Origin of the sequence: Anoxybacteroides voinovskiense, assembly GCF_014196205.1 — a bacterium.
GTDB classification, from domain to species: domain Bacteria; phylum Bacillota; class Bacilli; order Bacillales; family Anoxybacillaceae; genus Anoxybacteroides; species Anoxybacteroides voinovskiense.
Genome location: NZ_JACIDE010000005.1, coordinates 1 through 115,343 on the forward strand (window position 1 = coordinate 1; position 115,343 = coordinate 115,343).

The window sequence follows — 115,343 nt, forward strand, 5'->3', positions numbered from 1 at the left end:
AGGCATCGACTCGATTCGTTGAATCAATCCCTCCAATTGCTTTTCTTTCTTCTCCTCTCCTAGGGTGCCTACCGCACTATGCAGTTCCGTTAATAACCCCTTTTCATCGAACAAGGCCAACTTTTTCTGAATCGTCCGGTACCGTGGGTGATCTTTTAAGCATTCACGAATCTCTCGCGCGACGTGGAACCGATCGAGCTGGAAAAATGCCCGTTCCCCAAAGTACTCTCGACAAGCCGTAATCCACGCCGCTCCATCCCCATTAATCACCACCCAATCCCTTGTTGGGTCATAGCCGTATTCCTCTATCAAAAACGTTTCTAATCCTTCCCACACCGGTTCGTTGGTGTCATGGACATAGTGCCGTTTCCCCACCAACGATACCCGTTTCCCATTGACCTTCCATCCTTGGTGTACCGCCAAAATCTTTTCTTCTTTCCCTTTTCGCCGGCTTCGCTGCCGTTTGACGTACAACCCGTCCGCCTCTACAAACAACACCTGCTGTGTCCTTTCCATCGGGCGATGCTTGTCTACCGTTGCTTGTAAGATCAGCTGGCGAATCGTTTCATGGCTCATCACCGCATAGCCTACCATCTTCTCTAGCGCCTCTGCGGCTTGGCGATACGAAGGACCCGTAACGGCTAATTCCATGGCCGTTTCCTCCAGTAATGGACTCACTCCCTTTGCCCCATCAAACCCGAGGAACGCATCTAATAAGCACGTATACACGCCTTTTTCTCGATCCAAGTAGTAATTGCGTCGAACCTCCACTTCCCCAAATAACGTCTGAATCTGTACCGTTCGTTTATCTTTTAGGTAATAACGCTTTTTATCTCGTTGCTTGGCTAGCTCTTCATCCAGCCATTCCAGTACCTGTTGAAGCATTTCTCCATAGGTTTTTTGTAACATCCAGAACAATTCTGCTTCTAACTCTTTTAATGTTTGTCCACCTGTGATAAACTGTTGCATAGGACTCTCTGACCTCCTTAGTGATTTGTGTGCACTTATCACAATACAGGAAGAGAGTCCTTTTTGCATCTTTTTTGCTCATCCCCCTTCTGTTCAAGGAATCCTCCCCTTGAAACATATGGAAGAGGATTTAGCTTCCTCCCACAAACATTTTACTCATACAAAAATCTTTCTAAACATACTATACGAGGAGGAATAAAATTGAAAAAAATAAAAACTTTGTTGTTGAGTTTGGTGTTCCTTTTCTCATTATTTTCTTTCAACGATTTTAGTTCTGCAAAACAAGTACATGATGGCTCAAAAACTGAAAAACTAACAAAGCTAGAAAAAAGTTTTTTAAAAGATGTAACAGGGCATACAGAAGAAGAAATAGATATGTTACCTTTAGAAATCGCAAAGCAACTAGTTGAAGATAAAGCTGTCATCCAAGATTCAAAAACTGAAACATTTTCTTTTGAAGAAAATGCAGGAGACGTAGAAAATGAGGAAAATACTTCTGGTACTCTTACAACGATGGGTACAATTTCATCCTCAACGATGACATTAGCGGGTACAGTTTATAAAGTGACTTCCGATCGATCAGGTTACGATAAATTTTATATTTACGGTAATTTTCGATGGCTAAAATCTCCCTTTTACGAACTTGTAGATAAAATGACTTTCGGTTTTCCTTCGAGTGCAGGATTTTTCCTCCCAACTAGTGATGGGGCAATAACACAACATCAACATAGATATAGTCAAGATCCACAAGGTAATGGAACATGGGTAGATTATGCAATTGATTACACACCTAATATGTCTATGTACCAACATCAAGAAATGGTACAATCAATATTAAAATTGAATACGGGCACGCAAAATATGTCGGTCAACCTAGTGTATCAGTATTTCCAGCAGGACTATCAATAACTCCATCATTTTCTGTAGATACTGCTTCCTACGCTCTAACATTAACTTATTAATAAATTTAAAAACTCTTACGTTTGTTACACTATTAAAGAAAAGAGTAAAAAATAGTATATTCATTAATGTTTTACATTAGTTTACAAATAAATAGTGAGGGGGATTAAATGGAGTTTCTATACCTAATTACCCTACCAATAATTGGTTCTCTATGGTTTTTAAATTTCACGATTTTTTTTAAAAGATTAAACAGTAATGGAAATACACGCAACCAAACAATATTAGGTGTTTTGCTAACCTTTATATTTATTTTTGTATTTGCGTATGGTTATTTGGCAACACATTAATAATTTACCTGAATCCGTGATAAAAATGCGTTCAAACTGCTGAGAAAACTTGATACATCAACAAATATTGTATTTGCTAATTGAATTTTGAGCCATTCTGATTACATCTTTGTGAGTCACTTAAAAATTGACAAATGGTAAATCTGGGGCGTCTTGACATGGAGCCTCTGCGGACATGTTTTCTAGCGAAAGGGGCGAGCAGGAGCCCTTGTTTCGCTAGGCAACTAGCCTAACATGTCCGCCACTCCATGTAAAGCCTGTGCTTCTGATTTTGTAAATATATTCCAATCTGAAATAATTAGCTAATGTGCAAAACAAATAATTTGCAAATTTACAGAAATGGCACGCGACCAGGTGGCAAGCGGCGATCGAGTAAACGATCGAGCCCCCCTTCGTTAAAGCGTGAGACATAGAGGGCAACCGATTGACGGCATAGGTTGACCATTTTCGCGACATCTTTGCCAAGATACCCTTCCATGACGAGGCAAACGGCAGTCACCCGAGCACGAAGCGAAGCATCTTTGATTTTCCGTTCTTGTTTCCGAAGGGTTCGAGGTGTCCATCCGTGATCATTCGTAATTTTAAGACGTTTCATGTCATTTCTGCTCCTTTTATACATGAGTATGTAGGAGCAGTATAGCCATGGAAAAAGGTGTTCATACAGAAGTCATTACTTTAAAGTGCATGTATATAGTAGGTCTAAGCCTTCTCATAGTATTTGAAATCGTTTTAATTAAACAGGCGCATATAAACGAAAGTGTTTTATTAAAGGGGTATATTGTAGGAGCTCTTATATTTATGAATGTATATATAACTCTTTTAGCTGTAAACACACAATGGAAAGAGAAATTTATGGATGTTATTTGTATCTTACCTGTGCGCGCACGTATCTTTTGGACGGTGCAAATACTATTTCTTTTTGTCGATATGTGCCTTAGAAGAACATTATTTTTCTTTATTCTCCCTATTGTTTTATTTGTTGGCAGCAATCTATCTATAAACGGTCTATTGTATTGGCTGGGTAAGTTTTTGTTTTTAACATTATATTCTATCGTGATTGGCATTGCCTTAGGAAATTTATTGAGCAGAAAAAGAACACTGCATATGTTTTTTCATATTGCAGCACTTTTGCTTATATTTTGCTCGATGTATAGCGTACCAGTATTGTATATATTACTATGCATCATTCATATGGGCTGGGTAACGACTTTCGATTTTCCAAAATTCTTGCAGGTTCCTCCCCGATCTGGAAAAAATTTAAAATCATCTACCGGATTTTCCTTTTACAAAAGGGAGTGGAACAGATTTCTTTCATCTAAAGCCATGATTTTAAACTATGTCGTAATGATTGTCTTCATTGCATTCTTCTGTTATAACTTAGCGAATTTAAATATGGTTGATTCAACAGTAGTTTTTTTGACTATTGTTGCATTATTGTTGATGTGTTCTCCAATTGCATTGCTTTATTCGATTGAAAAACATAATAGAAAATTGCTATTAACGTTGCCTATTAAAAAATGGTCGCTATTTTTGCAAAAATATGCTTTTTATCTTGGAGTACTGCTGATCGGGTTTGTTTCGATTATTTTAGTGCTTTCTTTAATATTTGACCAACCTATTTCATTTTGGAATATAACGCAATGTATGGAACTGCTTCTAGCTGGAGCATTCATCCGTTTAAAAGCAGACGAAAAGAAACCGAACTTTGATTGGGAGACTGAGCAAAAATTATGGAGTGATTTTAAGAAATACCGGTCGTATTTTTATTGTTTGCCTCTCTTTTTGTCGTCAATAGCTGGAGCTTTCGTTTCGATTTTATCAATTCCGATCATTGCGGTCATTATTTGGTATGTACTAAATAGGCAAGAAGGTGATTTTTTTGGATAAACTGCTATCAGATAACGAGTGGAAAATCAGTTTATTTCCGACTGAAAAATTTTCAACTGTGTCTATCGCAGTCTATTTCTATAATGAACTTCTGTGCTCAGAAAAGTTTGAAGAAAACACCTTATTTTTTTACTGGTTCGGTGCATTGAAAAAGAAAATACTGAAAGAAAGGAATGTGAAAAATAATTATGGATTCAAAAGATTTGATGAAGAAAGAAACAAACGCGCTCACCTCATACGTGCAAGCGTTGGGAAAAAGGGAGTCGATGTGGGAGGCCGCTAAAACGCTAATCAAACAGGGAGATGCATCAGTGCCTGCATTAGTCGAAGGGTTAAGGGATTCTGATCACAATGTACGGTCAATTTCTGCTGTTGTGCTCGGGGAGCTTGGACCTGTTGCGTCGCAAGCGGTTCCTGAACTTATTCAGCTCTTGAAAGATGGAAATCAGGAGGCACGCATGTCTGCTGCTTTGTCCCTGATGAGAATCGGTCCCGCTGCAGAGGAAGCGCTTGAACAGTGTCTAAAAAATGAGGATAAGGAGGTACAGTTTTGGGCAGCTTGGGCGTTAGTCATGAACAATCCGACCAAGCTACATGCTCTCCCGATCTTGCAAGAAGGATGGAACAACAGCAACGACAAATATAAACATCTGGCCGCGGCGGAAGGTTTGTTCAAAGCGATGAATCGCAAGATCGACGAACGGAAAGAATAGGTTTAGCCTGAATATGTGATAAATACGTGTTCAAAACTGCTAAGAAAACCTTGCTAAATCAACAAATATTCCCCTTGGGGTTCTTCACCTAATAGGTGAACATTGGAAATTGAGTTGGAACCTCGGCATGATTGGGGTTTCCAGCATTTTTGATACGCTTCTGTCACGGATTCAGGTTAAAAAACAAGGATATACTCAAAAGTTTATTAGTTTATCCTTGATAGTTATAAGTATATTTTGGGTGGCAACATTTCAACTGTGTGAAATGTTGTTCCTTTTCATCTTAGTACTCATTCAACTAATGGGGAGCGCTTTGCTAAAAAAATTGAGTTACAGCCGACAAAAATGAATCAAAAGGAAGGAAGAAGCCGAATGAATCGATATCAGAAAATTGCCATAGGAGTAATGTTGTTCGTGCCTTTGATTTTCTTTGTTGTTTCTTTATTGACAAACAGGTGGGGCTTTTTCCTTTGGAGTTTGGCACCAAGCTTTACTGTGGGGATGACAGGGTTTTTCATAGCAAAAGATAAATAACACGCATATGTTGTACACCTAGCTCTCTTGTTCATTTTCTTAATATTAAGATTTTTTAGCACTTTGAATCCATATAATGAATTTTTTGAAGGGAGAGGAACAATGCATAATATTCGTAGTGTTAGTTCTCAACTAGCACTACGAATTAATTTATCTATTATGTGAGGTGTTCTCCACATGCACCAGCATCTTCCTATGGAAGAAGAAGTGATGAACATGTTAATTGGTGGTTTTTCCACAATAATGCTCATTGCAATTATTACACTAATTTTTCTTTGGAGAAGGAATACCACACAAAGAGCAGCATTTTTCTGGATTTTCGTACATTTTGTATCGTTCTTTATTGCAGTATATTTGGCATTAAAAGCAATTTCTTTTGACATTAATCATCCGATGGCGTCAGAAGAAATTTCCCTTCTTTTAGGTGAATCAGGGGCATTATGGGGAGGGAGTATGATTTGTCTGTTAGTTGGTATTTTTAAACTTTCAAAAGTAACGAAGGACGATAAAAAATAAGGTTTTCATTACTTGGTAAATTAGCACACTATTTCAGAACTACTTTCTCAAAGTTGGGTATAAAGGAAAATAATATCATAAGAACGGTCATCGTCTTGTGGCATACGGAACATCGATAACGAGCAACGCAAATCGGATAAGCTTCTTGCCCCATTAACGAAAATGGAATAATTTTGAAACCTATAGGCATGCACATTCGTAATGATGAGTGGAACGAGAACAAAATGAGCCAAAAACGATAAGGGAGAGGAAAAAGGATGAAGCCGATTTTGCAGTTGAAGCATGTCAGGAAAGACATCGGCAAAAAGACAATCATTCATGATTTATCGCTCGATGTGTTTGCCGGGGAGGTGTTCGGGCTGCTTGGGCCGAACGGTGCAGGAAAAACGACAACGATTCGCATGATCGTCGGCTTGATGGGGATTACAAGCGGGGAAGTGCTCGTTAATGGCGTGAGCGTCACGCGCGATTTTGAAAAAGCGATTCAGCATGTCGGCGCGATCGTGGAAAACCCGGAAATGTACAAGTTTTTAACAGGCTACCAAAACTTAGTCCATTATGCCCGTATGACAAAAGGGGTGACGAAAGAACGAATAGAGGAAGTCGTTCGGCTCGTCGGATTAGAACACCGCATCCACGATAAAGTGAAGACGTATTCGCTTGGGATGCGGCAGCGGCTTGGGTTGGCGCAGGCGCTGCTTCACCGCCCGTCTGTTCTTATTTTAGATGAACCGACAAACGGACTGGACCCAGCGGGCATTCGCGAAATTCGCGACTATTTGCGCAAGCTAGCAAGGGAGGAAAGATTGGCAGTCGTCGTATCGAGCCATCTTCTAGCAGAAATGGAGATGATGTGCGACCGTTTTGCGATCATTCAGCATGGCAAGCTTGTGACGATCGAATCGGTACAAGAACTATCACAACAAACGGAGAAGGTGCTATTTATCGTCGAGCCGAAGGAGAAGGCGGCGCAAATGGTGAAAGCACACGATCCGCATCTCGATATTCGTCTTGTTGACCAAGGATTGGAAGTGACGATCGATTATAAAGATATTCCTCGACTAAATGCTATGCTTGTCGCAGAAGGAATCAACGTATACGGCATTCATGTGCTCGCGAAATCGTTGGAAGAAAGATTTCTAGAAATGACGGAGGGGAACGAAATTGTCTAATCTTTTTTCGCTCATTCAAAATGAAAATATGAAAATTTACCGCCGTTTTGGCACATGGGTGATGATCGGATTGTTAGTGCTTGCATCGGTAACAGGTGCGATTATAATAAAAGCGACGCATAAGGAAACGAATGACTGGAAGGCGGAGGTGGCAGCCGACAGCAACAACATAAGAAAAATATTAAAGGACAACAATATACCAAAAATACAAAAAGATCATCTTCAAAAGCAGTTAACCATTAACGAGTACCGGTTGAAGCATGATGTGAAGCCGATGGAGTCAAATACGTTTTGGGGATATTTGATTAATTCTGCTGACATCATTTCGCTTGTGACGTTGTTTACTATCATTGTCGCTGCCGGCAGCGTGGCGAGTGAGTTTTCGTGGGGAACGATTAAAATGTTGCTCATCCGGCCGGCGAGTCGAGCGAAAATTTTACTTTCTAAATACATTACTGTTTTAATGTTTGCTGTTTCTATGCTTGCTTTATTGCTTATGATTTCGGCGGCAAGCGGCGCCCTTCTTTTCGGCGTCGAGACGATTCGCGAACCGTACTTGGCGTATCAAAACGGAGCGGTCGTCGAGACAAGCATGCTGGCGCACGTGCTGCAAGTATACGCGCTCAACTGCGCTGACTTAGTGATGCTTGCGACGTTTGCGTTTATGATTTCCACCGTTTTCCGCAACCAGTCGCTCGCGATTGGCTTGGCGACGTTTTCGCTGTTCATCGGTCCGCAAATCACATATTTCTTGTCGCTGAAATTTGATTGGGCGAAATATATATTGTTTGCCAATACGGACTTAGCGCAATATATTGACGGCATGCCGCTAGTGAAAGGGATGACGATGCCGTTTTCGCTTGCGGTGCTGCTTGTGTATTTTGTCGCATTTAATGCGGTGACATGGTGGACGTTCCAAAAACGCGACGTCGCGGCTTAAACGATAAAAAGAAAAAGGCTGCCCAATTCGCTTGTTATGCGGTTATTGGCTGCCTTTTTTATTGAAAAAATAATCGCTTCGCCTCGAGAGAAAAATCCGTAAATAGGAAAGATGTAATTGTGTCATTTTCTCCAAACGCTTCTCTTTTTTTAAAAAATCCATCTTCCAATCCCAATATTTCTACTGTTTTATACACAGGATCAACAATCCAATACTCTTGTACGTCAAATAGTTCATATAGCTTAAATTTTTCGTTTCGATCTTTTAATGCTGTAGACGGAGAAAGAACCTCGACAATAAGTGTTGGTGCACCTAAACAGCCGGTTGCTGTTAAGTTATTTCGATTGCAAATGACGGAAATATCGGGTTGTACGACATGTTTTGCATACGTGTAGTCGTCGCTTTCGGAAAGTCGAACATCAAACGGAGCTATGGCAACGTAGCAATTTTTATTTTGAAAGTGCGAACGGAACGCAAACGATAGTTCCATGACAGTAAATTGATGCTCCCATGTTGGTGAAGGGCTCATGTTGTAAGCTTTCCCGTCAATGAGCTCCCAACGCCCGTCCCATTGAATATAATCGGCATACGTATACAGTTTGGATGATTCTGGCTTCATTGCACATCCCTCACTTTTTTCATTATTATACCATACTTCGTTTTATCTTTGACCATTGCATGTTTGCGATGCGCCATATAGGAACGGTCATCATTTCCACAGCGATCATTTTAGGAGGAACGTTTGCGGCAATGTATCCATCTGGTATATTATCGCTATCGTAAATTTCAACCATTGTTTTTATGTGCTCCCATCGTTTTCCGCTATTCATTCCGGTGATGGCAAAAACGTTTTGGCGAGCGAATGGATGGCTATTTACGAAGGAAGAGCGGGTATCGATGCCCGCTCTTTTGTGATATAATGTAAAAAAAATCGGTGCTGGAGTGAAATGAAGTGAGAAAAATGAGTATGTCTGAATTAAATGATTGGATTTTTTCACGCAAAGGAAGTGTAGAGCGGGATATATTAAAAGATGGAAGAGAACAACACGTGCGTTTGCGCCCACGTGACAAAGAGGAAATGCATATATTAGATGAATTATGCATGAAACGATGGAAAAAAGCTGAACAAGAAGGAAAAATTCAATATTTGAACGAACGAGTGTGGTATTATGAATTCGATTAAAGAGGCGAAAGAAAAACTTCAGTCGCTTCGAACGAAAACATCTTTTGAGAAAATGGTTCAAGTCACAGCCATTTTAACTAAGCTGTTAGAGCCGTATCGTATACGCCCAATTATTGTTGGCGGGCTTGCGGTTGAAATATATACGCGCGGTGATTATACGACCGTAGACATCGACTTAATTGTTAGTGATCGTGAAAAAGCAGGACAATTGCTCACTCAACTTGGTTTCACTCCATCAGGAAGACATTGGTATCACGATGAATTGTTTGTTAGTGTTGAAATTCCAAATGATATGTTAGAAGACGCTGATGATGATAAAGTGATTGAGTTAAGATTAGAGGATGGGTTTTGTGTATATGTCATCGGGATTGAAGACATTATATTAGATCGCCTGCGCGCATGTGTGCATTGGAAATCGAATTCTGATTGTGAATGGGCAAAAAGAATGTTTCTTCTTCACAAAGAGCGATTAGATTTCACATATATGAAACAACTGGCGAAAAAGGACGGAACAAGTAAACAACTAGAGCAATGGTTGTAAACGAGAGCGGGTATCGATACCCGCTTTTGTTGTTGGTAGGTCACCTGTCGAATGACCCGACACCTATGTTGTAAGCTTTTCCGTGAATGAGCTCCCACCGCCCGTCCGATTGAATACAATCTCTCATTGCCCTCCGTATTACCCCTAAACGTCATTTAATCGTTGACGATTTTCTTGATAATAGTTATATTATTTAATAGTTAAATAGTTGAACTATATCGAAAGAGGTGGTTGTTTGCATAGCAACGTGCATGAGTTAATTGAGCGGTATTTGTCTGTTTCGTTTCTTGTCAATAAAAAAGCAGCAGCGCTTGTAAAGTGTGAACTGGATGAGATGACGAACGACCAGTATTATTTGCTTCGCTATATGAGCAAACGAAACGTTTGTACATCGACCGAATTGGCGGCAGTGTTTGCCGTCAATAAAAGTGCGATTACGGCGATGACGAATCGGCTAGTGGAGAAAGAAATGATTCAGCGTCTTCGCGATGAAAACGACCGGCGCGTCATTTATTTATCGTTAACGGAAAAAGGAAAAAGGTGGCTAGCGGAAACAGAAACAAAAATTCATCACCTTGTTGAATCGCTGATTACGCAATTTTCCGAAGAAGAAATTGAATCGTTTATTCAAACGTACGAAAAGTTAGCGAATATTTTACAAAAGCTGGAGGAAACGAAATGAGAGCGATCGTGAAAGGAAAATGGTTCGTTTTGCTCGCGTGGATCGCAGCCGTCGTAGTGCTAGCGATGACGGCACCAAACATGGCCGACCTTGTGCGCAAAAAGGGGCAAATTACTGTTCCAAAAGGCTATTCTTCTTCTTTAGCCATTGACATTTTAAAAGAAGTACAGCAAAAAGAACAAAAAGGAAACGAAACGAGCGTTGCCCTTGTCTTTCACCGGAATGGAAAACTGACCGACAATGATTGGAAAGAAGCTGAAAAAGCGATTCAACAATTAGAAAACGAGAAAGAAACACTTGGAATCACGCAAATTATTTCTCCGTTTCATGAAAAAGAATTGAAAGACCAGCTCGTGTCCAAAGATAAAACGACCATTTTAACATCTATTAAATTAGACCGTCGCGACCGAAGCGCGAAAGAAATTAGCCGCGCGCTTTACAAAGCGATTGATAACATTTCTCTTCAACACTATTATACGAGCAGCTGGATGATTGACGAAGACGTCATCGCCAGCTCGCAAGCGGGGCTAAAGAAAACAGAAGGAATTACCGTCGTTTTTATTTTAGTCGTTCTGTTCGTCGTTTTTCGCTCGCTTGTTGCCCCGTTCGTTCCACTATTGACGGTCGGGATGACGTATATCGCTTCCCAGTCGATTGTCGCCTTTTTAGTCGATCGCGTCGATTTTCCGCTTTCGACGTTTACGCAAACGTTTTTAGTCGCCGTGCTATTTGGCATTGGGACGGACTATTGCATTTTGCTATTAAGCCGGTTTAAAGAAGAACTTCCACGGCATGAAAAAAGGGTGGAGGCGATTGCGGCGACATATCGTACGGCAGGAAAAACGGTCGTATTTAGCGGTCTTGCCGTCATGATCGGTTTTGCGGCGATTGGACTTTCGACGTTTAAACTATATCAATCTGCTTCGGCTGTTGCTGTTGGGGTTGCGGTGTTGCTTCTTGCGCTCATGACGCTCGTTCCGTTTTTTATGGCGACGCTCGGTCCAAAGCTATTTTGGCCAGCGAAAGGAGCATTGGAACATAAGCAAAGCAAACTATGGGAATGGGCAGGTCGCTTTTCATTTGCGAAGCCGCTTCTCTCACTAGCTGTTGTCGCTATTATTACGCTCCCAGTGCTATTTACTTACGATGGAAAGCTGTCGTTTAACTCGATGGAAGAAATCGGCGACCATTATCCATCGGTTAAAGCGTTTCATATTATTGCTGACAGCTTTGACCCAGGCGAAGCGATGCCGACACAAATTGTTATTCAAAATGATGAAAACATGAATGCGCTCGACTATTTTGCCTTAATCGAGAAAATTAGTCGGGAAGTCGAAAAAGTCGACGGAGTCGATCACGTTCGTTCCGTTACTCGTCCAACAGGAGAGCCGATTGAACAACTGTTTGTCACTAAACAAGCAAAACAGTTAAAAGAGGGGCTTGGAAAAGGAACGAACGGCATTGAGCAAATTCGTACAGGACTGAGCAAAGCAAGTACAGAGCTTTCTGCATCGGCGCCAAAATTAAAGAAAGCAACAAGCGGAATCGAAGGGCTTGTGTCAGGAACGAATCAATTGAAAGTAGGCGTCGGTGAACTGCAAAACGGCTTAGTGCAGCTAGAGCAAGGGGTACGAAGCGGAGCGGTTGGAGCGGGGGAATTAAAGCAAGGGCTTGCCACACTGCAAGACAATGCGAAAAAATTGCTTGCTGGTGCGGAACAGTTGCTACAAGGGTACGAAACAGCGAGCGGCGGGTTGCAGTCGCTTCTTGGGCAATATAACGAGATGCAGACAGGGATGAACGCGCTAGCACAACAGTTGTCTGCCGTTAATAGCTCCCTTCAGCATATCGAACAAACGCATCCAGAGCTGCAGGAAGATGCGGAATATCAGCAAACGAAACTAGCAATGACAGAGCTTGCCAACCAGTCACAGCAAATAGCTGGCGGGTTAGCAAAGTTAAATGGAGCATTGCAACAAACAAGCGCTGGCGTTCAACAAGCCAACCGTTCATTCCAAGAGCTAATCGCTGGACAAAAAGCGTTTATCGACGGAATGACGAAATTACTTGCTGGTTTGGAGCAGTTGCAGCAAGGACTCCATCAAGCAGCGGACGGCCAGCAACAAATTGTCGAACGTTTGCCGCAATTTGCAAACGGACTAGGGAAAGTGGCAAACGGACAACAACAGCTATTAACAGGTTTTTCCCAACTTGACGGGCAAATGAATCAACTGATTACCGGTTTGAACAAAAGCGCGAACGGCCTTCAACAAGTCACAACCGGTCTTGCTTCGGCACAAGACTACTTGTCTGAGTTATCCTCTTCTCCAGATGAAGAGCTAGCTGGGTGGTATATGCCGAAACAAGTGCTCGATAGCCAAGAGTTTGCGCGAGCGAAAGAAGCGTATTTATCCAAAGACGGCAAAGTTGTCACGTTGGATGTCGTGTTCCGCACGAACCCATACGCCACGAAAACGATGGAGAAAATCGACGATGTGAAGCAGGCAGTCGAGCGGGCAGTCAAAGGAACGAAATTAGAAAATGCGAAAGTAGCGGTCGGTGGGGTCACAAGCATTTATTCGGATCTTCACACTATTTCCGATCAAGACTACGCTCGCACGGTCATGTTTATGTTTGCCGGTATTGCGCTTATTTTAATCGCGCTCCTCCGTTCGTTCGTGATGCCGCTATATTTAATTTTATCGCTCGTGTTAACGTATTACACATCGATGGCCGTAACGGAGTTGATTTTCGTTCATATGCTTGGCTATGACGGCATTAACTGGGCGGTTCCGTTTTTCGCGTTTGTCATTTTAATGGCGCTCGGCATTGATTATAGCATTTTCCTGATGGATCGATTCAATGAATATAAAGACCTGTCGGTGCAAGAGGCAATGATTGCGGCGATGAAAAACATGGGAACCGTCATCATTTCGGCGGTAGTAATTTTAGGGGGGACGTTTGCGGCGATGTATCCGTCTGGCGTGCTTTCGTTACTACAAATTGCGACGATTATTTTAACAGGGCTTGCGTTATACGCTTTCGTCGTACTTCCGCTATTTGTTCCTGTCATGGTGAAAACGTTCGGAAAAGCGAACTGGTGGCCGTTTTTGCGCTCATAAACATCAAAAGGATGTCCTATAACGGGGCATCCTTTCGTATATACGCACAACAAGGAAATATATGCTGTGTTTCGTTTAAGAGTAGGTTGCCTTTTGAGCCAGCCTCTTCTTGTTAACGGTTAGCAATTCGCCGCGCTTTCTCCGTATTGGCAAAATGGAGTTTGGCGCATGAATGGAGAATCGCTTCGCCATGTGCTTGGATGAGGCGGGCAGCTGCTTTGTCGACTTGTTCTCCAGCCCCTTTTGGAAGCTCGATTCCGACCGTTTCGCTTAAATGGTCTAGCTCTTGCAAAAACAAATAACGGGCGATAATTGATGCGGCGGCAACCGCGATATGAACCGTTTCGGCTTTCGGAATACAATAGACGTGCTCACGAATGACGTCGCGCTCCCCTTCTAGATAGCGAAAATATAGGTTACGCTCGATAAACTGGTCAATAATAATAGCGTCTGGTAGTTGCGGGAGAGCGTTCATTAATTTTCCGATTGCTTTATTATGAAGCAGTGCCTTTATTTTTGTTTGCGGCATGCCGCGTTGCTGCCAACGGTTATACTCGGGATTTGAAAGGATAGCTGGCGCATAATGGAGATGGTCCATCAACGCTGGCGCAAGCCGAGTAATCATCTCATCTGTCAGCTGTTTCGAATCTTTTACCTCTAGTCGCTTCATTGTGTTGATTTGCTCTTTCGCGACATAAGCAGCGACGACGACGACCGGACCGAAATAATCTCCTGTTCCGACTTCATCCGAGCCGATGGCGGATACGGTCGTAAAATTCTCTTCTTTAGCTTGCCCTGAATCACGACCATCCCATCGCCCTACCTCTTTTTCTGCGTCTTTTCCTTGAAACAACACTTTGCCGGAGCGGTAAGCTGTAATCATACAACCGGAAAGTTTCGCGACAAATAAAGCGCCTGGTGGTAGTTTTTCGACGAGATTAGAAGCATAATAGCGCTTCATTTCCTGAATCATTTGTTCCTTTGCTTCGACGACATAATTTGCCAACACTCTCACCTCTATCGATATGCCATATCTTTTCATTATACCAGTGTTCATGGTATGATAAACAATAGGATTTTGCGGAATGGGGGAAAACATTTGGGCGATCAACAAAAAACGCGCATCACTGTCGACATTTATGGACAGCAATACGCCATTGTCGGTACAGAAAGTTCTAGCCATATTCGGCTTGTCGCATCCATTGTCGATGACAAAATGCGAGAAATTAGTGCGAAAAACCCAACGTTAGACGTAACGAAACTCGCTGTATTAACAGCGGTAAATTTTGTTCATGAATATATTAAGCTAAAAGAGGAGCATGACCGTCTCCTCCAGCAAATGAAAAAGGACGAGTGATGAAATGGTTGATGTCGCATTGCTTTTCATCCTTTTCACAGGATTTATGATCGGATTAAAACGGGGATTTATTTTGCAATTTATTCATATGACGGGGTTTATTATTGCTTTTATCGTCGCTTATATGAATTATGAAAAATTAGTTCCAACGCTAAAATTATGGATTCCGTATCCTACATTTGGCGACCCTGAGACGGTAAAAATGTTGTTTGAAAGCGCTCATTTAGATGAAGCATATTATCGGGCGATGGCGTTTGCGATTTTATTTTTCGCGACAAAAATCGTGATGCAAATTATCGGCTCGATGCTTGATTTCGTTGCGCAACTGCCGCTTTTGCGCAGCATGAACCGCTGGGCGGGCGGCGCGCTCGGCTTTGTCGAAGTGTATTTGCTTCTCTTTTTAGTTCTTTACGTCGGGGCGCTTATTCCGGTGGAAGCAGTACAGACGAAATTGCAGCACTCTTTCATGGCGAGTTTCATTGTGAAGCATACTCCGTTTTTCTCTGACATGCTCAAACAAATGTGGATTCGTTATATGGCATAGTCGCTTCTCTATGGATGTAGAGAAGTTTTTTGTCCTTTTGTCGAAAAACTTGTATCGTTTTCCGTAATGAATCGTATGAAAGAACAGAAGGAACTTGGAAACAAAAGAGGTGACACCATTGCATGCACGTGTGTTAAAAGTATTGGAATTTGATAAAGTGAAAGCACAGTTACTCGAACACGTTTCTTCCTCGTTAGGAAAAGAAAAAATTGAGCAGCTTCTGCCGTCAACCGATATTGCAGAAATTATCCGCGCGCTTGACGAAACAGATGAAGCAGCGACAGCGTTACGATTGCGCGGTCATGCCCCGCTCGGTGGAATGTTTGATATTCGCCCAAGCGTCAAGCGGGCAAAAATCGGCAGCGTCCTTAGCCCGCATGAACTGCTTGATATTGCAAGCACTATGTATGCGAGCCGACAAATGAAAACGTTTATCGAATCGCTGCAAGAAGAAAAAACCGAACTTCCGCATTTATTGCAATATGTCGAGCAAATAACAGCATTTTTGGAAGTAGAACAAGCGATTAAGCAATGCATTGACGAGTACGGGGAAGTGCTCGATCATGCGAGCGATCGTTTGCGCGCGATTCGCCAACAGTTGCGGAACACAGAAGCGCGTGTGCGGGAAAAGCTGGAAACGATCGTTCGTTCTTCTTCGGCGCAAAAAATGTTGTCCGATGCGATTGTGACGATTCGCAACGACCGCTACGTCATCCCAGTGAAACAAGAATATCGCCACGCCTACGGCGGAATCGTGCACGACCAATCGTCTTCCGGGGCAACGTTATTTATCGAGCCGCAAGTCGTCGTCGATTTAAATAACCAGCTTCAAGAAGCGCGCGTCAAAGAAAAACAAGAAATCGAGCGCATTTTAACGGAACTGACGAAAAAAGTAGCGGAACATGCGGATGCGATTCTGATGAATGTCGCCATTTTAGCTGACCTCGATTTCATTTTTACAAAAGCGAAATACGCGAAAAAACTAAAAGCGACAAAGCCGACGATGAATAACGACGGCTACATTCGCCTATTGAAAGCGCGCCATCCGCTCATCGACCAAAACGTCGTCGTGCCAAACGACATCGAACTCGGCAAAAATTATACGACGATCGTCATTACCGGTCCGAATACGGGCGGGAAAACGGTGACATTGAAAACGATTGGGTTATTGACGCTAATGGCACAGGCTGGCCTTTTCGTTCCAGCGCTCGACGGCTCGGAGCTTGCGGTTTTTCGGGCGGTATTTGCGGATATTGGCGATGAACAATCCATTGAGCAAAGTTTAAGTACGTTTTCTTCCCATATGGTCAACATCGTGGGAATTTTACGCCATGTCGACCATGAAAGCCTCGTGTTATTTGATGAATTAGGGGCAGGAACGGACCCACAAGAAGGAGCGGCGCTTGCCATCGCCATTTTGGATGAAGTGCGTGAGCGTGGGGCACGTGTCGTGGCGACGACGCACTATCCAGAATTAAAAGCGTACGGCTACAATCGCAAAGGGGTAATAAATGCGAGCGTCGAGTTTGACGTCGATACGCTTAGCCCGACGTATAAGCTACTTATCGGGGTGCCAGGGCGAAGCAATGCGTTTGACATCTCCAAGCGACTCGGGTTGAACGAGCGGGTGATTGAGCGGGCGAAAGCGCAAATGAGCAATGAAAGCAGCAAAGTAGAAAATATGATTGCTTCCCTCGAGCAAAGCAAACGGCAGGCAGAAGAGGAACAGAAAAAGGCGGAAGAAGCGCGGAAAGAAGCAGAGCGGATTCGAAATGAATGGGAGCAAAAATGGGAACAGCTTACCGCCAAAGAAACCGAGCTGCTTGATGACGCCAAACGAAAAGCGGCTGAGCTAGTGAGAGCGGCGCAACAAGAAGCAGAAGAAGTCGTTCGTGAATTGCGCCGTCTGCAAAAAGAAAAGCTCGCGGAAGTGAAAGAACATGAACTCATTGCCGCAAAAAAACGATTGGAAGACGCGGCACCAGCAATCGAGAAAAGAAGAAAGCAAAGAAAAGGGAACGCCCATGAATTTCGTGCTGGCGATGAAGTGCGCGTCGTTCATTTAAACCAAAAAGGCTTTTTGCTTGAAAAAGTGTCTGACGACGAATGGCAAGTGCAGCTCGGCATTTTAAAAATGAAAATAAACGAACGCGACTTAGAATACATCGGCAGCCCAAAGGTGGAAACGAAGCCGGTAGCGACAGTAAAAGGAAGAGACTATCATGTCGGATTGGAACTAGATTTGCGCGGCGAGCGGTATGAAGATGCGATCGCGCGGGTGGAAAAATACATTGACGACGCCTTACTCGCAGGTTATCCGCGCGTATCGATCATCCACGGGAAAGGAACGGGCGCGCTTCGCAAAGGGGTGCAAGAGTTTTTGAAAAAGCATCGTTCGGTGAAAAATATTCGTTTTGGTGAAGCAACAGAAGGCGGCATCGGTGTGACGATTGTCGAATTGAAATAATGGGGGAGAGGGCGATGAACTCCTTTTGGGAGAACGAACTAGTAAAGATTGCTGCCAATTTTAGCGTAGCGGTATTGTGCATCGTCGTTTTTTTAGCGGTGTTTGAATTAGTGACAAAATATCGGAATTGGGACGAAATTCAAAAAGGCAATGTGGCAGTGGCGATGGCGACCGGTGGGAAAATTTTTGGCATCGCCAACATTTTCCGATATGCCATCGGTCATCACGAATCGCTTCTTTCGATGATCGGGTGGGGAGTGTATGGATTTATTTTGCTACTGCTTGCCTATTTCATTTACGAATTTTTAACGCCGAAATTTAATATTGACGAAGAAATCGCCAACGATAACCGCGCTGTCGGATTTATCTCGATGGTCATTTCGGTTGGGTTATCGTTTGTAATCGGCGAAAGCATTCGATAGATGGGAGAACTTCCGATGGAAACGTTAGCGAAAGTACTGTTTGTGTTGTGTGGGGTATTTTTAGCGATCGGTATTGTGTATTGGCTATTTTTTGCGTAATAAGCGTCCTGCGTGAGCAGGCGCTTATTTTTTAGTGTAAATTTTCGAAAAATATAATAAAATAAAAATAAATCGTCCATTATTAAAACGGAGGGGATGCTATGGAAAAACGTTGGTTGGCTTATTATCCACCGCACATTCCGCACCACATTGATTATCCGCCGAAACGATTGCCTGATTATTTGCGTGAAACGGCCATGCAGTTCGGTTCAAAAGTGGCAATTGATTTTCTAGGAAAACGTGTAACGTTCCAACAGCTTTACGAGCAGTCGTTAAAATTCGCCAACTACCTCATCGCGCTTGGCCTACAAAAAGGGGATCGCGTTTCGATTATGTTGCCGAATTGTCCGCAAGCGGTGATTAGCTATTACGGGGTATTGATGGCTGGCGGCATCGTCGTGCAAACGAATCCGCTGTATACCGAACGAGAGCTAGAACATCAGCTAAACGATAGCGGCGCAACGGTGCTTGTTACGTTAGATATGCTTTATCCGAAAGCCGCGAAAGTAAAGGAGCGAACATCGCTTCAGCACGTAGTCATCACGAGCATCCAAGATTATTTGCCATTGATGAAAAAAATGCTTTATCCATTGATGCAAAAAAAGCAAAACCAGCCGCTTGTGTCAATCGAAGAAAAAAGCGACCAGCATTTATTGAAGCGCATCATGTCTATAGCGCCAGCAAAAGAAATTAATGTACAAATAGACCCGGTCGAAGACATTGCGCTGTTGCAATATACAGGCGGAACGACCGGATTTCCGAAAGCGGCGATGTTAACCCATCGCAACTTAATTGCGAATACACTCATGTGCGCCCATTGGATGTACCGTTGCCAAAAAGGGGAAGAAGTCATTTTAGGCGTACTCCCATTTTTCCACGTGTACGGCATGACAACGATTATGAATTTATCGATTATGCAAGCGTATAAAATGATTTTGCTGCCAAAATTTGATGTCGAAACCGTCTTAAAAACGATCGAAAAGAAAAAACCGACGCTTTTCCCTGGGGCACCAACGATGTATATTGCGCTTTTAAACCACCCGAATTTAGCAAACTATGACTTATCATCGATTAAAGTATGTATTAGCGGTTCCGCCCCACTTCCGGTCGAAGTGCAGCAGAAATTTGAACAAATTACAGGGGGCAAGCTAATTGAAGGGTATGGACTAACAGAGGCATCGCCAGTCACCCACTCTAATTTTCTATGGGATGGAGAACGAGTAAAGGGAAGCATCGGCGTGCCATGGCCGGATACGGAGGCGAAAATTGTGTCGCTCGAAACAGGGGAAGAAGCGAACGTCAATGAAATTGGCGAGTTAATCGTTCGCGGTCCGCAAGTGATGAAAGGCTATTGGAACCAGCCGTTTGAAACGGAAAGCGTGTTGCGTGATGGCTGGCTTTACACAGGCGATATGGGCTATATGGACGAACGAGGCTATTTCTTTATCGTCGACCGGAAAAAAGATATGATTATTGCGAGCGGCTACAATATTTATCCGCGCGAAGTAGAAGAAGTGTTGTACGAACATCCGAAAGTGCAAGAAGCGGTCGTGATTGGCGTTCCAGACGAATATCGCGGGGAAACAGTGAAAGCGTTTATCGTATTAAAAGAAGGGATGCAATGCACCGAAGAAGAGCTTGACCAATTTATGCGCAGCCGTCTTGCTGCTTACAAAGTGCCGCGCATTTATGAGTTTCGGAAAGAATTGCCGAAAACGGCGGTCGGAAAAATTTTGCGGCGTGCGCTAGCCGAAGAGCATAAAAATAAGTAATATCAACGCTTTCAGCCATTGGCTGATTTTTTATCTTGACAAATAGAAAGGGGAATTTTTAAAATTAAAATATGAATGATTATTCATTCATATTTGAAGAAGGGGAATGTGTGTTGAAACGGAATAAACCGAAGTATATGCAAATTATCGAAGCAGCGGTAGTCGTTATTGCTGAAAACGGCTACCACCAAGCACAAGTTTCGAAAATCGCCAAACAAGCAGGTGTAGCGGACGGGACGATTTATTTATATTTCAAAAATAAAGAAGATATTCTCGTATCGCTATTTCAAGAAAAAATGGGCGCATTTATCGAAAAAATTCAGCAAGAAATAGAAGGAATTTCGCGTCCTTCCGAGAAGTTATATTTGTTAGTGAAAAAACATTTTGAATTATTGTCGGCAGACCGTCATTTAGCGATCGTGACCCAATTGGAATTGCGGCAATCGAACAAAGAGTTGCGTTTGCGAATTAATGAAGTGTTAAAAGGATATTTGCGTGTTATGGAACAAATTGTAAAAGAAGGGATTGAGGTAGGCGAATTTCGCCGTGACCTTGACGTTCGCTTAGCAAGGCAAATGATTTTTGGTACGATTGATGAAACGGTCACGACGTGGGTGATGAACGAGCAGAAGTACGATTTAGCTGCTTTATCGAAGCCGGTGCATGAACTGCTGATAAGAGGCTGTTCGGCCTCTTGATTTTATAAAGGGGAGAGGAAAACATGGGGTTTTTTAGTGTGCATACGGAGGATTTTGTCGCGACCATCACTTTTTCGCGGCCTCCGGCAAATGCGTTGTCTTCCGCTGTTTTGAAAGAGCTTTCATCGTTGTTAGATGAATTAAAAGACGATGAACAAGTTCGCGTCCTTCTACTTCACGGAGAAGGAAGATTTTTCTCGGCAGGGGCAGACATTAAAGAATTTACGGCTGTTTCTTCTAGCGAAGAAGCTGCTTCGTTGGCACGTGCTGGCCAGCAAGTGATGGAGAAGTTGGAGCAATTTCCAAAGCCGGTCATTGCGGCGATTCACGGTGCTGCATTAGGTGGCGGATTAGAATTAGCGATGGGATGCCATATTCGGCTTGTTGCCGAAAACGCAAAACTTGGGTTGCCAGAGCTGCAGCTTGGACTTATTCCAGGATTTGCAGGAACGCAACGATTAATGCGCTATGTCGGCTTTAGCAAAGCGTTAGAAATGATGTGGACGAGCGAGCCGATTACTGGGGCAGAAGCGGTGCAATGGGGATTAGCGAATAAAGCAGTACCAGAGGAGAAACTGCTTGAAGAAGCGAAAACACTCGCGAAGAAAGTTGCGCAAAAGAGCCCGATTTCCGTGCAGGCGACGATTGAACTATTGCAAGCGGCAAAAGCGAGCGCATTTCATGAAGCTGTCGAAAAGGAAGCAATGTTGTTTGGCAGCGTGTTTATGTCCGAAGACGCGAAAGAAGGCGTGCAAGCGTTTATTGAAAAACGTCCAGCGCAATTCCGTGGCAAATAAAGCGATTATTTTTGTCTGAAATTTACAGAATGTTTGAAACTGAACAAATGTTCCACAAACATAAGGAGGGGTTTCCATGAACATTTTCGTTTTAATGAAGCGCACATTTGATACAGAAGAAAAAATTGTAATTAATAACGGCAAGGTGAATGAAGAAGGCGCTGAATTTATTATTAACCCATACGACGAGTATGCGATTGAAGAAGCGATTCAAGTGCGCGACAAAGTAGGCGGCGAAGTAACAGTCGTCACAGTCGGCAACGAAGATGCTGAAAAAGAATTGCGCACAGCGTTAGCGATGGGGTGCGATAAAGCGGTGTTAATTAACATCGAAGACGATGTCGAAGAAAGCGATCAATTTACGACGGCAAAAGTATTGGCAGAATACTTAAAAGATAAAGAGCCGCATCTAATTTTAGCAGGAAACGTGGCGATTGACGGCGGTTCTGGACAAGTTGGTCCGCGCGTGGCAGAACTGCTCGGCATTCCTTACGTGACAACGATTACGAAACTTGACATCGATGGCGATAAAGCAACCGTTGTTCGCGACGTCGAAGGAGACGAAGAAGTCATTGAAACATCGTTGCCGCTATTAGTCACCGCGCAACAAGGCTTAAACGAGCCGCGTTATCCTTCGCTTCCAGGCATTATGAAAGCGAAAAAGAAACCGCTCGATGAAGTAGAATTAGATGATTTAGATTTGGATGAAGACGATGTCGAAGCAAAAACGAAGACGGTTGAAATTTTCTTACCACCGAAAAAAGAAGCAGGGAAAATTTTACAAGGAGAACTAACCGACCAAGTAAAAGAGCTTGTTACACTATTGCGTACAGAAGCGAAAGTCATTTAAGTTATTGGGGGGACGGAACATGACACGAAAAGTAATTTCATTAGCGGAAATTCGTGACGGATCATTAAGAAACGTATCATTGGAAGCGATTGCGGCTGCAAAAACGATCGCGCAAGGCGGAGAAGTCGTTGCCGTATTAGTAGGAGAAAACGTGCAATCGCATGCAAACGAACTAATTGCGCACGGCGCAGACCGTGTAGTCGTTGTCGAACATGCGCAGCTAAAAGCATATACGCCTGATGGATACGGCCAAGCGCTAATGGCGGTCGTCGAAGCGGAAAAGCCAGAAGGAATCGTATTTGGCCATACGGCATTAGGAAAAGATTTATCGCCGAAACTAGCAACGAAATTAAACGCAGGGCTTGTTTCTGACGTCGTTGCGATTGAAGAAAAAGATGGAGAGGTATTGTTTACTCGTCCGATTTATTCAGGAAAAGCGTTTGAGAAAAAAGTCGTTAATGGCGGTCTTATCTTTATTACTGTTCGTCCGAACAATATTCCAGCGCTTTCTCGCGACGATGCTCGCACTGGTGAGGTGACAACTCTCTCTGTCGACATTAAAGATTTGCGCACGATCGTGAAAGAAATCGTTCGCAAAACAGCAGAAGGTGTCGATTTATCGGAGGCAAAAGTTATCGTTGCTGGCGGACGCGGGGTGAAAAGTGAAGACGGCTTTAAGCCGCTGCAAGAATTGGCGGATGTATTAGGCGGTGCAGTCGGTGCATCGCGCGGCGCGTGCGACGCAGGCTATTGCGATTATTCGTTGCAAATCGGGCAAACAGGAAAAGTCGTTACCCCAGATTTATACATTGCGTGCGGCATTTCTGGCGCGATTCAACATTTAGCCGGCATGTCGAACTCAAAAGTCATTGTCGCCATTAACAAAGACCCAGAAGCAAACATTTTCAAAGTCGCAGACTACGGCATTGTCGGTGACTTGTTTGAAGTCGTGCCGCTATTAACAGAAGAGTTCAAAAAATTAAAAGTCCATTCGTAATAAAAGAGCGAGCAAAGCGCGTGTAGCTTTGCTCGTTTTTCAGTTATAATTATTTAGAGAACGGAAATATTACAAGAGAAACGCAAGAAAGCCCCTGTCTTTAGATACGGGGATGAATTGCAAACGAAGCAAATTATTAGCGCCACATGCGAGAAAATGGTATACTTTGCTTACACGAGTAATGAAATAGGAGGAATGAAAATGGCCATTGTCAATGCAACGGACCAAACGTTTGTAACAGAAACGAGCACAGGAGTAACATTAGTCGATTTTTGGGCGCCTTGGTGCGGACCATGCCGCATGATCGCTCCGGTGTTAGAAGAAATTGATCAAGAAATGGGCGATAAAGTAAAAGTCGTCAAAGTGAACGTCGATGAAAACCCAGAAACAGCGGGGAAATTTGGCGTGATGAGCATTCCGACGCTTCTCGTCTTTAAAAACGGGGAAGTAGTGGACAAAACGATCGGCTTCCAACCGAAAGAAGCGCTCGTTAGCTTGCTCAATAAACATCTGTAATTTTTCAAAAGCAGTCCAATATTTTCTGGGCTGCTTTTTTTATTTTAGTATTGACAGTGAAAATCGTTCTCTATATAATCATAATCGTGAATGAAAATCGTTATCATATATCGGATTAAGGGGGATACATAATGAAGAAGCGACAGTTAAAAGCAGTGTTTGCGATGTTTTTACTTGCGGGGGGCGTATTAGCAGGCTGCGGAAACACAGAAAAAACAGCTGGAACAGAGAAAAAAGTAGAGAAAACAGAAGAAACCGAACAAGCGGAGAAAGAAGAGAAAGAAGAAGTCAATTACGGCGAAGCGTTTAAAGAAGCGGTGACAGAATTAGAAAAAGCAAAAACGGGCGAAAAAGTTGACTTTGATAAAGTAACCACCATTTATACGACGAAATTGCAGCCATTAGTGCAAAAACGCGATGCAGAGTTTCAAGATACGCTTGACCAACATATTACTACCGCATTAAACGCTGGAAAAGATGGATCGATGGCGCCGATGGTCGTCAAGCAACTTTTTGATAAATTAATGCAAAAAGTATTTTATACAACAATTAAACACGAGTTTACCGAAGTGGAAGAGCATTGGGGCAACAAAGAGGAAGTAAAAGAAGAAGTGGAAGAAGCGAAAGAATTTTACGCGATTTTGCAATCGACAGTAGAAAAACGCGACGCAGCGTACGGCACGAACCTTGTCGATACAATTAATGGAGCATTTTCCGACATCGAAAGTGCGGTAGAAAAAGGGGACGCGTTAGCGTTTGCGCTTGGCAAACAAGTTGTTGATAAAACGTTGATGAAAACATTCTACCTTGCAACAGGTGCGCTTCCACACGGGTATGCATCGAAAACTGCTGCGGAGGCGAAAGAAAACGCAGAGGAAGCAAAAGTGGAACAAGCGGAAGGATGGGCGTTTTATCAATCGGTATATCCGTATATGAAAAAGCATGCAGCAGAAGAGGCGGATTACATTCTCCAACAATTTGACTTGCAAACAGACGTCAAAACGTTAGACCCAGTAGCGATTAATAAAGCGTTTATTCGCGGGTGGGCAAAAGTAGCGCTCCATGAATACGAAGAAAGCGAAGAAAATTGGGGACAAGATAAATCAGCAGTGACAGCGCTGGAAGGGGCGTTATTTATCGATATGATTGGCAGTGACTTAAAAGCGCTTTTAGGAGAGCAAGCGTTCACAACGTTGAACGACCAAGCACACAAATATTTAGAAGCGGCAAAAGCGAAAAACAAAGAAGAAGGCGAGAAATTACTCAAACAAATCGAATCGACATTGCAGGCAGCAATCGAGAAAGCGAAATAAGGAAGGCGAAGCAAAAACCTTGTGTTATGGCAAGGTTTTTTGCTTTTGCAAATGCGCTGTTTTTGCTATCTTCTTTATGTACAATGTAAACGATGGGGTGGAATCATTGAACATTTTAGTAACAGGCGGTGCTGGGTTTATCGGCAGCCATCTTGTGTCGCACCTTCTTTCGTGCGGATATGATGTGGCGGTCATTGACTGTTTTCATCCTTATTATTCGATTGAAAGGAAGCGAAAACAGTTTCAGACGTTGACAAATGGGCACCATGTCCGGCTGTATGAAATAGACTTGTTAGAGGAAGAGAAAGTAGCACAAATTTTTCAAGCATACAAACCGAATGTCGTGTATCATTTAGCGGCATTGCCTGGCGTTCCTAATTCACTTTTACAGCCGCTCGCGTACGTCGATTACGACATCAAAGCAACGATTAACGTACTAAAAGCAGCAGGAAACGTAGGGGCAGAGCATGTGTTGTTTGCGTCTTCTTCTTCCGTTTACGGAGATTTAGGCGAGAAGCCGTTAAAAGAAGAAATGGCAACTGGACGAGTTGTTTCACCGTACGCCGCTGCGAAATATGGCGCAGAATCATTTTGCCATGCTTATGCGCAGTTGTTTGGCTACCAACTCACAATTTTCCGTTATTTTACGGTGTATGGTCCGTGGGGACGGCCAGATATGGCAATTAGCCGATTTATCCAGCAACTGTTGCGAAATGAAGCGATTACGGTCTACGGAAATGCGGCTCGTGACTATACGTACGTCGATGACATTGTCAAAGGAATGATTTTGGCATTGCAGCGAAATGGAAGTAGCGATATTTTTAATTTAGGAGCAGGGCGACCGATTACGATGGAGCAGCTGCTAAACTATTTGCGAAACGAGTTTCCAAACATGAAAGTGAACGGTGCTCCTAGCCGCCTTGGCGATGTAAAAGCGACATGGGCAGATATTACAAAAGCGCAACAAGCATTCGGCTATGAACCGACGGTTACGTTCGAGGAAGGACTAGCCCGAACGATTGCATGGGCGAAAACGCATGAATCGCTCGGAAAGGAAGGAAATCGATGAAAAAGGCATCTACATTTGAAAAAATAGCTGCCCGCTGCTGGAACTTGCTGAATGAGGGGAAGCCATTTACGCCAATTTTTGTCATCGGAACGATGATGTTGTACCATTTGCCGGACGTAGGCAACGTTCATCATCTTCAGTTGCTTTTGCTGAGTGCGTTAGTCGTTCTTCCTCTTTTTGCGATTTATTATGTGTATGATTTTCCGCTCTTTTTACGAAATTACTTATGGATTCCGTATGTAGCGTTTCTAATCATTTGGTCGTTTGCCGATGTGAAGTTACTATTATTGGCGGTTGGGCTTTACTTTTTCTTTACCGTCTTTTTTTGGGGAACGCTTTATTATCATTTGCGCATCGGGACGACGTGGTGGAATTTCACCCGCTTCTGGAAGCTCGTCTTAAAAAATAGCGATTCAACAAGCGGAAATGCCCAAGAACAGTTGCCAAAGTTTTTGCTTTTATTGTCGCTATGGCAATGGGCGTATGAACAACCGTCTGTTCCGCTTGGGCAGCTTGCCGTATTTTATTTCGCGATTTTTTTGTTTGCGTGGATACTTCATGCCAATTTATTTGATTGGAAACCGAAAGAAATTACGACGTATACGAATAACGTTGTTCCAACGACAGCCATCAACGACAAAGTGATTGTCATCGTCATCGATGGAATGCGCAAAGACCGATTTGAACAAGCAAACGCCCCGTTTTTAAAATCGTTACGGGCAAACGGTACGGAATTTACGCAAATGGAGACCGTCTATCCCGCTCGGACCGTCGTTTGCTTCACGTCCATGTTTACGGGAACGTATCCGTTTGAACACGGCATTCGTTCGAATATGGTATGGAAGCTAGGAATAAACGTCGAAAGCATTTTTGATTCGTTACGAAAAGTCGAGAAAAAAGGGCGGCTTCTTGGCATCGCCCATCTTGTCGACTCGTTCGGGGACGATGTGGAAACGGTAACGGCTGTGATGCATAACGATGTCGCAGACCGCAACATTATCGAGCGCGCAAAACTAGTGATGGACGAACAAGACCCTGACTTATTTATCGTGCAATTGATTGCGACGGATCAGACTGGGCATAGCCGTGGCGTATTGTACGATGAATATATTCAAAAAATTGAAGAAGCAGATCGGTTGATTAGAGAGTATGTCGAATGGCTCGAGGCACAAGGAAAACTCGACAATGCGACCATCATTATTTGTGCCGATCACGGTCAAGCAGATGGCATTGGGGGGCACGGCCATTTAGACGAAGGAGAGCGCTACGTGCCATTTTTTATGTACGGTTCTGCGATTGAGCGCGGAAAGCGAGTGGACGAGAAAAAAAGTTTGGTGTCGGTCGCCCCGACCATTGCTTATTTATTAGGCGCACCATACCCGAGCCATAGCCGTGGTCCAGTATTAACAGAGGCAATACGAAAGAAGGGAAATGATGAAAACGCAAAAAGTGATCGTCTTTTTACCAGCATATAATGAAGAAAAGTCTATAGGTGAAGTCATTCGCAGTGTTCCACGCCATTTTCATCCGTATGTAGAAGTGCGTGTGCTCGTCATTGATGACGGCTCTACCGATCGGACGGTAGAAGTCGCGAAAGAGGCAGGAGCGGATTACGTGTATCAAATGCCAAAAAATAGCGGGCTTGGTGCGGCTGTCCGCCAAGGATTACAACAATGCCTTCACCTTGGCGCCGATATCGGCGTCATGATTGATGCCGATAATGAATATCCTGCCGAACAAATTCCGGAGTTGCTTGCTCCTATTTTTAAAGGAGAAGCAGATTATACGATGGGCTCACGGTTTCTCGGGGAAATTCGCGGAATGAAATGGCACCGCCGGATGGGGAATTATTGTTTTACGTTTTTGCAGTCACTTTTGTTGCGAACGTGGATTTACGACGGTCAATCTGGCATGCGCGCCTTTTCGCGGCAAGCGATGGAACATGCCGACATTATTCATGATTACAATTATGCCCAAGTGTTGACGCTCAATTTAATGCGAAAAGGCTTTCGGATGAAAGAAGTGCCCATTCGTTATAAAGTGCGGACAACAGGGCAATCGTTTATTAAGTTTGGCGCGTATATGAAGGCGGTACTTCCAGCAATTTGGCGAGAAATGAAACGACCGATGCAAAAAGTAGCAATTGATCGCTCTGCTCACGTGTTGCCGGATGTCGATGAAAAAGTGTCTTAAGAACGGTGGAAGGCAAAGCTGCCCTTCCATCGCTCTATTGACAAAAAATATGATAATCATTATCATTGAAGGTATAGGAGGGGAAGAAAAGGAATGAACAAGCTACGTCTATTTTTTTTGATATCGTTGATATTCATTCTCACTTATGTACCGATGACTGCTTTTGCCTATTCATACGGAGACCCGAACGAAGAAAAAGTGGCGGAAGTGTATAAGCAAATGGCGGAAAAGTTAAACGAGAATCCACCAAATTTTGCCGAGGCGAAAACGATTTTTGAAACGGTAAAAGAAGAACTGGATATGCACATGGGAAAAGAGCCGTCCGAAGCGGTATTAAAAGCGATTGCGGCGAAAGATAAGAATGCTGTCTTAGAAGATATGAAAAAAATTTTAGTGCTAAACATTGCAAGACGGCTAGAAAACATTGAGAAAAATTTTGCACAATACGATACAAGCAAACGATTATTAGCGAAAGCATTTGCTACATACGAAGCGCTTTCTCCGACGATTCAAGCGAAAGATGCGGCGCTTGATAAGCAACTGAAAACGGAATTTGACAATGCGCTGCAGTCATTAGGAAATCCAGGATTGTTTGGCGTCGGAAAAAAACAATCGAACATCGAGCAATTTAAGAAAAGCAAAGAAATGATTTTAACGACATTGCAAAAACAAGTCGGGTTGAAAAGTTTAAAAGTCGGTCATTTTTCCGAGTCGGCAGTTGAGAAGCCAGAAGCGGTGGAGAAAAAAGAATGGACCGATTTATCCAAGGTGAAAAACTGGATTCCAATTGCCGTACTTGTGGTTGTCATTGGTGGGGTTGTTTTGTATTCCATGCGCCGGAAACGTGCGTAGAGAGGGGAGCAAACGATGGAAGTTCAAGCGCTGTTAATTACGTTTCGTGAAGTATTAGAGGCGTTGCTTATTGTCGGCATTATTACGTCGTATTTGAAGCGAGTGAATCATACGAAATATACAAAATATGTATGGCTTGGGGCTAGTTTGGCGGTTGTTGCAAGCGTAGTGGTAGCACTTCTTTTCCAAGTCGTATTTACCGGCTTTGCCGCAATGGGAAGCGAGATGTATTTGAAAATTTCCATTATGTTCATTTCGGCGATTTTGTTGACGCAAATGGTGTTTTGGATGGCGGAACATAGCCGCGATATGAAAAAGAACGTGGAAGGGAAAATGGACCGCTTTATTACGACGGGAAACGTTGTTGGCATGGTCATCCACTCGTTTTTAGTCGTTCTTCGGGAAGGGGTAGAAACGGTATTTTTCTTTGCGGCGATTACCGGTGGAAATATCGGTGCGGCGATGCAAGGTTGGGGGGCGATTACCGGCGTTGTCATTGCCGCATTAGTCAGCTATATTTTCTTTAAAGGGACGATGCGTGTACCGCTCAAAACGTTTTTCCAAGTCACAGGTGCATTTATTATTTTGATTGCTGCTGGCTTACTCGTCCAAGGGATTTCGATGTTGCAAGATTTAAACATTATTGGAAGCGTGATGCCGCACGTGTACGATTTAACGTGGCTATTGCCAGAACATCCGATTGACTATAACCATTATTTGCGCGACCATGGGGTAGCGCCGTTATTATCAGGAGATGTTGGGGTGTTTTTAAAAGCGCTCTTTGGCTACTCCTCCATGCCATCGTTGGAAGAAGTCATTGCCTATGTCGGCTATTTCGTTGTAATCTATTTGTTGATTACTAGCCGTCAAGCGAAAGCACCGAAAAAAGCAAAGCAAAAAAACACGAATGCTGAAGCGCTTGAATCCGAAACGAAACATGTGATTTAAAAGTACAAGAGCCTATCTTGTACTTTTTCCTTTACAGAAGGTGAAAACAATGCGTCAATATTTTCTGGGAAATCATCGATATTTGTCATATGTTGGAGTATTGTCTCTTTTTTTGGTCATTTTCGTAGAGATAATGTATGCAAGTCCGTATGCAGCGACGTGGGATCAAGTCGACTTCGCACTCGCATTAGATCGGTATGATTTATTGGCGATGCAGCCACATTTTCCAGGCTACCCGTATTTCATTGTTGGTGGAATGATTGTTCACCCATTTGTCGCAAATCCAGCAAAAGCATTGGCTATTTTCAACGTCCTTCTTCTCACATCAGCAAATGTTCCGCTTTTTTTGTTAGCAAGAAAATATGGAAAAGAAGAAACGGCTTGGCTTGTTGTGGCGTTTGTGCAGTCGGCAAGCTATGTGATGCTTATTGTCAGCGCGCCGATGTCAGAAGGAGCGGCGTTAGCCGTTTTATGGTGGTACGTTTGGGCAATCGAGTGGGTGCGCGAACGGCCAACATTTTGGAGGCACGTGCTGCCGCTTTTCTTTTTAGGGATTTTGCTTGGCATCCGCCTGTCGTATCTTCCGTTTGCAGTCGCCCTTTTCTTTTTATGGTATAACGATTGGAAACAGTACCGTCAGTGGCGACGCATTGCGCTCTTTGCTCTTATTGCCTTGTCGTTTCAACTCGTTTGGGTGATAGCGGTCGCATCGACAGAAGGAAGCATCGCTAGTTTCTTAAAATTAGCGTTTTCGTTTACGAACGGACATTTTCAAGACTGGGGCGGAACGGTATCAAGCGATACGATGCCGTTTTGGCAACGAACGATTCATTTTTTCGCTTATAACATCTTTTGGGTTGGCATGGCTAGTCAGTCGGTGGTGTTGCTCGTAGCGATAGGATGGATGTTTCTCGCATCTGACCGCTCTAATCGGATGTCGCGTACGTTTCTTCTTACGATGGTGGCATATCTTTTCTGGGCATTAGTGGCACAAAATATTGATAAACCTCGCCATATTCTTCCGCTTGCACAAGGGGCGTTGTTTTATGGAGCGATTCATTATTTGGCACGAAATAATTCGCTACGCAGGCGGTTATTTATTAGTGGAACGATTATCGTTCAGCTACTAGTCGGCACTTTCCATCTGCGCGAGGCACAACAGTTGCCGGCTACGTATCAATTAGCGGATGATTTACAAAAGGCGAAGGAATCGTTTATTGTATATACGTGGGAAGAAGCGAGGGTATTTGATTATTTGCACGTAGCGTTTCCGTATCAAGAAGCGCTTCATTTTTCTTTTTTTCAGCAGCATCGCGCAAACTATCAACATACAAAAATTTATTTGACCGACCATGTCGTGCAAGGATTTCGCGCCCAAGGAGTGCCGATTGACGGACATTTGCGAAAAATAAAAACGTACCATTCTAGCACGCTCGCTGATCCGGTGTATGGGAACATTACGTTATATGAGTGGATAGACTAAACATTGGAGTGGTTATGATGCATGATCACTTAAAAGAAAAGCTAGCTGTTTTGCCAGAACAACCAGGCTGTTATTTGATGAAAGATAAAAACGGAACGGTCATTTACGTCGGGAAGGCGAAAGTGTTAAAAAATCGAGTGCGTTCGTATTTTACGGGGACACATGACGGAAAAACGTTGCGCCTCGTGAACGAAATTGCTGATTTTGAGTACATTGTGACGTCGTCTAACATTGAAGCGCTTATTTTAGAAATGAATTTAATTAAAAAGTACGACCCGAAATATAACGTCATGTTAAAAGATGACAAAAGTTACCCGTTTTTAAAAATTACTGCGGAAGAACATCCACGGTTAATCATTACAAGAAAAGTGCAAAAAGACCGCGGAAAATATTTCGGACCGTACCCGAACGTCCAAGCAGCAAAAGAAACGAAAAAACTATTAGATCGCATTTACCCGTTGCGCAAATGTGAATCGATCCCGAATCGCGTCTGTTTATACCACCATATGGGACAATGTTTAGCACCGTGCATTTACCCCATTTCCGCCGAACAAAACAAAGAAGTGGTCGAGAAAATTGTCCGTTTTTTAAATGGTGGGCATCGAGAAGTGAAACAAGAATTAACGGAAAAAATGTTGCAAGCAGCAGAAGCATTGGAATTCGAGAGGGCAAAAGAATATCGCGACCAAATCGCCTATATTGACGCATTAATGGAAAAACAAAAAATGACGATGAACGACTTTATCGATCGCGACGTGTTCGGTTATGCGTACGATAAAGGATGGATGTGCGTTCAAGTATTTTTTATTCGTCAAGGAAAGCTCATTGAGCGCGATGTTTCCATTTTTCCATTGTACCAAGACTACGACGAAGAGCTGCTCACGTTTTTAGGGCAGTTTTACGAAAACGCCAATCATTTAAAACCGAAGGAAATTGTACTGCCGCGGGAAGTAGATGGCGAATTGGCAGAACAGCTTCTTCACGTGAAAGTGACGCAGCCGAAATCCGGAAAGAAAAAAGAATTAGTCGATTTAGCGTGCAAAAATGCGGCGCTAGCATTACAAGAAAAATTTCATTTTATCGAGCGTGACGAAGAACGGACGATTAAGGCGGTCGAAAACTTAGGAAAAGCGCTAGGGATTGCTGTTCCGCATCGAATCGAGGCATTTGATAATTCCAATATTCACGGAGCCGACCCAGTTTCGGCGATGGTCGTTTTTATCGATGGAAAACCAGCGAAAAAAGAATATCGCAAATATAAAATTAAAACGGTCCAAGGTCCTGACGACTACGAATCGATGCGTGAAGTTGTGCGCCGTCGCTATACGCGTGTGCTGAAAGAGAGCCTCCCACTTCCTGACCTTATTCTCATTGACGGAGGAAAAGGACATTTAGCTGCCGTTCGCGATGTGTTAGAGAATGAACTTGGACTAGACATCCCATTAGCAGGTCTTGCTAAAGATGACCGGCATCGGACGTCAGAACTACTTATGGGCGACCCGCCGCAAATTGTGCCACTGGCACGCCATAGCCAAGAATTTTATTTATTGCAGCGCATTCAAGACGAAGTGCATCGATTTGCCGTGACGTTTCATCGGCAAACGCGCGGAAAAACGATGTTTCAATCAATATTGGACGACATTCCAGGCGTCGGGGAGAAACGGAAAAAAGCGCTTTTGCAATATTTTGGCTCCGTGAAACAAATGAAAGAAGCGAGCATCGAAGAATTGCAAAACGCAGGCGTTCCATGGCATGTGGCGGAAAAAGTATTTGAAAAGCTACAAGAATATGATGGAAAATAAGCAAAAGGAATTGTCAAACGGGAAAAAAGTTGATATAATTCATACAACTGAATATTTATACACTTTCGAACACGAAAGTGATGATAGAGGTGCGAACTTCAAGAGTAGGCATCCGGAGGAAAATGAGTTCTAATGAAGGATGGTGAAAGGGGAGCGTCGCCGAAGTGGGAAAAGTCTCATTGCTTTTTCTGCTGGTTCTGCGTTTAAGAAATGTAGGACTGTCAAGATGAATTCATCTTGGAGCGCTATCTCACTGTGTGAAACGAGTTTGTTTTGTTTCGTCACAGCAATGAGAAGCCTCTCATTGCTGTTTTTTCTTTTCTATACCGGTATAGAAATACATCATAGAATAAAGGATGGGGAAAATGGGAATTATTGTACAAAAATTTGGCGGGACGTCTGTCGGCTCGATTGAGCGAATTCAACACGTTGCGAATCGAGTGATGGCAGAAGTGAACAATGGAAAAGAAGTCGTCGTCGTTGTATCGGCGATGGGAAAAACGACGGATGAACTTGTACAACTTGCCAAACAACTTACTAACCACCCGAACAAACGGGAAATGGATATGCTTTTGTCTACCGGGGAACAAGTGAGCATTGCGCTTTTAGCGATGGCGTTAGAAGCAAAAGGACAACGGGCTGTATCGTTAACTGGTTGGCAAGCAGGAATTCAAACAGAAGCGGTACATGGGAACGCTCGGATTACGCATATTGATCCTGCGCGAATCAAGGCGCATTTGCAGGAAGGGAAAGTCGTTATTGTTGCTGGATTCCAAGGAGTGACGGCAGCTGGCGAAATTACGACGCTCGGTCGCGGTGGTTCGGATACGACCGCCGTGGCGCTTGCAGCCGCGCTAGAAGCAGAAAAATGCGACATTTACACCGATGTTACGGGCGTATTTACGACCGATCCGCGCTATGTGAAACAAGCGCGAAAATTGCAAGCAATTTCTTATGATGAGATGTTGGAGTTGGCCAATTTAGGGGCAGGCGTTTTGCATCCGCGCGCCGTAGAGTTCGCGAAAAACTACCAAGTGCCGCTTGAAGTTCGCTCGAGCATGGTCGAGGAACCTGGCACAATCGTGAAGGAGGAAATTTCAATGGAGCAGCATTTAATTGTTCGAGGCATTGCGTTTGAAGACAAGGTAACGAGAGTAACTGTACAACATTTGCCAAAAGGGCTACAAACGTTACCGACAATTTTTACAGCACTAGCTAATCGTGGCATCAATGTCGATATTATTATTCAAAGCACGACCGCTAGCGAAACGACATCTGTTTCGTTTTCCATTCGCACCGAAGACTTGCAAGAAACGTTGGAAGTGTTGCAGTCGTTGGAAGGAATCGATGTCGAACATGAGAGCCAACTAGCGAAAGTATCGATCGTCGGCTCAGGTATGATTTCTAACCCTGGCGTTGCGGCGCAAATGTTTCAAGTGTTAGCAGCTGAAGGGATTGAGGTAAAAATGGTCAGCACATCAGAAATTAAAATCTCTACCGTCATCGCCCAAGAAAAAATGGTCGCAGCAGTGGAGGCGTTGCATGCAGCGTTTCAACTAGAAGAAAAAGAAGAGGTTGCATCAGGCGTGTTGATTAACCATTAAAAACCAGTTGAAATCGCTCTATTCCTAGCTTTTCTGCCGTAGTCGGCAAGCGGTTCGCTTGCGACTGGGCATGCTGTACGCATGCCCTACTCGAACAATGAACGCTTTGCGGGCAAATGACATTTGCCCGCCGGCGTTCTTGTTCGAGGGAAGAGGCAGAAAAGCTTGTGTTCAGTCAAATGATTCTATGTTTTTTAGTAAAATAATGGATAATCAACACTCGTGAGGTTGCATTGTAGGTGAAACCCGTTCGCTGTCATTCGACAGGCGAACGGGTTTCCTCTAGTACCGCATCTTTTTGATCCCATTTAATCGTAAAAATGACTTTTTTTGCTCGTTTTTTCGGTTGTTCGTACGCTTCGGTAATGCAGCGTTTTTGCTGCTCGATTTGTTGCGCAAGAAACCCAGCTTCTAGCGAAAACGAGCAGTCATCATTCATGGACATGCGAGCGGCAACGAGCTCTCCCGCCAATTCGACTTCTAGCTCGTCGCGCCGTTCTTTTATGATAGTGAGCGCTCCCCAGCCGGCTTTAGCAAAAAAAGCGATGATTTCCTCGAACGTATCGAGTGGGTATTGCCGGGCGAGCCGCTTTCCAGCCCAATATAAAATGCTAGCTGTTTCTTTTCCGAGCAAATCTGGAAGCAACACGTTACGAAGGAGTTCGTAGCCGAAGCTAGGTACGGTAATCGATTCGAGCGTTTCATATTGCTGTTGAAATGATACGTTTTTCACATACTTCCCCTCTTTCTATTCATCATTATAGCCGAACAAACTGGAGAAATCAGTAGTTTTCTTTCGATTTTTCGGTGTTTATTGTTGTAATTTTCGAATGATTGAACATTTTATGAACTCGTTTTCTTGACGCTCTTATTAGATGGGAGTACAATGGATGTGACGTATGATTAATGGAAATGGAAGCATTTACAGTTCCGTTAGTCAACGAGTGTGGATGGGGAGTGCGCTTTTTTTCGTTGTCACGATATTTAAAAAAGGGGGTTCATTACATGGCAGGAAATCGCGAATTTTTTTATCGTCGGCTCCATTCCTTGTTAGGGGTCATCCCAGTCGGTCTTTTTTTGACGCAACATTTAGTCGTCAACCATTTTGCAACGCAAGGTCCAGAAGCGTTTAACCGTGCGGCATCATTCATGGGAAATTTACCGTTTCGCTACTTTTTAGAAATTTTTATTATTTTCCTTCCGCTATTGTTTCACGCGATTTACGGGCTTTATATCGCTTTCACAGCACAAAATAATGTGAGCAAATACGGTTATTTCCGCAACTGGATGTTTATGTTGCAGCGTTTGACAGGTGTGATTACGCTTATTTTCGTGACGTGGCACGTTTGGGAAACACGCGTGCAAGCAGCGCTTGGAACAGAAGTAAACTACGACATGATGGCGAACATTGTGGACAACCCGTTCATGCTTGGCTTTTACATTGTCGGAATTGTGTCAACTGTCTTCCATTTCGCCAACGGGTTATGGTCGTTCTGTGTGAGCTGGGGGCTTACCGTTACTCCACGTTCACAACAAATTTTTACATATGTGACAATGGCAATTTTCGTCGCGCTTTCAATCGTTGGCATCCGTGCCATTTTAGCATTCGCTTAATCCACGACTAGCAATCATTTAGGGAGTGAGTAACGATGAAAAAAGGAAAAATCATAGTAGTTGGCGGCGGTCTTGCCGGATTGATGGCAACCATTAAAATCGCCGAAGCAGGTGTGCCGGTCGAGTTGTTTTCGCTTGTGCCAGTAAAGCGGTCTCACTCTGTTTGCGCTCAAGGTGGGATTAACGGTGCGGTGAATACGAAAGGGGAAGGCGATTCTCCTTGGGAACATTTTGACGATACCGTATACGGCGGCGACTTTTTAGCAAACCAACCGCCGGTAAAGGCGATGTGTGAAGCAGCGCCAGGCATTATTTATTTGCTTGATCGGATGGGCGTGATGTTCAACCGCACGCCGGAAGGATTATTAGATTTCCGCCGGTTTGGTGGGACGCAGCATCACCGGACAGCGTTCGCAGGCGCAACGACAGGCCAACAGCTTCTTTATGCATTGGACGAGCAAGTTCGTCGTCATGAAGTGGCAGGCTTAGTGACGAAATATGAAGGCTGGGAATTTTTAGGCGCGGTATTGGACGATGAACAAATTTGCCGCGGGATTGTAGCGCAAAACTTAACGACGATGGAAATTAAGTCGTTCCCAGCGGATGCGGTCATCCTAGCAACAGGCGGACCAGGGATTATTTTCGGAAAATCGACAAACTCCATCATTAACACAGGGTCTGCGGCGTCCATTGTATATCAACAAGGCGCGTATTATGCGAACGGCGAATTTATTCAAATTCACCCAACAGCGATTCCAGGGGACGACAAATTGCGCCTTATGAGCGAATCAGCGCGTGGGGAAGGCGGACGCGTCTGGACGTATAAAGACGGAAAACCGTGGTATTTCTTAGAGGAAAAATATCCAGCTTACGGAAACCTTGTACCGCGTGATATTGCGACACGGGAAATTTTCCACGTGTGCGTTGACTTGAAGCTTGGCATTAACGGCGAAAACATGGTGTACCTTGACCTTTCGCATAAAGATCCAAAAGAATTGGATATTAAATTAGGCGGAATCATTGAAATTTATGAAAAATTCATGGGCGAAGACCCACGCAAAGTGCCGATGAAAATTTTCCCTGCCGTTCACTACTCGATGGGCGGTCTATGGGTTGACTACGATCAAATGACGAATATTAAAGGACTGTTCGCAGCAGGAGAATGCGACTATTCGATGCACGGTGCGAACCGGTTAGGAGCAAACTCGCTTCTATCTGCCATTTATGGCGGCATGGTCGCAGGTCCGAAAGCGGTAGAATACATGAAAGGATTAGAAAAATCAGCGGATGCAATGCCTTCTTCGCTGTACGATCGCTACCGAAAACAAGAAGAAGAGCGCTGGGAAAACATTTTATCGATGGACGGAACGGAAAATGCTTACGTTCTCCATAAAGAGCTTGGCGAGTGGATGACCGACAACGTCACCATCGTCCGCTATAACGATAAACTGTTAAAAACAGACGAGAAAATCCAAGAATTGATGGAGCGCTATAAAAACATTAGCATTACAGATACTGCGAAATGGAGCAACCAAGGAGCATCGTTCACTCGTCAACTATATAACATGCTTCAATTGGCGCGTGTCATTACGCTTGGTGCTTACAACCGGAACGAAAGCCGCGGCGCTCACTATAAGCCGGAATTCCCAGAGCGCAACGACGAAGAATGGCTCAAAACAACGATGGCACGTTTCACTCCGGACGGCCCAGCGTTCCATTACGAAGATGTCGATACGTCGTTAATTAAACCGCGCAAACGCGACTATTCGAAAAAGAAAGAGGAAGTGAAATCATGAGCGAGAAAAAAACGATTCGCCTCATCGTCACACGACAAGATCGTCCAGATTCTGCGCCATACGAAGAGGAGTTTGAAATTCCGTATCGCCCGAATATGAACGTCATTTCTGCATTAATGGAAATTCGTCGCAATCCGGTGAACGCTAAAGGGGAAAAAACGACGCCGGTGACGTGGGATATGAACTGTTTAGAAGAAGTGTGCGGCGCTTGCTCAATGGTCATTAACGGAAAACCGCGCCAATCCTGTACCGCTCTGATCGATAAATTGGAGCAGCCAATTCGGCTAGAACCGATGCGCACGTTCCCAGTCGTGCGCGACTTGCAAGTCGACCGTAGCCGCATGTTCGATTCATTGAAAAAAGTAAAAGCATGGATTCCGATTGACGGAACGTATGATTTAGGACCAGGTCCGCGCATGCCAGAGCGGAAACGGCAATGGGCATATGAACTTTCGAAATGTATGACGTGTGGAGTTTGTTTAGAAGCGTGTCCAAACGTCAACAGTAAATCTAACTTTATCGGTCCGGCACCGCTTTCACAAGTGCGGCTATTTAATGCGCATCCAACTGGCGCGATGCATAAAGCAGAGCGGATGGCAGCCATCATGGGAGACGGGGGATTGGCAAACTGCGGAAATTCACAAAACTGCGTCCAATCTTGCCCGAAAGGCATTCCGCTAACGACATCGATTGCTGCGCTAAACCGCGAAGCAACGGTTCAAATGTTCCGCAACTTCTTCGGCAGCGACGAAGTATAAAGAAAAGATCCTCTTCACGGTTTCGCGTGAAGGGGATTTTTATTAAAGGGGGAGAGGAAAATGGGGAAAATTTCATATATCGAACATTTAGAAGAGTGGCAGCGTTCGTTTCATTTTTTTCGCCGCATCAACGTTCGTTTTTGTGAAACGGATATGTTCGGTCATTTAAATAACACCGTCCCGTTTATTTATTTTGAAGAAGTGCGGACGGAATTTTTACAGTCGCTCGGGTTTATGGATTACTGGACGAGTAAGGAATCGTCGGAAATTCCTGTCGTTGCCGACTTACAATGTGATTTTTTAAAACAAGTATTTTTTGGTGATGAACTATACGTATATGTGAAAGTGCACGACATTGGTCGCTCGTCTGTCGATTTGCATTATATGGCGAAAAAAGATAACAAAGAAGTTGTTTTTGTCGGGCGCGGTACGCTTGTGCAAATTAATAAACATACAGGAAAAAGCGTTCCATGGAGTGACGAAATGCGGCAAAAGCTTCAACAATCCCAAACAATGTTAGTTATATAGAAAAACACCTATTTTTTATGGGAACAGCGAAATTCAGTCACCGTAACCCTTTGCTTCACATACTATATGGTGAATAAATACCCATCCGGTAGTTCAGGTCTGGTGAAAGCAAGGAGGGTTATCGTACTTGAAGGACAAATCGTTTCCATCAAAGCCATTACTCACAAAAAGAGAAAGAGAAGTGTTCGAATTATTAGTTCAAGATAAGACGACAAAAGAGATTGCGAGCGAGCTGTTTATTAGTGAAAAAACGGTCCGCAACCACATTTCGAATGCGATGCAAAAGCTTGGGGTGAAGGGGCGCTCTCAAGCGGTCATTGAATTGCTTCGAATGGGGGAGCTTGAACTATAATCCATGCCGGCTATCCTTAGTCATAAGGTAGCCGGTTTATTATTGATTTTTGTATTGATTATACAAAAAAGTGTAGTAAAATGGAGTTGGCTTGCGTTTTTTAGGAAATCACGTGCACGATCGGGGAGATTGTATGTCGTTTAAGGTCGAAGAAAAAGCCGTTATCGAATTGGAGAAGTCGCTACGGTACATCGCTGCGCTTTTGAAGCAAAAAGGGCGAGAAATTTTAACGAACTATCCGATTACTCCGCCGCAGTTTGTCGCTTTGCAATGGCTGTTAGAAGAAGGCGATATGACGATTGGTGAACTGTCCAATAAAATGTATTTAGCATGTAGTACAACGACCGATTTAGTCGATCGAATGGAGAAAAACGGCCTTGTTGCAAGAGTAAAAGACCGGCACGATCGTCGTGTCGTGCGCATCCACCTTTTGAAAGAAGGGGAGCGCATCATTGAAGAAGTGATAAAAAAGCGCCAGCACGATTTGGCACAAGTGCTAGAAAACTTTTCTGAAGAAGAAATAATGTTTTTAGAAAAAACGTTAAAAAAGTTGCATCAAGAAATGAAAAAAGAATGAGGCGATCACTTGGAAAGACCAATTGGTGTTATCGATTCAGGAGTTGGAGGGCTTACTGTCGCAAAAGAAATGATGCGGCAGCTGCCGAAAGAACGCATTATTTATCTTGGCGATACGGCGCGTTGCCCGTATGGTCCACGCCCGGTGGAAGAAATTCGTCAGTTTACATGGGAGATGACGAATTATTTATTGCGTTACGATATTAAAATGCTCGTCATTGCGTGCAATACAGCGACCGCAGTTGTGCTAGAAGAAATTCGCGAGAAACTCCCGATCCCTGTCATCGGTGTTGTGCATCCTGGGGCGCGCGCGGCATTAAAAGTAACGAAAAACGAGCACATCGGTGTGATTGGTACAATCGGAACGGTGAAAAGCGGTGCGTATGAAAAAGCGCTAAAATCGATTAATACTCACGTCCATGTGGAAAGCTTAGCTTGTCCGAAATTTGTTCCGCTTGTCGAAAGCGGAATTTTTGATGGAGCGGAGGCGAAGCAAATTGTGGCGGAATCACTAGAACCGTTGAAAACAAGCGATATTGACGTGCTCATTTTAGGCTGCACTCACTATCCGCTATTAAGCCCGCTCATTCAGGCATATATGGGGAAAAAAGTGAAGCTAATTTGTTCCGGGGACGAAACGGCTCGAGAAGTAAGTGCTATTTTGCACCATAGCGGATTGTTGAATACAGGGGAACGCCGCGACGATCATCTCTTTTTGACGACAGGATCGAAAGAGCTGTTCCAAAAAATTGCGTCTCAATGGTTTGGGCAACCGATAGAGAACGTGCATACGATTGAATTATAAAAATCCTTTAGCCAATTCGGCTAGAGGATTTTTTTATTCTATTTTTTCAACTGGCTCGTATACATAGTAGTACAAACTATCGTTAGGAGGGAATGAGATGGGGAAGCGGCGAACAGTTAAGCTTGCCAGTTCAATACTTATTTCAGCGATATTGCTTAGTGGATGTGGATTGTTCAAAAAAGAACAAGCGATAAAAGAGGTTGACCCACCACAAGATGTGAGCTATTTAAAAGAAGGTCAGCAAGTGACGAATGCGACAGCAGGAAAAGAGGAGAAAGCGACAGAAACGGTCAAACGCGAACTGTATTTTATCGATAAAAACGGTTTTGTCGTACCGCAGACGCTTGAATTGCCAAAAACGGATGCGGTTGCAAAGCAAGCGTTAGAATATTTAGTGCAAGGAGGGCCGGTGACGGATATGTTGCCAAACGGATTCCGCGCCGTCCTTCCGGTGGATACGCGTGTGTTAGGGGTAAAAATTGAACAAGACGGTACGATTATTGCAGACTTTTCGCCTGAGTTTGCCAAATATAAACCGGAGGATGAACGGAAAATTTTAGAAGCGATTACGTGGACGTTGACGCAATTTGATAACGTCAAAAAAGTGAAAATACGAATTAATGGCCACGACCAATCGGTGATGCCGGTAAACGGAACGCCAATTCAAGATGGAGTGAGCCGCGAAGATGGGATTAACATCGACACGAGCGGTGTTGTCGATATTACGAATACACACCCTGTCGTCGTTTATTTTGTTGCTCAGCAAGGGGAGCAGACGTATTATGTGCCGGTCACTCGCCGCATCCCGAACAAAGAAAAAGATGATATTACTGCAGCGGTGAACGAGTTAGTCAAAGGACCGACATATGGCAGCGGGCTTGTAAGCGATTTTCAGCCAGATGTACAACTCGTCGCTAAGCCGTCCTATGAAAACGGGAAGGTGACGTTGAACTTTAATGACGCCATTTACGGCAGCAATAAAAAGCATGTTATTTCTAACCACGTGCTAAATGCGCTTGTGTTGTCGTTGACGGAACAAAAAGGGGTAGAGAGTGTCGCGATTACGGTGAATGGAAAGGCGGACCTCGTCCGTGAAGACGGAAAAGCACTTTCCGCACCGGTAACGAGACCAGAAAATGTGAATACAGGTAGTTTTTAAAGCTATACTATGGTATAAAAAGAGGTAGGTTGCTCTACCTCTTTATTATTTATTTTGTTGTTTTTGAGGAGGCTTTTTTCATGCGAGTGGATGGAAGAGAAAGTAAGCAGTTGCGGCCAGTACATATCGAACCACACTTTATGAAACACGCAGAAGGATCGGTATTAATTACTGTCGGTGATACAAAAGTCATTTGTACGGCAAGCATTGATGATAAAGTACCACCGTTTATGCGCGGCGGCGGGAAAGGTTGGATTACAGCGGAATATTCGATGCTTCCGCGCGCGACCGAGCAGCGAAACGTACGCGAATCAAGCAAAGGAAAACTGTCAGGGCGAACGATGGAAATTCAACGGCTCATCGGCCGAGCGTTGCGCTCTGTCGTTGATTTAGAAAAGCTTGGCGAAAAAACGATTTGGATCGATTGCGATGTCATTCAGGCGGACGGTGGGACGCGGACGGCTTCGATTACTGGCGCGTTTGTGGCAATGGTACTGGCATTTGCGAAATTAATGGCGGACAATAAGCTTTCTGAGCTTCCAGTGACGGATTTTCTTGCGGCAACGTCGGTTGGAGTTGACGAGGAGCACGGCGTGATTCTTGATTTGAACTATGTGGAAGACTCGAAAGCAAAAGTCGATATGAACGTCGTCATGACAGGCGCAGGACGGTTTGTCGAGATTCAAGGAACAGGGGAAGAAGCGACATTTTCTCGCGAAGAATTGCAAAAATTGCTTGATACAGCTGAATTAGGAATTCGTCAATTAATCGGTATACAAAAAGAAGTGCTCGGTCCGTTGGCAGAAGCGATTCAAAACCGTGGAGAGAGAGTGAACGAATGATGAGAGAAGTAATTATTGCAACGAAAAATAAAGGGAAAGCAAGCGAATTTCAAGCGCTTCTTGCGAAAAAAGGGATAGCGGTGAAAACGCTGCTTGATTTTCCAAATAGCCCAGATGTCGAGGAAACGGGGAGTACGTTTGCGGAAAATGCTCGGTTAAAAGCGGAAACGATCGCAGATTATTTTCAAACAATCGTTATTGCAGACGACTCCGGTCTTTCGATTGACGCATTGGGCGGAAAACCTGGCGTTTATTCGGCGCGTTATGCAGGGGAAGAAAAAGACGATGAAGCAAACATCGCGAAAGTACTGGAAGAAATGAGAGGAATTCCTTTCGAGCAGCGGACAGCTCGTTTTCATTGCGCATTGGCAATTTCTGTTCCGAACGGTTCGACGACGATTGTGGAAGGAACGTGCGAAGGCTACATTACAGAAGTGCCAAAAGGAGAAAATGGGTTCGGCTATGACCCGATTTTTTATGTACCGCAAAAAGAAAAAACGATGGCAGAATTGACGAAAGAAGAAAAAAACAAAATAAGCCACCGCGCGGTTGCGCTAGTAAAATTAGAGAAACAGTGGGAACAAATAGTAAATGGGGAATGAACGATGAAAGTATTTATTGTCAGCGATAGTCATGGATTAACAAACGAACTGCTCGAGATAACGAAACGGCATGCCCACGAAGCAGCGGCGTTTATTCATTGCGGCGATTCTGAGTTGTCCGACAACTGCAAGGAATTGCAGCCGTTTATTTCCGTCGGCGGCAACTGCGATTTTGTGAGAAGTTTTGCGAAAGAGCGAACAGAAGACATTCAAGGAATTCGTTTTTTTATTACGCACGGGCACTTGTATAACGTCAAAATGACGTTAATGAACCTTTACTACCGTGCAAAAGAAGTGGAAGCGAACGTCGTTTGCTTCGGTCATTCGCACATCGCTTTAGCCGAAAAAATGGATGACGTATTATTCATTAATCCAGGCAGCCTCTTGTTGCCGCGTTTGCGAAAAGAACGGACGTATGCATCGGTGCAAATCGATAACGGACAAGCGATTGTCCAATTTTATGACCTCAACGGACAAGAAATGCTCGACTTAAGAAAAATCTTTTCATTTTAGGCGGGAGGGAAACTCCTGCCTTTTTTATATTGCCCGATAACACTTATTAAAAAAATTTTTTTCCGCCGCTCATCCCTTGATGTAATCATAATGTAAGCGCATTCAAATATTCCGATGAATCAAAATATTCAAAAAATAGTATTGACTCTTCCTTATTTTGGGCTTATTATAATTTTCAAATAAATCAAACGAATAGAGACAGACGAAGAGGGCGCACATAGCAAGGGAAGAGGGGAAAAACATTGAGTGAGCAATGGATCTTTTTAAACGATGAGTTTGTGACGAAAGAAAACGCGAAAATTTCGGTTTATGATCACGGGTTTTTATACGGTGACGGGGTGTTTGAGGGGATTCGCGTCTACAGCGGCAACGTCTTTCGCTTAAAAGAGCACATTGACCGGCTGTATAACTCTGCAAAATCCATTTTATTGAACATTCCTTACACAAAAGAAGAAATGACCGACTTGATTGTGCAAGCTGTCCAAAAAAATAAATTTCAAGATGCTTACATTCGTGTCGTCGTTTCTCGCGGTGTCGGCGATTTAGGGCTCGACCCATATAAATGTCCGAAGCCGCAAGTGGTCATTATTGTGGAGCCATTGGCGATCTTCCCAAAACATTTATATGAAACAGGAATTGAAGTGGTGACAGTTGCCACAAGACGAAATCGTCCAGACGTGCTAAGCCCGAAAGTAAAATCGCTCAATTATTTAAATAACGTGCTTGTTAGAATCGAAGCGCATTTAGCAAATGTGAGCGAGGCGCTCATGCTTAACGACCAAGGATATGTTGCAGAAGGTTCTGCCGACAACGTCTTTATCGTGAAAAACGGGGTACTTTATACGCCGCCAGGCTACGTTGGAGCGCTCGAAGGAATTACGCGCGACGCGATTATCGACATTGCGAAAGAACTTGGCTATGTCGTCAAGGAAGAACCGTTTACTCGCCATGACGTCTATACTGCTGATGAAGTGTTTTTAACAGGAACGGCAGCGGAAGTCATCGCCGTTGTGAAAGTAGACGGACGCACTATCGGCGACGGTGTGCCTGGTGCTCATACGAAGCGATTGCTTGAGGCATTTAGAAAACGCGTCGTTTCCGAAGGAGTTAAAGTCTATCAAACAAACGCGAACGTCGGCTAATGCACGATGACAAAAACATAACGAAAAAGCGTTGAAGAGGATAAGTAGTCAGCGGGAAAGGAATCTCCAGAGAGCCGGGGGAGCTGGAAACCGGTGGTTCCGCCGCTTGATGAACTCACCTCGGAGCGCCAACTTGAACGCATAAGCTAGTAGAGTTGGCCGGGTGGAATCGTCCACTCGTTACTAAAACGAGCAGCTCGTGAAACTGCTCATGAGGTGGTCGGATGACCATGAAGAAGGGTGGTACCGCGGAAAGGAAGCCTTTTCGCCCCTTTGGCCAAACAGGTGGCCATGGTGGGTGAAAAGGTTTTTTCATTGTCTTAAAAATATGAAAGAAGGAAGGATGACGAATGGCGAAGATGAAAGTAGAGGAACAGCGGAAACAAAGGACAAAAATGAGCGGAGCATTGATGCTGATTGAAGCGTTAAAAGCGGAGAAGGTCGAAGTGATTTTCGGATACCCTGGAGGAGCGGTGTTGCCGATTTACGACAAACTGTATGATTCCGGCCTATTTCACGTCTTAACTCGCCATGAACAAGGCGCTATTCATGCGGCAGAAGGATATGCGCGCATTTCTGGGAAACCAGGCGTCGTCATCGCAACGTCTGGACCGGGAGCGACGAACATTGTCACAGGGCTAACCGATGCGATGATGGACTCGATTCCGCTCGTTGTTTTCACCGGTCAAGTAGCATCTAATGTCATTGGTTCCGACGCGTTTCAAGAAGCAGATGTGCTTGGCATTACGATGCCGATTACAAAACATAGCTACCAAGTTCGCGACATCCAAGAGCTGCCGAAAATTATTAAAGAAGCGTTTCATATTGCGACGACAGGCCGCCCTGGTCCTGTACTAATCGATATTCCGAAAGATATGACGACGGCAGAAGGCGAATTTGACTACGAGCAAGACGTTCATCTTCCAGGATATCAGCCAACGGTTCATCCGAACCATTTGCAAATTCGCAAACTTGTCGAGGCAGTCAGCCAAGCGAAAAAACCGGTCATTTTAGCAGGAGCAGGCGTCCTTCATGCGAACGCTTCGCACGAGTTAAGACAATACGCCGAACAACAAAACATTCCGGTCATCCACACGCTACTAGGGCTTGGCGGTTTTCCAGCCAATCATCCACTCTTTCTTGGCATGGCAGGGATGCACGGAACGTATACAGCGAACATGGCGCTATACGAATGTGACTTATTGATCAATATTGGCGCGCGTTTTGATGATCGCGTGACAGGAAATTTAAAATATTTCGCACCAAACGCGACAGTGGCGCATATTGACATCGACCCGGCCGAAATCGGGAAAAACGTGCCGACAAAAATTCCGATTGTAAGCGACGCGAAAGAAGCGCTCAAAGAGTTGATTCATCAAGACGGCAAACGCCCAGACATTACCGCATGGCTGGCGCAGCTAGCAGAATGGAAGACGAACTATCCGCTCGCTTATCAAAACGATGCTCAAACAGTAAAACCGCAAAAATTAATCGAAATGATTTACGAGCTAACGAATGGCGAAGCAGTCGTAACGACAGACGTTGGGCAACACCAAATGTGGACGGCACAATACTACAAATTTAATCGTCCGCACCGTTGGGTGACATCCGGAGGACTTGGCACGATGGGATTCGGCCTTCCGGCAGCGATTGGAGCGCAGCTAGCTGACAAACACGCAACTGTCGTGTCTATCGTTGGCGATGCAGGGTTTCAAATGACATTGCAAGAATTGTCCGTCATCCAAGAACTAAACTTGCCGATTAAAGTCGTCATCGTCAATAACCAGTCGCTCGGAATGGTACGGCAATGGCAAGAAATCTTTTATGACAAACGATATTCGCATTCGCTCGTTCCAAATCAGCCAGACTTCGTGAAACTTGCGGAAGCATACAACATTAAAGCGTTTCGCGCCAAAACCGAAGAAGAAGCAAAAGAAGTACTAAAACAAGCGTTTTCTCTTTCCGAACCAGTATTGTTAGACTTCCATGTCAAAGCAGACGAAAACGTCTACCCAATGGTAGCACCAGGAAAAGGATTGCATGAAATGGTGGGGGTGAAACCGTGCGACGAATCATTACAATGACCGTCAACAACCGACCTGGCGTCTTAAACCGCATTACTGGGTTATTTACAAAACGTCACTACAACATTGAAAGTATTACCGTTGGCCATACAGAAATTGAAGGAATTTCGCGCATGACGTTTGTCGTCAACGTCGAAGACGAACGAACAGCCGAACAAATTACAAAACAATTAAACAAGCAAATTGATGTGCTGAAAGTCAATGACATTACCGACCAAGCGATTGTGGCACGAGAGTTGGCGCTCATTAAAGTTGCTGTCAATTCAACGGTTCGGCAAGAAATTTATACGCTTATTGAACCGTTTCGCGCCTCTGTTGTCGATGTAAGCCGCGACAGCCTCGTCGTCCAAGTAACAGGTGAACCAGAAAAAATAGAAGCACTCATTGACTTATTGAAGCCGTATGGCATTAAAGAAGTTGCCCGAACAGGAACGACCGCCTTTACGCGCGGTGCGCAAAAAAACGCTGTTTCTTATAAAACACCATTCATTATATAAAAAGGAGAGGTTTATCATGGCAAAAGTATATTATAACGGAGATGCAAACGAACAATACGTACAATCAAAAACAGTGGCAATTATCGGGTATGGCTCTCAAGGGCATGCACACGCACAAAACTTGCGCGATAGCGGAGTGAACGTCATTATCGGTCTTCGTCCAGGAAAATCGTGGGAGCAAGCAGAAAACGACGGATTCCAAGTTTTTACCGTTCGCGAAGCTGTGCGTCAAGCAGACATTGTGATGATTTTGCTTCCTGACGAAAAACAACCATCTGTTTATAAAAACGAAATCGAGCCGGAACTACAGCCAGGAAATGCGCTAGTATTTGCGCACGGCTTTAATATTCATTTCAACCAAATCGTTCCGCCAGCAAATGTCGACGTTTTCCTTGTCGCACCAAAAGGACCAGGGCATTTAGTCCGCCGCACATATGTAGAAGGCGCAGGTGTGCCAGCGCTTATCGCTGTTTACCAAGACGTCACCGGAACAGCGAAAGAAACCGCATTGGCGTATGCAAAAGCGATTGGTTCTGCGAGAGCAGGCGTATTGGAAACAACGTTCAAAGAAGAAACAGAAACCGACTTATTCGGTGAGCAAGCTGTTCTTTGCGGCGGGTTAACGTCGCTTGTCAAAGCAGGGTTTGAAACGCTTGTCGAAGCTGGCTACCAGCCGGAAGTTGCTTATTTTGAATGCTTGCACGAACTAAAACTAATCGTTGACCTTTTATACGAAGGCGGTCTTTCGTGGATGCGCTATTCGATTTCCGATACAGCGCAATGGGGCGACTTCATTTCCGGTCCGCGCGTCATTAACGCTTCCGTAAAAGCAGAAATGAAAAAAGTGCTTGAAGACATTCAAACAGGCAAATTTGCGAAAGGATGGATTTTAGAGAACCAAGCAAACCGGCCAGAGTTTCATGCCATCAATCGTCGGGAAAATGAACATTTAATCGAAGTGGTCGGTCGTGAATTGCGCAGCATGATGCCGTTTGTGAAAGCAAAACAGAAAGACGTGGTGGTCTCTAGTGCGAAAAATTAACATTTTTGATACGACGTTGCGCGATGGGGAGCAATCGGCTGGTGTGAATTTGAACTTGCACGAAAAACTAGAAATTGCTCGCCAGTTAGAGCGGCTTGGTGTTGACATTATTGAAGCTGGTTTTCCTGCTGCTTCGAAAGGCGACTTTCAAGCGGTTAAACAAATTGCCGAAACGATTAAAGGATGTTCTGTGACCGGGCTTTCTCGCTCGGTCCAGAGCGATATTGATGCCGCATGGGAAGCACTAAAAGGTGGTGCTGAACCGCGCTTGCACTTATTCATCGCTACTTCTCCTATTCATATGGCGCATAAATTGCGAATGACGCCAGAGCAAGTTGTGGAAGCCGCTGTTTCTGCCGTGAAATACGCAAAACGCTACTTCCCAATCGTGCAATGGTCGGCAGAAGATGCTTGCCGCAGCGAGTTGCCGTTCTTGGCAGAAATTGTTGCGAAAGTGATTGAAGCAGGCGCAAGTGTTATTAACATTCCAGATACGGTCGGTTACATTACGCCAAAAGAGTATGGGGAGATTTTCACTTTTTTAAGAAATAATGTTCAGAATATTGAAAAAGTTTCATTATCTGCCCATTGCCATGATGATTTAGGAATGGCGGTCGCTAATTCGCTCGCTGCGATTGAGCACGGGGCAACACAAATTGAAGGAACGATTAACGGCATCGGCGAGCGGGCAGGGAACGCCGCGCTAGAAGAAATTGCGGTGGCGCTTTACATTCGGAAAGACTACTACAATGCCACAACTAGATTGAATTTGCAAGAAATTAAGCGTACGAGCAACTTAGTGAGCAAACTCACCGGCATGGTCATTCCTGCGAATAAGGCCGTCGTCGGAAAAAACGCGTTCGCTCACGAATCCGGCATTCACCAAGACGGGGTATTAAAAGAAAAAACAACATACGAAATCATTTCCCCAGAACTTGTCGGCGTGCAATCTAACTCGATGGTACTAGGGAAACATTCCGGCCGTCATGCTTTGCGCAACCGCGTCGAAGAGCTAGGTTATACGTTAGCAGAAGAGGAAATTAATAAACTATTCGTTCGCTTTAAAGAACTAGCCGATAAGAAAAAAGACATTACAGACGACGATTTAGTCGCCTTAATTTTCGAAGAAAAGTTCGATCACTTCAAAGATTTTTATCAGCTTTCTTCCATCCAAGTTCAATATGGAACGAAGCAAATTCCAACCGCGGTCGTCGTCTTGACCGACGGTGCAGGGAACGAAATTCAAGAAGCAGCCACCGGTTCTGGTAGTGTTGAAGCGCTCTATAATACGCTAGAACGTTGCTTCCAAACAGACGTTACTTTATTAGACTATCGAATTGAATCGGTCAGCGGTGGAAGAGATGCGTTAGCGCAAGTGTTCGTGAAAGTGCGCGTTCATGAAATCGAAACGAGCGGGCGTGGAACGGCACAAGACGTGCTAGAAGCATCCGCCAAAGCGTACATTAACGCTGTTAATCGCGTCTTTATGATTGAAAAAATGCGGGAAGAAAATCAAAAAGTAACGATAAAATAGCAAACTCATTTTGGAAGTTCGAAAAAGGGGCTACATGAAAATAGAGGGGGAAACAAAATGGGAGCATATCGGATTGCAGTATTGCCTGGAGACGGAATTGGGAAAGAAGTGACAAGAGGAGCAATCGAAGTATTGCAAGCAATCGCTACTCGCTTTAACCATCAATTTGAGTTTCAATACGGATTAATCGGCGGGGAAGCAATCGATCAGAAAGGGACGCCATTGCCAGCAGAAACGCTTGATATGTGCCGGCAAAGCGATGCGGTGTTGCTTGGAGCAGTCGGCGGACCAAAATGGGACGGAAATCCTCCGCATTTGCGCCCAGAAAAAGGGTTGCTGGCGATTCGGAAAGAAATGAATTTATTCGCCAATTTGCGTCCAGTCAAATTTTATGCGAGTTTAGCAGATTCTTCTCCGTTAAAAGCCGATATCATTCAAGATGTCGATTTCGTCATCGTCCGTGAATTGACAGGCGGCTTGTATTTTGGAAAACCGAGCGGCCGTCGGGTGGAAAATGGAGAGGAAACAGTAGTCGATACATTGCTTTATAAACGAGAAGAGATGACACGCATTATTACAGTTGCATTTGAATTAGCGAGCAAACGAAAGAAAAAAGTGACGTCGGTTGATAAAGCGAACGTCCTTGAATCGAGCCGAATGTGGCGGGAAATTGCGGAAGAGGTAGCAAAAGAGTTTCCAGACGTGGAATTAGAGCATATGCTTGTCGACAATGCAGCGATGCAATTGATTCGCAATCCGAAACAATTTGATGTAATCGTAACCGAAAATATGTTTGGTGACATTTTAAGCGACGAAGCATCAATGTTAACAGGCTCGCTTGGCATGTTGCCATCGGCAAGCCTTTCGACGACTGGACCGAGCTTATACGAGCCGATCCACGGTTCCGCTCCAGATATTGCCGGGCAAAATAAGGCAAATCCAATTGCGACGATTTTATCGAGCGCGATGATGCTTCGCCTATCGTTCGGGCTTCATGAGGAGGCAAATGCGATTGAGCGGGCAGTGCAACAAGTATTAACTTCCGGATACCGCACGGCAGATGTGGCAAAAAAAGGCCAGCGTGTCGTTTCGACGAAAGAAATGGTCGATGAAATTAAAGCAGCGATTCTTGATGACGGGGCGATTTTGCATATTATGGCCGTCTACGCTTAATGCAAAGATGCGACGACAAACAAATGTTGTGAAATGATTCACAATCTTTTCTTACAAAGAGAGGTGGAGTGGATGAAGCCGAAAACAATCATTGAAAAAATTTGGGAAAATCATGTCGTTTATCGGGAGGAAGGGAAACCAGATTTATTATACATTGATTTGCATTTAGTCCATGAAGTTACCTCCCCGCAAGCATTTGAAGGATTGCGGCAAAAGGGGCGGAACGTCCGACGCCCTGATTTAACGTTCGCGACGATGGACCATAATGTGCCAACGGTCAACCGTTTCGTTATTAACGATGAAATAGCGAAAAATCAAATAACGGCACTTGAGCGGAACTGTCGGGAGTTCGGCATTCCGCTTGCCGACTTAAGCAGCCCAGAACAAGGCATTGTTCATGTCATTGGCCCAGAGCTAGGGTTAACGCAGCCTGGAAAGACAATCGTTTGCGGCGATAGCCATACGTCGACGCACGGAGCGTTTGGCGCATTAGCGTTTGGCATCGGCACGAGCGAAGTCGAGCATGTGCTCGCTACGCAAACGTTATGGCAGCATCGACCAAAAACATTGCAAATTCACGTCACTGGACGCTTAGGAGAAGGGGTTACGGCAAAAGATGTCATTTTAGCGATTATTCAGCGCTATGGGGTAGATGTCGGAACCGGATACGTCATCGAATTTACTGGCGATACGATTCGCAATATGTCGATGGAAGAACGGATGACGATTTGCAATATGTCGATCGAAGCAGGAGCGCGGGCAGGATTAGTCAGTCCAGATGAAACGACGTTTGCCTATTTGCGCGGCCGTAAATATGCACCAAAAGGTGAGGCGTTTGAAAAAGCGGTGCAATATTGGCGTTCACTCGCCACGGACGAAGGAGCCGAATACGACAAAACGATTGAAATAGATGCAGCGACGATTGCGCCAATGGTAACGTGGGGAACAACGCCAGGGATGAGCGCCCCAGTGGACGGAATCGTGCCGTATCCAGAACAATTTGCGACAGAAACCGAACGAAAAGCAGTACAGTTGGCATTACAATATATGGGGTTAACCCCAGGGACACCAATCACAGACATTGCCGTGCAACATGTATTCATCGGTTCGTGTACGAATTCACGCATTAGCGATTTAAAGGCAGCGGCGGAAATGGTCAAAGGAAAAAAAGTAGCACCAGGCGTACGGGCGCTTGTCGTTCCTGGTTCACAACAGGTGAAACAACAAGCGGAAGAAGAAGGACTAGCGCAAATTTTTATTGATGCTGGGTTTGAATGGCGCGATTCCGGCTGTAGCATGTGTCTTGGAATGAATCCAGATACCGTACCAGAAGGAGAACATTGCGCGTCCACGTCGAACCGCAACTTTGAAGGGCGACAAGGAAAGGGAGCGCGAACGCACTTAGTTAGCCCGAAAATGGCTGCCGCCGCTGCAATTTATGGCCGCTTCGTGGACGTTAGAAAACTAGAAAAAGAAGCCGTTCACTAAGGAGGAGAAAACGTGCAATTTACGATTCATACTGGAAAAGTTGCTGGGCTAGACCGTGCCAACATTGATACAGACCAAATTATCCCGAAGCAGTTTTTAAAGCGGATTGAACGAACGGGTTTTGGCAAGTTTTTATTTTATGATTGGCGGTATCTTGCCGACGGAACACCGAATCCTACGTTTGAATTAAACCGCCCAGAAAATGAAGGGGCGACCATTCTTGTAGCGAACGAAAATTTCGGCTGTGGTTCTTCTAGGGAACACGCGCCGTGGGCGCTTGCTGACTATGGGTTCCGCGCCGTTATTGCCCCTTCATTTGCCGATATTTTTTACAACAACTGCTTAAAAAACGGGCTTCTCCCGATTCGTTTAGATAAGCAAGATGTGGAATATCTTTTAAAAGAAAGCAAGCGCGCCGACTACGAACTAACGATTTTCCTTGAAGAACAGCGCGTCTATGACGAAGCAGGATTTGCGCGGACGTTTGCCATCGACCCATACCGTAAACAGCTCCTTTTAAAAGGATGGGACGAAATTGATTTGACTTTTATGTACGAACCGTATATTGTCGAATATGAGAAGAAACAAGCCAACCTCACATGAGGTTGGTTTTTCCACTTGATTGATGGTGATGATGCGATGAAAAAAAATAACATTGTCCGTTTTCCTCATTTACATGCACGCTTGCTTGAAAAAGGATGGGAAGCGCTGCAAGAAAAACAATACGAAACCGCACTTCAGTTTTTTTTGGAAGCTAGCGAATTAAAAAGCGATTCCGAACTAGAAATGTGCATCGTTGTTTGTTTCGTGGAGATTGGCGAATGGAAAGAAGCGAAAGCGCGATGTCAGCAATTGCTGGAAAAGAAAAAAGAGGACGTTCAGTTGTTGCAAATGTATGTATCCATCTTGCTTCAGTTACAACAATACGAAGAAATGGAAACGGTTATTCGCGACGCGCTCGCACATCGATTTTTTTCGCCAGCCACTCGCGACCATTTGCTGCAGCTTCTTCAGTTTAGCGAAAAGATGCAGCACCGTTTGCCCCGTGCTGTCGATGACCAACCGATTCGCCAACTGCTCGAATCACCGCGTTTAGACGACCAGCTGCAAGCAATTCAACAGCTCGAAAACGAACAAGTTGTTTCGTACTTGCCGCTCATTCAAGCCTATTTATGGAATGAAGCAAATCATCCGATGGCGAAAACAATGGTAGTGCGGCTATTGACGGCTCAACGTGTCAACGAACAAGTAACGATTCGTAAATTCGGACAAACGATGACGGTCATTCCTGCAGAGTTAGATGAATTGGCAACGACGGCGTTTGCGATAAACGTTTTGCAGCAGCTAGAACGCACGATGGCAAACGATAACCCGAGTTTGTATGAAGTCGCCTCCCATCTTTGGCATCGCTACATTTACGCGCTATATCCGTTTCCGCCGCTTCCATCACTAGTGGAACATTGGGCGGCTGCGCTTCACATTTGTGCTTGCCACTCGCAAGGAATTGAAGAGAAAACAGAAACAATTGCTAAACGCTACGGCGTGGGAGAAGACGATGTTATGCCACTTTGCAAAAAACTCTATGAAATAGAAGAAATTTCTTTCATTTAATTAGCTGTTTATATTGAAACATCCATGTTGTATGTTATAATATAATGGTTGTATTACGTATATCTTTGTATGATTACATATAAGCAGCGATGATCGTGGACGTCGGACAAGCGTTCATGAGGAAGATTGATTTTTTGTTGGAGGGAAAAGTATGGTAGCAAAATGGGAAAAGCTAGAAGGGAACGAAGGCGTTCTTACCGTTGAAGTAGATGCGGAGAAAGTAAGCGAAGGGTTGGACGCTGCATTCAAAAAAGTAGTGAAAAACGTGAGCATTCCTGGATTCCGTAAAGGAAAAATTCCGCGCGCATTATTTGAAAAACGTTTTGGCGTAGAAGTACTATACGAAGATGCATTAGACATTTTATTGCCAGAAGCGTATGCGAAAGCGGTAGAAGAGACAGGAATTGAACCTGTTGACTATCCAAAAATCGATGTTAAGCAATTGGAAAAAGGAAAAAGCTTAATTTTCACGGCAAATGTAACAGTGAAACCAGAAGTGAAATTAGGCGAATATAAAGGACTTGAAGTGGAAAAAGTAGACGCTACAGTAACGGACGAAGATGTCGAAAACGAATTAAAACGCCTTCAAGAAAATTACGCAGAGCTTGTCGTCAAAGAAGAAGGTAAAATTGATGAAGGCGACACAGCAGTTATCGACTTTGAAGGATTTGTAGATGGCGAGCCGTTCGAAGGCGGAAAAGCAGAAAACTACTCGCTTGTTATTGGCTCTGGTACGTTCATCCCAGGCTTTGAAGAGCAATTAATCGGCTTAGAAGCGGGAGCAGAAAAAGATATCGAAGTAACGTTCCCAGAAGAATATCATGCGGAAGCGTTAGCAGGCAAACCAGCTGTATTTAAAATTAAAGTGCATGAAGTAAAAACAAAACAACTTCCAGCGCTTGATGATGAATTTGCGAAAGATGTCGAAGAAGATGTCGAAACGCTTGAGCAATTAAAAGAAAAAATTCGCGCAAGACTACAAGAAGAGCGCAGCAACGAAGCGGAAGCAGCTCTTCGTGATGCAGTAGTAGAAAAAGCAGCGGAAAATGCAGAAATTGACATTCCAGAAGCGATGATTAAAACAGAGACAGATCGTATGTTGCGTGAATTTGACCAACGCTTGCAAATGCAAGGGCTTAACTTAAACCTTTACTATCAATTCTCTGGCCAAGACGAAGCAGCATTGCGTGAGCAAATGAAAGAAGATGCGGAAAAGCGAGTACGCATTACGTTAACGCTTGAAGCCATTGCGAAAGCAGAAAACATTGAAGCAACGGACGAAGAAGTAAACGCGGAAGTTGAGAAAATGGCGGAAGCTTACAACTTAACAGTGGACAAAATTAAAGAGCTTCTCGGCAGCCTTGACCTCGTAAAAGAAGATGTGAAATTCCGGAAAGTAGTCGACTTCCTTGTAGAACATAGCAAAGCAGCGCAATAACATACGATCGATTGGGAACAATAAAGAACAAGGCGCGAGGTCTTTCGTGCCTTGTTCTTTCATACAATAAACGATAGATGCGAATTTTCTAATTTTTCAAATATGTAACGATTTTTTTATTAGCATTTGCATCGCGGTTTATGATAAAATGACGAATACATAAGTTTGACATGTGGTGTTGTACATAGTGACGATGGAATTTTTGCACAAGGGGTGAAACGATGTTTAAATTTAATGATGAGAAAGGGCAATTGAAATGTTCTTTCTGCGGTAAAACGCAAGAACAAGTCCGCAAATTAGTAGCAGGGCCTGGGGTATACATATGCGATGAGTGCATCGAGTTGTGTACAGAAATTGTCGAGGAAGAACTCGGAAATGAAGAGGAATTTGAGTTTAAAGATGTCCCGAAGCCAAAAGAAATTCGCGAAATTTTAGATGAGTACGTCATCGGCCAAGACGAGGCAAAAAAATCGCTTGCGGTTGCTGTTTACAATCATTACAAACGGATTAATTCCAACAGCAAAATCGATGATGTGGAACTATCGAAAAGCAACATTTTAATGATTGGACCGACAGGAAGCGGAAAAACGTTATTAGCCCAAACGTTAGCGCGCATTTTAAACGTTCCGTTTGCTATCGCGGACGCGACGTCGTTAACGGAAGCAGGATACGTTGGAGAAGACGTCGAGAATATTTTGTTAAAACTAATCCAAGCGGCAGACTACGATGTGGAGCGAGCAGAGAAGGGGATTATTTATATCGACGAAATCGACAAAATCGCACGCAAATCGGAAAACCCATCGATTACGCGCGACGTATCTGGGGAAGGCGTTCAGCAAGCGTTATTGAAAATTTTAGAAGGAACCATTGCGAGCGTTCCGCCACAAGGTGGACGGAAACATCCGCACCAAGAATTTATTCAAATTGACACAACGAACATTTTATTTATTTGCGGCGGAGCGTTTGACGGCATTGAGCCGATTATTAAACGCCGGCTAGGAAAGAAAGTCATCGGGTTTGGGGCAGAAACGCAACAAACCGATGTCGATGAAAAGAACTTGTTATCGAAAGTATTGCCGGAAGATTTATTGAAATTCGGATTAATTCCGGAGTTTGTCGGTCGTCTTCCGGTCATTACGACGCTTGAACCGCTTGATGAACAAGCGCTAATCGATATTTTAACAAAGCCGAAAAACGCCATTATCAAACAATATCAAAAAATGCTCGAATTGGATGATGTCGAGTTAGAATTTGAAGAAGAAGCGTTGCGGGAAATTGCGAAAAAAGCGATTGAGCGTAAAACAGGGGCGCGCGGTCTTCGTTCCATTATCGAAGGGATTATGCTTGATGTCATGTTTGAACTCCCATCGCGCGAAGATGTGCAAAAATGCATTATCACCGCAGAAACCGTCCGCGGCAAGCAACCGCCAAAACTCATCCGCCACGACGGAACAATCGTCGAGCACGAACGAAAAACTTCCGCGTGATAGCGAAAAGCGAAGGCGACTGGGTAGGGTAGCTGCGACGGTGCGAATGTTCTTCCCCTGGAGAGGTGCTCGCCACCTCGAGGGGGAAGGTTATTTGCCCCCCGAGCAGCTAGGAGCTGCAGCTAGACATCGAAAAGCGAACGCGACTTGGTAGAGACTGTCTTGAAAAGAAGGCAGTCTCTTTTTGTTTATTCCTGCGTCTTGGCGGAGATACTATATGTACTACATATTGGATGCAGGAGGAGACGAGTTGATGAACTGGACGAATATCGCATTAGTGGTACAGTTGTTTTTTGGGATTATCATCGGGCTTTATTTTTGGAATTTATTAAAAAACCAACGGGTGCAAAAAGTATCGATCGATAAAGAATCGCGCAAAGAAATGGAGCAGTTGCGCAAATTGCGTGCCATTTCGTTGACGGAGCCGCTCGCAGAGAAAGTAAGGCCGAAACATTTCGCTGACATCGTCGGACAAGAGGACGGGATTAAAGCATTAAAGGCGGCATTATGCGGGCCAAATCCGCAACACGTCATCATTTACGGACCTCCAGGCGTTGGAAAAACAGCTGCTGCACGCCTCGTTTTAGAAGAGGCGAAAAAAAATCCGTTATCTCCATTTAAAAAGAACGCGGTCTTTGTCGAACTAGACGCCACGACGGCGCGCTTTGATGAGCGCGGTATCGCCGACCCGCTAATCGGTTCGGTTCATGACCCGATTTATCAAGGGGCGGGAGCCATGGGGCAAGCCGGCATTCCACAGCCGAAGCAAGGAGCAGTTACCCATGCGCATGGCGGGGTACTGTTTATTGATGAAATCGGGGAATTGCATCCGATTCAAATGAACAAGCTACTAAAAGTGCTTGAAGACCGGAAAGTATTTTTTGAAAGTGCGTATTATAGTGAAGAAAATCCGCAAATCCCAACACACATTCACGATATTTTTCAAAACGGTCTCCCAGCAGACTTTCGACTTGTCGGTGCGACGACAAGGACGCCGAACGAAATTCCGCCAGCGATTCGTTCCCGTTGTTTAGAAGTATTTTTCCGCGAACTTGACCAAGACGAAATTGCTCACATTGCGCGGAAAGCAGCGGAAAAAGTGAGGTTGAATGTGTCAGAAAATGGTATTCGTACCCTTGCTTCTTATGCGCGAAATGGCCGGGAAGCGGTTAACTTAATCCAAATCGCTGCTGGTCTTGCCATTTCGGAAAAGCGCGATACGATTCGCGATGAAGACATCGAATGGGTCATTCATTCGAGTCAATTATCACCGCGAAACGAAAAGAGAGTGCATGACGCCTCCCTTATCGGTGTAGTCAACGGGTTAGCAGTGTACGGACCGAACATAGGGGCACTGCTTGAAATCGAAGTAACCGCATTGCCGACAAAAGAAAAAGGCACGGTAAACATTACCGGAATTGTCGAAGAAGAAAGCATCGGCAGCGGCGAAAAATCGATTCGTCGCAAAAGTATGGCGCGCGGTTCGATCGAAAACGTCATTACAGCTTTACGAGCAATGGGTGTTCCGGCGGATGAATTTGATATTCATGTCAATTTTCCAGGCGGAGTGCCGGTCGATGGACCGTCTGCCGGTATCGCAATGGCTGTTGGCATTTATTCTGCCATTTACCGTCTGCCAGTAGACCGGACAATTGCGATGACCGGAGAAATTAGCATCCACGGATACGTCAAACCAGTCGGTGGTGTCTTTCCAAAAGTTAAAGCAGCCAAACAAGCAGGAGTGAAAAAAGTGCTTGTTCCTGCCGAAAACATGCAATCGATATTACGCCACATGGACGGAATTGACGTGGTTCCTGTCGAACGTCTCGAAGAAGTGCTGTCGGTCGTGTTTCAGCAAGATGCACACGAAGCGATTCCGGCAACTTCTGACCAATCAAAAACAAAGCTCGTGTAACGTTTGACTTCGGCGATTATTTACGCCGAAGTCGATTTTTCGTTTCCTTAAAAAATATCGTAGAATTTTACAAACAGGCAACGGTACTATACAATAGACGAATAGAAGATGAAGTATGGAGGTGCTCGCGATGGCGAGAAAAAAAGAGATGGTCGTTCCTCTCCTCCCGTTACGAGGATTGCTCGTATTTCCAACGATGGTGTTGCATTTAGACGTTGGTCGGGAAAAATCGATTCAAGCATTGGAAAAAGCGATGGTGGAAGATCATACGGTGCTACTTACATCGCAAAAAGATGTTTCCATCGATGAACCGAATGTCGAAGATTTATACGAAATGGGAACGTTAGCGCGTGTCAAACAATTGCTAAAACTCCCGAATGGGACGTTTCGTGTATTAGTCGAAGGAATTGCGCGCGCAAAAATGCTAGAAACGGTGGATGACGACCCATGCTTTACAGTGAAAGCGGAAATATTTCTAGATCGAGCGACGAAAGATTTAGAAGATGAAGCGTTAAAACGGACGATGCTCGAATATTTTGAGCAATACATACATCTATCCAAAAAATTATCGAACGATATTTTCGCATCCATCGCCGATATTGAAGAACCGGGGCGGATGGCGGATATTATCGCTTCCCATTTGCCGCTGAAATTGGAAGGAAAGCAAGAAATATTAGAAACGGTCGATATAAAAGAACGGGTGCATAAAATTATTCAAATTCTCCATAACGAAAAAGAAGTGCTACAGCTAGAGAAAAAAATTAGTATGCGCGTGAAACAATCGATGGAGCGGACGCAAAAAGAATATTATTTGCGGGAACAAATGAAGGCGATTCAAAAAGAATTAGGTGAAAAAGAAGGAAAAACTGGTGAAATTGAAACGTTGAAAGAAAAAATTGAAGCTGCTGGCATGCCGGAACACGTCAAAGCGACAGCGTTAAAAGAACTAGAGCGCTATGAAAAAGTGCCAGCCACTTCTGCCGAAAGCGCCGTCATCCGCAACTATCTTGATTGGCTGTTGGCGCTGCCGTGGACGAAACAAACGGAAGATATTCACGACATTAAACGGGCGGAAGCGATTTTGCACGAAGAACATTACGGGCTAGAAAAAGTGAAAGAACGCGTGCTCGAATATTTAGCGGTTCAGCAGCTAACGAAGTCGCTCAAAGGTCCGATTCTTTGCCTTGCTGGTCCTCCAGGTGTCGGAAAAACATCGCTTGCCCGCTCGATCGCCAAATCGCTCAATCGGAATTTTGTCCGCGTATCGTTAGGAGGGGTGCGTGACGAGTCCGAAATTCGCGGCCACCGCCGAACGTATGTCGGAGCGATGCCAGGGCGAATCATTCAAGGAATGAAAAAAGCTGGCACGATTAATCCAGTCTTTTTACTCGATGAGATTGATAAAATGTCGAACGATTTTCGCGGCGACCCGTCCGCAGCGCTTTTAGAAGTGCTCGACCCAGAGCAAAACCATGCGTTTAGCGACCATTATATTGAAGAGCCGTACGATTTATCGAAAGTGATGTTTATCGCCACTGCGAACAACTTGGCGACGATTCCGCGTCCGCTGCTAGACCGGATGGAGATTATTACGATTTCTGGCTATACAGAAGTCGAAAAATTGCATATTGCAAAGCAGCATTTATTGCCAAAACAAATGAGCGAGCACGGTTTGAAAAAAGCGAGTTTGCAAATGCGCGACGAGGCGATGATGCACATTATTCGCTATTATACGCGCGAAGCAGGAGTGCGCGAATTAGAGCGGCAATTGGCGTCCATTTGCCGCAAAGCGGCTCGTTTGCTCGTATCAGAAGAGAAAAAACGCGTTGTCGTCACGGAGAAAAATTTAGAAGAGTTTTTAGGAAAACGAAAATATCGCTACGGGCAAGCGGAATTGCAAGACCAAATTGGGGTGGCGACAGGGCTTGCATATACGCCGTTTGGCGGCGATACGCTCTCGATTGAGGTGTCGTTATCGCCTGGAAAAGGAAAATTAGTGCTTACTGGGAAATTAGGGGACGTGATGAAAGAGTCGGCGCAGGCAGCGTTTAGCTACGTTCGTTCCCGTGCGGAAGACCTTGGAATTGAGCCAGACTTTTATGAAAAGTATGATATTCATATTCATGTCCCAGAAGGAGCGATTCCAAAAGACGGTCCGTCCGCAGGCATTACGATGGCAACCGCGCTTATTTCTGCATTAACCGGTCGCCCAGTCAACCGATTTGTTGGTATGACGGGAGAGATTACGCTGCGCGGCCGCGTGTTGCCGATTGGCGGCGTAAAAGAAAAAACGTTAAGTGCGCATCGAGCTGGATTGAAAAAAATCATTTTGCCAAAAGAAAACGAAAAAGACTTAGAAGACATTCCAGAAATCGTGAAAAAAGATGTACAATTTATTCTTGTCTCGCATTTAGATGAAGTGCTACAACATGCATTGGTAGGGGAAAAGGAATGAAAATTACTGCAGCAGAAATTACGATCAGTGCCGTCAAACCGGAACAATATCCGGAAGGCGATCGGCCAGAGTTTGCGCTCGCCGGGCGCTCGAACGTCGGCAAATCATCGTTCATTAATAAAATGGTGAATCGGAAAAACTTAGCGCGTACATCATCCAAACCAGGAAAAACGCAAACATTAAATTTTTATCTCATTAATGAATCGTTTTATTTTGTCGATGTCCCAGGCTATGGGTTCGCTAAAGTGTCCAAACAAGAGCGGCAAGCATGGGGGAAAATGATGGAAACGTATTTCACAACGAGAAAGCAGCTAAAAGCAGCGGTGCTCGTTGTTGACTTACGCCATCCGCCGACAAAAGACGATTGCATGATGTACGAATTTTTCAAGCATTACAGCATCCCAACGATCGTCATAGCAACAAAAGCAGATAAAGTGCCGAAAGGAAAATGGCAAAAACATCAAAAAATCGTCCGCGAAACGTTACACATGACGCCGGAAGACGAGCTCATTCTTTTTTCTGCCGAAACAGGACAAGGAAAAGACGAAGCGTGGAACGTATTGCAGCGGATGATGTAACGAAAAACACCAGCTGATGAGGCTGGTGTTTTGTATCAACTACTTCTTTTTCGTCCATAATATGTATACACCGAACAAAATGAAGGCGAGCGGCCAAAATTTCCAGATGAAAGAAATGCTCGTTTCAATGATAGGAAAGGCATGGGTGAATCGTTCGGAAAATAGCATGACAAACGATAGCACAAAAAACAGCATGCCTTGCATCAGTCCGGTCTTCATTTTCCGTGAGCTGAGCAAAAACGCGAGAGCGACGATGAAAAATAAGACACCCATTTCGTTCGGCCAGCTTTTCCATAATTGAACCAACAGGAAATGAATACCAAAACCGAACAGCATAATTCCAGAAAAAATATGTTGGTATTCACGAGCAGAGTATGCTTGTCCGAGCAAAGCTACCCCAAAAATGACGAACAACGCTGGCCATCCTTGAAAAATTTTTAAAAAAGGAAGCGAAAATTGACTAGCGAAAAAGTACAATCCTAGGCCAATCAGCACAATTCCGGAAAACATCCCATTCTTTTTCACGCGTTTCTCCCCATTTCTATATGAACTATGCTTGATAGAAGGTGTGTTTTTTGCTATGGTACATATGATAAAGGATTCTGTCTAACAGTTTATCACATAGGTTCAAATTGTGTTCACATTTTTTTTCGTTATGTTGCACATATACATGCTATAATATAGTGAGATGATTATGTACTTTTGATTGAGGGGGTATAGGGAAGTGCATATTGTTGTCGTTGGCGTGAACTATAAAACCGCCCCTGTTGAAATTCGTGAAAAGTTGACTTTTGGCGAATCAGAATTGGTCGAAGCGATGAAAGCGTTACAGCAGCAAAAAAGCATTTTAGAAAACGTCATCATTTCGACGTGTAACCGTACGGAAATTTATGCTGTCGTCGACCAAGTGCATACTGGGCGTTATTATATAAAGACATTTTTAGCCGATTGGTTTCATATCGAGAAAGACGTGCTTGCGCCGTATTTAAAAATTTTCGAGAACGAAGCAGCAGTTGAGCATTTATTCCGTGTCGCCTGTGGGCTTGACTCGATGATTTTAGGGGAGACGCAAATTTTAGGACAAGTGCGTTCAAGTTATCTTTTAGCACAGCAAGAAAACACAATTGGCACGGTATTTAAACAGCTATTTAAGCAAGCGGTGACGTTAGCGAAACGTGCGCATGCAGAAACAGAAATCGGCTCGAATGCCGTATCGGTTAGCTATGCAGCGGTGGAACTAGCGAAAAAGATTTTTGGCGACTTATCATCGAAGCACGTATTAGTGCTCGGTGCTGGGAAAATGGGAGAGTTGGCGCTACAAAACCTTTACGGCAGCGGTGTGAAAAAAGTGACGGTTATTAATCGCACGTTTGAAAAAGCGCAACATTTAGCGGAGAAATTTTCTGGAAACGCCAAATCGCTTTCCGAATTGCAATGCGCCCTTGTCGAAGCGGACATTTTAATTAGCTCCACAGGCGCAAAAGAGTACGTCATTACGAAAGAGATGATGACGAACGTGGAAAAAATGCGCAAAGGCCGTCCGTTGTTTATGGTCGATATCGCCGTCCCACGCGATTTAGACCCTGCGCTTAGCGAACTCGAAAGCGTCTTTTTATACGACATTGACGATTTAGAAGGCATCGTGCAAGCGAATTTGGAAGAACGGAAAAAAGCAGCGGAACAAATCGAAATAATGATCGAAGCGGAATTAGTTGAATTCCAGCAATGGCTTCATACGCTTGGCGTCGTTCCGGTGCTTGCTGCCCTTCGGGAAAAAGCGTTGGCCATTCAAGCGGAAACGATGCAAAGCATCGAACGGAAATTGCCGCATTTATCAGAGCGCGACCGAAAAGTAATAAGCAAACATACGAAAAGCATTATTAACCAGCTGCTTCGCGACCCGATTTTGCGGGCGAAAGAATTAGCCGCAGAGCCAAATGCGGAAGAAGCGCTTCAATTGTTTGCGAAAATTTTCAATATCGAAGATGCGCTCCAAACGTCTCAGCCAGTGAAAGAGGATGGTAAGCGGTCGGTTGTCCCATCTCTACAGTCATAAGAGAGGATGCGAATGACGGGGATGAATTTTACACGGTTGTACGAGCTGTCAGTGCTATTATATGCACTATCTGTTTCTCTTTATTTCATAGATTTTTTGCACCATAACCGGAAGGCAAACCGCACGGCCTTCTGGTTACTTTCTATTGTCTGGGTTTTCCAGACAGCTTTTTTCTTGTTTCGCATAATCGAAACGAAGCGATTTCCGATTTTGACGATGGCAGAAGGGCTTTACTTTTACGTTTGGGTGCTTATTACGCTGTCGCTTGTTATTAATCGGTTGTTGCGCGTCGATTTTATCGTCTTTTTTACGAACGTGCTCGCCTTTTTTATGCTTGCGTTGCATACGTTTGCTCCTGCCCATTACCAATCGGGAGCAACAGCGGAAAAGCTCATTTCCGAGCTGCTCATCATACATGTGACGATGGCGATATTAGCGTATGGGGCGTTTTCCCTTTCATTTGTGTTTTCGGTATTGTATATGATTCAATACCATTTATTGAAACAAAAAAAATGGGGAAAGCGGTTATGGCGAATGGCCGATTTAACGAAACTAGAAAATATGTCGTACGTTTTAAATTTAATCGGATTGCCTATGTTGTTATTAGGGCTCATTCTTGGCGTCATTTGGGCCTTTATTAAAATTGAGCATTTCCATTGGTATGATGCGAAAGTGCTAGGGTCGTTTTCCGTCTTACTTGTTTATAGCGTGTATTTTTATAAACGAGTGGTGCAAGAAATGTACGGAAAAGCGCTCGCACTTTGGAACATCGGCTCGTTTTTATTTTTGCTTGTCAACTTTTTCTTATTTGGTAGCTTATCAAAATTTCATCTATGGTATTCATAATGGAGGAAGAAGCGATGCGGAAAATTATCGTCGGTTCGCGGCGAAGCAAACTAGCTTTGACGCAAACAAACTGGGTGATTGCGAAATTGAAAGAACTTGGAGCGCCGTTTGAGTTTGAAGTAAAAGAAATCGTGACAAAAGGCGACCAAATTTTGAACGTCACGTTATCAAAAGTTGGCGGAAAAGGATTGTTCGTGAAAGAAATCGAGCAAGCAATGCTGAATGAAGAAATTGATATGGCCGTCCATAGCATGAAAGATATGCCAGCTATTTTGCCAAAAGGGTTAATCATTGGCTGCGTGCCGAAGCGCGAAGACCATCGCGACGTGCTCATTAGTAAATCTCGCGTTTCGTTTGCCAACCTTCCGAGCGGAGCGGTCATTGGAACGAGCAGTTTGCGCCGTTCTGCCCAGCTACTTGCGCAACGAAAAGATATAGAAATCAAATGGATTCGCGGCAATATTGATACACGATTAGCGAAATTGGAAAACGAAGGGTATGACGCCATCATTTTAGCAGCGGCTGGGTTGCGACGAATGGGATGGGCAGAAGAAACAATTACGGAATATTTGCCGACGGAAGTTTGTTTGCCGGCTGTTGGACAAGGAGCGCTCGCGATTGAATGCCGTGAGAAAGATGCCGAATTGTTGCAATGGCTGCGCGTGTTAAACGACCGCGAAACGGAGCGAGCCGTATTGGCGGAACGCGCCTTTTTGCAGCGCATGGAAGGTGGCTGCCAAGTGCCGATTGCTGGCTATGCGTATGTGAATGAAAAAGACGAAGTCGTTTTTACAGGGCTCGTTGCTTCTCCGGACGGAACAGAGTGCTACAAAGAAACGGCTATCGGTACAGATGCCGAGCAAATCGGCAAAGAAGTCGCAGATCGTCTCGTTCAGCTTGGCGCCAAAGCGTTAATTGACCGAATTAAAGAGGAGCTTGGTGCGTGATGAAGCATCTTCCGCTAGCGGGAAAAACGGTGCTTGTGACGAGAGGGAAAGAACAAGCGGGGGCGTTTTCAGAACAGCTAAAAAAAGCAGGGGCAATCCCGATAGAAATTCCGCTTATTTCCGTTTCGGCGGTGACGGAAACCGGAGAAATAGAGAACTGTGTCCGCGACTTGTTTCGCTATGACTGGCTCGTGTTTACGAGCGCCAACGGGGTGCGCTTTTTCTTTTCATTTGTCTGTGATCACACGCCGCTTCCGAACGTTGCAGTCGTCGGTCAAAAAACGGCAACCGCTTTAGAAAAAAGGGGGATAACACCTTCTGTCGTACCGGATGAATTTGTCGCAGAAGGGTTGGCAGAAGCGATGAAATCGCTCGTGAAGCCGAACGACCGCGTGTTGTTAGTGAAAGGAAATTTGGCGCGCCCGACATTGAAAGAAGCGCTTGTTCAGTTAGGTGCAGACGTGACCGACCTAGTCGTGTATGAAACGAAAATGAACGAGAGCGGAAAAGCGCAGTTGCTTGATTTATTAAAAAAGAACGCCATCGACGTCCTTACATTTACAAGTCCGTCCACGGTCGAAAGTTTTATGAACGTCATGAATGAAATCGAATGGGAGCCGCTATTGGCGCATTGTGTCATTGCTTGCATTGGTCCAGTGACAAAACAAGCGGCTGAAAAAGTTGGCTTAATGGTACATATTTGTCCAGAACAATATACGATTGATGGTATGATAAAAGCGATGGAAACATTTTTTCAGATGGAGGGGAATAGATGATGAAATGGCAATTTGATCGCCATCGTCGATTGCGGCAAAGCGCGAATTTACGCGCGATGGTGCGCGAAACGCACCTTCACGTCGACGATTTCATTTATCCGATTTTTGTGATCGAAGGAGAAAATGTCAAGCAGGAAATTCCGTCCATGCCGGGTATTTACCAGTTTTCGCTTGACCGGCTGAACGAAGAAGTGGCGGAAGCCGTTAGCCTTGGCATTAAGTCGATTATCGTTTTCGGTATTCCGGCAGAAAAAGATGAAATTGGTTCACAAGCGTACTGTGAGCATGGCATCGTCCAGCAAGCGATCCGGCAAATCAAGCAAACGTATCCGGAGCTTGTCGTGATTGCGGATACATGTTTATGCGAATACACAAGCCACGGCCATTGCGGCGTCGTCGAAAACGAGCACGTATTGAACGACCCATCGCTTGAACTGCTTGTAAAAACAGCGGTAAGCCAAGCGAAAGCAGGGGCGGATATTATCGCACCTTCGAATATGATGGACGGCTTTGTCACGGCGATTCGTCATGGGCTAGATGAAGCAGGGTTTGCGCATGTACCGATTATGTCGTATGCGGTGAAATACGCGTCGGCGTTTTACGGACCGTTCCGCGATGCCGCTAATAGCGCTCCGCAGTTTGGCGACCGAAAAACGTACCAAATGGATCCATCCAACCGATTGGAAGCATTTCGTGAAGCGGAGTCGGATGTAAGCGAAGGGGCAGATTTTATTATGGTCAAACCAGCGCTTGCGTATTTAGACATTATTCGTGACATGAAAAACCATTTCCATCTTCCGATTGTCGCTTACAATGTAAGCGGAGAGTATGCAATGGTGAAAGCAGCGGCACAAAATGGTTGGGTAAACGAAAAGCAAATCGTGATGGAAATGTTAATCGGCATGAAACGGGCAGGCGCGGATTTAATTTTAACGTACTTTGCCAAAGACGTCGCTCGTTGGCTACAAGAATAGGGGGATTTCGATGCGATACGAACGTTCGAAACAAGCATATCAAGAAGCTGTTCGGTTGTTACCGGGCGGGGTGAACAGCCCGGTTCGCGCGTTTAAATCGGTGAAAATGGATCCGATTTTTATGGCGCGCGGTAAGGGTTCGAAAATTTACGATATTGACGGTAATGAATATATTGATTACGTGTTGTCATGGGGTCCGCTTATTTTAGGGCATGCGAACGAGCGCGTCGTCGCGGCACTAAAAAAAGTCGCGGAAAACGGGACGAGCTTCGGGGCGCCGACGCTTATCGAAAACGAGTTAGCGAAGCTTGTCATTGAACGAGTACCGTCGATTGAAATCGTGCGAATGGTCAACTCTGGGACGGAAGCAACGATGAGTGCATTACGCCTAGCGCGTGGGTATACGGGACGAAGCAAAATTCTCAAATTTGAAGGCTGTTATCATGGACACGGTGACTCGCTCTTAATAAAAGCTGGCTCAGGGGTAGCGACGCTCGGATTGCCGGATAGCCCTGGGGTACCAGAGTCGGTGGCGCAACATACGATTACTGTTCCTTACAACGATTTAGAAAGCGTCAAATATGCGTTTGCGCAGTTTGGGGAAGACATTGCCGCGGTCATTGTTGAGCCGGTCGCTGGAAACATGGGGGTTGTTCCGCCGCTTCCAGGATTTTTGCAAGGACTTCGCGACATTACGAACGAATACGGGGCGCTGTTGATTTTTGATGAAGTAATGACTGGCTTCCGCGTCGATTATCATTGTGCCCAAGGCTATTTCGGAGTGACGCCTGACTTGACATGTCTTGGAAAAGTGATTGGCGGCGGTCTTCCGGTTGGTGCATACGGTGGTCGCGCGGACATTATGGAACGAATTGCTCCAAGCGGTCCGATTTATCAAGCAGGTACATTATCAGGCAACCCACTAGCAATGACGGCTGGCTATGAAACGCTTATCCAACTAACGCCAGAAACGTACGAACAGTTCCGGAAAAAAGCGGATCGGCTCGAAGCAGGATTGCGCCAAGCGGCGGAAAAATACGGCATTCCGCATACCGTTACCCGCGCGGGTTCGATGATTGGCTTCTTCTTTACAAACGAAGACGTCATCAACTATGAAAAAGCGAAAACATCGGATGTAGAGATGTTTGCGGCCTATTACCGCGAAATGGCGGAACAAGGCATCTTCTTGCCGCCATCCCAGTTTGAAGGAATGTTTTTATCAACCGAGCATACAGATGAAGACATCGAAAAAACAATCGAAGCAGCAGAAAAAGCGTTTGCGAAACTAATGTCTTAAAAGGGATGCTAACGTTTACAGAGGGCCTAAGTTGCTCTCTGTTTTTTTATGAAAAATATAGGGGAATAGAACAAAATTTTAATTGACAGAATTAATATTCTTTTTTTATTATTCAATCATTATCCGGTTATGTGGGAAAGGAGTGGTATTTTTCATCGAGCATGGCTTATCAACGAACGTTGTTCTAACAAAAGGACAGAGTCAAAGGAGCGGGGGAGATGTCTTTTTGGAGTTCATTAAGTAAATTAGGACATTTTGTCGAGAAAAAGGTAGAACAGACGGTAAAGCATGTCGCAAATGACGTCAAAAAAGTAGAGAAGACTATTCAACAAACCGTTCAGCAAGCAGAAAAGAAAGTCGAGCCAGTGGTGAAACAGGTCGTAAAGGATACGGTGCACATTAGCCAACAGGCAAAGGAAGCTTTTCATCAAGCGGAAAAGAAAGCGGAACAAATGGGAAAGCACATTGCCCACGAGGTGAAACAAGCGGAGAAAGCGGTTCAAAAGATCGAAAAGAAAATGGAACATGTCGCGAAACAAGCAGTGAAAGATACGGTACATATTAGCGAGAAGGCTCAAAAAGCGTTTTACGAGGCGGAAAAGAAGGCGGAGCAAGCTGTCAAACACATCGTTCACGATGGGAAGAAAATGGTGTTCGGAACGGTTCACTCGATTAGACAGAAAATAAAGCAAGAAATCCAAGAGACCGAGAAAACGATTGAACGTGATGTGCATCAACTAGAAAAGAAAGCAGAGCATGCCGCTAAGCAGGCGGTTCATGGTATAATCCATACAGGGCAAAAAATCGAACAAATCGCCGGAGAAGTCGCGAAGAATGCAGAAAAATCGTGGCACGGATTCATAAAACACCCAATGGAAAGCACAGTGGAGTTTGTGAGAGGAGCGGGGGATGCAGTTGTACAAGATATCACGCTGGATAACATCCACCGCTCCTATCACAGTCCGCATCCTGTTGCCTATGAATCAGGGGAAATGGCAGGGCATGTGGTATCAACGATGGTTGGGATGATCGAAACAAGCGGGGCTGAAGCTCTCGAAGTCGATGGCGCAGCGTTGACAGCGACTGGAGAAGGAGCGTTTGTGGGGGTTCCCGCCATGGCGATGGCCGGAGAGGGAATGGCCTATGGTCAAGCGGAAACATCGTTCAGCTTCCACCGTTTGGTCAAAAGCGCCGAAGAACTGTACCAGCGAATGAGCAGGAGCGAAGGCGTTTCGGGGAAAGTGGCTAATGGGACGGACGAAGCTGAGAAGCTTGCTAAGGGGACGAAGAAAACTAGACCATCATGGAGACAATCTGAAATAGATGTAGGGAAAGAATATCCTAGTTATCGTGAACAGGTATCATTTAAAGATGGCAATGAAGTAAGTCATGGCACTAAAAATAGTTCGAGACCAGATTTTTATATCAACGGTCATAGTATAGAAGTTAAGAATTATAAAGTGACTACGTCTTCCGGAAGAAGTAACTTAATAAGAAACGTTTCACATCAAATAAATAAGCGTATAAGTGATTTACCTGAACAAACTAGGCAAACTGTTATTATTGATGTAAGGGGTCAAAATGTCACAAGAGATGTCTTGAGGGACATTAAACAAAAAATAAATGAGGGGACAAATGGTGTAGCAGAAATTATTTTTAAAATGGATTAGAGGTGAAATTTAGATGGCCGTAGGAATATTAGTAGATTGTTTTTTTTACGAATTAGGACATAGCGATTTTGTACATTCATTCTTTTCGACAATCTCATATCATTTAGAAAAAGAAGGATGGGGAACAAAATACCCGTTATTAATGAATGATTTATATTATGACAAATTAAATTGGGAGAATATCTCCGTTGCGAGAGCTAATCTAATTGAAATTGAACAGGAATTATCAAAATACTCCCCAGAGTCTGTTATATGGGATATCGATGACATATCACAAAAACCACCGTGGGGGGATAAATTTAGTTCCAAAGTAACTAATTTAGCAAATTATTTTGCAACAACTGATGGGAAGACATTTTTTGAAGTGCTACGTACAGCGATGGATGTAGCAGAAGAAGATAAATGTGATATGAAAATTCATAAACTTTAACTTTTTTACGATATGGGGTACCGAATAAAAGGCTCTTAACTATAGAGTAGTTATAATGTATATGGCAGAATAAAAGTACATAATTTGGCGGCGTAAACGTGCAGAATCGCTGCCATAAAAAAAGAGCCTTGCCAGTCATCCCAAAATCCATTACCCTCCTACATGTAACAGGGATGTAAGCATGAGGAGGAATAGAAAGGATGCTAGCATTGGCTCAAATAGAATATATCAAATTTTTGCGCGAAGAAAAAGGCTTGAAATTATTTAGCTGACTCATATAAATTCTTATCTATATACATCCAAATTAAAATTTTAACCTCTGGTTCACGTAGCACACCCGATGCGGCGTAACACCTCATCTGGATGCTGTAAGACGTATTGTTCAAAACGAGTAATCGACTGGGCAATATCGTTTTGGTCTTTATGCAAGACGTTGGCGATGACGTCATCTTTCAGCCACTTCCATAACCGTTCTATCGGATTCAAATGTGGAGAATAAGGCGGCAGAAAAATAAAATGAAAGGCACCGCCTTCTTCCCTTTGAAGGAAAGCTTGCACCATGTTGGCATGATGAATACGCGCATTGTCCAATACAAGCACGATAAATCGATCCGCATATTTCTTTTTCAACAGGCGCAAAAAGTCAAGGAACGTTTCAGCATTGGCGGATGATGCGCGATGAAACACGACATCGCCTTGTTGCACGTCGACTGCGCCAAAAATAGAAACGTGGGCGTGGTGACCGTAGCTTGGCACCTGCTTTTGATTCCCTACTTCTGCCCATGTCGTACGAAGCGCTTGATAGGCGCGAACATGCGTCTCATCGACATAAAGCAGAACCATTTCCTCCGTGATTAGTTTTTTTTTATAAACTCGAGTTCCTTTTCAAAGGCCGCTTGAAGCACTGGATCGCCTTTGACGAGCTTATAGGTCGGGCGTGTCCATGACAAGCGAAGACGATGCAATAGTTTGCGAATGCCTTCGCGTGACATCGAAACGCCATAGGTTTGTTGGATGTAAGATTGTAATATACGTGTGTTCCATGACGAAGAAATGCCCCAGCCGACCTCCACAGGGGTGGTGGTTAAGACGAGTTGTCTCAGTTCTTGTTGTTGTTCTTCCGTAAGAAATGGCACACGACCAGGTGGTAAGCGACGATCGAGTAAATGATCGAGCCCACCTTCATTAAACCGTTCGACGTAGAGGGAAACCGATTGGCGGCATAGATTAACCATTTTTGCGACATCTTTTCCAAGAAATCCTTTCATGACAAGACGAACGGCAGTCACCCGAACACGAAGAGAAGCATCTTTGATTTTCCGTTCTTGTTTCCGAAGTTTTCGAGGTGTCCAACCGTGATCATTCGTAATTTTAAGACGTTTCATGTCATTTCCGCTCCTTTTATACATGAGTATGTAGGAGCAGTATAGCCATGGAAAAAGGTGTTCATACAGAAGTCATTACTTTAAAGTGCATGTATATAAAAGGAGGTAATTGATGAAGAAACTTATTTATTGTGTTCTCACAATATTTATTCTAGCAATTGTGTTTACTTACCATTCCAACAGTTCTGCCTCTTCAAAAGAATTTTCACTTTTAGAAGCCTGTAAGTTTGCAAAGGAAAAAGCTAGAGAGGAGTGGAGTAAAGATGCAGAAATCTATTATGTATTAAGTGTTGACGATAAGGAAAAAGAAAGTAAAAGTAAAGGGGAACACGGGAAAAGAAGATATTGGAATGTAATTCTAGCTAAACCAGGTACAGATGATCAAATGTTATATACAATTCATAATCAAAAAGTAGTAGAAAAATTAGCATTGACTGAACCTGTAAACAATGAAAATATAGTAGATTTAAACAAGATTCATTTTGATAGCGATAAAATTGTTGATAAAGCAAAAAAGGAATATAACCTATTACCAGGAAAAGGTTGGGCCGAAGGATACCATTTTGTTTTGCGAAAGTTAAACAGTGACCCGACTGTTGAAGTGGTTGGTAGGGATAAAAAGGGTAGGTTTATAAAGATTATCTTCAATGCTAGGACTGGAAAATTCGTTACCAAGATAACATCTTAGTATTTACTGATAAAATAATGATTAATTAACAAATTTTCTTGTGAAAGGTGTGTTTAACATGTTTAAAAAGCTTAAAACTAAGATTGTTACGAGTCTTTTTTCAGCGATCCTATTGACTTCACTTTTTATTGATTATGCTAGTGCAGCCTCCTACACTTATTTAAATCAAGATGTAACAGCGTATACTGCACCAGCAGATTCGTTAACTTATTATGGTACAATCCCTCAAAAATATAAAACTGCTGCAGTACATCCTAAAACTTGCGGTAGTCCGAGTTCAGGAACAAGCAGTTATTAAAACTTCCACAGTTTTAAAAACTCCGTCTGGAACTTCTATGCAATATTTTACAGTTGAGGACATGGGGGATGTATTTTGCTCCCGAGGTTTAACTCGACAATGGTTTGATATTTATTTCGGTTATACTTCAAGTGATATAAATCAAGCCAATCTATTCGGTATAAAAACTGTTAGCTACACTGTAACTTATTAATAATATTTACGAATAATGATCAGAGCTCTCAACATTTCAATGAAATAAAATCTTCTGAAACAAGGAATTGGATTAGTAAGCAGGGTAACATCCTGCTTTTTTCTTGTTTGCTCGGAGATATGAATTTGAAACTGCTTTTACTACACTAACCAGGACCCGAGTTCGACAGTTTGAGGGCCATTTTAGGCAAATAAAAAGTTCAGAAATCCCGTTATATCAAGGATTTTGGGGTTGTCAACCTAGGAAAAAACACTGAATTCCATAGGCACACGTTTAGCCGAAAAGTATGATGGCAAATATCTTATCCGCACGTCCGATGACACACTGTCTGCCGAGGATGTCGCGCTGGGATATAAGCAGCTGGTGGATATCGAGCTGGCTTTTCGTACACTGAAATCGACATTGGAATTGCGACCCATTGGAAGACCGCATTCGTGCGCATGTGCTGCTCAGTTGGCTGGCTCTCTTGCTGATTCGCATCATAAAGATTCGGACCAACGAATCGTGGCCGAAAGTAAGAGAGGAATGCCAGCGTCTCACACTCGGACATTTTTCTTCGAAATACGGGAACCTTTATCAGCGGACAGAACTGACCGCCAAATAAGGGCAAACCTTTGCGGCTCTAGGACTAGAGCCTCCCCCGAAGATCCTAGACATTCATCCTCGCTCCTAGATACACGCCACAAGTATACCTAATCGCCTCTCAGCCCTTCTGCATCAAGGACTGAGAGGCGATTTATTTGCCTAGTCACTGTCGAACTCGGGCAGGAAAAAGTAACTGTATAAGCTCAGCTGTTCCTCGCTGATTAGTGAGTCCATTATTTAGGAAAAATAAAAGAGGTAATACCCTATGTTTGTTTTTTTATCTTCTCTTCGATGTGCTTGTAATCAATAATGCGAATTTTGTCAAAATCGATTTCAAGTGTTATTATATCAATTCCGTAAGGAGGGTTGTGAGCCCCTTTAAATGTTTCTACACGAATTTTGAGTAAGAATTTATAACGACTCCCGGGTTCTAAATTTTTAATCTCTAATATTTTAGGCTTCCACCACTGAATTCCAGATGGTTTTCCATAATAATCCTGTACTGCTTTGGTTATATAAGGCGTTAAGAAGTAAATTGAAAGGTCCTCTAAATCATTTTTATTAACCACTAATGTAGTTGTTGACTCTGTTTCATAAATTTTTGATTTGGCGACAATTTTAGTCCCGACACCATACATTCCGAATAATATTATCAAAAAGAGGGACATTACTCCTATAAATTTCCTGTTCATATTTGAAGTCCTCCTTTTATTATCGTGATCAAACTATATTTTGCAGATATTAAGTCAAAATAATTCATAAAATTTCCGATTAAAATGGTTTATTTTATGGGCGGAGTGTCAAGGCCGATTATTTTTTCTAAAAAATAGCTGGTTTAAAAGTAAGCGTCAAATTCTTCCCACCTAGTTTTGCCCCTATATCCGTGCCATAATTTCTTTAGAAATCTTGATTAAAGGAGTTTTGGTATGGACAAAAACGAATTGCGACAGGAGTGGGAACAACGCATTGCCTCCTACCGAGCAAGTGGTCTTACACAAGCCAAATGGTGTGAAAGGAATGGGTTAAAGGCTCACCAGCTGAAGTACTGGCTCAAACGGATCGAAGGTTCCAACGCTACACCAAATCCCTCTACAAAATGGGCATCCGTTGTGATGGCAGATTCATCGTTTCATGAAGAGGATTCCATCCAAGTGAAAATCGGCGAATGTTCGATCGAGGTGAAGCAAGGGTTTCATCCTTCGCTTTTTGCCGATGTGGTGAAGGTATTGAAAGCGTTATGTTGAATGCGGCAACGGTGACCCATGTGTACCTTGCTCGAGGGAGTACGGATTTGCGAAAATCCATCGATGGGTTGGCAGCCATCGTCCAAGAAACATTCCAGCTTGATCCCTTTTCTTCTAGCCTTTTTGTGTTCTGCAATCGTGGGCGGGATAAATTGAAAATTCTTCATTGGGATTATAACGGTTTTTGGTTATATTATCGCCGACTCGAACGTGGAACGTTTGATTGGCCTTCAGAGCATCACTCGGAACCTTTACAAATTAGTCCACGCCAATTACGCTGGCTACTCGATGGACTATCGTTGGACCAGAAACAAGCCTATTCGGCAGTAACCGCAAAGAAAGTTATTTAACTAATAAAAATTCAGGGAATTCCGCTGTTTTGTTGTATAATGAAGATATGAAAACAACAGCGAAATTCCCTCATTCTAATCTTACAATGGAAGATCTCCTCCAACGCTTAGAAATGCTGGAAAAGCAAAATGCAGAATGACAGGCGGAACTAAAAAAGCAACAGGAGTTGGAAGCGAAAGTAAAATGGTACGAAGAACAACTTCGCCTTCTGCAGCACAAACGCTTTGGCGTTTCAAGTGAAAAAATCCATCCTGGTCAATTGGAACTATTCAACGAGGTAGAAAACGAATCGAACCTTGAGTTGCCGGAACCTACGTTGGAGTCCATTCGTTATCAGCGCCGTCGGAAAACACGCGGTCACCGCGAAGCGATGCTGGAAAACCTGCCGGTCGAAACGGTCGAATATCGTTTACCCGATGAAGAGCAGGTCTGTTCGTGTTGCGGTAGAACGAAAATTAAAAAATTGGATCCTAAAGATCGGTATGAAGAACGTCTAAAGCAAAGCAAGCCTATCTTAGATGCTTTTTTGTCATGGCTTCAAAAGCAAAAACAGCACGTGTTGCCAAAGAGCGCATTAGGAAAAGCCATTGCGTATTGTCTGAACCAATGGGATAAATTAGTGGACTTTTTAAAGGATGGGCGACTGGAGATTGATAATAATCGCAGCGAACGCTCGATCAAATCGGTGGTCATCGGAAGGAAAAATTGGCTTTTCGCGAATACACCACAAGGTGCACGGGCAAGTGCCATCATCTACAGCATAGTGGAGACAGCGAAAGCGAATCAACTAAATCCGTATTACTACCTTCGCTATCTTTTTGAGAAGCTTCCCAATATGGATTTGTCAGACAAGCACGCATTGGATCAAATGCTTCCTTGGTCAACCACACTCCCTGTTTCATGCATTGCTTTTCATCAGCTAACTAAATAATACCTCAAGCCCCGGCCTCCCAAAAGGTGGGGGCTATTTGACGTTTACTTTTTTATTCATATTCTGTTTCCGCCGGTCATACATTGATAATGCCATTGAAAAGTTTGGCCGAAAAGGGCGGAAGGAGGAGGCTTGCTTGGAGCAATCATATTTACGTTTTTCACTCGAAGAGTCGATTTGGTTTAAAAGGGGACAGGAAGTGGGAGAGTTTCTTTCGGTTTCGTTAGATCCGGTCATTTCCGTTGATGAATACGAGCATTATATTACGATTCGCGGGGCGTTAGAATTAAGCGGGGAATATCGCATGGCGGACGACGATGGAGAGGAAGCCGATCTTTACGATTTTAGCACACGCCGGTTCGTCCAACGGATTACGACGCGCGAAGATGGGGTGAGTGAGCTGTTTCATCGCTTCCCTGTCGACATTACGATTCCGAAAAACCGCATTTTTAGTTTAGACGATGTGTATGTCACCGTCGAATCGTTTGATTACGATTTAGGTAGCGACGGCCGGCTTTCGCTTGTTGCGGACATTTCGATTAGCGGAATTTTAGAAGAAGAGGCAGAGGAAGCGTCGTCATGGTTTGAGCCGTTTGAAGCGATCGCTCGCAAAGAATGGTACGAACAAGAAGAAACAGAGGAAGTCGAGCAAACAGCCGTTTTAGAAGAAGAGAACGTTGCCCGAGCGACCGGCGAACGGAGTGAAACGAACGAACTTGTCGAAGAAGCAGTACACGAAGCGAAAGAACGGAGCGAAACTAGTGGGCTGGTCGAAGAAATAGTACATGAACAAGAAGCAAAAGTATCGATCGGAACATCGCCAAAACAAGCAGATGAGCCAGCGGAAGAAAATAAAAAGCCGCGCAAAGAAAACGCGCTTTATTTAACGAGCTTGTTTAAAGAGCAAGGAGAAGATTTTTCTAGAGTAAAAATTTGCATTGTCCAACAAGGCGATTCAATGGACAAGATTGCAAAGCGGTACGACATTTCGATTCAACAACTATTGCGGGCCAATCATCTCGAACACGAGACCGATTTATCCGAAGGACAACTGCTCTATATTCCGATTCCGGCTAACCAACGCGCCTAAAAGGGTACTCCCACTTTATCCAATTGCTAAAGTGGGAGATTTTTTATGGAGAGGGAGGTGGTTTGGTTGCATCGGAGCGATATGACAATCCTTTCGCATTATCCTTTGCGCGTAGTGCGGGTCGATGATTACGGAAAAGTGAAAAAAGTGCATGCAGCGGAAGGGACGTTTGCGCTAAAAAAAATGGACGACGTTCAGCAACTCCACGCCATTGAGCAAGCGACTTTTTTTTACCAACCGTACATGGTTCCGATCTATTGGACGAAACACGGTGCGCGGTTTGTCGCTCACGAAGACGGCTATTATTATATGATGCCATGGCTTTCTTTACGAGAGGAGCGGACGACGAAGGCGCAAGCTTTTTTCCGCGACCTTGCGTCGCTCCATCAAAAAACGATGCAAGAAATCCATGTCGACGAAACTGAGCTGAAAAACTACTATGAAGCAAAAAAAGCAGTTTGGGAGGAAGAACGCGCTTTTTTGCAATCGTATGTGGAACAATGCGAGCGCGAATGGTATATGTCCCCGTTCCAACTGCAATGTTGCACGTATTTTCATGAAACGATGCAAGCGTATTGGTTTGCAGAAACGAAGCTAGAAACTTGGTACGAAAAAACGAAGGAATCCAAAAAATGGCGCATGGCGTTTGTCCATGGGAACGCCCGCTTTTCTCATTACGTACCGCGCGAACAAGGGGGGCAGTTTTTGAGCTGGGAGCGGGCAAAATGGGCATTTCCGCTTGTCGATGTAGCGACCGCTTTCGATGAATATGTACGAACGCCGCCGGTGGACGATACGTGGGTCGACGGCTTTCGTGAATACGAAAAAAAACTTTCCCTCCGGGAGGAAGAGCTTGCTTTTTTCTTGAGCCACGTTGCTTCTCCGACGTATTTATCTCGTGTAGTTTCTGATTATGCGGGGAAACGGAAAAAAGAACAGACTGAATATCGCGCCGTTTCCGAGCTGCAGCGAGCTTATTGGGTAATGAAGCGAACGGAACAACTCCTTATGCAGATGGCGACATCAAATCCACTCGAGGTGGAAAGCGACAGCCAATAAAACGAGAATGGCTAATAAAAGAACGTCGAACGTTGTCGGTAATAAAATCGTGCGAATCGCTTGAAAAACGGTAATGGGAATAATGACTTGGGCGCAAATGGCGCGGAGTTGGCGGAGCCACGGTGGCCATGAATATGGATTAAATCGTTTCACGTATCATCCCTCCTTTGTTATACAGTATGAAACGTCCTTTTTTTTGTCACCAACAATCGATGAGGTGCATAAATCATTAAAAACTTGGAAAAGATGATTGACGATGTCGTTCGTTTTTCGGTAGTATGTATAGTGAAAATGAAAAAAGCGAAGACAGGGAAGAGTACAGCGCAAGCACCTGCAGAGAGGGAAATCATTTGCTGCGAGATTTCCTAGGATTGTACGCGTTGGAAGGTCGCCCTTGAGCTGCTTCTTTGAACGGCAAATGCTAAGTAGAAGAAGCCGGTCGAAAGCCGTTATGCGATGAAGTGCTTAAGTAGAGGATATTCTGCTTAAGAAAAAAGGTGGTACCGCGAGAGAGTCTCCTTTCGTCCTTTTCGGATGAAAGGAGCTTTTTATTTTGTAAGGAGGGATAACATGGAAAAGCTAACAATGTCGACAAAATACGACCATAAAGCAGTCGAAACGAACCGCTACCAATGGTGGCTTGGCGGTAAGTTTTTCGAAGCAACTGGTGAAGAAGGGAAACAGCCGTTTACGATCGTTATTCCACCGCCAAACGTGACGGGGAAATTGCATTTAGGTCATGCGTGGGATACGACGCTGCAAGACATTATTACGCGCATGAAGCGGATGCAAGGCTACGACGTCTTATGGCTTCCAGGGATGGACCATGCCGGCATTGCGACGCAGGCGAAAGTCGAAGAAAAATTGCGCCATCAAGGGCTTTCCCGCTACGATTTAGGCCGCGAAAAATTTGTCGAAGAAACGTGGAAATGGAAAGAAGAGTACGCTGGCCATATTCGCGAACAATGGGCAAAATTAGGGCTCGGCCTCGACTATACGCGCGAGCGCTTTACGCTTGATGAAGGGCTATCGAAAGCAGTGCGCGAAGTGTTTGTGTCCCTTTATAAAAAAGGGCTCATTTACCGCGGCGAATACATTATTAACTGGGACCCAGTGACAAAAACAGCGCTTTCCGATATTGAAGTCATTTACAAAGACGTACAAGGGGCACTTTACCATTTGCGCTATCCGCTCGCAGACGGATCGGGCTACATTGAAGTCGCGACGACTCGTCCGGAAACGATGCTTGGCGATACAGCAGTTGCGGTGCATCCGGAAGATGAGCGCTACAAACATCTCATCGGCAAAACGGTTATTTTACCGATTACTGGTCGGGAAATCCCGATTATCGGCGATGAATATGTCGATATGGAGTTTGGTTCAGGGGCGGTAAAAATTACGCCGGCGCACGACCCGAACGACTTTGAAATCGGCAACCGCCACAACTTGCCGCGCATTCTCGTGATGAACGAAGACGGCACAATGAACGACAATGCGATGCAATATAAGGGGCTCGACCGGTTTGAATGCCGCAAGCAAATTGTTAAAGATTTACAAGCACAAGGCGTGCTATTTAAAATCGAAGAGCATATGCATTCGGTCGGTCATAGCGAACGAAGCGGCGCCGTCGTGGAACCGTATCTTTCGACACAATGGTTTGTTAAAATGAAACCATTGGCAGAAGCAGCGATTGAACTGCAAAAAACAGAAGGAAAAGTGAACTTTGTCCCAGAACGTTTTGAGAAAACGTATTTGCATTGGATGGAAAATATTCGCGATTGGTGCATTTCCCGTCAGCTTTGGTGGGGACATCGCATTCCAGCGTGGTACCATAAAGAAACAGGCGAAGTGTACGTTGCCCATGAGCCACCGGCAGACATCGACAATTGGGAACAAGACCCGGACGTTTTAGATACGTGGTTTAGCTCCGCGCTTTGGCCGTTTTCGACCATGGGCTGGCCAGATGAAAAAGCAGCGGACTATAAACGCTATTACCCAACAGATGTGCTTGTGACAGGCTATGACATCATTTTCTTCTGGGTATCGCGCATGATTTTCCAGGCGCTTGAGTTTACTGGGAAACGTCCATTTAAAGATGTACTTATTCACGGCTTAGTACGTGATGCGCAAGGGCGGAAAATGAGCAAATCCCTTGGCAACGGCGTAGATCCGATGGATGTCATTGACCAATACGGCGCCGATTCGCTTCGTTACTTTTTAGCGACAGGCAGCTCGCCGGGTCAAGATTTGCGCTTTAGCACGGAAAAAGTAGAAGCGACGTGGAACTTTGTCAATAAAATTTGGAACGCTTCACGGTTTGCGCTAATGAACATGGAAGGATTCACATACGAAGACATCGACTTAAACGGAGAAAAATCAGTCGCCGACCATTGGATTTTAACGCGCTTAAACGAAACGATTGATACGGTCACGAAGCTGGCAGAAAAATACGAATTCGGTGAAGTAGGTCGTGCCCTTTATAACTTTATTTGGGACGACTTATGCGACTGGTACATTGAAATGGCGAAACTGCCGTTATATGGCGACGATGAGCAAGCGAAAAAGACGACGCGGTCTGTATTGGCGTACGTACTTGACCAAACGATGCGCCTTCTTCATCCGTTTATGCCATTTGTAACGGAAGAAATTTGGCAACACTTACCGCATAAAGGAGAGTCCATTACAGTCGCGAAATGGCCAGAAGTTCGTCCAGAACTTTCCAATGACGAAGCGGCAGAAGCGATGAAATTGCTTGTCGATATTATTCGCGCGGTGCGCAACGTTCGGGCGGAAGTAAATACGCCGTTAAGCAAGCCGATTACGCTTTATATTAAAGCGAAAGATGAACACGTAAAAGCGACGCTAGAAACGAACCGGGCATACATCGAGCGCTTCTGCAATCCGAGCGAACTAATCATCGATACGACGATTCCAGCGGTCGAAAAAGCGATGACTGCGGTCGTCACAGGCGCGGAACTGAGCTTGCCGCTTGAAGGACTAATCAACATTGAAGAAGAAGTGAAACGCCTCGAAAAAGAATTACAAAAGCTTGACCAAGAAGTCGAGCGCGTCCAAAAGAAATTAAGCAACGAAGGCTTTTTAGCGAAAGCCCCAGCGCACGTTATCGAAGAAGAACGGAAAAAAGAACAAGACTACTTAGAAAAACGCGAAGCAGTACGCGCTCGTCTTGCACAATTAAAACAATAGCATTATGATGAAGACGAATCGGTTTTCGGTTCGTCTTCATTTTTGAACAGGGAGGAATTTTCATGGCAAATACATATACAGAAGCCGTGAACTGGATTCACGGACGGTTAAAATTAGGAATCAAACCAGGCTTAAAGCGGATGGAATGGATGCTTGATCGGCTAGGGCATCCAGAGCGTCGATTAAAAGCCGTTCACGTCGCAGGGACGAACGGCAAAGGTTCGACCGTTTGCTTTTTGCGCCATATTTTACAAGAAGCAGGATATTCGGTTGGTACATTTACTTCTCCGTATGTGGAACAGTTTAATGAACGTATTAGCATAAACGGCGTGCCAATTTCCGATGAAGAAATTGTGCAGCTTGTGAACGTCATTAAGCCGCTAGCTGAAGAATTAGAACAAACAGAACTCGGCGGACCGACGGAGTTTGAAGTCATTACGGCGATGATGTTCTACTATTTTGGCAAAATGAATGTGCAAGACATCGTCATTATCGAGGCAGGTCTTGGTGGACGATTGGACTCAACGAACGTCATTTATCCGCTTTTATCAGTGATTACAAACGTCGGTTACGATCATATGAATATATTAGGGGAAACACTTTCAGCAATCGCTTTTGAAAAAGCGGGAATTATTAAATCCGGCGTTCCGGTCATTACTGGCGTCGAGCAAAAAGAAGCACTTCATGTTATTCAAGAAAAAGCAACGCAACGGAAAGCAAAAACGTACGTATTAGGCAACGATTTTGTCATCAGCGACGCCATTTCGTTGGAACATGGCGAACGGTTCTCAATCCAGACAATGTTTTCCAACTATCCGAACTTGACGATTTCGATGCTCGGGGCGCACCAAGTAAAAAATGCGGCGTTAGCGGTGATGGCAGCCGATTATTTACGGGTATATTACTCATTGATTATTGAAGAAGAGGCGCTACGAAATGGGCTTGCAAAGGCGCAATGGCTCGGGCGGTTTGAAACGTTGTCCAACACACCGACAATTATCATCGACGGCGCGCATAATGAAGCAGGCGTCGAAAGCCTTGTCGAAACGGTAAAAACGCACTATCCGGATCGCAACGTTCATTTGCTTGTCGCGGCATTAGCAGATAAACCGCTTGATAAAATGATTCCACAGCTTTCTCGTATCGCGAAGACAATCACGTTTACATCATTCGATTTTCCGCGTGCCGCCACAGCCGAGCAACTCGCACAATTGTGCAAACATCCGAATAAAACGTGCTGCACCGATTGGAAACAATGGCTCGCCGACGCCAAAAAAAGCAAAAACGATGGAGACCTTTTCTTAATCACTGGCTCGCTTTACTTCATTTCAGATGTGCGGAAATTTTTGAAAAATTAATATCTCTATAAGAGCGATTGCTGGTATAATAGAAGAAAATAGGACATTGGAAGGAGGGAAGAAGGTGCGGAAACTTACACAGCTAGCAGGGATATTTGTTCTTATACTTAGTTTCTTTTTTATCAATGCAACCATTGTACGGGGGGATAGCCCGAAAGAAACAGGAGCGATTACGAACGTTACGGCAAATAAAATTGAAGGATGGGCAACTACTCCTGGTCAGGGGAACGGTAATGGTAATACGGTTAGTTTTTTTATCGTCAAAATTAATGTGAAAGGGAGTAGCACACAAGTTAGCTATCGGACAGATGCAGTTCCAGTAGCTAGTGATCAAAACGGGACGAAAAAATATACGTTTTCGCTTGATATGACGAATAACTGGCCACAAGGAAATGGAATGTACGAAATCGTCGTTGACGCATATCGGACGTTAGGAAATGGAAAAGAAGATTACTATTTTTCATTTCCGGATAGCGCCTACGAATATCAACCTAGGAGCGCTTATTTAGATTTTACTTTATCCGCATCCCAAAGCGAATACGCCAAACCTACAAACGGAGATGCACAAGGGCGATTGGATATTTCGCTTATTCCACAAGGGAAAATTGACAGCGTCATTCGGTCGCCAATTGATGTTGTTTTTGTATTCGACGTTTCTGGGTCGATGGATGAACTAGGAACGAACCCGATGAAGTTTCAAAGCGCTAAACAAGCACTTAGTTCAGCTGTCAGTTATTTTAAAGCAAACGCTAATCCAAGTGACCGGTTTGCGCTAGTTCCTTTTTCTAGCGATGTTCAATACAATAAAGTCGTTTCATTTCCAACTGGAACATATGACGTCATGCAACATTTAGATAAAATTTTACAAACATCGAATAGCCTCGTTGCTGGTGGAGGAACGAACTATACACAAGCATTGCAAACCGCGCAGACGCTTTTTAACGATCCAACCCGTAAGAAATATATTATCTTTTTAACAGACGGGGTGCCGACATTTGCGAACGTTGTTGAGCAGATAACGTATAAAGAAGTAAAAAACTATCGGTATACAGGGAAAACTGTTACCGGAAATGTCTCGCTCCGCTATGAACTTTATAGCGATGGAAGGACAACTGCAATGCGGTTTATTGATAACCAAGGGTATGAACGGCTTTTATATGGGGATGGTAGTGACTATGCGAATGGTCGGTATGTAGGGAAGAGTGGGTTTACTTTTTCATATAGCTCTGTCGATGCAAAAATCCGAAATTATGGGCTAAACGTTGCTAAAAATCTCGGCATGAACAATATCACGCTTTATTCCGTCGGTTTCGGCAGCGATGATGATGTCGATATGGATTATTTAAGCCAATTGTCCGCAGCGACAGGCGGGTTTGCAAAACAAGGAACGACGCAAAACTTAACGGAAATTTTCCAGCAGTTTTCAAAGCTTGCCACCGATCCAATGTTAAGCGGTACGATTCGGATTCCGCTTCAATCGTTCGGCGGCAATGTGCAAATCGTCGAAAATGAGAACGTTTGGCTTGATGAAACGAAAACGAATGCTTATATTACATTCAATATTGGCTATAAAGTTGGGCAACCGGCTCCGGCACCGATTAATATTTCCGTTCCTGTGTTGTTTAAGGCGAAAGGAACGTATACGATCAGCGCAGAAATGTCGTATCGGGACGTATACGGCGCATTGCAGCCATCGGTAACAAAAGCGGTAACAGTAACGATAAAAGACGAAGTGCCGCCGGCGTTTACAGGAAGTGTGAAGCTGCAAGGAGTTTCACGAGATATCGGGGATTTAATTAAATATGGCAATAGCAATGGAGATTCTAATCAATTTATTGCCCAATATACACTAACTCCGACCGGATACGTCGGAAGCGGTGTGACAGGTAGTTTAAGCAATATTAAGCTTATTCAGCCACTCCCAGATGGGGTGACAGTACTCCCTTCTTCCAATGTTACGGTCTATACCAATAACGGCGTCACTTATGCAGAAATGGCGTTTCCGAATACAACAATTGATTATACGAAACTAAACAATTTAACGATTAGCGCTAGCCTGAAATTACAAGCAAACTGGGCGATGGAAGGAGTACAATTGCCGCAAGCGACTGTTTCGTTTACGGACAGCAAATACGGAACACGCACGTCCACCTTGCCGGTCGCTCCGCAGTCGATTGGTATGAAAGTAAGACTTTTAGAGTTTCCGGACATTTATTACGAAGGCGACAGCCGCGGGCTTGTTTCAAAGTGGCAGACGCTTACCGCGACAACGAACTTGCTGGCGACGACGAAACATCCGAACGATTACGGGTTGCGTATGTTGCCGATTCAATCGTTAACGTTTAAACCAAACAGCAATGACCTCATCATCGTTGTCACCTATAAAGACGGTCAATCCGTAGAATTGAATTTAACGCCGCAAGTGAAAATTTTTGCGAACGATGGACGGGAAATTGCTAATGGCGCAACGGTAACAGAGCCGGTAAAAGTACGCGTTGTCGGGTTAGTCGCGGGAGAAGGAGTATCGTATCAATATCAACTTACTAATCCGAAACAAAACGTCAACTGGCAAACGTTAAATCCTCCGTATGAAATTCCGATTACGGTCGATGGAACGTCTGTTGTTTCGGTAAAGGCGTCAGGTGGTTTTACAAAAGGAAGCGGTGTTGCGACTGTATCGTTGACGTATAACAAGCTGATCACTGGAATTGATTTAGCATATCAATCGAAAATGAATATCGGAGATACGCAGACAATTTCTGTCACGATTGCGCCGAACGATGCGACGAACAAGTCGCTGCAATGGATTTCAAGCGATCCAACCGTCGCAGCGGTCGATCAAGGAAAAGTGACGGCGAAAGGTTCGGGAGTTGTCGATATTACGGTAAAAGCGCTAGATGGTAGCAACGTGACAGCAACAGCGAGAATTACTGTCGTTAATCCAGTTGTCCCACTTGAAGGGCTTCAATTTACTCAACCAGTTTTATATGTAACCGTAGGTGACGAAATAACTATTGATTCGAAAATAAAGTTTATTCCAGCTAACGCAACAAACAAAAACATTCGTGTCATTCAATCAAGTGCACCTGAGTACGTAGATGTCATCTTTAAACAAGGAAAGTGGGTTCTTCAAGCAAAAGACGCTGGGTATGCAACGATAACCGCAGTAGCTGATGAGAAAAATTCTCTCGGTCAAGATATCACTGCCACCATGGTTGTCATTGTTCAAGAAAAATCAACTGATCCGGGAGGAAACAGTAACGATAGCGGTGGGAAAAATCGATGGTAAAAAACGGCACGGGGGTTCCCGATGCCGTTTTATTTTATCATGAGTTCATCGACAATAAGGTCAAGTTTTTTCACAAACGGAAGCCCTAATCCTCGGTCTATAAAAACCGACTTATCATGCCGAATGACAAACCGAGCTTGTTCTTTATCATCCAATGACGGTGGGGGAGTAAGCGCGATAGCGTCACTTTGTTTATTAGCTGGACCGCGGTAACTATTGATGACTAATCCAGATGTATCCCCATCTGGAACTGCTTCATTGACGTTTCCGCGCGCAAACAAACCACCTTTAATATTGATATAAGAGCCTACAGCATACAGTACGGCATTGTTATCCGTATAAAAATAGCCTTTAAGGTTTGGGGTATCAAATGGGAATTTGTTATCAAATTCGTTAATTCTTGCAATTTCTAAAGGTCCTTTTGACAATAGAACGACTTCTTTGTCGTTCCAGCCAGAAATGTTGGCGTTATAAATAAATGTTCGCTGCAGTGCATAAATGGTGGAATCAAGCTGCACGTTTCCACTAATCATTAAATTGCCAAGGACAAGGATATTTCCACGTATTTTTACGGGAACGTTGACACTGTTCCCTAAATATAAATCACCGTTCACAATTAGCCAATTATTTTGTAAATCGAGTTCACCGTGATCAATAAAAAAAGAAGAAAATTTATCCGAATCGAGTAAAATCGATTCGTTACCGACACCTGTGATTTCGTCAATTGTTGGGACATGATCAAACGTAGCGAACTGTCCTTTAAGACTGTTAAGAAGTTCATGAATAGTCAAGTTAATATTATTCTCATATGCTTGGCTAAACGTTTCAATACCTGCTGCATTCAACAATTTGTCTTTAAATGTCCAGTCGAAATCAACATCAATAAATTCGCTTTGTTCTTTTTGGACAGAAGGACCTTTCGTTTGGAATTGTACGTCGTTAGAATAGTTAGATAAAATACGTTCAAATCGGCTATTAGCAACATTATAACAAGCGTTAGCCCCATTTTGCTGATCACAAGAATAGCGGTTTTCATTGACAAAAAGTACGCTTTTGTCACTTGTTGTCGGGAAAGATGTCTGTACCGTATATTTTTGTGAGTTATCAATATAATTAGCAACATTTGTAACATAAAAATTTTTCCCGGCATATATATTCCCATCAATATACATCCCGCCGTTTAAAATGACGTCTTCGTTTGACCCAACCGCATACTTCAAAAAGCTCGGCGTGTTTGTAATAATAATTTTCCGGGAAACGGTTCTCGTTCCGTACGGTTTGGAAAGGAGATAGACGCGCGTAAACAGCTTTGTGCGGTCAATGTTATTGTCTGATGTGACGTCTTGAATATTTACCCCATACCGTTCGATAAGCTGTTTGATAAACCCTGTTTGGCTATTGCCGAGATCGGCGTCTAACTGAAGCGGGGTGGATAGTTCTAAATTTTCTACTTTTACTTTCATTTCAGCAATCGTTTCTTCAATTGCTTTCGTCGCTTCGTGTAATGACGCCACGTCTTCAACGCGTGTTTGCGTAAATTTTGCTTGATAGAGGCTGACGGATAAAATCGTTAAGCCAAGCATGAAAAAAATCGTAACAATGAGCAATGTTAAAACTAAGCTATACCCTTTTTCGTTCATCCCTTTGCACTTCCTTTAAAACCCAAATTCTGTTTTTAGCGTAAACGGTCGAATATAAAGAGGGCTATTTGGTGAATTGTGAGTACTATCTTGGACGGCAAGCACGATTGTCACCACACCGCTTCGGCATATGTTCCCTTCTTGGCGTACGCACGTATAGGAAAAACTCGATTGATTGGAAATGATTTTTAAGCGTTCGGAGCTAATTGGCTGCCCGTCGATCTGCAGTTCATCGTTCGCTAATGCGAGCGAAAACGATTTCGTTTCTGTTTCTTCTTCTTCGACAAGCCCTACTCTCGTATCAATCGCTTTTTGTTTATTGTTCACAAAGACGAGTTGAGTGTTTGTCGTTGTAGTTGTATCCATCCCGTCTGGCGCGAACTCATATAAGCGGTTTAAGACGATCGCCATCATATAGTCTGCCTCGCTGCGTAGCTCATTTTCAATCCCGATTCGTTGATACGTTTTCATTCCGCTCATAAAAACGTTATACATCACCCCAACGATAAGAAACGAAATCGTCACCGCCGCAAGCAACTCGAGCAAAGACAATCCTCGTTCATTATTAACGAATCGTTTCATTAGCAATCACACCTTCTAGCCATTCTGCTTTGTCGTCATCGTCTCCCCAGCGCACGATGACGAATACTTTTAGTAAATATTTTTGTAAGTTTACATCTTGGTTTTCAACCGTTTCCGCTGCGATTTTCTTTTTTAGCGATGCAGGAAATTCCGCTGGCGGCGACTGAACGAATGCATCCCATTGGGTAACATCGTTATAAGGAATAACAAACACATGAAGCCGTGTTTCGTCGTATACGACGTTGTTCATGGTCGGACGAAGAATCGCTTGGCATACTTGTTCGCTTTCAAATAATGAAGAGCGACAGTTGGACGCATTAATTTCTGTATACGGCTTGTTTGTCGTTGTCATGTCTGTTTGTACGTATTGTTGTAGCGTTGTAAAATCAAGCCGCTCCATATACGCCAACACGCCGCGCGCAACATTTACCGCTACCGTTTTCCCTTGATTGTATGTTGTATATTTCATCGCATTTGTAAAAAAAAGAAAAATTCCGGCCGCGACGGTCGACAAAATGACAATCGACGCTAATACTTCGATTAACGTAAAGCCTTGTGAAGGGTGGAGTACAGTAAATTTCTTTTTCTCCATTTTACATACCTTCTTTCAAAATATGTAACTTTATTATACAATATGTTAGAGTCGAGTATTGTTTTATTTTTACGAAAATTGTCTTAGATGGGTTTAGAAACGGGGTGAAACATTGAAACCGGTTTTATTTATATTGCTTGCGTTTGTCGTCGCTATTCCACTGTTGTTTATGTTGCCGCTTGGTTTAAGTCGGCGCGGCAAAATAGCAGCACTTCTTGTTTCGTTGTTGTTGTCGCTCCTTGCGGTTACGGCATCTGCTGTTTTTCCATTTTGGCAGTTAAGTTTGTTATTATTGCTAATGGCGATTGCCATTACGTACGTATTAGACCGGCGATTTGGCCATGTGTTATATGCAATCGCGGAAGAAGAGGATGATTTGTTCGCCGCTGAAGAAGCAATGGTTATGGAAGCATTAGATACAAAACAGCAGCTAGCGCCGTCGTTCCCCAATCTTTCGGATGAGCCATTAAATATCGAAGTAGACGATGCACCATTAGAAGAGTCGGATAGTGAAGCGCGTGATGATGCTGAACTAGATGATTGGATAGAGGAAGATGTACTTGAAACGAATCCGGTAGAAGAAGAAAAAGACTTAATCGCCGCATGGTCAGAAGAAGACTATTTACCGCCACTTTCGTTAGAAGAATACGAAACGCTGACAAAACCGGCAGCAGTTAATGATGTAGAGAGCGACGAAACGTTTGAGTGGTTAGAAGAAAACGAACGTCTTGATGACCTTTTCGAAGAAGAAAAATTCGAGCGAACACCAGACAATTCGTTAGAAGAAACGACTCTTCCACTAGAACCAGACGATTTTTTGGAAGAAGAAGAGGCATTTGAACGAACATTGGACAATTCGCTAGAAAAAACGATTCTTCCACTAGAACTGGACGACCTTTTGGAAGAGGAAGCATTGAAACGAACATCGGACAATTCGATGGAAGAAACTATTCTTCTAGAACCGAAACTTGACGATCGCTTTGAAGAAGAAATTGTTCCATCGGAACGGTTGGACGAATTGTTCGAAGCTGACGAACCAATCGAACAATCGTCTATGTCTTTGAATGTCGTCTCGATGTCTAGCGAATTGATGCAGATGATTATCGATGAACTTCGCTTTACTCGCGAATTCGTTGGCAAAAACGAGTATGAGCAGCGTCTGCTTCAATGTATGCAGCCGTCGTTATCCGACCACGACTATTATGTATTTGCAAGGATGTTAATCGAACACTATCTTTTCGAAAAAGAATATGATAAGCTTTCCTCGTGGCTTATTCATTTGCAGGAGAGATTTTCCCAATATCCAGTGTTATTAGAAGAAATTCAATTTCTTTCTCATATCGAAAAATAATGAACAGGTGTGGTGGAGATGAAACGTAGTGCACAAATTATAGGACTTCCAATCATCAGTATTTCCGATGGGGTGCAAATCGGAACAGTCAAAACGTTAGTTATTAACCCAGAAAAAGGGTCGGTAGACTTTTTAACGATTGAACAAGAGGATGTTCAATTTAGTTTAAAAGCGATTCCGTTTAAAAAAGTCGTCGGCATCGGAGAATTTGCCGTAACGGTAGACGACCATAGCGCCGTCATTGATTTAGCAGAAATTCCGATTGCCAACCAGCTTGTGAATAAACAAATTCGCATTAAAAACACGAAAGCGATGACACGAAAAGGGCAGTTGCTTGGCGAAGTCACGGAATTTTTTGTCGACGAAGAAACAGGCGAAATTATCGGTGTCGAACTCACCACTTCCGACCGTCAAGCAGCACTATCTGCGGAATTTGTGCTCACCTATGGAAAAGATATTTTAATTGTGAATGAAAACGCGGCTTCTGCACTTGTCGAGGAAATGGAGCTGCTTGGGAAAAGGGAATCATTGGATGAAGTGCTAGCAACGACAGAAAAAACAGCGGAAATACCAGCCGTGAAAGAAAACGATGCGCTTCAGGCGTTGCGGGAGAAGCAGGTTGAAATTTTGCAAGGAAAACGTGTGATGAAAGATATTGTCGATGGAAACGGCAACGTCCTCATTGCAGCGGGGACGGTATTAACGGTCGATGATATTGTCAAGGCACAAGAAGCGGGGCCAAGTGTCATTATTGATGTATCGATGAACGTCGATGCATAAAAAGGAGGATTTTCGTTGTGCGGCCAGTCGCGGCAGCAAAACTATTTTTTGTCATTGCTCTTTGTACCACCTATCTTATAAGCGTTTCCCAAATCGGTCCTGCTATTTATGAATCAGTGGTTGCTAATGAAACGGGTTTTGCCGCTGGGACGATGATCGGATCGATTTCCATTGCCGCGCTATCAAAAGAAGAAGCGGTGCAAAAAGTACAAACGAAAGTGAACGAATGGAAAACTTCCGCCCAACTAACGCTTGCCTATCAAGAAAAAACAGTAGCAATTCCGGCGCGGCTGTTTTCATTTCGCGTGGAACAAAGCGTGCAACAAGCTGTCGACGGACGCCCGTCACAGCTTGTTGTGCAATTAGATAAAGAAGCCGTTTCTACGCTTGCTGCACAGCTTGCTACACCAGCGCTTGCATCGTCGCTTCAGTTTGATAAGTTAGTGAATGACATCACGAAAAGCGCTGCGCTATTGCAGCGACATCGCGAGCCGTTCGACCTTGCGCGTTATATTGGACAACAAACGACGGAAAAAATAGCGGTAAGCGCAGGGAGTATCACCAATTTAGGAGAACAGAAAGCAGAGGTTATCGCATGGGTCGACAACCACCCATCGATTGAAATCAAAGGGAAAACGGTCTTTTCGCTTGCGGCATATGTAAAAGGGATGTCTTCGTTAGCGATGAGCACTATCGCGTCCGCTGTATATCAAGCGGTGTTGCCGACAAATTTTACCGTTGTCGAACGTCATACAAGCCGCAGCTTGCCAGACGGGATTCCACTTGGTTATGAAGCAAAAGTCGATGGGAACATAAGCGATTTGCGTGTGTATAACCCGAATACGACGGCATATACGCTACAATTTCAAACGGTTGGCACTGGCTTTCGTGTGACGCTTTATGGTTTGCCGTTTACGTATCAATATGTTATCAAAATGGGAGAAGTAGAGTACTTCCCGCCAAAAACGGTCGTGCAATACAACCCGTCGTTGAAGCCAGGGGAACGATACGTGAAAGCAGCCGGACGTCAAGGAATGCTTGTAAAAGTGAAAAAGGAAACATATGATGAAAGCAAACAGTTGATTAAAACAGAAGTCATTTCCGAAGATTTTTATCCGCCAGTGCATGCGATAGAAGTGCGCGGGTTAGAACTCGGGACGACTCCAACGAACGAGACAGAAACCCCTTCGTCCGACAAAGCGCAAAGCAACGAACAAACGAAAACACCAACACAAGAAGAACAGCCAAATGAAAGCGACCAGTACGAAAAGTAGGGATGAGGATGACGAAAAGACAAGAACGGAAACGGTTAGGCGATTTATTAGTAGAAGCAGGACTAATAACAGAAGCGCAGCTACAAGAAGCACTCCAGCAAAAAGCGCCTGGGCAAAAGCTTGGCGACGCGCTTTTGCAGCGCGGCTATATTACGGAACAGCAGTTAATTGAAGTATTGGAATTTCAGCTCGGTATCCCACACGTCAGCTTATACCGTTATCCGATTGACCCGAAATTGACAAATTTAGTTCCGAAAGAATTTGCGAAACGGAATATGGTCATGCCTTTAAAGGCAGAAGGCGACCGTCTGCTTGTGGCGATGGCCGACCCGATGGATTTTTTCGTCATTGACGACTTGCGGCTTTCGACTGGCTTTCATATTGAAACGGCGATCGCCTCGAAAGACGATATTTTACGAGCAATTAATAAATATTACGACATCGATGAATCGATGGAAGATTTTTTGCGGATGGCACCGACGCAAGAAACGGTCGAAGAAGAGCGAATAACGGAAGAAGACTCGCCAATTGTCCGGCTTGTTAATCAAATATTGCAGCTGGCAATTGAACAGCGGGCGAGCGATATCCATATCGACCCGCAAGAAACGAAAGTATTAATTCGCTATCGGGTGGACGGGGTGTTGCGGACGGATCGGGCGCTGCCGAAACATATGCAAAGCGTGTTAACCGCTAGAATTAAAATTTTAGCAAATATGGATATAACCGAGCATCGCGTTCCGCAAGACGGTCGGATTAAAATGAATATAGACTTCCATCCCGTCGATTTGCGCGTGTCGACGTTGCCGACTGTGTATGGCGAAAAAATTGTCATGCGCGTTCTTGATTTAGGGGCAGCGCTTAATGATATTCAAAAGCTCGGGTTTAATAAACTCAACTTACAGCGATTTATTGAGTTGATTGAGCGACCGACCGGAATTGTGCTCATTACCGGGCCAACTGGGTCAGGGAAATCGTCCACGCTTTATGCTGCGCTGAACCGGCTAAATAGTGAAGAAGTCAATATTATTACGATTGAAGACCCGGTCGAATACCAGCTTGAGGGCATTAACCAAATACAAGTCAACCCAAATGTTGGTTTGACGTTTGCACAAGGATTGCGTTCGATTTTGCGCCAAGACCCGAACATTATTATGGTTGGGGAAATTCGCGACCGCGAAACGGCGGAAGTGGCGATTCGCGCGTCGTTAACGGGGCATTTAGTGCTTAGTACGCTGCATACGAACGACGCGCTCAGTACGGTGACGCGCTTAATTGACATGGGCATTGAACCTTTTTTAGTGGCGACATCGCTCGCCGGTGTTGTTTCTCAACGGCTTGTGCGCCGCATTTGCCGCGATTGCCAATACGAACAAGAACCGACAAAGCGGGAAATGGAAATTTTCGCGCGGCGTGGCATAAAAATTGACAAAGTCATCCGCGGACGCGGGTGCCCAACGTGCAATATGACTGGGTATAAAGGACGGATTGCCCTTCATGAATTGCTTGTCATGACCGACGATATGCGCCGCGTTATTTTAAACCACGAACCGTTTTCGAAATTACGGGAATTGGCGCTGAAAAACAAAATGATTTTTTTAATTGACGACGGGTTATTAAAAGTAAAACAAGGAATTACTACGTTAGAAGAAGTGCTGAAAGTAGCGATTCTAAGTTAAGGTGGGAACGATGAAAAGACTAGATCATTTGTTGCGCGCTGCATTTGAATGGAAAGCGTCGGATGTGCACTTGACGGTCGGCGTACCGCCCATTATGCGCATTAATGGAGAGTTGAAACGGTACGGGCAAGAGGCGCTGCGACCGGAAGATACGGAAGAGATGGCAAAAGCAATCGCTTCCCCATCGTTATGGTCGCGATTCGAAGAACAAGGGGAAATTGACTTTTCGTATAGTATCCCTAGCGTTTCCCGTTTTCGCGTCAACGTGTTTAAACAGCGTTCTTGCGTTTCGCTAGCGATTCGCGTCATCCCGACAAAAATCCCGACAATTGACGAGTTACGACTCCCAGAAGTGTTAAAGCAGATCGCCGCAAAGCCACAAGGGCTTGTGCTCGTCACCGGACCGACAGGGAGCGGGAAATCGACAACGTTGGCAGCGATGATCGACTATATGAATAAAACGATGAAAAAGCATATTATTACGCTTGAAGACCCGATCGAATATTTGCATAAGCACGGCGGCTGCATTATCGACCAGCGCGAAGTCGGGTTTGACACAAATAATTTTGCCAACGGCTTGCGCGCTGCACTGCGGCAAGACCCGGACGTGATTTTAGTTGGGGAGATGCGCGATTTAGAAACGATTCATACAGCGATTACCGCTGCGGAAACAGGGCATCTCGTCTTAGGAACGCTTCATACATCAAGCGCGCCCGCAACGATTGACCGAATCATTGACGTCTTTCCGCCAGCACAGCAAGCGCAAATTCGCATTCAGCTCGCTTCTGTTCTCGTCGCCATTATTTCGCAACGCCTATTTCCGAACGTGCAAAAAACGGGGCGCATCGCAGCGACAGAAATTTTAGTCAATAACGCTGCCGTTGCCAATTTAATTCGTAACGAAAAAGTACACCAAATCGTCAACGTCATGCAGACGAGCCGCGCTTTAGGAATGCACACGCTCGCAACGAACATAAAAGAGTTAGTGCAGGCAGGGCTCATTGCAAAAGACGTAGCCGAACCTTATCTTATCGAGGAGCGTGGCGAATAAATGCCGCAATTTAAATACGAAGGCCGAAATATGAAAGGACAGCGGCAAACAGGAACGATTACAAGCGCTTCAAAGCGGGAGGCGATCGTCAAGCTACGGCAAAAAGGAATTAAAGTCGTCGATTTGCAAGAAGTGCCGCAAACGTTATTAACGAAAGAAATTACGTTTGGCAACGCTGTGAAGCTGCAAGATTTCGTCATTTATTTGCGCCAGTTTTCGACGCTATTGAAAGCAGGGGTGTCTGTCGTCGATTCGACGCGCATTTTAGCGAGCCAAACCGACAGCAAAGCGCTGCAAAAGGCACTTATCGATGTCGAAGAAGACTTGCGCGCCGGAAATCCACTGTCAAGCGCAGCAGCGAAACATCCGCGCATTTTTCCGCCGATGTTTGTTAATATGATGAAGGCGGGAGAAGCGGGAGGAAACATGGATGAAACGCTCGAGCGGCTCGCGGAACATTTTGAAAAAATTCATCGCACACGGCAAAAAATTGTATCTGCGCTCGCGTATCCGATTGCCGTCGGCATTATTGCGATTGCTGTTGTCATCTTTTTGTTAGTGAAAGTCGTTCCAACGTTTGTCGCGATGTTCGCTGATTTTCACGCGGAGCTTCCGGCGATTACAAAATTCGTGCTATCGGCAAGTAAATGGATGCAAGTTTACTGGTGGGGAGTTATCCTCGCACTTGTTGGTATCTATTTATTTTTTGCGATGTTACGCAAACAAAAACAAACGAAATATTACCTCGATTATGCATTATTGCGCTTGCCGATTTTCGGAAAACTAATGCAAAAAGCAGCGCTTGCACGCATGACGCGGACGTTAAGTTCACTTTTTTCCAGTTCGGTGCCGATTTTGCAGGCGCTTTCGATTGTAGAGGCGGTCATTGAAAACGAAGTGATTGCGAGCGTGATGAAACAAGCGCGCGATGCGCTCGAACGTGGGCAGTCATTGACGGAGCCGATGAAAAAACATTGGGTGTTTCCGCCGCTTGTGACGCAAATGATTGCGATTGGCGAACAGACAGGCTCTCTTGATGCGATGCTTGCGAAAGTCGCTGACTTTTACGAAGCAGAAGTGGAAGCGGGCACCGACCGGTTAAAATCGCTCATTGAACCGCTCATGATCGTTCTTTTGTCCGGTATCGTCGGGACGATCGTCACGTCGATTATCGTTCCAATGTACGATATTTTTAACCACATCCAGCAATAAGTTGTTTGCAAAAAATGATAGATAATGTAAAATGATAGATAAAAAGACTTATAAAAGGAGAGGAAAATATGTTCAAACGCTTTTTGAAAAACGAGCGAGGATTAACATTAATCGAATTGCTCGCCGTTATCGTCATCTTAGGAATTATCGCCGCGATTGCCATTCCGAGTATTGGGGGACTCATCGACAACTCGAAAAAAGACGCGCACGTAGCGAACGCTCAACAAATGATTAACGCAGCGAAAATTGCCGTGACGGCGGATAAGGACTTAATTCCGGCAGATGGTAAGTTTACTGTTATGCCTCTTGAATATTTGGAAGATAAAGGATATTTAGAAACTGTAAAGGATCCTGACGGAGATACAAACTCGTACCTAAAAGCTCCTCAAGGATATGCTGGGGATGTAAGTAAAGATCAAGGCAACGATCCTAAAGCAGCATATTCTTATGTTCTTATAAAAAATGAGAGTACAAAATTAAAATACTACGTAAAGCTAGTTAACAATAAGCGTGGCGTTAAAGAAAGTGACGGAAGTGCAGTAGAAGAAAAAGATTTAAAACGTGATAAAGTTCAATAATGAAATTAAGTATTGGTTGTGAAAAGGAAATACCAAAAATGGAAAGCTATATTATTTTGCCTATTTTTCTTTTTGCCCTCCTCCTCGGCTCCTTCTTTAACGTCGTTGGGCTTCGGGTGCCGGTGGGGGAGTCGATTGTGATGCCTCGTTCGCATTGCCCACGTTGTCAGCGCACGCTGACGGCGTGGGAGCTTATTCCTGTTCTTTCGTATGTGGTGCAAGGCGGGAAGTGCAAAGGGTGCGGTAGTCGCATTTCGCCGCTTTATCCAGCGGTTGAGCTCATGACGGCGATTCTTTTTACGATGTCGCCTTTTTTGGTGGGATGGTCAAAAGAATTGATCGTGACATGGACGCTCGTGTCATTATTGATGATTATTTTTGTTTCCGATATTCGCTATATGATGATTCCTGACCGAGTGCTGCTTTTGTTTGCAGCCTTTTTTATCATCGAACGCATTTTTATTCCGTTTTCTCCATGGAGCGATTCGCTTATTGGTGCTTTCGTCGGCTTTTTCTTATTGTATAGTATCGCTGTCGCAAGCAAAGGCGGCATGGGTGGGGGCGACATTAAACTATTTGCGCTTCTTGGCTTTGTGCTCGGCTGGAAAATGGTGTTGTTAGCGTTCTTTTTTTCGACCGTTTACGGGACGGTATTTGGTCTTATCGGCATGATGTTTGGTAAAGTGCGCCGGAAAGAGCCGATGCCGTTTGGCCCAGCGATTGTGCTTGGGACGTTGACTGTCCACTTTTTTGGACAAGCGATTATCGAATGGTATAAGCAATGGATTTTCTTTTAATACGAGGGAAACAATATGAATATGATGAACTTATTCAAACCGCGGCATAAAGTAGCTAACGTTGTCATCAAAGACCATGTCATTCGCTATGTCGAACTAAAACCGAATGATCCGTTTACGGTTCAAAAACATGGCGAGCGCGATTTGCCAAAAGGGCTTATTCACGACGGGAAAATTGTGGATCGCGAAACGGTTACGATGATTTTAGAAGAATGTGTGGACGAATGGAAGCTAAAAAAACGGCGCGTTCGTTTTCTCGTTCCCGACCCGGTCGTCGTTATTCGCCGCCTTTCCTTGCCGGCCGATTTACAAGAAGATGAAATTCGCGGCTATTTATTTATGGAGCTCGGAACGACAATTCATTTACCGTTTGAAAACCCAGTGTTTGATTATGCGCTACTAGAAAAAACGAACGAAAAGCTGACGATTTTATTGTTTGCCGCCCCAGAACAAATCGTGCGCGATTACGCGGAACTGTTAGAAGAAGTAACCCTTAGACCGATCGCCGCCGACGTTTCGCCGCTATGCGTCTATCGGCTCTTTTATGCTGCTGACCAAGTGCGGCGCGACGACCATTTGCTCATCGTCCAAATCGATGAATCTGCTGTCAACGCCAGCGCCTTCTTTAACGATGTACCTATGTTTATGCGGCAATTGTTGTTTGAAGTACCTAATGAAACGATTCGCCAAGACGAATGGTTTCGCCCGTTTGAAGACGTATATAAAGAAATCGAACGGGTCATGAACTTTTACCGGTTTTCGCTGCAGCAAGGAAACGCGCAAATTACAAGGCTCTTTTTAACGGGCGACCATCCAAAATTGCCACATCTTCATGAAGCGATGCAAGAGCGGTTCGACGTTCCGGTCGAACGGCTAACCGAGCCGTTTGCATCAGCTATTGAACCGCGCTACCATTTAGCTTGGGGACTTGGACTAAAAGAGGGAACAGCGTATGCTCATCGACGTTAACTTACTGCCAAAAAAAGAACCGAAAAATATCGTGCTGCTCGTTAGTTTTCTTTTATTGTTTGTGATGGTGCTTGCTGGTGGGGTGTTCTTTTATTTTTCTGTGCAGCAAGCAAACGAGCAAGTGGAGTCGCTAACGCAACAATTAAAACAGTTGCGTGCACTAGAAGCGGCGGAGCAGCAAAAACTACAAAACGTCCAGTCGCAAAACGAAGTGCAAGAACTAAAAAAGACGGTCGAATGGGCGCAGCAATATCCTTTAAAAACAGTACGTTTGTTGCGCGAATTAACAAAACAGCTGCCGGAGCGCGGTTTTTTTATGAACTTTGCCTATACGGAAGATGGTGCAGTGAAAATCACGGCGCAGTTTGATACGAGTGAAGATGCCGCTTATTATTTAAAGCGATTGGAAGAATCCACGTTTATTGCCGACGTGCAACTTAAAAGCGTTACAACGACGGGCGAACAAAACGAGAATAAAACCGAAGAACGCGACGTGCTGCCGCGCTATTTAGCGCAATATGAGCTGCACGTCAATAAAAATGCGTTAAACGAGAAAAAGGAGCAGTAACGATGACTGTTCAAATTGGAAAACGCGAAGCGATGTTATTATTGTTGATGGTATTTGTCGTCACCGCCCTGTTTGCTTTTCTTTATTTCTATACACTAAAACCGCTTCATCTCCGCGTGGCGGAATTAAAAACGACGGTGGCAAATGAGCAAAAATTGGTCACTACACTGCAAGAACAAACAGCAAAGCAACAAACAGCTATTATCGATAGCGCTGTCGAACTGCAAAAAAAAGTGCCGGTCAAACCGCTTGTCGAGCAACTTTTGCTTGATTTAGAAAAAGCGGAAGTCGTTTCGGATAGCTTTATTTCGAACATGTCATTTAATGAAGACGCTGGGGTGAACGCGTCGCAACAAGCGGCTGCGCAAACAACCGAACAAAAAGGGAAAGCACAGCAAAGCGCTTCTACTTCCACCATGCAGCAAAATCAAGCATCCATTACGCTGCCTGCTGGCTTAAAAAAGGTAACCGTTCAGTTGACGGTGCAATCGCCGTCGTATTATCAGCTCGAACGTTTTTTACAAACGTTAGAAGAACTGCCGCGCATCGTTTCGGTGGAGTCGCTGTCGTTTACGGGAAATCCAGAATTAACATCCGTTGAATCAACGGTCCACCCACTAACGTATTCGTTAACGGTTAGCGCGTTTTACCATCCGGGCTTAGCAAGCTTGCAAAATCAAGTACCGCCGCTTGACGTTCCGCCTCCAAGCGACAAACAAAACCCATTAACCGAGTTAATCCCGTCGTCGGACGATAAACCGTCAACGCAACGGTAGAGGGAGCGGATACGATGCTGCCACGGATGAATCGAGGCATGACGCTATTTGAGTTGCTTGCGGTTATCGTTATTTTAGGCATTGTCGCATCGATTGCTGTCATTATTGTGACGAACGTCATTGAAAAAATGCGGATGCAAGCGTTCGTTTCTGATGCGTATGCGATGTACGAAGCGGCGAGGCTTCACGTTGGCGCGGAAAAAGTCGAATTTTTGGCGCCGCGTTCATCTGAAGCGTTGACGTATAAGCAGCTTGTGGAAGATGGGGTGCTTGAGCCAATAAAAGACCCGTTTACCGGAAACGTTTTATCGACTGAGACGAACCCGTCGTACGTGCTGATAAAAAAAGACGAAAACGGTCGGCTTGATTATTTTGTTTGTTTAAAAGGCGAAACAAAGCAGCTTTGTTCCTATAGCGATACGCAAACGGAAATTCCAGTCGACAAACTGTCTATTTCTCTTATTAAAGATAATTAATGCGAAATTTGACGAAAACCTTCGAGAACGAGACGACAAATGTCTTGTTCTTTTTTTTCGCATTTATGATAAGATGGGCAAAGAATCGACGAAACACGGGATGAGGATGGTGACGAAATGGACAAACAAACGAAAATTACGGTGAAAATTAACGGAGAAGAGCGCCCATTTATGATGGAGAAGATCGCCGCAGAAAACGAAATAAGCGCTGCTATCGAAGAGGAAGCGGTACCAGCGGTAGTAGCGCCTTTTGAAAAAACGCCCGCAAAACCGATGAAGCGAATGTTTCACACTCGCGTAAAAACCGCGCTTTTTTCGATTTTGTTAGCGGTCATCATTGGTACAAGCTTTGGCTTTATTGTCCTTCACATCGTGCCAAAACAAAAAGAAACGGCTTCTTTGCTACTTTCGCCAGCTGCTTCGACAAAAGAAACGCCAGCGAAAAAAGAAGATTCCCAGCCACTTGCCGTCGCCGTCATTCAAGCCGGGGTATTCAGCGAGCAAAAAGCAGCAGAAACGTACGCCAAGCAGCTGCAAGCTTCGCAAATTCCGGCGGTGCTCGTCGGAAAACAGCCGATCGCCGTATGGATTGGCGTCGGTGCGGACAAGTCGTCGCTTGCTCCGCTTGTCGAGCAATACAAACAAAAAGGATTGACGACGTACGTTAAACCAATTGTCTTTTCGACCACACAAGATAAAACCGTCCAAGCATTATATGAAAAAATGGTCTCTTTATCTACGAAGTTGCTGACGAACTTTGACGTTTCGGAAACAGAGTGGACAAGTCTAGAAACGCAATATAAAGAAACAAAGCAAAAAAGCGAGCAGCTAGAGAGCGCGTATGTGTCATTAGTCGCTTACCGAAAGGAAAAAAAAGCGCCTCTCCTTTGGAACGTGCAGCAAAACTTACTTTTCGTCTTGCAAAAGGAAATCGAATGACGTCGAAAGAAGCGAAACGCTTCTTTTTTTGTCAAAAAAAATTGTGTGAAATGACGAAATTTGGTACGATACAAATGTATCTTCCAATTTGAAACGAAAGGTGATGGACATGACACAGCTTATTTTAGCCTCTAGCTCTCCTCGTCGCCGGCAGCTACTCGAAATGGCTGGTCTCCGCTTTGCTGTCCTCGTCAGTGATATTGACGAACAAATCCAACCAAATGAACCTCCAGCACAAATCGTCCAAGCGCTTGCTTTTCAAAAAGCAAAGGCGGTGCAGCGAATGAATCCGGACGCGTATATTATCGGTGCGGACACAATCGTCGTCTATAACGGGCAAATTCTTGGAAAACCAAAGACGACCGAAGAAGCGTACGAGATGTTGCGCACACTATCCGGAAAAACGCACGACGTATTTACCGGCGTCGCTATTATTGCCCCAAATGAAGAAACGACGTTTGTCGAGCGAACAGAAGTGACGTTTTGGGAATTGACCGAAGAAGAAATCACCGCGTACATCGAAACAGGCGAGCCGATGGATAAGGCGGGAGCGTACGGCATTCAAGGGAGAGGGGCGCTGCTTGTTCAACGCATTGTTGGCGATTATTATGCCGTAATGGGATTGCCGCTTGCGAAAACGGTACGAGAACTAACGAAACTCGGTTGGCAAAAGGGGGAAACGACATGACGTTAATGATTCGTGACGTTCCGAAAGAGGCACGGCCGCGGGAACGGCTGCTTTCGGACGGACCGGAAAGCTTATCGAATCAAGAACTGTTAGCGCTTTTACTGCGCACAGGCACAAAAGAAGAGTCGGTGTTGCAACTTGCCCAGCGACTGCTTCACCATTTCGAAGGACTTCGGCTTTTGAAAGATGCAACCGTTGAGGAAATAACGAGCATTAAAGGAATTGGCGAAGCGAAAGCGATTCAAATTTTAGCTGCGATTGAACTTGGTCGGCGCATTGGTCGCCTCAGCTATGACGAACGATACGTGATTCGTTCGCCGGAAGACGGGGCAAACTATGTCATGGACGATATGCGCTTTTTATCCCAAGAACATTTTGTTGCCATTTATTTAAATACGAAAAACCAAGTCATCCACCGCAAAACTGTTTTCATCGGGAGTTTAAACGCCTCCATCGTTCACCCGCGCGAAGTATTTAAAGAAGCGATTAAACGCTCTGCCGCTTCTATTATTTGCGCCCATAACCATCCTTCAGGGGACCCGACCCCAAGCCGCGAAGACATTGAAGTGACCCGCAGACTTGCCGAATGCGGACGTATTATCGGCATTGAGCTGTTAGATCATCTCATTATCGGCGACCGAAAATTCATCAGCTTGAAAGAAAAAGGATATGTGTAATAGTTCTCTTTTTTTGGCGAATGCGCTATAATAACAGTTATGAGTTTTTCTTCACCGTTTTCGGGCGGTGTTGTACAAAATGAGGAATAATGGATAAAATGAACGAGAAGTAGTTCGTTTCAGAAAGGAAGATACATGCTATGTTTGGATTTGGCACAAGAGATCTTGGAATCGACTTAGGAACGGCCAACACTCTTGTATACGTAAAAGGAAAAGGCATTGTTGTGCGCGAGCCATCGGTAGTGGCGTTGCAAAAAGATACAAAACAAATTGTCGCCGTCGGGAACGAAGCGAAAAATATGATCGGGCGTACGCCTGGAAATATTGTTGCCTTGCGTCCGATGAAAGATGGCGTCATCGCTGATTATGAAACGACAGCGATTATGATGAAATACTATATTAACCAAGCATCGAAAAACAAAGGCTTTTTCGCAGGAAAGCCGTATGTCATGGTATGTGTGCCATACGGAATTACAGCGGTGGAAGAGCGGGCGGTGATCGATGCGACAAGACAAGCCGGGGCGCGTGATGCGTACACGATTGAAGAGCCGTTTGCTGCAGCGATTGGGGCGAATTTGCCGGTATGGGAACCAACTGGAAGCATGGTCGTTGATATCGGTGGTGGAACAACGGAAGTGGCTGTTATTTCGCTTGGAGGCATTGTTACGAGCCAATCGATTCGCATCGCTGGTGACGAAATGGACGAAGCGATTATTCAATACATTCGCAAAACGTACAACTTAATGATCGGCGAGCGGACAGCAGAAGCAATCAAAGTCGAAATCGGTTCGGCAGGAAACCCAGAAGGAATTGGCTCGATGGAAATTCGCGGTCGTGATTTATTAACGGGATTGCCGAAAACGATTGAAATTACAGCGGAAGAAATTGCAGGGGCGCTTCATGACACCGTATATGCCATCGTTGACTCTGTAAAAAACACGCTTGAAAAAACGCCGCCCGAATTAGCAGCGGACATTATGGATCGCGGCATCGTTTTGACAGGGGGCGGAGCGTTGCTTCGTAACCTCGATAAAGTCATTAGCAAAGAAACGGACATGCCGGTCATCGTTGCCGAAAATCCGTTAGATTGCGTTGCTATCGGGACAGGAAAAGCGCTCGATCATATTCATTTGTTTAAAAACAAAGCAAGAGATCATCGCTAGTAAGAAGGTGTAACCTATGCCACAATTCTTTTTAAACAAACGACTGATTTTATTGCTTGTCAGCATTATTTTTCTCGTGGCATTGATTGGTTTTTCTTTAAAAGATCGGAAAGAACTAACGTGGTCTGAGCAGTTTGTAAAAGACACTACCGGTTTTGTCCAGTTTTTGTTTCATCAGCCCGCACAGCTCGTTGCGGGCTTCTTTGAGAATGTACAAGACATGAAAAATACATATAAAGAAAACAAGCTATTAAAAGCGCGGTTAGAAGAGTATGTGATGTTAGAAGCAGAGGTGCAGACGCTCAAAAAAGAAAACGAAGAACTTCGTGCGGTGCTCGATAAAAAAGAAAGTTTGCGCGATTTTATCCCAATTGAAGCGACCGTGATCGGCAGAAACCCTGACCGTTGGCAAGAAATGGTCATCATTAACAAAGGGGAGCAGCAAGGGATTAAAAAAGATATGGCGGTGATTACACCGTCTGGACTCATCGGAAAAATTCAGCACGCCTCGCAGTTTACGTCAACGGTGCAACTACTGAGCGCCATTGATCGGCAAAATCGTATTTCTGCTTATGTCCAAGGCAAGGACGGTAGCGTGTTTGGCTTGATTGAGGGGTATGATGATAAACGGCAAGCACTGCTTTTTAAACAAATTCCGTTTGATGCAAAAATCGAGAAAAAGCAGCTCGTCTTAACGTCCGGGCTTGGCGGCATTTTTCCAAAAGGGCTTCCGATTGGCGAAGTGGAAGAAGTTGTGCCGGATGAGTACGGATTGACGAAAATGGCATATGTCAAACCGGCGGCTAACTTTTACGATGTCGATGAAGTAATTGTCGTCAAACGGAAAATTGATGCGGTACAAGAGGGGGAAACGAAGTGAGAAAGCTGTTTCTTCCTTTTCTTGCGGTTGTTTTTTTTGTGAGCGAAAGCTTGTTTGTCGAGTTATGGCCAAAACATATATGGGATGAGCAGTACGTGTTTGTGCCGCGTTTTTTATTAATTTTTCTTCTCTTTGTCACTATTTATGTGACGCGAACACAAGGGATAGTATACGGCGTGATTTTCGGTCTATTGTACGACGTCGTATATACCGAAATTCTCGGTGTTTATATGTTCGCTTTTCCATTAATCGCTTACGTCGCAGCGAAGGTGATGAAATGGTTTCATACGTATTTAGTAGTGACTTGTTTTCTCAGTATGGTGTTTATTTCTGTCCTTGAATTTTATGTATATGGAATTCAACTGTTAATCGGAAAAACCACGATGTCGTTCGAGCAATTTTATTCGTACCGCCTGTTGCCGACATTGCTTGTCAACGCGCTTTTTCTTCTTGTTTTTTCGTATCCGTTAAAACAGCGGCTAGTAAAAATGCACGAGCGGGAAGAATGACAAGGAAAATGGACAAAAGTTGTAGAATTATCCGTTGAGGTGAACGTTGTGAGTAAGCAAAGATCATATGTCACAATAAAAGGAACGAAAGACGGGCTGACGTTGCATCTCGATGATATGTGTTCTTACGAGGAGTTAATGACAGAGCTCGATGAAAAATTAACCTTAAATGCAGCGGATGCAGAAGGACCGCTCGTTTCGGTGCATCTAAAAACCGGGAACCGCTATTTCACACCGACACAAGAAGAAGAAGTGCGGGCGCTCGTTCGCGGCAAGAAAAATTTAGTCGTCGGATCGATTGAGAGCAATGTCGTCACGAAAGAAGAAGCATATGAATGGAAGCGAAAAAACGAGATTGTGCCCGTCGCCAAGATCATTCGTTCCGGGCAAGTGTTGCACGTAGAGGGGGATTTGTTGCTTATTGGCGATGTCAATCCAGGCGGAACAGTGATTGCGGGAGGAAACATTTTCATTCTTGGGGCATTGCGCGGCATTGCCCATGCGGGTTGTTACGGCAACAAAGAAGCAGTCATCGCCGCTTCCGTCATGAAGCCGATGCAACTTCGGATTAGCGATGTAATGAATCGCGCCCCCGACTATAAGACAGAAGAACGGAACGAAATGGAATGCGCGTACATTGATGACACGAATCAAATTGTCGTCGATCGTTTGCAGCTACTGACACATTTGCGGCCGAATTTGACAAGGATAGAAAGGAGACTGTAACCGTGGGAGAAGCTATCGTCATTACGTCTGGAAAAGGTGGCGTTGGGAAAACGACTACAACCGCAAACTTAGGAACAGCGCTTGCGCTGTTAGGAAAGCGCGTCTGCCTTGTAGATACAGATATCGGCTTGCGCAACCTCGATGTCGTGATGGGGCTTGAAAACCGCATCATCTATGATTTAGTCGATGTCGTCGAAGGGCGTTGTACCGTGCAAAAAGCGTTAGTAAAAGATAAGCGCTTTGATGATAAATTATATTTGCTTCCTGCAGCGCAAACGAGCGATAAATCAGCGGTGACGCCGGAACAAATGAAGCAGCTTGTCGATGAATTAAAGCAAGACTACGATTACGTTTTAATCGACTGTCCTGCGGGCATTGAACAAGGGTATAAAAACGCGGTCGCGGGAGCGGATGAGGCGATTGTTGTAACGACGCCAGAAGTGTCGGCCGTGCGCGACGCCGACCGAATTATTGGATTGCTAGAAAAAGAGGAACATATTAAACCACCACGTCTTGTCATTAACCGCATTCGCAGCCATATGGTGAAAAATGGGGATATGCTTGATATCGACGAAATTGTCATGCATTTGTCGATCGATTTATTAGGCATTATCGCCGACGATGAAAACGTGATTAAAGCGTCAAACAACGGAGAACCGATTGTACTTGACCCGGCGAGCAAAGCATCGATTGCGTACCGAAACATCGCCAGACGAATTCTTGGCGAATCCGTACCGCTGCAGACGCTAGAAGAAGAACAAAAAGGCGTTTTTTCCAAACTGAAGAAATTTTTTGGCGTCCGAAGCTAGTGTGATGGCACTAGCTTTTTTTTCGCATACGAACACGACTTGTCTCATACATTGGTACAAACAGGTGGTGGAGGAATGGTGAGACATGGATAAGCGTGTGCGCGACGTTCGCAAACGAATCGAAAAACGAAAAAGAGAGAGCCGTATTTCCCGTCCGTTTGACCTGACCGACGAAGAACGATACGGGCAGCCAGTCGTTACGTATGACCGCTACGTAACGGACGAGAAACCGCCGCTTTTTCGCAAAGAACTAATTTTATTAAAAACGTTTTTTGCTGCTTGCCTCGTCTTAATAGCAGCAATCGCATTTAAAAATCCATCGGAAACGCTTCAGCCTATTCGTTCGTTCGTCAAACAGACGATGACGCAAGAATTTCAGTTTGCTGCCATTTCCAAATGGTATGAACAACAATTTGGCGAACCGCTGGCAATTTTGCCGGTGGAAAAGACGAAAAAATCGACCAATTCCCCGACCTATGCGGTTCCAGCGACAGGGCGAGTACTTGAAAAATTTACGGAAAATGGACAAGGAATTATGGTCGAAACAGACAACAATGCTTCGGTCGAAGCCATGAGCGAAGGAATCGTCATTTTCACTGGAACGAAAGAAAAAATCGGCAAAACGGTTATCATTCAACATGCGGATGGAAGTGAATCGTGGTACGGAAATTTAGGAACGATTACCGTTAAACTGTATGATTTTGTTGAAAAGGGAAAAGAAGTCGGAAAAGCGGCAAACGAAACAAATGGCGCTAAAGGGGTATTTTATTTTGCCATTAAGCAAGGCGACCGCTTCATTGACCCAATTCAGGTGGTTCCGTTTGAATAAGTACGTAGCACTACTGACGAAAGTTCATCTTCATCCGCTTTTTTGGCTGTTAAGCGGGCTGGCGGTAATGACGGCGCATTTTAAGCAGCTATTCATTTTGTTTTCCATTGTCTTCATTCATGAATTAGGGCATGCCGTTGTCGCACAACGGTTTTCGTGGCGCGTAAAGCGCATTTTATTGCTTCCGTTTGGCGGGGTAGCAGAAATGGAAGAACACGGCAATCGTCCGTTTCGCGAAGAGTTATTTGTCACCCTTGCTGGTCCAGCGCAGCACGTTTGGTTAGTTGGCGGTGCCTTACTTTTATGGAAATACGATATATTGTCGTTTGCCCATTGGCAGCTATTTTTCCATTACAACGTGGCAATTGTTGCGCTCAATCTTTTGCCCGTTTGGCCGCTTGATGGCGGCAAACTTCTTTTTCTTTTATTGACGCGCTTCCTTCCATTTAGCCGTGCGCATCGGCAAATGATTATCTACTCGTACGCCGTTTTATTTGTTGCCATTGGCGGTGTATGCTTTTTGGCAGCGAAGCAACTAGATCTTTGGGCCATTGTCGTGTTTTTGCTTTTTTCGCTATGGAAAGAATGGAAGCACCATCCGTATATCGTCATGCGCTTTTTATTGGAAAGGTATTATGGCAAAAAAGGACAATATGCAAAATGGCGTCCGTTAACCGTCGAGGAAACAGAAACAGTGTGGAACGTGCTAGATAAATTTTATCGGGGGCAAAAACATTCCATCATCGTCGTGAAGCAAGCGAAGGAACGCGCCATTTTCGATGAAAACGAACTGCTCCATGCGGCTTTCGCCGACAAGCAGCTAAACATTCCAGTCGGCAGGCTTATTTATGGATGAAAACGAGGCGGATGTATTGACAGTCCGCTTTTTTTTATGGTACTATTTTTCATGTTGTAGAAAAATTTTGTGCTGCTTTGTTGCGGACAAAATTCGGTGCAAAAATGCTAATCGCACCCGTGCTACAACCGCTCAGCGCAGGTAATAAGCGTTCGCTAATCGTGAACCGCCTCGTGCTGGCGAGTCTGAGTCTATATTAGGAGGTGCAACAATGTACGCAATTATCGAAACTGGCGGAAAACAAATTAAAGTGCAAGAAGGACAAGAAGTTTACATCGAGAAACTTGACGTTGCGGAAGGAGAAACTGTGACGTTCGACAAAGTATTATTTGTCGGCGGCGAAACAGTAAAAGTAGGAAACCCTACAGTAGAAGGCGCAACGGTAACGGCGAAAGTACAAAAGCACGGTCGTCAAAAGAAAATTATCGTGTTCAAGTACAAACCGAAAAAGAATTATCGCCGTAAACAAGGTCACCGTCAACCTTACACAAAAGTCGTGATCGAAAAAATTAACGCGTAAGGCGTCGACGATGATACATGTGGAAGTAGAGCGCACAGGCGATGGAAAAATTGTCGCGTTTACGATGAGCGGACACGCCCAATTCGCTAAGCGCGGGCAAGATATCGTATGTGCCGGAGCCTCTGCAGTGTCGTTCGGTGCGATTAATGCGGTGATGGCTTTAACGAACGTAAAGCCGCGCATTACGCAAGGAGAAAGCGGATATTTGCGCTGTGAACTTCCAAGCGTAGAAGATGCGCAAACGAACGAAAGAGTGCAGCTTCTTTTGGAAGCGATGCTCGTTTCATTACGAACGATTGAAAAAGAGTATGGGAAATATATTCGAATTGCCGACAAATCTAGGAGGTGACGAGCAATGTTAAGACTTGATCTTCAGTTTTTCGCATCGAAAAAAGGGGTAGGTTCAACAAAGAACGGCCGTGATTCTATTGCGAAGCGTCTTGGCGCAAAACGTGCAGACGGCCAATTCGTAACAGGCGGCTCTATTCTTTACCGTCAACGCGGAACGAAAGTTTACCCAGGCGTAAACGTTGGCCGCGGCGGCGACGATACACTTTATGCGAAAGTGGACGGCATCGTTCGTTTCGAACGTCTTGGCCGCGATCGCAAAAAAGTGAGCGTATACCCTGTAACGCAAGAAGCATAAGGCGTAAGAAAACTCTAACCGTGTTGGTTAGGGTTTTCTTTTTGCTTTAGCAGGGATGGTTTAGACTAGCTGTTTGACCGGCCATTTGGTATAATTTTTCTAAAAATGAATGGGTAGGAGCGCCGATGGAAAAACGATGGAGTGTGTTAGATGCGTTGCGCCATTCCCGCCACGATTGGCTGAACAAACTTCAGCTTATTAAAGGGAATTTGGCGCTCAATAAATTAGAGCGAGTGCATGAAATCATCGCTGAAATTGTGCGAGAGATGCAGCACGAATCGAAGCTGACAAATTTAAACGCCAACCGGTTTGCAGAATGGCTATTGACATACAATTGGGAAGCGCGCCATGTCGTCGTATCATACGAAGTGCTCGGAGATAACGGGGACTTATCGGCATACGATGAGGCGCTAGTAACGTGGTGCAACGCTTTTTTGCAGCAGCTTGAGCAACAAGCCGATGCCTCTGGAGAAAATCATTTGGACGTTTCGATTGAGCTAGAAGACGGTAGTGTGCGGTTGTTTTTCGACTACCGTGGCACAATAAAAGATGGTGACGCTCTAGCGACGTGGCTGGAGAGTCATCCGCCGAAAGCCCCTGTTTGTTGCGGGGAGGCGGCAATACATAAAGAAGAAATGACGGTTTTTCTTTATATTACGAACGGATAGAACGGAGGAAATACGCATGTTTGTCGATCAAGTGAAAATTTATGTGAAAGGCGGTGACGGCGGAAACGGAATGGTGGCGTTCCGCCGCGAAAAATACGTGCCAAAAGGAGGACCTGCCGGCGGCGACGGCGGCAAAGGCGGCGACGTCATTTTTATCGTCGATGAAGGGCTGCGCACGCTCATGGACTTTCGCTACCAACGCCATTTTAAAGCGCCAAAAGGGGAAAATGGCATGTCAAAAGGACAGCACGGCAAAAACGCGGAAGATTTAGTCGTCAAAATACCGCCGGGAACGGTCGTGATGGACGCGGCGACAAAGCAAGTGCTCGCCGATTTGACGGAACATGGGCAACGATTTATCGTTGCGAAAGGCGGCCGCGGGGGAAGAGGAAATATGCGGTTTGCAACCCCAGCGAATCCGGCACCGGAAATTGCCGAAAATGGCGAACCGGGCGAAGAGCGCGACGTGATATTGGAACTGAAGTTACTTGCTGACGTCGGGCTTGTCGGGTTTCCGAGCGTCGGGAAATCGACGCTGCTATCAGTCGTTTCTGCCGCAAAGCCGAAAATTGCCGACTATCATTTTACGACGCTCGTACCAAACTTAGGCGTTGTTGAAACAGATGATGGGCGCAGTTTTGTCATGGCCGATTTGCCAGGGCTCATTGAGGGAGCACATCAAGGTATCGGACTTGGTCACCAATTTTTGCGCCATATTGAACGGACGCGCGTCATCGTTCATGTCATTGACATGGCGGCGGTGGAAGGGCGCGACCCGTACGAAGATTATATCGTCATTAACGAAGAATTAAAGCAATACAATTTGCGCTTGACGGAGCGGCCGCAAATCGTTGTTGCGAATAAAATGGACATGCCAGGAGCGGAAGAAAACTTACAGGTGTTTAAGGAAAAAGTGCCACAAGACGTACCGATTTTCCCGATTTCTGCGCTTACAAGACAAGGATTGCGCGATTTGCTGTTTGCGATTGCTGATTTATTGGAAACGACGCCGGAGTTTCCGCTTCACGAAACAGAAGAGCCAGCAGTGCAGCGCGTCGTGTACAAGTTAGAGAAAGAAGAAGCGCCATTTACGATTATGCGCGATAGTGACGGAACGTTTATTTTGGCGGGAGAAAAAATTGAAAAGCTGTTTAAAATGACAGACTTTTCACGCGAGGAGTCGGTGCGCCGGTTTGCGCGGCAATTGCGCTCGCTGGGTGTCGATGAGGCGTTGCGGGAACGCGGTGCGAAAGATGGAGATGTGGTGAAGCTATTGGATTATGAATTTGAATTTGTCGACTAACGAAGCGGGAGATGAAGGGCGGGTGGATAAAAAGTTTTATTTAGTGCGAGAAGATGTGTTGCCGGAAGCGATGCGAAAAGTGTTGCAGGCAAAAGAGCTGTTAGAGCGGAAAAAAGTGAGTTCGGTGGCAGAGGCAGTGCAGCTCGTCGATGTGAGCCGCAGCGTGTTTTACAAATACCGCGATGCGGTGTTTCCGTTTCAGGCGGTCGTGAAAGAAAGCATTGTAACGTTGTTTTTTCATTTAGAAGACCGTTCCGGTACGTTGTCGAAGCTACTTACTGTTGTGGCGGCGGCCGGCTGTAATGTATTAACGATTCACCAAACAATTCCGCTGCAAGGGCGGGCGAATGTGACGATGTCGATTAGTACAAACGAGATGAAAGAAGAGCTAGAAGAGCTACTAGCGAAATTGCGCCGGCTTGAGTTTGTTGAACAAGTAGAAATCGTCGGGTCTGGTGCGTATTAGAACTAGGGGAGAGAGCGATGAAAATTGGCTATTTAGGACCGAAAGCGACATTTACTGATTTAGCGGTGACGACGATGTTTCCGTTTGCGGAAAAATACGCATACGATACGATTCCAGAGTGCATCGATGCAGTAAGTAATGGGGAAGTAGAGTTAGGGGTCGTTCCGCTGGAAAATGCGCTCGAAGGGTCGGTGAATTTAACGATTGATTATTTGATTCACGAGCAGCCGCTGCCGATTGTCGGGGAGATTATCGCCCCGATTCAGCAGCACTTAATGGTGCACCCGTATTATAAGGAGCATTGGAACGACGTGCGCGAAATTTATTCGCATTCGCACGCCATTGCCCAGTGCCATAAGTTTTTGCATACGACGTTTAAAAAAGCGAAGTACGTCTATATGACGTCGACAAGCGCAGCTGCAAAATTCGTAAGCGAACATCCGCACCTGCCGATTGCTGCCATTGCAAACGAAATGGCAGCGAAAGAGTATGGCTTAGAAATCGTAAAAGCTAACATTCACGACTACGACTATAACCATACGCGCTTTATTATCGTGCGCAAACAAAACGAAGAGCTATCGCTTCAATCGACGCTTTATGCCGGCGATAAAACGACGCTCATGATCGCGCTGCCGAAAGACCAAGCGGGTGCCTTGCACCAAGTGCTGTCCGCCTTTGCCTGGCGCCGTCTAAATTTAACGAAAATCGAATCCCGTCCGGCGAAAACGGGCTTAGGAAACTATTTTTTTATTATTGACATCGATCAAAAAATGGACGATGTGCTTATCCCAGGCGCGATTGCCGAACTCGAAGCGCTCGACTGCACCGTGCAAGTGCTGGGGAGTTATCCGTACTACATCATTTAGAAAACCCCCAGTCGCACTGGGGGTTCTTTTAGATGAACAAATTCAATCCCGCTTCTTCGGCATCGCCTAAGTAGGTTGCGACGCCGCCGATTTCAATGCCGTCAATAAGCTCTCCTTTTTTAATGCCCATAATGTCCATGGACATCGAGCAAGCGACAAGTTTGACGCCGGCTGCCATCGCGTTTTTCATCAACGTTTCGATGCTGTCGACGTTTTTCTTTTCCATGACGTATTGAATCATTTTTGGACCCATGCCGGCCATGTTCATTTTCGAGAGCGGGAGGTCATGAACGCCTTTTGGCATCATCATGCCAAACATTTTTTCGAGCAAGTCTTTGTCAACAGGCGGCGCATCTTTTTTGCGTAAAACGTTCAATCCCCAGAACGTAAAGAACATCGTTACTTTTTTGCCCATCGCTGCCGCCCCTGAGGCGATGATAAACGAAGCGATTGTTTTATCTAAATCGCCGCTAAAGACAATAATTGTCGCTCCGTCTTTTTTCGCTATGGTGTTTTGCGGC

The 115,343-nt window shown here is 44.5% G+C and carries 116 protein-coding genes, 4 pseudogenes, 1 riboswitch and 3 other annotated features (1 of these 124 running past the window's edge); of the genes and pseudogenes, 106 read left to right on the forward strand and 14 right to left on the reverse strand.

All coding sequences use genetic code 11. From position 1 onward, the window contains the following. Positions 1 to 969: ISLre2 family transposase (locus GGR02_RS04275; RefSeq protein ID WP_183183510.1), on the reverse strand; the 969-nt coding region annotated here is incomplete at its 3' end. A gap of 201 nt (positions 970 to 1,170) precedes the next feature. On the opposite strand from GGR02_RS04275, the gene GGR02_RS04280 reads away from it, so the two are divergent. Further along, positions 1,171 to 1,878: a hypothetical protein gene (locus GGR02_RS04280; RefSeq protein ID WP_260174962.1), complete on the forward strand. Its 708-nt coding sequence runs from the start codon at positions 1,171 to 1,173 to the stop codon at positions 1,876 to 1,878. 672 nt (positions 1,879 to 2,550) lie between these two features. On the opposite strand, the gene GGR02_RS04285 is transcribed toward GGR02_RS04280, so the two are convergent. Beyond that, on the reverse strand, positions 2,551 to 2,814 hold the full coding sequence (locus GGR02_RS04285) for a helix-turn-helix domain-containing protein (protein WP_183183511.1): 264 nt from the start codon (positions 2,812 to 2,814) through the stop codon (positions 2,551 to 2,553). A gap of 47 nt (positions 2,815 to 2,861) precedes the next feature. On the opposite strand from GGR02_RS04285, the gene GGR02_RS04290 reads away from it, so the two are divergent. The 7 genes from GGR02_RS04290 (at position 2,862) to GGR02_RS04320 (ending at position 7,981) form a co-directional block, all read left to right on the forward strand. Further along, positions 2,862 to 4,106, forward strand: coding sequence for a bacteriocin biosynthesis protein AlbD (locus GGR02_RS04290; protein ID WP_183183512.1), 1,245 nt, complete (start codon positions 2,862 to 2,864; stop codon positions 4,104 to 4,106). Further along, the gene (locus GGR02_RS04295; RefSeq protein WP_183183513.1) at positions 4,099 to 4,389 is read left to right on the forward strand and encodes a hypothetical protein; all 291 of its coding nucleotides are present in this window, start codon (positions 4,099 to 4,101) and stop codon (positions 4,387 to 4,389) included. Before GGR02_RS04290 ends, GGR02_RS04295 begins: the two co-directional genes overlap by 8 nt. Before the next feature lie 28 nt (positions 4,390 to 4,417). Next, positions 4,418 to 4,819 (forward strand): HEAT repeat domain-containing protein, encoded by a 402-nt coding sequence (locus GGR02_RS04300; protein ID WP_183183514.1) that lies wholly within the window; start codon positions 4,418 to 4,420, stop codon positions 4,817 to 4,819. Positions 4,820 to 5,191: 372 nt separating this feature from the next. Next, on the forward strand, positions 5,192 to 5,353 hold the full coding sequence (locus GGR02_RS04305) for a hypothetical protein (RefSeq protein WP_183183515.1): 162 nt from the start codon (positions 5,192 to 5,194) through the stop codon (positions 5,351 to 5,353). Between the two features lie 177 nt (positions 5,354 to 5,530). Further along, positions 5,531 to 5,869: a hypothetical protein gene (locus GGR02_RS04310; RefSeq protein WP_183183516.1), complete on the forward strand. Its 339-nt coding sequence runs from the start codon at positions 5,531 to 5,533 to the stop codon at positions 5,867 to 5,869. Positions 5,870 to 6,126: 257 nt separating this feature from the next. Continuing rightward, on the forward strand, positions 6,127 to 7,041 hold the full coding sequence (locus GGR02_RS04315) for an ABC transporter ATP-binding protein (protein ID WP_183183517.1): 915 nt from the start codon (positions 6,127 to 6,129) through the stop codon (positions 7,039 to 7,041). Then, on the forward strand, positions 7,034 to 7,981 hold the full coding sequence (locus GGR02_RS04320; RefSeq protein WP_183183518.1) for an ABC transporter permease: 948 nt from the start codon (positions 7,034 to 7,036) through the stop codon (positions 7,979 to 7,981). The genes GGR02_RS04315 and GGR02_RS04320 overlap by 8 nt, the downstream gene beginning before the upstream one ends. Positions 7,982 to 8,039: 58 nt before the next feature. Here the strand turns inward: GGR02_RS04320 and GGR02_RS04325 are convergent, their stop codons facing one another. Then, positions 8,040 to 8,600 carry a Uma2 family endonuclease gene (locus GGR02_RS04325; protein ID WP_183183519.1) on the reverse strand — a complete coding sequence of 187 codons (561 nt, stop codon included), beginning with the start codon at positions 8,598 to 8,600 and terminating at the stop codon, positions 8,040 to 8,042. A 65-nt stretch (positions 8,601 to 8,665) separates the two neighbouring features. Here GGR02_RS04325 and GGR02_RS17815 point away from each other — a divergent pair. From GGR02_RS17815 to GGR02_RS04350, 5 genes and pseudogenes are all read left to right on the forward strand, one after another. Further along, a pseudogene (locus GGR02_RS17815) lies at positions 8,666 to 8,896 on the forward strand (hypothetical protein); the annotation flags it as partial. A 46-nt stretch (positions 8,897 to 8,942) separates the two neighbouring features. After that, positions 8,943 to 9,164, forward strand: coding sequence for a hypothetical protein (locus GGR02_RS04335; protein WP_221210707.1), 222 nt, complete (start codon positions 8,943 to 8,945; stop codon positions 9,162 to 9,164). Continuing rightward, positions 9,151 to 9,705, forward strand: coding sequence for a DUF6036 family nucleotidyltransferase (locus tag GGR02_RS04340; protein ID WP_183183522.1), 555 nt, complete (start codon positions 9,151 to 9,153; stop codon positions 9,703 to 9,705). The genes GGR02_RS04335 and GGR02_RS04340 overlap by 14 nt, the downstream gene beginning before the upstream one ends. A 235-nt stretch (positions 9,706 to 9,940) precedes the next feature. After that, positions 9,941 to 10,387: a MarR family winged helix-turn-helix transcriptional regulator gene (locus GGR02_RS04345; protein ID WP_183183523.1), complete on the forward strand. Its 447-nt coding sequence runs from the start codon at positions 9,941 to 9,943 to the stop codon at positions 10,385 to 10,387. Then, positions 10,384 to 13,509, forward strand: a complete 3,126-nt coding sequence (locus GGR02_RS04350) for an MMPL family transporter (protein ID WP_183183524.1) — start codon at positions 10,384 to 10,386, stop codon at positions 13,507 to 13,509. Before GGR02_RS04345 ends, GGR02_RS04350 begins: the two co-directional genes overlap by 4 nt. Positions 13,510 to 13,621: 112 nt before the next feature. On the opposite strand, the gene rnhC is transcribed toward GGR02_RS04350, so the two are convergent. Beyond that, positions 13,622 to 14,515 (reverse strand): ribonuclease HIII, encoded by an 894-nt coding sequence (gene rnhC / locus GGR02_RS04355; protein WP_260174963.1) that lies wholly within the window; start codon positions 14,513 to 14,515, stop codon positions 13,622 to 13,624. Positions 14,516 to 14,608: 93 nt separating this feature from the next. On the opposite strand from rnhC, the gene zapA reads away from it, so the two are divergent. The 19 genes from zapA (at position 14,609) to GGR02_RS04450 (ending at position 35,292) form a co-directional block, all read left to right on the forward strand. Next, positions 14,609 to 14,866, forward strand: coding sequence for a cell division protein ZapA (gene zapA, locus GGR02_RS04360; RefSeq protein WP_183183526.1), 258 nt, complete (start codon positions 14,609 to 14,611; stop codon positions 14,864 to 14,866). Positions 14,867 to 14,870: 4 nt separating this feature from the next. Beyond that, positions 14,871 to 15,410: a CvpA family protein gene (locus GGR02_RS04365; protein ID WP_183183527.1), complete on the forward strand. Its 540-nt coding sequence runs from the start codon at positions 14,871 to 14,873 to the stop codon at positions 15,408 to 15,410. 130 nt (positions 15,411 to 15,540) lie between these two features. Beyond that, positions 15,541 to 17,877 (forward strand): endonuclease MutS2, encoded by a 2,337-nt coding sequence (locus tag GGR02_RS04370; protein ID WP_409978337.1) that lies wholly within the window; start codon positions 15,541 to 15,543, stop codon positions 17,875 to 17,877. A 14-nt stretch (positions 17,878 to 17,891) separates the two neighbouring features. Next, the gene (locus GGR02_RS04375; RefSeq protein ID WP_183183529.1) at positions 17,892 to 18,299 is read left to right on the forward strand and encodes a DUF350 domain-containing protein; all 408 of its coding nucleotides are present in this window, start codon (positions 17,892 to 17,894) and stop codon (positions 18,297 to 18,299) included. A gap of 200 nt (positions 18,300 to 18,499) precedes the next feature. Continuing rightward, positions 18,500 to 20,170 (forward strand): long-chain-fatty-acid--CoA ligase, encoded by a 1,671-nt coding sequence (locus GGR02_RS04380; protein WP_183183530.1) that lies wholly within the window; start codon positions 18,500 to 18,502, stop codon positions 20,168 to 20,170. Between the two features lie 113 nt (positions 20,171 to 20,283). Beyond that, positions 20,284 to 20,868 carry a TetR/AcrR family transcriptional regulator gene (locus GGR02_RS04385; RefSeq protein WP_183183531.1) on the forward strand — a complete coding sequence of 195 codons (585 nt, stop codon included), beginning with the start codon at positions 20,284 to 20,286 and terminating at the stop codon, positions 20,866 to 20,868. Between the two features lie 23 nt (positions 20,869 to 20,891). Further along, positions 20,892 to 21,665 (forward strand): enoyl-CoA hydratase, encoded by a 774-nt coding sequence (locus tag GGR02_RS04390; protein WP_183183532.1) that lies wholly within the window; start codon positions 20,892 to 20,894, stop codon positions 21,663 to 21,665. A 76-nt stretch (positions 21,666 to 21,741) separates the two neighbouring features. Beyond that, complete coding sequence (locus tag GGR02_RS04395) at positions 21,742 to 22,515, forward strand: electron transfer flavoprotein subunit beta/FixA family protein (RefSeq protein WP_183183533.1); 774 nt, start codon at positions 21,742 to 21,744, stop codon at positions 22,513 to 22,515. 19 nt (positions 22,516 to 22,534) lie between these two features. Beyond that, positions 22,535 to 23,512 (forward strand): electron transfer flavoprotein subunit alpha/FixB family protein, encoded by a 978-nt coding sequence (locus GGR02_RS04400; protein WP_183183534.1) that lies wholly within the window; start codon positions 22,535 to 22,537, stop codon positions 23,510 to 23,512. 201 nt (positions 23,513 to 23,713) lie between these two features. After that, the gene (gene trxA, locus GGR02_RS04405) at positions 23,714 to 24,028 is read left to right on the forward strand and encodes a thioredoxin (protein WP_183183535.1); all 315 of its coding nucleotides are present in this window, start codon (positions 23,714 to 23,716) and stop codon (positions 24,026 to 24,028) included. A 128-nt stretch (positions 24,029 to 24,156) separates the two neighbouring features. After that, positions 24,157 to 25,341, forward strand: a complete 1,185-nt coding sequence (locus GGR02_RS04410) for a hypothetical protein (protein ID WP_373286630.1) — start codon at positions 24,157 to 24,159, stop codon at positions 25,339 to 25,341. A 106-nt stretch (positions 25,342 to 25,447) separates the two neighbouring features. Further along, entirely contained in the window at positions 25,448 to 26,410 is a 963-nt protein-coding gene (locus GGR02_RS04415) for an NAD-dependent epimerase/dehydratase family protein (RefSeq protein WP_183183536.1), read from the forward strand. After that, on the forward strand, positions 26,407 to 27,885 hold the full coding sequence (locus GGR02_RS04420) for an alkaline phosphatase family protein (protein WP_183183537.1): 1,479 nt from the start codon (positions 26,407 to 26,409) through the stop codon (positions 27,883 to 27,885). The genes GGR02_RS04415 and GGR02_RS04420 overlap by 4 nt, the downstream gene beginning before the upstream one ends. Then, complete coding sequence (locus tag GGR02_RS04425) at positions 27,845 to 28,603, forward strand: glycosyltransferase family 2 protein (protein ID WP_183183538.1); 759 nt, start codon at positions 27,845 to 27,847, stop codon at positions 28,601 to 28,603. Before GGR02_RS04420 ends, GGR02_RS04425 begins: the two co-directional genes overlap by 41 nt. A 93-nt stretch (positions 28,604 to 28,696) precedes the next feature. Then, entirely contained in the window at positions 28,697 to 29,455 is a 759-nt protein-coding gene (locus GGR02_RS04430; protein ID WP_183183539.1) for a hypothetical protein, read from the forward strand. A 15-nt stretch (positions 29,456 to 29,470) separates the two neighbouring features. Next, the gene (locus GGR02_RS04435; protein ID WP_183183540.1) at positions 29,471 to 30,403 is read left to right on the forward strand and encodes an FTR1 family iron permease; all 933 of its coding nucleotides are present in this window, start codon (positions 29,471 to 29,473) and stop codon (positions 30,401 to 30,403) included. A 112-nt stretch (positions 30,404 to 30,515) separates the two neighbouring features. Next, positions 30,516 to 31,886, forward strand: coding sequence for a nucleoporin-interacting protein (locus tag GGR02_RS04440; RefSeq protein WP_306415780.1), 1,371 nt, complete (start codon positions 30,516 to 30,518; stop codon positions 31,884 to 31,886). A gap of 17 nt (positions 31,887 to 31,903) precedes the next feature. Then, positions 31,904 to 33,688 carry an excinuclease ABC subunit UvrC gene (uvrC, locus tag GGR02_RS04445; RefSeq protein WP_183183542.1) on the forward strand — a complete coding sequence of 595 codons (1,785 nt, stop codon included), beginning with the start codon at positions 31,904 to 31,906 and terminating at the stop codon, positions 33,686 to 33,688. Between the two features lie 76 nt (positions 33,689 to 33,764). After that, positions 33,765 to 33,944, forward strand: a riboswitch (Lysine riboswitch). Between the two features lie 109 nt (positions 33,945 to 34,053). Beyond that, positions 34,054 to 35,292: an aspartate kinase gene (locus tag GGR02_RS04450; protein ID WP_183183543.1), complete on the forward strand. Its 1,239-nt coding sequence runs from the start codon at positions 34,054 to 34,056 to the stop codon at positions 35,290 to 35,292. A gap of 256 nt (positions 35,293 to 35,548) precedes the next feature. Here the strand turns inward: GGR02_RS04450 and GGR02_RS04455 are convergent, their stop codons facing one another. Beyond that, positions 35,549 to 36,025, reverse strand: coding sequence for a YslB family protein (locus GGR02_RS04455; protein WP_183183544.1), 477 nt, complete (start codon positions 36,023 to 36,025; stop codon positions 35,549 to 35,551). A gap of 272 nt (positions 36,026 to 36,297) precedes the next feature. On the opposite strand from GGR02_RS04455, the gene GGR02_RS04460 reads away from it, so the two are divergent. From GGR02_RS04460 to yihA, 25 genes are all read left to right on the forward strand, one after another. Next, positions 36,298 to 36,906 carry a succinate dehydrogenase cytochrome b558 subunit gene (locus GGR02_RS04460; RefSeq protein ID WP_183183545.1) on the forward strand — a complete coding sequence of 203 codons (609 nt, stop codon included), beginning with the start codon at positions 36,298 to 36,300 and terminating at the stop codon, positions 36,904 to 36,906. A 35-nt stretch (positions 36,907 to 36,941) separates the two neighbouring features. After that, on the forward strand, positions 36,942 to 38,702 hold the full coding sequence (gene sdhA, locus GGR02_RS04465; RefSeq protein WP_183183546.1) for a succinate dehydrogenase flavoprotein subunit: 1,761 nt from the start codon (positions 36,942 to 36,944) through the stop codon (positions 38,700 to 38,702). Further along, positions 38,699 to 39,460 carry a succinate dehydrogenase iron-sulfur subunit gene (gene sdhB / locus GGR02_RS04470; RefSeq protein WP_183183547.1) on the forward strand — a complete coding sequence of 254 codons (762 nt, stop codon included), beginning with the start codon at positions 38,699 to 38,701 and terminating at the stop codon, positions 39,458 to 39,460. Before sdhA ends, sdhB begins: the two co-directional genes overlap by 4 nt. Positions 39,461 to 39,520: 60 nt before the next feature. Continuing rightward, a complete protein-coding gene (locus GGR02_RS04475; RefSeq protein WP_183183548.1) occupies positions 39,521 to 39,988 on the forward strand; it encodes an acyl-CoA thioesterase in 468 nt (155 codons plus the stop codon). Between the two features lie 127 nt (positions 39,989 to 40,115). Beyond that, the gene (gene gerE, locus GGR02_RS04480) at positions 40,116 to 40,340 is read left to right on the forward strand and encodes a spore germination transcription factor GerE (protein ID WP_066326576.1); all 225 of its coding nucleotides are present in this window, start codon (positions 40,116 to 40,118) and stop codon (positions 40,338 to 40,340) included. Between the two features lie 133 nt (positions 40,341 to 40,473). Continuing rightward, a complete protein-coding gene (locus tag GGR02_RS04485; RefSeq protein ID WP_183183549.1) occupies positions 40,474 to 40,917 on the forward strand; it encodes a MarR family winged helix-turn-helix transcriptional regulator in 444 nt (147 codons plus the stop codon). Positions 40,918 to 40,926: 9 nt separating this feature from the next. Next, positions 40,927 to 41,721 carry a glutamate racemase gene (gene racE / locus GGR02_RS04490; protein ID WP_183183550.1) on the forward strand — a complete coding sequence of 265 codons (795 nt, stop codon included), beginning with the start codon at positions 40,927 to 40,929 and terminating at the stop codon, positions 41,719 to 41,721. 97 nt (positions 41,722 to 41,818) lie between these two features. Beyond that, on the forward strand, positions 41,819 to 42,880 hold the full coding sequence (locus tag GGR02_RS04495; protein ID WP_183183551.1) for a GerMN domain-containing protein: 1,062 nt from the start codon (positions 41,819 to 41,821) through the stop codon (positions 42,878 to 42,880). An 80-nt stretch (positions 42,881 to 42,960) separates the two neighbouring features. Beyond that, positions 42,961 to 43,722 (forward strand): ribonuclease PH, encoded by a 762-nt coding sequence (rph, locus tag GGR02_RS04500; RefSeq protein WP_183183552.1) that lies wholly within the window; start codon positions 42,961 to 42,963, stop codon positions 43,720 to 43,722. Then, positions 43,722 to 44,324 carry an XTP/dITP diphosphatase gene (locus tag GGR02_RS04505; protein WP_183183673.1) on the forward strand — a complete coding sequence of 201 codons (603 nt, stop codon included), beginning with the start codon at positions 43,722 to 43,724 and terminating at the stop codon, positions 44,322 to 44,324. The genes rph and GGR02_RS04505 overlap by 1 nt, the downstream gene beginning before the upstream one ends. Before the next feature lie 3 nt (positions 44,325 to 44,327). Further along, positions 44,328 to 44,837 (forward strand): metallophosphoesterase family protein, encoded by a 510-nt coding sequence (locus GGR02_RS04510; RefSeq protein WP_183183553.1) that lies wholly within the window; start codon positions 44,328 to 44,330, stop codon positions 44,835 to 44,837. A 242-nt stretch (positions 44,838 to 45,079) separates the two neighbouring features. Then, positions 45,080 to 45,979 (forward strand): branched-chain-amino-acid transaminase, encoded by a 900-nt coding sequence (gene ilvE, locus GGR02_RS04515; protein ID WP_183183554.1) that lies wholly within the window; start codon positions 45,080 to 45,082, stop codon positions 45,977 to 45,979. A gap of 22 nt (positions 45,980 to 46,001) precedes the next feature. Further along, positions 46,002 to 46,255 (forward strand) — a binding site (T-box leader). A 74-nt stretch (positions 46,256 to 46,329) separates the two neighbouring features. Then, positions 46,330 to 48,063, forward strand: coding sequence for an acetolactate synthase large subunit (gene ilvB, locus GGR02_RS04520; protein WP_183183555.1), 1,734 nt, complete (start codon positions 46,330 to 46,332; stop codon positions 48,061 to 48,063). Next, entirely contained in the window at positions 48,042 to 48,560 is a 519-nt protein-coding gene (ilvN, locus tag GGR02_RS04525) for an acetolactate synthase small subunit (protein ID WP_183183556.1), read from the forward strand. Before ilvB ends, ilvN begins: the two co-directional genes overlap by 22 nt. Before the next feature lie 16 nt (positions 48,561 to 48,576). After that, positions 48,577 to 49,602, forward strand: coding sequence for a ketol-acid reductoisomerase (gene ilvC, locus GGR02_RS04530; protein WP_183183557.1), 1,026 nt, complete (start codon positions 48,577 to 48,579; stop codon positions 49,600 to 49,602). After that, complete coding sequence (locus GGR02_RS04535) at positions 49,589 to 51,136, forward strand: 2-isopropylmalate synthase (RefSeq protein WP_183183558.1); 1,548 nt, start codon at positions 49,589 to 49,591, stop codon at positions 51,134 to 51,136. Before ilvC ends, GGR02_RS04535 begins: the two co-directional genes overlap by 14 nt. 57 nt (positions 51,137 to 51,193) lie before the next feature. Continuing rightward, the gene (gene leuB / locus GGR02_RS04540) at positions 51,194 to 52,309 is read left to right on the forward strand and encodes a 3-isopropylmalate dehydrogenase (protein WP_183183559.1); all 1,116 of its coding nucleotides are present in this window, start codon (positions 51,194 to 51,196) and stop codon (positions 52,307 to 52,309) included. A gap of 72 nt (positions 52,310 to 52,381) precedes the next feature. Further along, positions 52,382 to 53,797, forward strand: coding sequence for a 3-isopropylmalate dehydratase large subunit (gene leuC, locus GGR02_RS04545; RefSeq protein ID WP_183183560.1), 1,416 nt, complete (start codon positions 52,382 to 52,384; stop codon positions 53,795 to 53,797). A 12-nt stretch (positions 53,798 to 53,809) separates the two neighbouring features. Then, positions 53,810 to 54,400: a 3-isopropylmalate dehydratase small subunit gene (leuD, locus tag GGR02_RS04550; protein ID WP_183183561.1), complete on the forward strand. Its 591-nt coding sequence runs from the start codon at positions 53,810 to 53,812 to the stop codon at positions 54,398 to 54,400. A gap of 36 nt (positions 54,401 to 54,436) precedes the next feature. After that, positions 54,437 to 55,408 carry a tetratricopeptide repeat protein gene (locus tag GGR02_RS04555; RefSeq protein WP_183183562.1) on the forward strand — a complete coding sequence of 324 codons (972 nt, stop codon included), beginning with the start codon at positions 54,437 to 54,439 and terminating at the stop codon, positions 55,406 to 55,408. Positions 55,409 to 55,559: 151 nt separating this feature from the next. Then, the gene (gene tig / locus GGR02_RS04560) at positions 55,560 to 56,846 is read left to right on the forward strand and encodes a trigger factor (protein WP_183183563.1); all 1,287 of its coding nucleotides are present in this window, start codon (positions 55,560 to 55,562) and stop codon (positions 56,844 to 56,846) included. Positions 56,847 to 57,067: 221 nt separating this feature from the next. Beyond that, positions 57,068 to 58,333: an ATP-dependent protease ATP-binding subunit ClpX gene (gene clpX, locus GGR02_RS04565; protein ID WP_183183564.1), complete on the forward strand. Its 1,266-nt coding sequence runs from the start codon at positions 57,068 to 57,070 to the stop codon at positions 58,331 to 58,333. A gap of 253 nt (positions 58,334 to 58,586) precedes the next feature. After that, positions 58,587 to 60,248, forward strand: coding sequence for an ATP-dependent protease LonB (gene lonB, locus GGR02_RS04570; protein WP_183183565.1), 1,662 nt, complete (start codon positions 58,587 to 58,589; stop codon positions 60,246 to 60,248). A gap of 130 nt (positions 60,249 to 60,378) precedes the next feature. Beyond that, on the forward strand, positions 60,379 to 62,703 hold the full coding sequence (gene lon / locus GGR02_RS04575) for an endopeptidase La (protein ID WP_183183566.1): 2,325 nt from the start codon (positions 60,379 to 60,381) through the stop codon (positions 62,701 to 62,703). After that, the gene (gene yihA, locus GGR02_RS04580; RefSeq protein ID WP_183183567.1) at positions 62,700 to 63,281 is read left to right on the forward strand and encodes a ribosome biogenesis GTP-binding protein YihA/YsxC; all 582 of its coding nucleotides are present in this window, start codon (positions 62,700 to 62,702) and stop codon (positions 63,279 to 63,281) included. Before lon ends, yihA begins: the two co-directional genes overlap by 4 nt. A 39-nt stretch (positions 63,282 to 63,320) precedes the next feature. Here the strand turns inward: yihA and GGR02_RS04585 are convergent, their stop codons facing one another. Next, positions 63,321 to 63,806 (reverse strand): LiaI-LiaF-like domain-containing protein, encoded by a 486-nt coding sequence (locus tag GGR02_RS04585; RefSeq protein ID WP_183183568.1) that lies wholly within the window; start codon positions 63,804 to 63,806, stop codon positions 63,321 to 63,323. A gap of 199 nt (positions 63,807 to 64,005) precedes the next feature. On the opposite strand from GGR02_RS04585, the gene hemA reads away from it, so the two are divergent. The 8 genes from hemA to GGR02_RS04625 all read left to right on the forward strand — a co-directional run bounded on the left by hemA (position 64,006) and on the right by GGR02_RS04625 (position 72,277). Beyond that, on the forward strand, positions 64,006 to 65,337 hold the full coding sequence (hemA, locus tag GGR02_RS04590) for a glutamyl-tRNA reductase (RefSeq protein WP_183183569.1): 1,332 nt from the start codon (positions 64,006 to 64,008) through the stop codon (positions 65,335 to 65,337). Positions 65,338 to 65,349: 12 nt separating this feature from the next. Further along, entirely contained in the window at positions 65,350 to 66,183 is an 834-nt protein-coding gene (locus GGR02_RS04595) for a cytochrome C assembly family protein (RefSeq protein WP_183183570.1), read from the forward strand. A 14-nt stretch (positions 66,184 to 66,197) separates the two neighbouring features. Next, positions 66,198 to 67,130 carry a hydroxymethylbilane synthase gene (hemC, locus tag GGR02_RS04600; RefSeq protein ID WP_183183571.1) on the forward strand — a complete coding sequence of 311 codons (933 nt, stop codon included), beginning with the start codon at positions 66,198 to 66,200 and terminating at the stop codon, positions 67,128 to 67,130. Further along, a complete protein-coding gene (locus tag GGR02_RS04605) occupies positions 67,130 to 67,906 on the forward strand; it encodes a uroporphyrinogen-III synthase (RefSeq protein ID WP_183183674.1) in 777 nt (258 codons plus the stop codon). Before hemC ends, GGR02_RS04605 begins: the two co-directional genes overlap by 1 nt. After that, positions 67,903 to 68,880, forward strand: coding sequence for a porphobilinogen synthase (gene hemB, locus GGR02_RS04610; protein WP_183183572.1), 978 nt, complete (start codon positions 67,903 to 67,905; stop codon positions 68,878 to 68,880). The genes GGR02_RS04605 and hemB overlap by 4 nt, the downstream gene beginning before the upstream one ends. 10 nt (positions 68,881 to 68,890) lie before the next feature. Further along, positions 68,891 to 70,177, forward strand: coding sequence for a glutamate-1-semialdehyde 2,1-aminomutase (hemL, locus tag GGR02_RS04615; RefSeq protein WP_183183573.1), 1,287 nt, complete (start codon positions 68,891 to 68,893; stop codon positions 70,175 to 70,177). A gap of 218 nt (positions 70,178 to 70,395) precedes the next feature. Further along, positions 70,396 to 71,847, forward strand: coding sequence for a hypothetical protein (locus tag GGR02_RS04620; protein ID WP_183183574.1), 1,452 nt, complete (start codon positions 70,396 to 70,398; stop codon positions 71,845 to 71,847). Between the two features lie 13 nt (positions 71,848 to 71,860). Continuing rightward, entirely contained in the window at positions 71,861 to 72,277 is a 417-nt protein-coding gene (locus GGR02_RS04625; RefSeq protein ID WP_183183575.1) for an immunity 70 family protein, read from the forward strand. A gap of 324 nt (positions 72,278 to 72,601) precedes the next feature. Here GGR02_RS04625 and GGR02_RS04630 read toward each other — a convergent pair whose 3' ends face one another. Together GGR02_RS04630 and GGR02_RS04635 are read right to left on the reverse strand one after the other, a co-directional pair. Continuing rightward, a complete protein-coding gene (locus GGR02_RS04630) occupies positions 72,602 to 73,120 on the reverse strand; it encodes an IS630 family transposase (protein WP_183183576.1) in 519 nt (172 codons plus the stop codon). 11 nt (positions 73,121 to 73,131) lie between these two features. Further along, positions 73,132 to 73,662, reverse strand: a complete 531-nt coding sequence (locus GGR02_RS04635) for a helix-turn-helix domain-containing protein (protein ID WP_183183577.1) — start codon at positions 73,660 to 73,662, stop codon at positions 73,132 to 73,134. Positions 73,663 to 73,774: 112 nt separating this feature from the next. Here GGR02_RS04635 and GGR02_RS04640 point away from each other — a divergent pair, with 112 nt between their 5' ends. The 3 genes and pseudogenes from GGR02_RS04640 to GGR02_RS17405 all read left to right on the forward strand — a co-directional run. Further along, positions 73,775 to 74,350, forward strand: coding sequence for a hypothetical protein (locus tag GGR02_RS04640; RefSeq protein WP_229706149.1), 576 nt, complete (start codon positions 73,775 to 73,777; stop codon positions 74,348 to 74,350). 58 nt (positions 74,351 to 74,408) lie between these two features. Beyond that, positions 74,409 to 74,648, forward strand: a complete 240-nt coding sequence (locus GGR02_RS04645) for a hypothetical protein (RefSeq protein ID WP_183183579.1) — start codon at positions 74,409 to 74,411, stop codon at positions 74,646 to 74,648. 463 nt (positions 74,649 to 75,111) lie between these two features. Next, positions 75,112 to 75,514 (forward strand): annotated as a pseudogene (locus tag GGR02_RS17405) (IS1634 family transposase); the annotation flags it as partial. 175 nt (positions 75,515 to 75,689) lie between these two features. Here GGR02_RS17405 and GGR02_RS04650 read toward each other — a convergent pair. Then, entirely contained in the window at positions 75,690 to 76,118 is a 429-nt protein-coding gene (locus GGR02_RS04650) for a DUF3888 domain-containing protein (protein WP_015374612.1), read from the reverse strand. A 234-nt stretch (positions 76,119 to 76,352) separates the two neighbouring features. On the opposite strand from GGR02_RS04650, the gene tnpA reads away from it, so the two are divergent. From tnpA to ysxE, 6 genes and pseudogenes are all read left to right on the forward strand, one after another. After that, positions 76,353 to 76,670: an IS66 family insertion sequence element accessory protein TnpA gene (gene tnpA / locus GGR02_RS04655; RefSeq protein ID WP_183183580.1), complete on the forward strand. Its 318-nt coding sequence runs from the start codon at positions 76,353 to 76,355 to the stop codon at positions 76,668 to 76,670. Continuing rightward, on the forward strand, positions 76,664 to 77,020 hold the full coding sequence (tnpB, locus tag GGR02_RS04660; protein ID WP_260174964.1) for an IS66 family insertion sequence element accessory protein TnpB: 357 nt from the start codon (positions 76,664 to 76,666) through the stop codon (positions 77,018 to 77,020). Before tnpA ends, tnpB begins: the two co-directional genes overlap by 7 nt. 167 nt (positions 77,021 to 77,187) lie before the next feature. Continuing rightward, positions 77,188 to 77,409 (forward strand): annotated as a pseudogene (locus GGR02_RS17880) (transposase domain-containing protein); the annotation flags it as partial. Between the two features lie 66 nt (positions 77,410 to 77,475). Next, positions 77,476 to 77,952: pseudogene (locus GGR02_RS17885) on the forward strand (IS66 family transposase); the annotation flags it as partial. A 136-nt stretch (positions 77,953 to 78,088) separates the two neighbouring features. After that, positions 78,089 to 79,042: a stage VI sporulation protein D gene (gene spoVID / locus GGR02_RS04670; RefSeq protein WP_183183582.1), complete on the forward strand. Its 954-nt coding sequence runs from the start codon at positions 78,089 to 78,091 to the stop codon at positions 79,040 to 79,042. 66 nt (positions 79,043 to 79,108) lie between these two features. Beyond that, complete coding sequence (gene ysxE, locus GGR02_RS04675) at positions 79,109 to 80,101, forward strand: spore coat protein YsxE (protein WP_260174965.1); 993 nt, start codon at positions 79,109 to 79,111, stop codon at positions 80,099 to 80,101. Here the strand turns inward: ysxE and GGR02_RS04680 are convergent. Then, positions 80,066 to 80,254 (reverse strand): hypothetical protein, encoded by a 189-nt coding sequence (locus tag GGR02_RS04680; RefSeq protein WP_066326512.1) that lies wholly within the window; start codon positions 80,252 to 80,254, stop codon positions 80,066 to 80,068. The genes ysxE and GGR02_RS04680 overlap by 36 nt on opposite strands. A 141-nt stretch (positions 80,255 to 80,395) precedes the next feature. Then, positions 80,396 to 80,633: a binding site (T-box leader), on the forward strand. Between the two features lie 38 nt (positions 80,634 to 80,671). On the opposite strand from GGR02_RS04680, the gene GGR02_RS04685 reads away from it, so the two are divergent. From GGR02_RS04685 to GGR02_RS04695, 3 genes are all read left to right on the forward strand, one after another. Beyond that, positions 80,672 to 83,308: a valine--tRNA ligase gene (locus tag GGR02_RS04685; protein ID WP_306415777.1), complete on the forward strand. Its 2,637-nt coding sequence runs from the start codon at positions 80,672 to 80,674 to the stop codon at positions 83,306 to 83,308. Positions 83,309 to 83,370: 62 nt separating this feature from the next. After that, entirely contained in the window at positions 83,371 to 84,666 is a 1,296-nt protein-coding gene (locus tag GGR02_RS04690) for a bifunctional folylpolyglutamate synthase/dihydrofolate synthase (protein ID WP_183183585.1), read from the forward strand. A 64-nt stretch (positions 84,667 to 84,730) separates the two neighbouring features. Continuing rightward, positions 84,731 to 87,955 carry a VWA domain-containing protein gene (locus tag GGR02_RS04695; protein ID WP_229706146.1) on the forward strand — a complete coding sequence of 1,075 codons (3,225 nt, stop codon included), beginning with the start codon at positions 84,731 to 84,733 and terminating at the stop codon, positions 87,953 to 87,955. A gap of 29 nt (positions 87,956 to 87,984) precedes the next feature. Here GGR02_RS04695 and GGR02_RS04700 read toward each other — a convergent pair whose 3' ends face one another. From GGR02_RS04700 to GGR02_RS04710, 3 genes are read right to left on the reverse strand one after another with little or no spacing between them, the layout of a single operon-like run. Next, the gene (locus GGR02_RS04700; protein ID WP_183183586.1) at positions 87,985 to 89,595 is read right to left on the reverse strand and encodes a hypothetical protein; all 1,611 of its coding nucleotides are present in this window, start codon (positions 89,593 to 89,595) and stop codon (positions 87,985 to 87,987) included. A gap of 15 nt (positions 89,596 to 89,610) precedes the next feature. Next, entirely contained in the window at positions 89,611 to 90,177 is a 567-nt protein-coding gene (locus GGR02_RS04705) for a PulJ/GspJ family protein (protein WP_183183587.1), read from the reverse strand. Continuing rightward, positions 90,161 to 90,769, reverse strand: a complete 609-nt coding sequence (locus GGR02_RS04710; protein ID WP_183183588.1) for a type IV pilus modification PilV family protein — start codon at positions 90,767 to 90,769, stop codon at positions 90,161 to 90,163. The genes GGR02_RS04705 and GGR02_RS04710 overlap by 17 nt, the downstream gene beginning before the upstream one ends. A gap of 112 nt (positions 90,770 to 90,881) precedes the next feature. Here GGR02_RS04710 and GGR02_RS04715 point away from each other — a divergent pair, with 112 nt between their 5' ends. The 29 genes from GGR02_RS04715 to pheA all read left to right on the forward strand — a co-directional run bounded on the left by GGR02_RS04715 (position 90,882) and on the right by pheA (position 114,822). Further along, positions 90,882 to 92,120, forward strand: a complete 1,239-nt coding sequence (locus tag GGR02_RS04715; protein ID WP_183183589.1) for a hypothetical protein — start codon at positions 90,882 to 90,884, stop codon at positions 92,118 to 92,120. Between the two features lie 18 nt (positions 92,121 to 92,138). Beyond that, the gene (locus GGR02_RS04720; protein ID WP_183183590.1) at positions 92,139 to 92,900 is read left to right on the forward strand and encodes a PRC-barrel domain-containing protein; all 762 of its coding nucleotides are present in this window, start codon (positions 92,139 to 92,141) and stop codon (positions 92,898 to 92,900) included. 17 nt (positions 92,901 to 92,917) lie between these two features. Next, positions 92,918 to 94,174: a G5 domain-containing protein gene (locus tag GGR02_RS17765; RefSeq protein ID WP_183183591.1), complete on the forward strand. Its 1,257-nt coding sequence runs from the start codon at positions 92,918 to 92,920 to the stop codon at positions 94,172 to 94,174. An 8-nt stretch (positions 94,175 to 94,182) separates the two neighbouring features. Then, entirely contained in the window at positions 94,183 to 95,850 is a 1,668-nt protein-coding gene (locus tag GGR02_RS04730; RefSeq protein WP_183183592.1) for a GspE/PulE family protein, read from the forward strand. Between the two features lie 10 nt (positions 95,851 to 95,860). Next, positions 95,861 to 96,901 (forward strand): type IV pilus twitching motility protein PilT, encoded by a 1,041-nt coding sequence (locus GGR02_RS04735; protein ID WP_183183593.1) that lies wholly within the window; start codon positions 95,861 to 95,863, stop codon positions 96,899 to 96,901. Then, positions 96,902 to 98,113, forward strand: coding sequence for a type II secretion system F family protein (locus tag GGR02_RS04740; protein ID WP_183183594.1), 1,212 nt, complete (start codon positions 96,902 to 96,904; stop codon positions 98,111 to 98,113). It abuts the gene before it with no gap. Between the two features lie 68 nt (positions 98,114 to 98,181). Next, positions 98,182 to 98,691, forward strand: a complete 510-nt coding sequence (locus GGR02_RS04745) for a prepilin-type N-terminal cleavage/methylation domain-containing protein (RefSeq protein ID WP_183183595.1) — start codon at positions 98,182 to 98,184, stop codon at positions 98,689 to 98,691. Between the two features lie 38 nt (positions 98,692 to 98,729). After that, positions 98,730 to 99,488, forward strand: coding sequence for a prepilin peptidase (locus GGR02_RS04750; protein WP_183183596.1), 759 nt, complete (start codon positions 98,730 to 98,732; stop codon positions 99,486 to 99,488). 24 nt (positions 99,489 to 99,512) lie between these two features. After that, the gene (pilM, locus tag GGR02_RS04755; protein ID WP_183183676.1) at positions 99,513 to 100,457 is read left to right on the forward strand and encodes a type IV pilus biogenesis protein PilM; all 945 of its coding nucleotides are present in this window, start codon (positions 99,513 to 99,515) and stop codon (positions 100,455 to 100,457) included. Continuing rightward, positions 100,441 to 101,025, forward strand: a complete 585-nt coding sequence (locus GGR02_RS04760; RefSeq protein WP_183183597.1) for a PilN domain-containing protein — start codon at positions 100,441 to 100,443, stop codon at positions 101,023 to 101,025. The genes pilM and GGR02_RS04760 overlap by 17 nt, the downstream gene beginning before the upstream one ends. Positions 101,026 to 101,027: 2 nt before the next feature. Then, positions 101,028 to 101,801, forward strand: a complete 774-nt coding sequence (locus GGR02_RS04765) for a pilus assembly protein PilO (protein ID WP_183183598.1) — start codon at positions 101,028 to 101,030, stop codon at positions 101,799 to 101,801. 14 nt (positions 101,802 to 101,815) lie between these two features. Next, positions 101,816 to 102,277 (forward strand): pilus assembly FimT family protein, encoded by a 462-nt coding sequence (locus GGR02_RS04770; protein ID WP_183183599.1) that lies wholly within the window; start codon positions 101,816 to 101,818, stop codon positions 102,275 to 102,277. 117 nt (positions 102,278 to 102,394) lie between these two features. Next, positions 102,395 to 103,216: a hypothetical protein gene (locus GGR02_RS04775; RefSeq protein ID WP_183183600.1), complete on the forward strand. Its 822-nt coding sequence runs from the start codon at positions 102,395 to 102,397 to the stop codon at positions 103,214 to 103,216. A gap of 109 nt (positions 103,217 to 103,325) precedes the next feature. Continuing rightward, complete coding sequence (locus GGR02_RS04780; RefSeq protein ID WP_183183601.1) at positions 103,326 to 103,904, forward strand: Maf family protein; 579 nt, start codon at positions 103,326 to 103,328, stop codon at positions 103,902 to 103,904. Further along, the gene (radC, locus tag GGR02_RS04785; protein ID WP_183183602.1) at positions 103,901 to 104,581 is read left to right on the forward strand and encodes a RadC family protein; all 681 of its coding nucleotides are present in this window, start codon (positions 103,901 to 103,903) and stop codon (positions 104,579 to 104,581) included. Before GGR02_RS04780 ends, radC begins: the two co-directional genes overlap by 4 nt. A gap of 140 nt (positions 104,582 to 104,721) precedes the next feature. After that, positions 104,722 to 105,744, forward strand: a complete 1,023-nt coding sequence (locus tag GGR02_RS04790; RefSeq protein ID WP_183183603.1) for a rod shape-determining protein — start codon at positions 104,722 to 104,724, stop codon at positions 105,742 to 105,744. 16 nt (positions 105,745 to 105,760) lie between these two features. Beyond that, positions 105,761 to 106,624 (forward strand): rod shape-determining protein MreC, encoded by an 864-nt coding sequence (gene mreC, locus GGR02_RS04795; protein WP_183183604.1) that lies wholly within the window; start codon positions 105,761 to 105,763, stop codon positions 106,622 to 106,624. Beyond that, a complete protein-coding gene (gene mreD, locus GGR02_RS04800) occupies positions 106,621 to 107,133 on the forward strand; it encodes a rod shape-determining protein MreD (RefSeq protein WP_183183605.1) in 513 nt (170 codons plus the stop codon). Before mreC ends, mreD begins: the two co-directional genes overlap by 4 nt. 39 nt (positions 107,134 to 107,172) lie before the next feature. After that, entirely contained in the window at positions 107,173 to 107,859 is a 687-nt protein-coding gene (gene minC, locus GGR02_RS04805; RefSeq protein WP_183183606.1) for a septum site-determining protein MinC, read from the forward strand. Between the two features lie 2 nt (positions 107,860 to 107,861). Then, the gene (gene minD / locus GGR02_RS04810; RefSeq protein WP_183183607.1) at positions 107,862 to 108,668 is read left to right on the forward strand and encodes a septum site-determining protein MinD; all 807 of its coding nucleotides are present in this window, start codon (positions 107,862 to 107,864) and stop codon (positions 108,666 to 108,668) included. Positions 108,669 to 108,753: 85 nt separating this feature from the next. After that, positions 108,754 to 109,497, forward strand: a complete 744-nt coding sequence (locus GGR02_RS04815) for a M23 family metallopeptidase (protein WP_183183608.1) — start codon at positions 108,754 to 108,756, stop codon at positions 109,495 to 109,497. Continuing rightward, entirely contained in the window at positions 109,490 to 110,353 is an 864-nt protein-coding gene (locus GGR02_RS04820) for a M50 family metallopeptidase (RefSeq protein ID WP_183183609.1), read from the forward strand. Before GGR02_RS04815 ends, GGR02_RS04820 begins: the two co-directional genes overlap by 8 nt. Positions 110,354 to 110,469: 116 nt before the next feature. Then, positions 110,470 to 110,550: a sequence feature (ribosomal protein L21 leader region), on the forward strand. Between the two features lie 14 nt (positions 110,551 to 110,564). After that, complete coding sequence (gene rplU / locus GGR02_RS04825) at positions 110,565 to 110,873, forward strand: 50S ribosomal protein L21 (RefSeq protein WP_183183610.1); 309 nt, start codon at positions 110,565 to 110,567, stop codon at positions 110,871 to 110,873. A gap of 10 nt (positions 110,874 to 110,883) precedes the next feature. After that, positions 110,884 to 111,222 (forward strand): ribosomal-processing cysteine protease Prp, encoded by a 339-nt coding sequence (locus GGR02_RS04830; RefSeq protein ID WP_183183611.1) that lies wholly within the window; start codon positions 110,884 to 110,886, stop codon positions 111,220 to 111,222. 6 nt (positions 111,223 to 111,228) lie between these two features. Further along, positions 111,229 to 111,519, forward strand: a complete 291-nt coding sequence (gene rpmA, locus GGR02_RS04835; protein ID WP_183183612.1) for a 50S ribosomal protein L27 — start codon at positions 111,229 to 111,231, stop codon at positions 111,517 to 111,519. Positions 111,520 to 111,644: 125 nt separating this feature from the next. Next, positions 111,645 to 112,187, forward strand: a complete 543-nt coding sequence (locus tag GGR02_RS04840) for a sporulation initiation phosphotransferase B (protein WP_183183613.1) — start codon at positions 111,645 to 111,647, stop codon at positions 112,185 to 112,187. Positions 112,188 to 112,203: 16 nt separating this feature from the next. Then, the gene (gene obgE / locus GGR02_RS04845) at positions 112,204 to 113,490 is read left to right on the forward strand and encodes a GTPase ObgE (RefSeq protein WP_183183614.1); all 1,287 of its coding nucleotides are present in this window, start codon (positions 112,204 to 112,206) and stop codon (positions 113,488 to 113,490) included. Positions 113,491 to 113,512: 22 nt separating this feature from the next. Continuing rightward, positions 113,513 to 113,956 (forward strand): ACT domain-containing protein, encoded by a 444-nt coding sequence (locus GGR02_RS04850; RefSeq protein WP_306415776.1) that lies wholly within the window; start codon positions 113,513 to 113,515, stop codon positions 113,954 to 113,956. Positions 113,957 to 113,973: 17 nt separating this feature from the next. Beyond that, positions 113,974 to 114,822: a prephenate dehydratase gene (gene pheA / locus GGR02_RS04855; RefSeq protein ID WP_183183616.1), complete on the forward strand. Its 849-nt coding sequence runs from the start codon at positions 113,974 to 113,976 to the stop codon at positions 114,820 to 114,822. Between the two features lie 28 nt (positions 114,823 to 114,850). On the opposite strand, the gene cdr is transcribed toward pheA, so the two are convergent. Then, positions 114,851 to 115,343: the final stretch of a CoA-disulfide reductase gene (gene cdr / locus GGR02_RS04860; RefSeq protein ID WP_183183617.1), read on the reverse strand. Its footprint extends 1,934 nt past the window's final position; the window shows 493 of its 2,427 coding nt (coding positions 1,935-2,427); its start codon lies beyond the right edge, outside the window; it ends in the stop codon at positions 114,851 to 114,853.

Coding starts and splice junctions, on each gene's coding strand:
- GGR02_RS04285 (WP_183183511.1), bottom strand. CDS start 2,814: ATGAAACGTCTTAAAATTACGAATGATCACGGATGGACACCTCGAACC.
- GGR02_RS04290 (WP_183183512.1), top strand. CDS start 2,862: ATGGAAAAAGGTGTTCATACAGAAGTCATTACTTTAAAGTGCATGTAT.
- GGR02_RS04305 (WP_183183515.1), top strand. CDS start 5,192: ATGAATCGATATCAGAAAATTGCCATAGGAGTAATGTTGTTCGTGCCT.
- GGR02_RS04310 (WP_183183516.1), top strand. CDS start 5,531: ATGCACCAGCATCTTCCTATGGAAGAAGAAGTGATGAACATGTTAATT.
- GGR02_RS04315 (WP_183183517.1), top strand. CDS start 6,127: ATGAAGCCGATTTTGCAGTTGAAGCATGTCAGGAAAGACATCGGCAAA.
- GGR02_RS04325 (WP_183183519.1), bottom strand. CDS start 8,600: ATGAAGCCAGAATCATCCAAACTGTATACGTATGCCGATTATATTCAA.
- GGR02_RS04335 (WP_221210707.1), top strand. CDS start 8,943: ATGAGTATGTCTGAATTAAATGATTGGATTTTTTCACGCAAAGGAAGT.
- GGR02_RS04340 (WP_183183522.1), top strand. CDS start 9,151: ATGAATTCGATTAAAGAGGCGAAAGAAAAACTTCAGTCGCTTCGAACG.
- GGR02_RS04350 (WP_183183524.1), top strand. CDS start 10,384: ATGAGAGCGATCGTGAAAGGAAAATGGTTCGTTTTGCTCGCGTGGATC.
- GGR02_RS04365 (WP_183183527.1), top strand. CDS start 14,871: ATGGTTGATGTCGCATTGCTTTTCATCCTTTTCACAGGATTTATGATC.
- GGR02_RS04375 (WP_183183529.1), top strand. CDS start 17,892: ATGAACTCCTTTTGGGAGAACGAACTAGTAAAGATTGCTGCCAATTTT.
- GGR02_RS04380 (WP_183183530.1), top strand. CDS start 18,500: ATGGAAAAACGTTGGTTGGCTTATTATCCACCGCACATTCCGCACCAC.
- GGR02_RS04390 (WP_183183532.1), top strand. CDS start 20,892: ATGGGGTTTTTTAGTGTGCATACGGAGGATTTTGTCGCGACCATCACT.
- GGR02_RS04395 (WP_183183533.1), top strand. CDS start 21,742: ATGAACATTTTCGTTTTAATGAAGCGCACATTTGATACAGAAGAAAAA.
- GGR02_RS04400 (WP_183183534.1), top strand. CDS start 22,535: ATGACACGAAAAGTAATTTCATTAGCGGAAATTCGTGACGGATCATTA.
- trxA (WP_183183535.1), top strand. CDS start 23,714: ATGGCCATTGTCAATGCAACGGACCAAACGTTTGTAACAGAAACGAGC.
- GGR02_RS04420 (WP_183183537.1), top strand. CDS start 26,407: ATGAAAAAGGCATCTACATTTGAAAAAATAGCTGCCCGCTGCTGGAAC.
- GGR02_RS04425 (WP_183183538.1), top strand. CDS start 27,845: ATGAAAACGCAAAAAGTGATCGTCTTTTTACCAGCATATAATGAAGAA.
- GGR02_RS04430 (WP_183183539.1), top strand. CDS start 28,697: ATGAACAAGCTACGTCTATTTTTTTTGATATCGTTGATATTCATTCTC.
- GGR02_RS04435 (WP_183183540.1), top strand. CDS start 29,471: ATGGAAGTTCAAGCGCTGTTAATTACGTTTCGTGAAGTATTAGAGGCG.
- uvrC (WP_183183542.1), top strand. CDS start 31,904: ATGCATGATCACTTAAAAGAAAAGCTAGCTGTTTTGCCAGAACAACCA.
- GGR02_RS04450 (WP_183183543.1), top strand. CDS start 34,054: ATGGGAATTATTGTACAAAAATTTGGCGGGACGTCTGTCGGCTCGATT.
- GGR02_RS04460 (WP_183183545.1), top strand. CDS start 36,298: ATGGCAGGAAATCGCGAATTTTTTTATCGTCGGCTCCATTCCTTGTTA.
- sdhA (WP_183183546.1), top strand. CDS start 36,942: ATGAAAAAAGGAAAAATCATAGTAGTTGGCGGCGGTCTTGCCGGATTG.
- sdhB (WP_183183547.1), top strand. CDS start 38,699: ATGAGCGAGAAAAAAACGATTCGCCTCATCGTCACACGACAAGATCGT.
- GGR02_RS04475 (WP_183183548.1), top strand. CDS start 39,521: ATGGGGAAAATTTCATATATCGAACATTTAGAAGAGTGGCAGCGTTCG.
- GGR02_RS04485 (WP_183183549.1), top strand. CDS start 40,474: ATGTCGTTTAAGGTCGAAGAAAAAGCCGTTATCGAATTGGAGAAGTCG.
- GGR02_RS04495 (WP_183183551.1), top strand. CDS start 41,819: ATGGGGAAGCGGCGAACAGTTAAGCTTGCCAGTTCAATACTTATTTCA.
- rph (WP_183183552.1), top strand. CDS start 42,961: ATGCGAGTGGATGGAAGAGAAAGTAAGCAGTTGCGGCCAGTACATATC.
- GGR02_RS04505 (WP_183183673.1), top strand. CDS start 43,722: ATGAGAGAAGTAATTATTGCAACGAAAAATAAAGGGAAAGCAAGCGAA.
- GGR02_RS04510 (WP_183183553.1), top strand. CDS start 44,328: ATGAAAGTATTTATTGTCAGCGATAGTCATGGATTAACAAACGAACTG.
- ilvB (WP_183183555.1), top strand. CDS start 46,330: ATGGCGAAGATGAAAGTAGAGGAACAGCGGAAACAAAGGACAAAAATG.
- ilvC (WP_183183557.1), top strand. CDS start 48,577: ATGGCAAAAGTATATTATAACGGAGATGCAAACGAACAATACGTACAA.
- leuB (WP_183183559.1), top strand. CDS start 51,194: ATGGGAGCATATCGGATTGCAGTATTGCCTGGAGACGGAATTGGGAAA.
- leuC (WP_183183560.1), top strand. CDS start 52,382: ATGAAGCCGAAAACAATCATTGAAAAAATTTGGGAAAATCATGTCGTT.
- GGR02_RS04555 (WP_183183562.1), top strand. CDS start 54,437: ATGAAAAAAAATAACATTGTCCGTTTTCCTCATTTACATGCACGCTTG.
- tig (WP_183183563.1), top strand. CDS start 55,560: ATGGTAGCAAAATGGGAAAAGCTAGAAGGGAACGAAGGCGTTCTTACC.
- clpX (WP_183183564.1), top strand. CDS start 57,068: ATGTTTAAATTTAATGATGAGAAAGGGCAATTGAAATGTTCTTTCTGC.
- lonB (WP_183183565.1), top strand. CDS start 58,587: ATGAACTGGACGAATATCGCATTAGTGGTACAGTTGTTTTTTGGGATT.
- lon (WP_183183566.1), top strand. CDS start 60,379: ATGGCGAGAAAAAAAGAGATGGTCGTTCCTCTCCTCCCGTTACGAGGA.
- yihA (WP_183183567.1), top strand. CDS start 62,700: ATGAAAATTACTGCAGCAGAAATTACGATCAGTGCCGTCAAACCGGAA.
- GGR02_RS04595 (WP_183183570.1), top strand. CDS start 65,350: ATGACGGGGATGAATTTTACACGGTTGTACGAGCTGTCAGTGCTATTA.
- hemC (WP_183183571.1), top strand. CDS start 66,198: ATGCGGAAAATTATCGTCGGTTCGCGGCGAAGCAAACTAGCTTTGACG.
- GGR02_RS04605 (WP_183183674.1), top strand. CDS start 67,130: ATGAAGCATCTTCCGCTAGCGGGAAAAACGGTGCTTGTGACGAGAGGG.
- hemB (WP_183183572.1), top strand. CDS start 67,903: ATGATGAAATGGCAATTTGATCGCCATCGTCGATTGCGGCAAAGCGCG.
- hemL (WP_183183573.1), top strand. CDS start 68,891: ATGCGATACGAACGTTCGAAACAAGCATATCAAGAAGCTGTTCGGTTG.
- GGR02_RS04620 (WP_183183574.1), top strand. CDS start 70,396: ATGTCTTTTTGGAGTTCATTAAGTAAATTAGGACATTTTGTCGAGAAA.
- GGR02_RS04625 (WP_183183575.1), top strand. CDS start 71,861: ATGGCCGTAGGAATATTAGTAGATTGTTTTTTTTACGAATTAGGACAT.
- GGR02_RS04630 (WP_183183576.1), bottom strand. CDS start 73,120: ATGGTTCTGCTTTATGTCGATGAGACGCATGTTCGCGCCTATCAAGCG.
- GGR02_RS04635 (WP_183183577.1), bottom strand. CDS start 73,662: ATGAAACGTCTTAAAATTACGAATGATCACGGTTGGACACCTCGAAAA.
- GGR02_RS04640 (WP_229706149.1), top strand. CDS start 73,775: ATGAAGAAACTTATTTATTGTGTTCTCACAATATTTATTCTAGCAATT.
- GGR02_RS04645 (WP_183183579.1), top strand. CDS start 74,409: ATGTTTAAAAAGCTTAAAACTAAGATTGTTACGAGTCTTTTTTCAGCG.
- GGR02_RS04650 (WP_015374612.1), bottom strand. CDS start 76,118: ATGAACAGGAAATTTATAGGAGTAATGTCCCTCTTTTTGATAATATTA.
- tnpA (WP_183183580.1), top strand. CDS start 76,353: ATGGACAAAAACGAATTGCGACAGGAGTGGGAACAACGCATTGCCTCC.
- tnpB (WP_260174964.1), top strand. CDS start 76,664: ATGTTGAATGCGGCAACGGTGACCCATGTGTACCTTGCTCGAGGGAGT.
- GGR02_RS04685 (WP_306415777.1), top strand. CDS start 80,672: ATGGAAAAGCTAACAATGTCGACAAAATACGACCATAAAGCAGTCGAA.
- GGR02_RS04690 (WP_183183585.1), top strand. CDS start 83,371: ATGGCAAATACATATACAGAAGCCGTGAACTGGATTCACGGACGGTTA.
- GGR02_RS04700 (WP_183183586.1), bottom strand. CDS start 89,595: ATGAACGAAAAAGGGTATAGCTTAGTTTTAACATTGCTCATTGTTACG.
- GGR02_RS04705 (WP_183183587.1), bottom strand. CDS start 90,177: ATGAAACGATTCGTTAATAATGAACGAGGATTGTCTTTGCTCGAGTTG.
- GGR02_RS04710 (WP_183183588.1), bottom strand. CDS start 90,769: ATGGAGAAAAAGAAATTTACTGTACTCCACCCTTCACAAGGCTTTACG.
- GGR02_RS04720 (WP_183183590.1), top strand. CDS start 92,139: ATGAAACGTAGTGCACAAATTATAGGACTTCCAATCATCAGTATTTCC.
- GGR02_RS04730 (WP_183183592.1), top strand. CDS start 94,183: ATGACGAAAAGACAAGAACGGAAACGGTTAGGCGATTTATTAGTAGAA.
- GGR02_RS04735 (WP_183183593.1), top strand. CDS start 95,861: ATGAAAAGACTAGATCATTTGTTGCGCGCTGCATTTGAATGGAAAGCG.
- GGR02_RS04740 (WP_183183594.1), top strand. CDS start 96,902: ATGCCGCAATTTAAATACGAAGGCCGAAATATGAAAGGACAGCGGCAA.
- GGR02_RS04745 (WP_183183595.1), top strand. CDS start 98,182: ATGTTCAAACGCTTTTTGAAAAACGAGCGAGGATTAACATTAATCGAA.
- GGR02_RS04750 (WP_183183596.1), top strand. CDS start 98,730: ATGGAAAGCTATATTATTTTGCCTATTTTTCTTTTTGCCCTCCTCCTC.
- pilM (WP_183183676.1), top strand. CDS start 99,513: ATGAACTTATTCAAACCGCGGCATAAAGTAGCTAACGTTGTCATCAAA.
- GGR02_RS04760 (WP_183183597.1), top strand. CDS start 100,441: ATGCTCATCGACGTTAACTTACTGCCAAAAAAAGAACCGAAAAATATC.
- GGR02_RS04765 (WP_183183598.1), top strand. CDS start 101,028: ATGACTGTTCAAATTGGAAAACGCGAAGCGATGTTATTATTGTTGATG.
- GGR02_RS04770 (WP_183183599.1), top strand. CDS start 101,816: ATGCTGCCACGGATGAATCGAGGCATGACGCTATTTGAGTTGCTTGCG.
- GGR02_RS04775 (WP_183183600.1), top strand. CDS start 102,395: ATGGACAAACAAACGAAAATTACGGTGAAAATTAACGGAGAAGAGCGC.
- GGR02_RS04780 (WP_183183601.1), top strand. CDS start 103,326: ATGACACAGCTTATTTTAGCCTCTAGCTCTCCTCGTCGCCGGCAGCTA.
- radC (WP_183183602.1), top strand. CDS start 103,901: ATGACGTTAATGATTCGTGACGTTCCGAAAGAGGCACGGCCGCGGGAA.
- GGR02_RS04790 (WP_183183603.1), top strand. CDS start 104,722: ATGTTTGGATTTGGCACAAGAGATCTTGGAATCGACTTAGGAACGGCC.
- mreC (WP_183183604.1), top strand. CDS start 105,761: ATGCCACAATTCTTTTTAAACAAACGACTGATTTTATTGCTTGTCAGC.
- GGR02_RS04815 (WP_183183608.1), top strand. CDS start 108,754: ATGGATAAGCGTGTGCGCGACGTTCGCAAACGAATCGAAAAACGAAAA.
- rplU (WP_183183610.1), top strand. CDS start 110,565: ATGTACGCAATTATCGAAACTGGCGGAAAACAAATTAAAGTGCAAGAA.
- GGR02_RS04830 (WP_183183611.1), top strand. CDS start 110,884: ATGATACATGTGGAAGTAGAGCGCACAGGCGATGGAAAAATTGTCGCG.
- rpmA (WP_183183612.1), top strand. CDS start 111,229: ATGTTAAGACTTGATCTTCAGTTTTTCGCATCGAAAAAAGGGGTAGGT.
- GGR02_RS04840 (WP_183183613.1), top strand. CDS start 111,645: ATGGAAAAACGATGGAGTGTGTTAGATGCGTTGCGCCATTCCCGCCAC.
- obgE (WP_183183614.1), top strand. CDS start 112,204: ATGTTTGTCGATCAAGTGAAAATTTATGTGAAAGGCGGTGACGGCGGA.
- pheA (WP_183183616.1), top strand. CDS start 113,974: ATGAAAATTGGCTATTTAGGACCGAAAGCGACATTTACTGATTTAGCG.